Consider the following 115,343-nt stretch of genomic DNA (forward strand, 5'->3'; position numbering starts at 1 on the left):
TAAAAGATTTGCGGGACTCCGTTCAGTGCCCCCTTGAGGGGTAAGTTCCTTCACGAAATAATTGTCTTGTGAAAAGCACAAGAAACATTTCCATTTGGCCACTAACCCCGCCTAAAAGATTTGCGGGGTAAGTTCCTTCACGAAATAATTGTCTTGTGAAAAGCACAAGACAATTATTTCTAAGTCACTAACACGATTCAAGGGTGGCGAAAGTCGAATACTCGTCGCCAAAGTTGTGCACGGTAACGGTATACGATTTGATGGCTTCAATCTGCTCAAGGCTTGCCCCCATCCGCCTGGCCAGGGACTCGACAGAGAGAACTTTTCGTTCTTTTAACGACAACTCATTTATCTCTTTTTCCACCGTTTCCTCGATGAGGAGAATTATGTCTTCAATCCAGAAGAAATGATGGAAACGGATACTCAAATCGGCTTTGCCCCACCTGCCCATGGACCTGGGCAATCGATGCGGAGTCTTTTCGGCTATCGGCAGACTTATCGGAACTTCGACACTCAGCGTCAGTTCATGTTCTTTTTCAAGAGAACCGTGCATGGAGCATTTATAATGGCCAAGATTTCCCGAATCGCCATTTCTGACTTTTTTAAGAAAGTAAGGAAATTCAATCTCTAGATGAGAGGCTTCCGCTTCCAGGCGAACCTTCATTTTCTCAAGAATAAAATGAAAGCTTTTGATGTCGATTTCCCCGTGAAATTCATTGAGAATCTCAACGAACCTGCTCATATGCGTGCCTTTGAACTTATGCGGCAGATTGACATACATATTGGCGGTAGCCACAGTCTGCTGTTGTTTTTGGGCTTTGTCGCGTACGGTAATCGGATAGGAAACGGTTTTGACGCCGACTTTCTTTATATTTATTCTTCGACTGTCGAGCTGACTCTGGATATCTTTCATAACCTAACAATTCAACCCCGCCCGAAAGCTTCACAGGATCTGTACCTTCACAAAGCAATTTTCTCGTAAAAAGCACAAAAAAATTATTTCTATGTATCTAATAAGCTGCGAAAACCACGATTTACGCCACCAGTGATGTAGCAATTACCATCACCAAGACATCTTTTACTCCATTGTGCCCTGTTTTGGTACTTTATTCTTCCCCCAACAAGGTCCGAACAGTTTTTTTAAGCTCGTCCAGATTTCCCGACTTGACAATATACTCATCGGATGCCCAGGTCCCAAGATCTCGCTTGAACTCAGGATAGGCACTGCTCAGGATAACCGGGACTGCTGGGCGCAGCATTTTCATCTGCCGCAGGACCTCGACGCCGTTTATACCGGGCATCTGAATATCGAGAATCACCAGATCCGGATTCTCTTCCTTGAATTTTTCCAAACCTGTTGTGCCGTCAGAAGCGGAAATCACCTGATATCCTTCATCTTCGAATTCTTCCCGATAGACCAGCTGAATGGATTCTTCGTCGTCAACCAACAGTAACTTTTTCATTGTTCACACCCTCCAGCCTGTTCTCCAGCGATTCCCTCAGATAGCCAGCCGCTTCTTCCGGAGGAAGAGGATTAATATAGAATCCCGTCCCCCATTCAAATCCAGCTATGGAAGTCAACTTGGGCACAATTTCAAAATGCCAGTGGTAATACCTCAGACCACCTGAGCGTAGTGGTTCGGTATGCAATACAAAATTATACGGAACGTTAGCGATACAACTGGACAACCTTCGCAAGGACTCTGAAAAGAGTTCGGCAAGCGACAGGATATCAGCCTCGCTCTGGGCATAATATTCCGAGGAATGATGCTTCGGCAGGATCCACATTTCAAACGGCGTCCGGGGGGCGAAGGGGGTTATCGTGATAAACCTCTCATTTTGGCAGACGACACGCTCTTTCTGCTGCATTTCCTGGCGGATGATATCGCAAAAAATACAACGTTCTTTGTACTTATAATGCGATTTGGCGCCTTCGAGTTCGGAAACTATCATTCTCGGCAGAATAGGCAGGGCGATCAGTTGAGAGTGTGAATGCTCCAGGGACGCACCCGCTCCGCGACCATGGTTTTTAAAAACCATAACATACTTGAATCTATCATCTTTTGCGAGGTCGATGATCCTTTCCTGGTATGCCTTGAAGACCAGAGCCATTTTCTCGGGGGCAAGATCGGCGAAGTTCTCATCATGGTTAGGACTTTCAATGATAACTTCGTGGGCACCAATGCCGTTCATCCGATCATACAGGCCGACCCCCTCCTTGGCCAGATCCCCTTCTATAACCAGAGCCGGATATTTATTCGGAACAACTCTTACCTGCCAATCCGGTGCATTAGCGTACGAACTTCTATACCTGAAAGCATACACTTCAGGCGGCGTAAAAGATTCATTGCCTGGACAGAGTGGACAAAACCCCCCGCTTCCCTTGACATCCTCAATCAGAAAATCGGAAGGCCGTTTCCCTCTCTCCTTGGAAATGATTATCCATCGGCCAAGAACAGGATCTCTGCGAAGTTCAGGCATGCTCCCTTAAAGTCCTTTCGATTTTTCTTTTGTTTCCTGTGCAGTCTTACAGTCAATGCAGAGCATGGTTACCGGCCGCGCCTCTAATCTTTTGATGCCGATCTCCTCTCCACAATCCTCACATATGCCGTAACTCCCATCCTCGATTCTGGCAATTGCCTCGTCTATTTTAGAGACAAGCTTACGCTCCCGATCACGGATTCTCAGCTCAAAACTTCTTCCCGATTCTATGGTAGCCCGATCATTGGGATCTGGAACATTCGAGGTCTGATCCGTCATTTCAGACAGTGTTTTGCCAGCTTCATTAATAATTTCTTCTTTTTTAGCCAGAAGCTGCTGGCGAAACATTTCGAGTTTCTCTTTGTCCATTCACTTTCTCCTCAATACCCTTCCATAAGTGTAACTATTAAGGTACATAGTTGATATCTTAAAAAACAGCATGGAATCTAACTTTTCCGTAATCTTCACAAGTCACTGCTTGCGAATATAGGTTCCACTTTTCCCACCAGTTTTTTTCAACAGCCGTATATCTCGGATAATCATCGACTTATCGACCGCTTTACACATATCATAAATGGTTAACGCAGCAACAGAAACAGCGGTCAAGGCCTCCATTTCCACCCCGGTTTTACCGCAGATGCCCACTGTTGCAAAAATATCGACCGAGCAATCCTCGTCTCGATAGGCAAAGTCGACAACAACCTTGGTAATCAGCAGCGGATGGGCAAGAGGAATGAGTTCATCGACTTTTTTAGCAGCCATAACCCCGGCGACCCTGGCTATTCCCAGCACATCTCCTTTGGCCATCGAACCACTTTTAACCAGTTCATAGGCATCGACAGACATTTTGATATTTCCAGCTGCATCGGCAACACGAACGGTTTCCTGTTTTTCGCTCACATCGACCATTCGTGCATGACCTTGATCATCGAAATGGGTGAATACAGCTTTATCCTCTCTTGCCATTGCCAAACACCTAATTATTGGATTTGCCGAGTACTTCGTTAAATAATTTTTTAAAGAAGCCTTCTTCCTCACGATGCTGCCCGTGCTGTTGACAAAGGTCATCAAAATCGCGCAGGACCTTTTTCTGCTCTTCACAGAGATTGGTCGGGGTCAAAACCTGGAGCTCAACCACCATATCTCCCCGTCCGTGACCGCGAAGACTTGGCGCCCCCTCCCGGCGCAACGTAAAACGTTCCCCTGACTGGCTGCCGGCGGGAACATCCAGTGTTTTTTTGCCATGGATGGTAGGAATCTCCACCGTGGCACCAAGAGCCGCTTTGGCCATTGAAATCGGAAACCGACAATAAATAGTATCTCCGTCCCGTTTGAAAAAATCATGTTCCTGCACATGAACCACCACATACAGGTCCCCGGAAGCACCGCCACGACGACCGCCTTCACCTTCACCGCGAAGCCGCATGCGCGCCCCGGTATCAACCCCGGCTGGAATCTTCAGGGAAACCTTTTTGGTTTTCTCGACGAGTCCAGTTCCGTGGCAGTCATTGCAGGGATTAGTAACAATGGCGCCTTCGCCATGACACTGCGGACAGGTCGAACTCATCTGAAAAAATCCCTGGGAGCGGACAACCTGTCCCTGTCCATTGCAGGTTGGACAGGTTTTCTTTTTATGCCCCGGTCTGCTTCCCGTTCCTTCACAGGTCCAGCAGGTGTCCTTGCGGGTCAACTGCACTTCTTTGGAAACGCCGTGTACGGCCTCCATGAAGGTAATTTCGACATCATAGCGAAGATCATTCCCTGGAATGGGGCCATCGCTTCTTGCCCTGGCCCGGCTCCCGCCGCCAAAGCCAAACAGATCGCCAAAAATATCGCCGAAGCTCGAGAAGATATCTTCTGCATTCCCTGGACCACTATAACCACTGTTCTTCAACCCGTCATGGCCGTAGGTATCGTATATCTTCCTCTTTTTTTCGTCACTTAAGACTTCATACGCTTCAGTACAGGATTTAAATTTCTCCTCGGCTTCTCTATTATCAGGATTCCGGTCGGGATGATACTTCATTGCCAGTTTTCGATAAGCCTTTTTTATCTCACCAGCGCTGGAACTCCTGCTCACAGATAAGATTTCGTAATAGTCAGTACTCATAATCTTTTATTGTGGCTATTCGTTATCAGGAAAGTATTTTTGCAAGTATATCATTCACGGCATCACTTTCGCTGCCGGTTTCAGGCATCTGATCCGGTAAATCCTTGATATTGTCAAAGGTGACTTCCCCTGCCGCAATTTCCCGCAGGGTCATGACGATTTCTTGATTTTTCCCATTGACGAGAAACGGTTCTCCCTGCCGATGCTGTTTAATGCGTTTTACCGCCAGATGAATAAGGTTGAACCGATTATGGTCGCCAACTTTTTCAAGACAATCTTCGCATGTAATTCTAGCCATATTTTACCAACCTCTTTAGTATCCATTGCATGGGTCGACAAAGTCTATACTTTGCCTGACCGGCAACTGGTTATTTATCAAATGGATTCGTCAACAACAGGGTCTCGGCCCTGTCCGGGCCAACCGAAACGATATCCGCCGGGACCCCGGTGAAATCCTCTACCCGTCGAATGTATTCTTTGGCCTGAGAGGGGAGATCGTCGTACTGCCTTACATTGGTGATATCTTCTTTCCACCCCTCAAGACTTTCATAAGTCGGAGCGACACTGCTCGCCTGCTGAATATTTGCCGGCATAGCCGAAATAGTTTTGCCATTCAGGGTATAGGATGTGGCAAATTTAATATTTTCCTGCCCGCTCAACACATCCAGTTTTGTAATAGCAAGCCCGGTTAGTCCATTCAATCTGGCAGCATCGTTGACAACTACTCCATCCAGCCAGCCGCACCGTCGTCGCCGTCCGGTGGTGGCACCGAACTCAAAGCCCTTTTCCTGAAGCTCGTTCCCCGTTTCATCGAACAGCTCTGTGGGAAAAGGACCGGCCCCAACGCGAGTCGTATACGCTTTCATAATACCAACGACGGCATCAATATGAGCAGGACCGAAACCTGAGCCATTACAGGCATTGCCGGCAATGGTGTTTGAGGAGGTCACAAAGGGATACGTGCCATGATCTATATCCAGCTGGGTCCCTTGTGCTCCTTCAAAGAGGATATTCTGATTCTTCTTTCTAGCCTTGTCCAGCTCGACGGAAACATTGCCGTAAAACGGGGTCAACTTTTCAGCATAGCCCTGAAATAACCGGTAAATTTCGTCAAACTCGAGAGGCGCAACCTTAAATTTCTGGGTGAGCAGAAAATTTTTGTCCTCCACGGCAATTTTCAACTTCTCACGAAACAGATCATCATCAAGCAGATCGCCGGCGGTTATTCCCACCCTACCGACTTTATCCATGTAGCAGGGGCCTATCCCCCGCCCGGTGGTACCGATCTTGTTGCTCTCGGACAGGGCGGCTTCTCTGGCCTGATCGAGGCTTGCATGATATGGCATAATGAGATGGGCTCTTTCGCTTATCATTAATCGATCCGGGCTGACCCGTAATCCCTGATGCTCGAGTTTATCCATTTCACTGATCAGTACGCCCGGATCGATGATCACTCCGTTGCCGATCATGCACATTTTGTCCTCGTAGAGAATACCGGAAGGTATTATATGGAAAACAAATTTCTTTCCATCGACCACAAGGGTATGTCCGGCATTGTTTCCACCTTGAAAGCGAACGACAAAGTCAGCGTACCGGGTGAGCAAATCGACAATCTTCCCTTTCCCTTCATCTCCCCATTGGGTACCAACAACGACAACACTTGACATATATCATCTCCTTTCAGAGGTTTGTTCAAAAAAAATCGATGTGTCATCAACCACAAATAAACATCGACACATCCGCACAAGACAAACCCGCAAATATAGTCAAGTAGGGGGCTCTTGTCAATCAATCATATTCCGATAACTTTTGGGGCTCTAAGTTAAGTTTAATTACAACATAATCAAGATGTTATTTGAATTTATTCACGATTCACCGAGAATTCCACCAATGTTCAGACATTGACACTGCCCGCCAAATACCTTACATTGGCTCTCTGCCGGATGTACTGTGAATACAGGAAACCGGATCGTTTTCCAGTACTCAGCCAATTCTTTTCTGATATCCTTCAAGAAAGGAATTGGCTGGATGCTCATCCCGGATTATTGCCAGTTTACCGGGTTGTTTATTATACTCTTGCTAGCAGCTCGATTACCAATATTTTGGTAATTTATTGAGGTTTACACTATGTTTGGCATTGGCTTGCCTGAAATGATTCTTATTCTGGCCCTGGCTCTCATTGTAGTCGGTCCGGACAAGCTTCCCGATTTGGCTCGATCTCTTGCGAAAGGCCTCATGGAACTCAAAAAGACCGCTGAAGGCCTTAAGCAATCGCTCTCGGAAGAAGGCAACCCGCTGGACGATATCAAGCCTGATCTGGAGGAGGCGGCAAGATCCTTCAAACGCGACCTTCTCGACGCACCAAGCAATATGAGGGTTGACGATGCGGTTACCGGTGTCAATCGACCGGCTGAAAACGCGGCGAAGACCTATGAAGAATTGATGCAAAAAACCGCAAACCAGACCACTGATACATCAGTTCCTCCTGCATCCGAGGACAAGCCAAACAGTCTTGATACAGTGCCAGAAACAAATCCTCCGGCAACTCCTCCGGAAAAGCTAAATGAATAGTAAGCAGTCCCGACCATAATGGCAAAAAACACTCTGCAGAGCACATTACCGGTCATCGAGAGAAGCCTCGAATTCTTCAGGCCACACCATCTTGAACTGCGCAAACGGCTTATCACCGTATTTCTTACAATTATAGTCTTTACCGGTATCGCCTATTTTTTTGCCGAAAAGATTGCCGCGTTTTTCATCTCCCCCCTCTTTGCCGCAAGTCCACTGGTATACAAACTGGTCTACACCAACCTGCCCGAAGCATTCCTGGCCTTTATCAAACTCGCCCTCATGGTCGGCCTTATTGCCAGTATGCCGGTTGTTCTCTATCAGCTGTGGATCTTTATTGCACCGGGCCTCAGGAAGAATGAAAAAAAACTGGCTGTGATCATCGTTTTCTGGGCCACCTTGCTGTTTAGCGGCGGGGCATGCTTTGCCTTTTTCGTCGCTTTACCAAGGATGCTGGTTTATTTTATGAGCTACGCCGGCCCAGGACTGGAACCTTTGCCAAAACTCGGACTCTATCTCACCTTTATAGCCCGGACAATACTCGCCTTCGGTATCGCTTTCGAGATACCATTTCTGATGGTTATGGCCGGCAAGGCCAATTTTGTTACCGCTGCCTATTTTCGCCGCAAACGCATTTATTTTTATATGGCGATAGTCGTCCTTTCTTTTTTGCTGACCGCCGGCGATTTTGTGGCGACAGGCCTGATGGCCATTCCTCTTTTCCTCCTGTACGAGGCGGGAATCTTCCTCAGTGGCCTTTTCAACCGGAAAAAGGTCTCCGGAACACCAGCCTGATTTTCAGGCGGAGAGGACATCCGGGCCGATTTCCTGTTTTAACAGACAGCAGGAAATTCGATAGAGCGGTACACCGTTTTCGTCGTATTCAATGGTATCCGGCTGCAGCAGTTTATTCATAACACAGCCCTCGGCGATATTGAGTTGAAAAAAATTACTCTCGCCCAAGCCGGCGCTTTTAACAAGACGGTTATCTTGAATGGCATAACCATTTATCGGATGATCTTCGCAGAGGGGACATTGATAGACCCGGCCATTGGGAAAAACAAAAAAGTTTTCGGCAACGACCCCGGCACACTCAAACTTTTCTCCGGGGGCGAGAAAAACCTTGGGATAGGTGACATGAATCCCCTCTCCCGCTGCCAGACGGGCAACCTCAGGCACGGTATCAAGCCATTGCCGTCTGCTTACCTGCGAAACCTCGGCACTCTCCCCCCCAGCCGATTTCCCCCGCAACCCTATGACCTGGATAAAAAATTTCTTTACGTTCAACTGCAGCAGAAGCGGCACCATACGATGCAGAGCATCGAGGTTTTTCCGGCTCACCGTGTAAATGACGCTGACCTGAAACCCTGCGCTGACCGCCCGCTTGATATTTCCCACACAGACTTCAAAAACCCCCTCGCCCCGGATAGGATCGTTGGTCCCGGCATCCGGCCCGTCAAGGCTGAAACTGAGATAATCAAGAAGCTCCGGACTGGTCCTGGTCAGCAGGTCGTTGAACAGATAGCCATTGGAATCAACGGTGACAAAAAAACCAAGCTCCTTCGCCTTTTGAATAGCAAAGGGCAGATCCGGATGCAGCGTCGGTTCGCCTCCTAAAAAGATCATATTCGATCGTTTATTCGGATCGGCAAAAAGAGCCATCCACTGCGCCAGCTGCTCTCTGGTCAACTGCTGGGTCCCATGCTGGGCCTTATTTATATAACAATGACGGCAGGACAGGTTACAAGCCGTTAAGATGTGAAAAAATATGTTACGCTCACCCGGTTTGAAGCCGACTGTCTTGGCTGTAGTGCTCATGATATTTCCATTTAGATTTCATGCAAGGCATGAAGATGTGGTGCCCACACAGCGCATGGATACCAGATGAATCTCTACTGTTTGAGAGTATAAGCCGCCAGCAGACTATCGGCCAGATAGTTATTTTCCGGATTGGCAAAAAATTCCTTAAACAGGGCAAGGCCTTGCTCCCGCAGAATGGCGCCCGTTATCTCCACCTCAAGATCGCGGTAGAGCGGAGACAACATCCGCAGTGGTAAATTTGTCCCGCCTCCCATCGCGTCTTCATAGCTGTATACAATTTTCCGCACGCCGTTAACCAGCAGGGTTGCAAAACACATCAGACAGGGTTCCATTGTCGAGTAAACGGTTATTTCGCCTATATCCAGCCGGCGGTCACTGTCGAACAATGCGCGCAAGGCCACCATTTCCGCATGGTCCATCTCATTGACCCTGCCAAAACTGTTGAATCTCCGGCCGGTTGCAACAATTTCGTCCCGGTACTCAAAAACACATCCCACCGGAAAATCACCAAGAACGAGGGCTTGACGTGCCTGGTCCAGGGCAATCTTCATATATTTTTCGTGTCTATTCATAGCGCATTTCTTTTCTTCTTGTATTCCGGGTTCTCCTGCGCCGCGGCCCCCGTTGCCATGCGGTGCATGGCAACGGGCGGAACTAGAGCACACGGCCATAGCGCATTGCTGCCGTCTGGACGGAAGCAAGGGTGTGTTCCTGCACGAGGTCATGGGTTTCTGCAACAAATGGCAGATAGGTCAGTGCACAGCTGTTTGCTGCAAGACGAATCTCCGGCAGCGCTGAAAATCTTTTTTCCCGGCTGAGAGTACTGTACGCCAGAACGCTCTTAATGGCCTGGAGGGCCTCCTGCTGATCCAGCGTCACCGGGTAATCATTTGTCACCCTGTCGGTTTGCCCCGATGGAATACGCGTCTGGGCGACAGTCAGCTGGGAGGCGAGCTGCAGAAAAGCCTTGGGATTTACTTTAAATGCCGGAATCCAGAAAACAAGGGGCCTGTTCTCGTATAGCGGCATGGGCACCAGAGGCTGGTTGGTAAACCGGAGAAAATCAGCAAAATACTTTAACACATAGCCTGCAGTCGTAAAGCTTATTCGCCAGAACGGCAGGTAGCGGGCCCGATCCTCACCGGCAACCACTGTCCAGTCCACGGCGTTAAATCTGCCGCCTCGCTCCTGCCATAACGACTGACAGTTGGTGCATTGCAGGACTATGGTGTCCCGTTCCCCGGTTAATCGTCCACCACATTTGGGACAAAGAGTAGCAAGAAACCGGGGCTCCCAGGAACTTTTGCTGACACAGGTTTTATGCAGATGATCGCCCAGCAGAGTGTAATCGCCGATGACCTGATTGGTCACCGCATCAAACAGATGATCGTCTTTGACATAGCAGGGCTGATAGATACAGCTGATTGTCTCGCCGATAAACGCCCGATGGTGACAGGTCTTTACCGTATGTTTATCGAAGAGATCGACAACCATTGCCGCATGGGCGAAGACCTTCTTGGTGGGCATCGACTGCAGAATGAACCCGCCACGGGTGGCTGAGACGACCGGCTTGAGCTGCATCGCCTGCGGTCTCAAGCCCAGGGAGACAGGCAATAGCCGGTTATCAAGCCCAAGACGCGTCGTGTCGACAATTTTATATTGTACCTCATTGTCGCGTACATAAAAAATCGACCCTTTGAAACGAAGATACGGTGCGAAAACAAGCTGACTTTCATTAATATTTTCCGGAAGTTTGCTGGGCAGGACAAAACGATCGGCCCCGTTGCCTGTCTTGTAGTTATGCACATCGCAATACTCACACTGGATGAGCCGATCATCCTCATTGAGTATTATCGCCGCACCACAGGAAGGACAGCTCTGTTCTATCGTGACATCCATGTGAATTATCGCAACGGAACCAACTTTTCCCCGCAATTATTGCAAAACATCGAATCCGGCAGATTCTCAAGCCTGCAGCCGGGACATACCTGCGGTTGTTTTTTCCGGTCGGTAGCCTGGCCGCACTGCGAACAAAACCTGGCCTTCGGGGTAAGGTTTTTGCCGCAGTTGCTGCATTTGACCAGGAGTAATTGTTGATGACCGCACAACGGGCAGAAACGGGCATCGCCGGGGATATCACTATGACAGTCCGGACATTGTACCAGCGCAGCCGGAACCGGTGGAGGGTTTCCACCACCGGTTGCACGCAGAGTGTTTCCGGCGAAAATTCCCGGCAACATCATCCCCATACCCATCCCGAGCCCGGCCCCGGCTTCTCCCTGGGTTCCAGCGGCTTTCTCCATGGCCATGGCCGTTTTGAGCTGGAGAAATTTATCCATATCGTCGATCAAGCCCATTCGGCTCTTATCATCAATGGCACCCTGCACTTCTTCCGGCGGCGTAATGGAGGTTATATATAAATGGGTCAGGCGGAGACCGAAATCAGCGAAATCTATGGCTAATCGTTTTTGTAATGCATCGGAGAGTTCATCAAACTTACCAGGAAGATTAAAAATGGAATCGAGCGTCTGCCCCAGATAGTCGTTGAAACGGGAAACAATGACCATCTTGAGATAGTCGGCAACCCCGTCGGTTTCCATTTTCCCCATCGTACCGACAAGGGAATTAATAAATAATACCGGCTGCACAACCTGAATATTGTACATGCCATGGGCCCGAAGACGGATCAACCCAAGCTCATTGTCCCTGAAGGCCACCGGATTCTGCGTTCCCCATTTGAGATTTGGGAAATACTTTAAATTGACCATGTACACTTCAGCGCGCAGCGGACTGTCCCCCCGCCAGGGAATCGACAGGAGTTTAGTCAGCAGGGGAAGATTGCCGGTGCGCAGGGTATGCCTGCCTGGCCCGAAACAGTCGCAGGCCTTTCCTTTATAAAAAAGAACAGCAGCCTGGCTCTCTCTAACCGTCAACTGGGCACCAAATTTGATCTCGCCGGATCCGGACTCCGGCAGGCGATGGACGATTTCCTGTCCAGATTCATCGAACCACTCAATATTTTCAAGAAACAGCCCGCCGTGGAACCGGTTCATGGTATCTCCTTTCGTTGTGTTCTTGCAGAAATCATTTTTTTACAGACAAAAATAGAAACATTATGATAGATAATCATATCATAACTCTAGATAATATTTGCAGGAGAAAATAAACTATGGATGCAAAAGATCTCTGGGATCTGGAAACTGCACTGAAGGTGCTGGCCCATGACAGCGTAGACAGTAAATTATGGGCGGAGGCCGTCGAATGGCTCATCCTCTATGGTCCGATCGAAATCCGCCAGCTCTTACTCGACGCCTCAATGACGGCGACAATCAGTTCCTTCCCGGAACTCAAACCCACACATTATTCACCAGACGGACAGGCCTGTTACGACCTCAGAGAACTTGCTGGATCACTGGGTATTAATGAAGAGGAAGCCCGGAAGATTCTCCAACAAAAAGAAGAGGAACATAAACTGCTGCAGATGTTTAACGACGATGATACCGATACAATACACTAATCCCGGGCGAGATGAGCACCATAGACACTACATTCTCCCTGCTTCCCACATGCCACATGGAAACCAGCCTCTATTACCATTACAGTTCATAGAGCTTTGCGTCGTGTGCCGGCTGGTTGCTCTGCCGTAAGGCCTTCTTTTTTAATGAATCGAGACTGAAGTCATCCTCGTTCAGCAGGTCGCCCATATCTTTTTCAACCTGTTCGGGATCCTCTCCTGCCTCCATTCTGGAGATCGCCTCCTCCATCGAGTCGCCAAGATGAACGCCGGTAGATTCGGTAAACTTTCGCATGAGCGAGGCCATCTGACGGGGATCGTCCTCGTTGATATGCTCCGCCTCACGCATCAACGATTCGAAAGCGTGTTCCATTTTCGATTCGTCAAGACCGGAAAACGGGTCGTCGCTTTCTTCCTTCCCCCTAGTGATGGTGGCAAAAGTCGAAATCTGCCGGGAAAGATGTTTTTTGCCGCATTGGGGACAATCCGGAATCTTGGTCGTGTTTACTCTGGCAGAGTAAAAATTAAATACCACATGACACGCATCGCAATAATATTCATAGATTGGCATAATTCTATCCCAAAACCTGGTCAACCTGTGCTTCGGTAACTTTATCGGTAATAACAGTCCTGCCTATTTCTGTCGGAAGAACGAAAAAAACCCTGCCGCCGACAGTTTTCTTATCCGTCAAAAGATATCGTTTAATTCGGCCACGATCAAGATTTTTCGGCACCTCGATCGGCATTTCATACTCCCTGAGGATGTTGATAATAGTATCGCAGTCTTCCTGAGGCAGAAGATCATTGAGGACAGCGAGCCGTGCCGCGGCGACCATGCCAATGGAGACGGCCAGACCGTGAATAAGCGTATAATCCGAGGCCCCTTCCACTGCATGGCCGATCGTATGCCCGTAATTGAGAATTCTCCTGATGCCGCCCTCCCGCTCGTCCTCAGCAACCACCGTCGCTTTTATCTGACAGCAGGTATGCACTGTCTTCTTGATCAATTCCGGATCAAGATCCAGGATACCCTGACGATTTTCGGCAAGAAAATAAAAGAAGCCCTGATCCCGGATAACCCCGTATTTAATCACCTCGGCCAGACCACCGAGCAATTCCTGCCTGGGCAGCGTCTGCAATACCGAAATATCAATATAGACCGCTTTGGGCTGGTAGAATGCCCCCACAAGGTTTTTGCCCTCAGGAATATCGACGCCGGTCTTGCCGCCGACAGAGCTGTCAACCTGAGCAAGCAGCGTGGTTGGCAGCTGGACAAAAGGAATCCCGCGCATATACGATGAGGCAAGAAAGCCGGCTATATCCCCCGCTACCCCACCGCCAAGCCCGATAAGAGCATCCTGGCGATCAAATCCGCGGCTGGCAAGTTTTCCAGCAAGCTGGCCGATAGTCTGCAAGGTTTTGTTCGCTTCGCCGTGGGTAAAGATCAGCAGTTCCGCTTCAATCCCGGCTTTCCGCATACTTTGTATCACGACATCGCCATACAGCCCGGCAACCTTATCGTCTGCGACGACACCATATCTCTTGCCAATTTTTCTGGCGCGCAGCCCTTCGCCTATCTGATGCAAACAGCCATCGGCAATAATAATGGGATAACTTCGATCACCCAGCCCAACTTGTAATTCCCGCATAACATCCTCGAATCAAATTCAAAAAAAAAGGAGATACCGCGTTGCCGCAGTATCTCCTTTTTTATCTATAAGGCTCAGAAATTACATTGCATCGCCGGAAGCGGCACCCTGCATCTTAACCTCAACCTTTTCTTTCAGGTTGCCGTAGTACACTTTGAGGTGATCAAGAACTTCGTCACGACCAAAATGAGGCACAATCTCAGCACCATCAGAGAGGGCTTTACGCAGTTTGGTACCAGAAAGGATAACGCGATCTTCTTTGGTATGAGGACAGGTACGCAGAGAAGCCATACCGTCGCACTTATGACAATAGAAGGTCCAGTCAATTTTCATCGGTTTGCACTGCAGATCTTTGCCTGCATCGCCGGTTGTGGGGATGCGATCAAAAATTTCCTGTGCCTCGAACAGACCGTAGAAATCACCAACGCCGGCATGGTCACGACCAATCAGCATGTTGTTGACACCATAGTTCTGACGGAAGGTGGCATGGAGCAGTCCCTCGCGAGGTCCGGCATAACGCATATCCAGCGGATAACCGGCGTTAATGACGTAATCTTTAACGAAGTATTTGTCGATCAGGATGTCAATTGCTTTAACGCGGACATCAGCAGGAATATCACCAGGCTTCAGGTTACCAATGAGTGAATGGATCAACACGCCGTCACAGACTTCAACGGCAATCTTGGCCAGATACTCATGGGAACGATGCATTGGGTTACGCAGCTGCAGAGCAGCAACGTTGGCCCATCCGCGCTCGTCGAACATGGCACGGGTCTGAGCAGGTCGCAGGTATACGCCCGGGTACTCTTTTGGATATTCGCCTTCGGAAAGAACTTTAACAGGACCGGCAAGATTCACATCTTTTTGCGCCAGAACCATGATAACACCCGGGTGATCCTTAGGAGCGATTTCCCAGAATTTACCATCAACAGACTCTTCGCCTGTGCCCAAGAAGACTTTTTCACATTCCCACTTCTTGTCAGCCTCGGTCATGGCATATTTCTCGGTGACTTTCATGGTGGCGAAAACCTCACCTTTACGCACCAGAGCAATCTCCTGACCTTCTTTGATGTCTGCGGCTTCAGCGGTGGTAACGTCAAGAGTGATAGGTACCGGCCAGAAGGTGCCGTCTGCCAATTGGAAGTTCTCACAAACGCCTTTCCAGTCAGCCTTGGTCATGAAACCGGCCAATGGAGAAAAACCACCAATTCCCAGCATGATCAGATCACCTTTTGCCCGGGCAGAAATCTCAATCTGCTTGAGGCCAGCGGCTTTCTTGAGCTCTGCTTCACGCTCTTTACCTTCGAGCAAAGCACAAACGAGACCTTTTCCACCATGAGGTGCAACTAATTTTGACATAGAGATCCTCTTTTTTAAAAGTTTATATTTATAAAGCTGCTGCCACCCAAACTATTGTGCGGCAATCTAATGAACAGTCATTCATTTACAAAGGCTTATATATAGTTTTATCAGCGAAAAAGTCAAGCGAAAATCGTGCTCAGCTTCATTCAACGTTTTATGCAACAAAGCCCAAAAAAAAGCGGCAAGTTGCTCTCCACCAGGTGGGAAAGCAACTTGCCGCCAATTTAGTCCGAGGCTATTGCCGGAGGTATGTTACTGTTTAATCACTTTCCTTCCATGACCGCATACCGGATTTCACCTCAAAAGGATTATTCTGGTCAATAACCTGTATTGCTCCGGTGCTGGTCTGCACAAAGGCCTTTGAGCCATCTTCGCTGCCGACATGGACATTTGGCGAAGTCGCCAGCCCTTGCCCCAAGCTGACTTTACGCCTGCTCTTGCCTAGAGACTGCCCATCAAACGTTACGGTATCGGATCCCAGGATCGCATCAAAGTACGAAGTTCCGGTTGTATAAAACTGAGACCATAACCAACTTTCACCCCCAGCCTCGCAAACATCCTCAGAAGGAATGAACGTGGTAAAGATGAGCGCCCCTCCCAATAATACCGCCTGACCAAGGTTCCTTTCACCAAGTTGATTTCCGGTATCATCGACAAAGTCTATAAACCATCCGTCGTGTTGTGCCTGCTCTGCCACTACATCACTCCAGCTTGCTTTAAAGCCGTTACGGTCAACAGTTCTTGCCGAATCTGTAAACACCTCATAATTTGTGGTATCGACCAGATCTGATTTACTGCTGATGAGATGCCACGTTTTTCTTTCCGGCTCAGTAGACGATATTGGTTCTTTTATCCCATAATAGCTCTGCAGACTGAGATCAGATCCATCCAGGGGAACGAAGTACCGACCTGTGCCGAAAAACACCCAGTTTCTTCCTTCACCATCAAGGGCCACGGTAGGTGCTGCGGTAATTGGCTGCTCGGCATTAAACAAAACACTGTCAGGCTCCCAAAAGCTTGGATCCTGATCCTCATCGGGATCAAAGAGGTCATCAATGATAATTCTTCGCATTTTCCCTTCCCACCGGGAAGTACCAGTACTGACAGTTCCGTAATAGAGTACATCAGCGTTATAATCGAGATTATAATCAACGGTGATGGGATCACTCACGAACGAGTTGCTGTCAAGCTCCGAATACCAGTGGAGTCCTTGCGTCAATACGCCATGCCGGGTAGGGCCATCCGTCAGGGTCCAGATTTCATTTTTCGAAGCAAGCTTAACCATGTCCAGCATATAGAATTTGGCCATCTGACTGCTTCCTGCCGTGGCTAACACAGTGGGATCGGGGTCACCGGTGGCATCTGCCGGGCCGGAACCAAACGCCAGGAACCATCTGTTTTCACCCGTTGCAGGATTTAAATCATTGTAGTCATCAAATTTTCCATTGTGATCCCCGTCTTTCATCACCACCATGGTGGGATAACTGGTTGAGAACCCCATCTCCGGCATGGTGATCTCACCCAGCAGGGTCGGCTTGATTTCTGGGTCGGTAATATCAAATATCAAAAACGCTGATTTCATGACCGGGTCGGTCAAGTCATCAGTAGTAATTGTTTTATCGATATCCGCCTTGATGCTCGCTCCACCAAATCGCATGCCCACAACCATGACCGTACCCCATCCGTGCGGATGCAGCCCGCCAACAGCATCGGCCGGGAAAATTTTGGCATCAAAAATCCGAGGTTTTTGGTCAACATAATAAACGTGGCCGTACTCTGACTCGGTAAGCCAATGCAGGTGCGGCAGGAGATTAAAGGGAATATATGCCCACAACTCGGCTCCTAACTCGGGCATGTCTGTATTAGTTTTACAACCGTCATCATTGCCGGTTACACCATCGTAGGGATTGTACCCCGCATTAATTTCCCTACAGAATTCCTGGTGATAGGAATCATAAAATCCACCGTTAAAAGCATGCAGCATTCCATCATTGGCACCGGTATAGATGACTGTCCGGCGGTCTGCGTATTGAGCAGCAAAGTCGGCATATGTGTTATCTCTATACAACAGGTGATATCCTTCTGACGGCTTGCTCACGACCGTCGGTGTTGAATAAGCAATATCGCCGAGCCGCCAGGTCTTTCCATCATAGTGCCTGGACCGTAATTCCGTACCGGCAATATCATTTACACCAATTTTCAACGGCTGGGCAATGCCTTCTGTATCCACATCGTCCAGGCCTCGGATATACTGTATTTCTCTCTTCGTTTCTTTGATGAGAAAATCAGCAAAATCGGTTGTGGAGAGGGCGCTTATCGCCGCCGGTTTATTGCCAAAAGAGGGATAGAGATGCAAATACGGGTAAAAATTGGTTGTAACAGCCAAATCGGCAAGGGCAGGTGGGGTCAGTGGCCAGGTGAAATCTTTAATTTCTGTGGCAGCATTGACGACCTTATCGCCATTTCCATCCACCCAGGTAAAAATATACCGCCGGTTCTCTGCGGAAATGTAGGTACTTCTTTGCGCCACAATATCAATGTCGTTTATCGAATTAAGCCACTCAGATGAGTTCCACAGATAATTGAGCGGATTCGTGCTCGTTACTGCATCAGCGACATTCCATATTATTTCACGATCCTGCAGGATGCCATCGCCATTCACATCATAATACCGATGGGGCTCTGCATTGGCATCATATCGAATAATCGCATCGAGCTGCGACAAATAGGCACGATTGTTGGAGGGACAAGATCCGGGGAATTCAGTGTCAAGCTCCCCATTGCCATTGGTATCCTCAGTATCCAAAACCCCATTGCCATCGGTGTCCGTAGTTTGATAATCGAGCTTACAATTCATATTGATGTCTTCATGATAGACCCTGCCATTACCATTCAGATCCGGCCCTTTTACATCCAGTTTATCGTTGCCATTGGTATCTTCCCGCATATTTCCGTATGCATCCACCAAAAAGCTGTGCACCTGTCCCACCCAGCTCACCGTATTGGCATTTGCCGTAGAATCGGTAATCGTTGGGTAAAATATCGATTGATAAACGGCTCCCTCACCACTTCGGGTATTGGAAACAACAGAGGCGGCAGTTCCGGACGAAGCCTGATTAAGAATCGAGGCAAATGATTTATTCAACTCCTCTTCAAGGCGCAGGGGATTGGTCACATAGAAATAGGTATCGGGCGATCCATCCTTATCCTTATCCCATTCATCTCCATCCGTTCCATTTGGTATACCATCCCCGTTTTTATCATCAAAACCACCCCATTTAGCGGCATACCATAAAGGGTTTTTCAAAAGCTGCGCCGGCGTCACCCCGCTATCCGTTGAAGGTCGGAAGATTCTTGAAGTAATCATCGGAAGTTTTGTTCCGGCAGGAGATCCTGCCGGCGGAGTATCAAAGGCATAGAGAACGTCTTGTACTGCAGCATTACTCGGTTTATCGTGAACCTCAAGATACGGCCCATCCGCATCGGTACCTGAAATAATATACCCCAGGTGTTGAATAAACGATCCGGCGGCATATTCATGAGAATCAAGTGATATTTTAACCTTTGTTGCATTGACAGGATCAGTCACATTGTTGTCATCATCATCGATTAATTGATACTCATATATAACAATGGCATCCATATCATGGTCGGCACCTTGCTCAACATCTTCGTAGTTGATGCGGAATTTTCCATAGGTTGGTGTAATTGTATCAACAAAGAAATCAACAATAGTGTTCGTAGGAACAAATTTTTTGGCGGTTGTATCTCCTTCCGAAGCAACTGTCTTTCCAAAAGGAACCAGGGTTATCTGCTTTTTGTCAGGGCCAAGGGTCAGTTCTATACGAGGAAGTGGCGATGCAAGTCCGACAGCATATGTAGTGACTTTATTGTCATACGGTGAACCCGAGGCGTCGACCAAGTCCGGTCGTAAATCATTCTTATGACCATAATAAGCAGCGGCCGCGGAATAATATCCCCCTTTCTTGGTAGGCTCTTCCGGACAAAGCCCACGAATAGCCCCAAATCCAGTGACTGTTTTGGGCGAACATATCATATCGAGAGAACTCCCGTTGCTCTCTCCAATATATTTATTACCACTCCCTTCCGGTTCTTCAGCGGATATCTGACTGGCAAGAGCTTCTGCATCAAATACAGGTAAAGCTGGCGACAAATCTCCAGTTATTCCTGATCCAAAGGTTGATGCCACGCCAGGAAGCTGATCCGAATCATAGGATGGATTGATATCGCTTAACACCAACATGAAGGGTTTCGAACAACTGTCAAATCCATCAACCTTGTCATATGGATCTTTCCACGCTGCCTTTGGTAAACCTACACTGTTATAAGGTGCAGCCAGGAGGGGCGAAAAGAGCTTGCTGTCATCGTCATTGGCTGAACCTGGAGTATAATCAAAGGCTCCCGTTGCTCCGGTTTTGCCGGCAAAATAGCGGAGGGTCTCGTACATCATCTCAGCCACTGGATTACCCCAGGCCCGACATTCACCTTCGTTCATTGAACGGGTTGAAATCCACCCACAGTTTGGTTCATATGCATGATCGCTATATCTGAAGCCATAAATCCTCATTTTATTCAATGTTTGAATAATGCCGTTTACAGATGGCTGAAACTGTCCAGTATTCGTTATAATTTCATCATTTATATCACCAACGCGTTTTCGTAAAACACCACCTGAGGTGTTTTTGGCATATGAACCTGTCATCAGGCCGAAATACATTCGTTTTGGCTCGCCATGTCGTTGCAGCAAACCGGTAGGCTTATATTGCCCATCTGGATACAGTTTACAGTTCGCCTCAACCCCCACGGACGGGTCACAAACCTTCACTCTCACTTCTAAATTTGAAATAGTCGAAGCTGCCAGGGAAAGCCTGTAAGTACTTAAGGTCAGGTCTTTTAAGCTGTTATTCGAAATTATCTTCCAGACATTGCCTGAATCGGCCCCATTCCAATACAGATAGTATTTGTCATCACCAGAGGCTTCCTCCATTCTGAACTCAACCGTATGGGTGCCAGCGCTGAGGCTGACAGCAACAGCAGATTGCGGTGATCCAGCGGCACTATGCGCACCGTAAGATCCGGTAATGGTCGTACCATCAATTATGAGCTCAACCGCATCATCACCGTCCACACCGAATTGATAAGTACCGCCAGTTGTGACATGGAGAGTCCCCTTGAAAATTGCCAGGTAGTTATTTTGATCGGCGACACCTGTTGCACGAGAGTCAGTATAGCCGTAACCTGTGCCATAAGGATTCCCCTCGCCGTCAATTGCACCGAAATTATCTTTATTAGGAGAAGGATATTTCTGGCTTAAATGGTTGCGTATTTCCCAGTTAGTCCAACTCGTATCTCCCATTTTGTTTGCATCATTGGCATAGATGTTAACAATGTTCTGAAATGCGGTATGATCTCCAGGATGCCCTGGATGGCCGGTTCCTGCAGTCGCAATCGAATCATCGACAACCGGTCTTTCTTTGGCGACCCAACTCCATATTCTGTTTGAATTATTAAGGGCATACCGTAAAAGTGGGACTCCATTATCAGAAAGTGTCGTAGAAGCGAAAAGGTGTCGCAGACCTGATCCCACAATGGGCAGAGCAAATGGCGTATATTTGCGTATATCATAACCATCGACTGCGATGCTGGTATACTCCTTTCCCCAGGAATGAGCATCCTGAGGTACATAGACCCTCTGCAAAACCGTACTAGTAGTACTATCAGTGGAGCGGTATCCGCCGTAAAGCACCTTGCGCAGCGTGTCCATTCTGGACATAGTCAGATAGTTGAGATAATCACCGCTCCATTTCGTTCCGTCACAGGTCTTATCCGCGGTCTCTGAGGTTGGATTAAAGCGTGGGGCAGGAGTTGCCGTTGACGAATATTCATAACATTTATAACTGTCAAAATATCCATAATAATCAATAGTTGGAGTGTAGCGTATATCAAGAACACCATCATCGTTGAGATCAGAGGCATCGTTATAGGCCTCATAGTACAGCTTATGATCCCGCCCCATTACCAGCATAACCAGGGGCGGAGCCCCGGAACTGATAAAAGGTGGCACCGCCACATACTCGGAGCTTGTGGCGGCAAGCGACCTCTCTGCTCCTAAAATCCCCTGAAAGGCACACCAGACACAACATAAAAGAGCAATCTTGTTCTTCAGCATATCATCCACCTGCTATCGTAGTATTTCAATCTGATAGATACGATTTCCTTTCGCCTGAATCAGGATTTCAGCTCCCTGGCGAATAGTTTCTATATCAATCACAGACTTACCGTCCGCATCATTTTTCTTTTCCAATTCCATGGCAGCGCCCTCATTCATGATGGTATATTGAATATTGTGACCATCATATACCGGTAATTATTCACATTCCAAGAGGCTCTGATTACCCAAACCTCGTTTCCTAACGACACCTCTCTGTCATGAAGGTACATAAGGACGATACTGCTCGTTCTGCCGCGTGGGCATGGATTATGAAAACTTTGACTTGCGGCAAGCCGTAATTTTCACAGTGTTCATTTGTCAGTCACTAATACTTGCATTTCCCCTCAAAACCGACAACATGTCGCCAGTCGATTTCGACAATGGACTCACTTTGTCGATTACCAATGTGCTGGGAGAAGGCATCATAATTAATATACGCTCCACCTCCCGCCATCCCTTTCCCACGACCTTCGTACCCCGCCGCCATCTGCAAGGCGCTTCCAGTGGCAATTACAGTCTCTCCTCCGGCGGTTATATTTGTGCGGGGAAGATTTATACCAGTAGGATCCGTTGGGTCATAAAAAAAGTAAGCGTCCCTATTAGTGTCTGTAGGCTTCACGGCTGCGGCGGGAGGATTTTTCCAGAGTTCCAGATGTGTTCCCGATCCGATCAGGATATTGCCACCTATCAGGGCAGCACCACTATACAATCCCATTGGACCAAACCCATTAGGGCAGCTGACGTTTTCTTCGATAACCACTCCCGCGACATTCGCCCCACCGTCAGCTTCGGAGAATGCACGTTTATAGAGTGCGTCATTTGCAGACATCGACGACTCAAAAACAGAGGTATTAATGGACGAGACGCCTAAGAGCGTGACCACAACCAAGAGCAATAATGTGAAAACGAGAATAAAACCTTCCTCGCCGGTTTTTACTGATCGGTCCATTATTATTCCCATTAGAAATTTTTATTCAGTTTATAGTAATCCTGCGAATACAGTACACCTGCATTGAGCCCACCGTTTTTAACCACCGTGATACGGATCTGTTTTAGGCCCGCCAAGGGTCGGTTATCAGCGACATTCCAGTAAATTGAATAGAGATCGGTGGCCGCTGGAGCTGCGCTCGTTGAGGTGTTCAGCGCCGTTACCGTACCATCGGAAGCCACATGCATCACCCCATCCGGTGTCCCTGCTGCAGTATCGTCAATATCAATCATGCCATCCGCCGCATTTCCCACTCTGTTTTCCAACAGAGGATCGTTGTAATCGCGAGCCATGAGATTTTCCTGCAAATAGGTCGACCAGGTCGAAGAGGTGGAAACACTGTTGGCTCGCCCAGCTGTACCGGTAGAGCGCGCCTGCATGGCGTAGCAGGCAATAATGCCAATAGCAAAGATTGCCAGGGAAACGAGGACTTCAATCAGAGTGAATCCCCGCTGATCTGTGCCAATCTTCTTCTTATTATTTAGAGTCAACATAGTTATCACGATTTTATTTGGAGATTTCGACATTGGACAATAAGCGACATCATTCGCCAGTGGTACCCGCCGGGATCTGCCGGTGTCCAGTCGGGAGGTGCGGGAGCTACTGCAGGAGGGACTATGGTCTGAAGAGGTGGAGTGAAGGTGCTGGTATCGACTACACCTGCGGTTTCTCGATCTGAATGCCCCAAAATCATGATTTTAACAGCACGAATTTTTGTCAGATCAGCTGGAGTCTGGGTCCAGGTTGCGTCGTCTAGAAGATATTCATATGCCAATTGATCTATGTTTTCAGCTACAGCCTGCAGACCTCCCCCACCTCCTGTCTCTCTTCCCAGCGCACCGTTGCTATTTATCGCATAGCGAATATCCTCACCCGAACCAATGGTTCCATCATTATCGATATCTTCTGTGAACCGCAGGTCCGTAGCAGTTGCCAATTCTATCTTGGCGCCTGCACTTTTGGGATTGTACCCAGCCATGCGAATTTCCCGGGCCATCAACTGGAGGGCACTGCGCATATCCTGCTGTAGAGAACTCACGTCTTGCACAGTGTTATTGCTTCTGCTCTGACCGGTATACGCCATGGCAACGACCGCCATCAGCATGCCCGATATTGCCATTGCAACCATGAGTTCGATAAGTGTAAAGCCTTTTTGTCCAATATCTTCCATCATCTATCTTCCTTAAGATGAAACTCGTATAAATGTTGTACGATTGCTTGCTGGCGCAACTATCAATCTGAGATTACTCCAATCCGTGTTCGACCAGCTGTCGACAATACAATTTCGTATGCCACTTTTGCATTTGCACTTGTAGAATGTACTTCAACAGTTCCGTTTGCACCTGTTGGTAGACCGCGTGGAGAAAACCCTACCAACCCGGGGAAAGTGTATCCAGAGAGTTTACAGCCAATAGGAACTTGGTATTCATCAATTTTTTCACCTGGAGAGGGGGAGCCATTGAGCAAATAGACGGTTGTCTTTCCATTAGGTAAGTCAAACTGAATGTCCGTATTGAAATGACTTTTTACCGCTGTAAACTGCGCTTTTCTAAACAGGGCGAGCATCTCGTTTGCACCTGCCTTCACCCGGGCGTTATCCCGATAGCTGAGAATATTGGGAATAGCAATCGCCGATAAAGTCCCTAAAATAGCAATAATTATCATCAGCTCCATCAAGCTAAAACCACCCTGTGTCCGATCACCTTCCGTCAATCTACCCCCGCACTCCTTCTTCATACATCAAACTCCTTTGGATTTCGTCAGAAAGTCTCTCTTACGCAGAACAGGACTATGCAATTCATAAACCACCTCAACTCGTTCGAGCGTTTATAAATGCAATTACCTGTTATTATATCTTTTTCCAGATCAATTGGCTTATCTCAGGAGATCTTCATGCAAAAAATTGACAGCGCATTTACTATTAAATATTTTTACACTATAAAATTTTTTAATACTTTGCCGGCAGCGTCAATTACCTGCTCAACTGATATCATACTCCTTCAGTTTGCTCAGCATGGAGGGGTAACTGATCTGCAGGGCGTTGGCTGCCTTGCTTTTATTGCCATCAAACCTGCTCATCGCCCGGGCTATCATTTTTGCCTCCATGGACTTTTGCGCCGTTTTCAGCGACAGGTCCTCAACCGCAGTCAGCTTGTCATCAAATCGCCGTCCCATTGAACCCATATTTTCCGGAAGGTGCTCACGTTCAATCATATTCGTCCTGGTCAGCACCATTCCCCGCTGAATAACATTTTCCAGTTCCCGCACATTTCCGGGCCAGGAATAATTCAACATCATCTCCATCGCCGCAGGAGAAACACCCTTGATGTCCACAGCAAATCGGCTATTAAATTTTTTCACAAAATGATGACACAAATGTGGAATATCTTCCTTTCTCTGCCTGAGCGGCGGGATCCTGATGTTCAGTACATTCAGCCGGTAAAAAAGATCCTCCCTGAATTCTCCGCGGGCAACCTGCGTCTGCAGGTCTCTGGCCGTTGCGGCGATAACCCGGACATCGACACGTCTGGCCTGCGAGGCACCAACGGCCCGAACCTCCTGCTCCTGCAGTACCCGCAACAATTTCACCTGCATGGCCAGAGGCAGCTCGCCTATTTCATCAAGAAAAAGCGTTGCACCATCCGCTTCGTCAAATACCCCTTTTTTGTTTTTGTCCGCCCCGGTAAATGCCCCTTTGACATAACCGAACAGCTCACTCTCCAGCAGGTTTTCCGGGATGCTGCCGCAGTTAACGGCAATAAACGGTTTCTTACTGCGTTCCGAATATTTATGGACTCCACGGGCCACCAGTTCCTTGCCCGTACCGGACTCGCCCGTGACCAGGACCGTGGTGTTGTAGCCGGCAACCTGTCCGGCGAGACCATAAACTTTGCGCATGCCTGCACTTTCCCCAACCATCATAGGGAATGAGCCGGTAGAATTGATTTCTTTAATTGCATCCTTCAAACGACGGTTTTCCCGCCGGAGCGATTCGCGTTCTTCCGCTTTTTTCAGAGCCAGCAGTACCTCATCGGACTTAAAAGGTTTAGAGATAAAGTCGTAAGCCCCCGCCTTCATTGCCGCTATCGCGAGATCAACGGTTCCATAGGCCGACATCATGATAACGGTCGACTCCTGCAGAGCTTCAGCGCCTTTCTCCAAAAACGTCATGCCATCCATATGCGGCATCTTGACGTCACAAAGAATGAAATCAAAATGCTCCTGATGAATCAGCTCCAATGCGGTCTGGCCATTGCTGGCCGTTGAAATCTTATATCCATGCCGCTCAATCATAGCGCCCAGCATATGGCACATATTTTCTTCATCATCAATGATCAACAGATTCATTACTTTCCTCTTGAGCCGGATCAGTTGAGAGCGGCAGCATGATATGGACAGTCGCCCCCTGGCCGACAGTACTTTCAATCCATATTGTTCCGCCATGGGCGTCGATTATCGAGTGTGACACAAAAAGACCAAGCCCTGTTCCCTTACCAGGATCTTTGGTAGTGAAAAAAGGATCGAAGATAACCGCAAGGTCTTTCTTATCTATCCCTGTGCCGTTATCTTCGATCCTGATATGCACGTTTGCCTGGTGATTCTTAGCATCGATGACTTTTTCGGCAGTAATATTGATCTGTCCAGCCAAGGTCTCCGGGTTAGATTCAATCGCGTCCAGACCATTCAACAGGCAGTTCAGGAAGACCTGACGCAGACTCTCTCCATCACCGGCAACAAAAATATCGGCAGGTATGTCGCATGACAAAGCAATGAGTCGTTGCTGCTTTTTTAAGGCAACAATCTGACAGACCCCAGAGAAAATCGCTTCTAAATTCACCGCAGATATTTCATGGGAGGAGGAACCGGCATAGTCAAGGAGCTGTCTGATCAACTTATGTATTCGATCGAGTTCACTGAGAGCTCTCTGGCCAAACTCTTGTTTGTCCACAGGAGCAAGATCTGCTTGCTGCAGCAATTCGACATAGCCCTGGACAATACCAATCGGGTTACCAATTTCGTGAGCAAGCCCTGCTGACAATCTCCCTACTGAAGCCATTTTTTCGGTTCGGATCATTTCTTTCTGGGTTTTGAGCAGTGCGGCATTTGCCGCTTCAAGAGACGTTACCGTCTGGCGTAATTTTTCACGATCCGACTCTATTCGGGACAGCATGCCATTGAGTGTCAACGATAATTGGCCTAATTCGCTCCGGTTGCTTTCTCCAGCAAAAATCAAGGTCTCGGAATCACTGTACGACTCCGACATGCTGATCATCCGTTCAATGGGTCTGACGGTAAGGGCGATCATGCGGAAAAAACCCACTACAGTTAAGAGTATCACGTTGACCAGCCAGTAGACAAATATTGGTTGATGATTTTCCAATATAGTTTCGTAGATTGAATCGAGAGCGATGATTACCACGGCTGAAGTGAGAGCTTTGGGGCCATTTGTTGACAATGGCTCGGCGATGAGCAGATATCTTTTTTTAGATGAGAGAAAGCCCCATTGATTGTTTACCAGGCGGGTTATTTCTGTTTGGAAGGCCAACGCTTCTTGCGCAACATTGTTGATTTCTGCCGACAATGCTGGCAGATCACTTTTCAGCCAATGCTCACCGCTGGACAGGACAACCCCAACACAACGCCTGCCGGTATAGCCGCAGAGAGTTTGAAGATTATCAGAAGATCGCACAGACTGCCAAACTGATCGTGCATGTTCTAACTCGGACCGAACCAACCCTTTCTGCCAAAAAGCGATAACAACGATATTGCCGAGCAGGATTGCCAGTGTCAGCAGAACAGCTAATGTTGCCGCAATCTGCGTTTTTAGTCCGCTAAACAGCATGTCGTTCCCCGAGGATCATTTTCCGGCAAGCAAACAGATATAAATTTCGACTTTATATCAATAAGTTAGTTAATTTTTCATTTAGAAATGCTCTACGATTTTGCGCATTGGAGCTATACAGCAAGTCACAATTCCAATGCCAGGTGACATTAATTGTCACTCCACAAGCCTATAATTGTCAACAGGGACAAAGGTTATTGCATGAAAAAAAATGGAGAGATTCAGCCAATGCGCGTATTTTTAGCATTTAACTACTTGTAATACAATCAAAAACAAAAATATCACCTTCGTCGATTTGACTATTGGCATTGTCTTTGCGTATACTGAATCAGTCTGGATCAGATGTACTAACAAGAGGTGTTAAAAACAAAAAACTGAAGGAGAACAACATGAAAAAACTCTGTATCAACCACAACGAAAAAGGCTTCACCCTCATCGAGCTTATGATCGTTATCGCGATCATCGGTATCTTGGCTGCTATTGCTATTCCTAACTTTATTTCCTATCGTGACAAGTCATTCTGTTCTGCCGCTGAATCCGACGCTAATTCCATTTCTGGTGGGCTTTCAGATTACTTTGCAATCCCATCAAATATATCTTATGCAACTGCCAATTCTTCAGGTGGTCAGATGGCTTTTCCTGGTTCAAATCCTATCAATCTCACTGGTAAAAACACTGCTTCAGTAACCCAGACTATTGGTGCGACTGGTAATACGTACACTATAGCCGTAGTTGATGCAGGCGGACGTTGTCCTCAGAACTACATGGCTGGTGGAATTGTTAATGGTGAAGGCTGGAAATGGGTTGCAGCCGGAACAAGCTACTTCCAAAAAGTACTGTAATATGTAAAAGAAACATTTTAGCTAAGAGGTGCCAGATTACATAATCCGGCACCTCTGTTTTTTGTTTCTATAATTCCTTTAAAAACCATTTAAACACCAAATTTCTGTTATAATTGCATATCCTTTACTCCTTATTTTTAATCTAATGATAAAATGTTTAAAAGGTATTGGCTATAAAAATATTTTAGCGCTCTTTTCTTTGTTTTGTCTACTCTCAGCTGTTGTTGCAGTTTGTATTCTAAATACAATCCCCCCTGTAAGTCGAGACGCCCTCACACATCACCTCTTCATCCCCAAACTTTGGATACTTCAAGGGTCTACTGCCCCTATTCAGCACATCAGTTTTTCCTATTATCCAATGAATCTCGACCTTCTCTATTATGTTTCACTGCTTTTTAATAACGACATTCTACCAAAATATATTCATTACTTTTTCGCCTTACTCACCGGTTTTCTCATTTACCGCTATGTCTCCCCAAGACTGTCAAAAGCATGGGGTCTCTTTGGCGCCACGTTTTTTTTAACGCTACCAGTCATAGTAAGGCTTTCAACAACGGTATACGTCGACCTAGGCCTCGTTGCATTTTCTACAGCATCATTACTATTATTACTAGAATGGGGAGCCACACGACACATTCGATACTTAATTTTTGCCGGCATTTGCTGTGGCCTGGCTGCAGGCACAAAATACAACGGAATTGTTAGCATTGTTCTTCTCACCCTGCTTTCGCCAATAATCTATACCAGATTTCAAAATCTACAAAATTGCAAGCAAGATGGTGGAGCTCCAATATTATACATGGCTGTTTTCTTACTGGCAGCTTTACTTAGCTACTCACCATGGCTTGTCAGGAATTTTATTTATACCGGTAATCCCATTTACCCTCTTTACAATTCTGTGTTTATCAAATCACAACCAGTCAATAGCACACAAGAGATGCCAAGACAGAAGGCCTTGAAAGAGCAAAAAATCAAAGAAACGGAAAAAAAGGACATTTCCACTCCCTGGACTCCTTTTAGCATCCGAAAAGTATTGTATGGAGAAAAATGGTGGCAGGCAATTCTCTTACCAGTGAGGTATTTTTTTGAAGGCCAGGATGACGATCCTCGTTACTTTGATGGAAAACTGAATCCGTTCCTGTTTATATTTATTTTTGTGGCATTCTACTACTGTCGTTACTCCCCGAAAATCCGCCTTGAACTCCACTTCCTTTTTATTTTTGCATGGCTCTATTTCTTTTTTTCTTTCTTTCAGGGGGCATTACGTATCCGTTATATAGCAACTTCATTGCCTGCTTTTGTTATCCTTGCAACCTTTGGGGTTAACAACGTTTTTCGTCGCCTCCAATCACTCCATAATTTCAAGGAAAAATATAACATATTCGTCTTATTAACTATAATCTCAATCATATTTATTTATAATGGTAACTATCTCTATCATCTCTTCATACGTTATCAACCTCTTTCATACCTGAAAGGCCAAATGACAAGAAACGAATATTTAACAAAATATTTGCCCGAATATTCTGTTATACAATACACCAACTCACACTTAACTCAGGGCGATAAGATTCTCGCTATTTATCTGGGTGGAAGAGGCTATTATTTTGATTTTCCAGTCAGATTTGATCTTCTCGGAAAAGAAGGCTACATAGGAACAAGCGTTATAAACTCCTCCTCAGCTGAAGAGGTATATGATTCACTTTCTGAAAATGGTTTCACCCATCTATTCATCAGGATGAAACTTTTTTCCGATACCGCCAACCAGTACCTTACAGTAGAAGAAATTGGCAGGTTAAATGATTTTTTGCTGCACTTCACCAAGCAACTTAATGTCAACGACAGTTACGGTCTGTTTGAACTTCACCATCCTGATCGTTAACAGAAATTGGTGTTTTCTAGACAAAAAAAATCATCATAAACTGCTAAATTGAATCGAAGGTTAATTAATGAGTTTATTTTCCAGTAAAGAAAAAGCCCTCCACTATAGGTATTACTATATTCCTACCTTGGTATTGGTGATAATGGGAATTCTTGACACTATTTACTTAACCTACACCCATTATCGCAATTACACTGACATAGCCTATTCATCTTTTTGTGCTATATCACAATCACTAAATTGTGATACAGTCTCCCAAAGTCCATGGTCGATCCTTCTAGGGGTTCCGCTATCCTTGTGGGGTTTTTTTGCTTACAGTTTATTTTTCTTCATACTTCTTTCAGTTCGTTGTAAAAATGAGTCTACACTCAAAATTTGGTCTATCCTACTTGTTCTCAGCTCTTGTTTCTCAATCTCTGCCTTGTATTTTGCGTATATTTCTACCACAAGAATTCACTCCTATTGTCTTCTCTGTATTCTGAGTTATATCATCAGTTTTCTGTTATTCTTATATTCTCTTGTCATAAGAAGGCGGTTTACTGTTTCATACTTTATTTCTGATATCGTTATTGGATTTTGGTCCATATTTCGAATTCCATTTTTGAGAAACTCTATTTTCATTCTCTCATTGATCTTCCTATCCACAACTATCTTTTTACCTGAATACTGGAAATATGATAATTCAGCTCAATATAAGTCTCTTTTTCATGGTGTTACCTCCGATGGACATGCTTGGATAGGCGCAGAAAAACCAGTTCTCACCATCGAAGAATATACAGATTATCAATGTTTCCAATGCTACAAAATGCACTTTGTTCTTCGAAAACTCATCACACAATTCCCTGATAAAATTCGCCTTGTCCATCGCCATTACCCAATTGACAACGAAGTCAATCGGTATGTCGCACCCCAGCCATACCATGTTGGCTCTGGACGCCTTGCATTACTCAGCATTGCTGCCGGTCAACAAGGAAAATTCTGGCAAATGAATGATCTTATCTATTCTGAACTGAGAAACAAACAAACTTCCTTTGATTTAAAATCTCTCGCAGAAATAACCAAAACAGATTTTAAACAACTTATTGCAGATATCCAATCGCAACAAACCTTGAAAGTATTAGAAAACGATATCAAAGCCGGACTTCGCCATAAAATAAGTGGCACTCCAACTTATGTCATTGACGATGCTGTCTATGCGGGATTCATCCCCCCTGAAATTATCGAGAAGATATCTGTAAAAGCCAAATGATAGAACCGTTGCGTCACTGTTCAGCGACTAACGGCAAGAGAATACGTAGCGTATCTCGGCAACTCAATTGCGTTTGGCTTGAGAGATTACGTTCGCGGATGAGATATATAGATTAACAGGAAACTTCAGCCTTCTAACGTAGCCTCACACATCTTTCGGATCACACCATCAACATCCGTCTGGGCCGACCAGGCGAGATAATCCCTAGCCTTAGCAGGATTGGCCATGCTAATACGGATATCTGACGGACGAAATAGCCCTTTTTCAAATTCAACATGATCCCGCCAGTTCAAGCTAAAAAAGTCAAAAGTGCGTGCAACAAAGTACTCCAGTGATTCGGTACGCCCTGTAGCGACAATAAAGTCATCAGGTAGACCCTGCTGAAGAATCCTCCACATGGCGTCCACATAGTCTGCCGACCAACCCCAGTCGCGCCAAATATCGATATTTCCCAGCACAAGAACTTCGCCGCTGCCCTGTTTAATACGAGATGCTGCACTGACAATTTTCTGGGTCACAAAACGCTCTGGTCGAAGTGGGGACTCGTGGTTAAACAATATCCCAGAACAAGCAAATATCCCGTAGGCCTCTCTATAATTGCGCACCATCCAGTGAGCTGATGCCTTTGCTACCGCGTAGGGACTACGCGGTTGAAAGGGAGTCATTTCATCAGCTGCAACCTCCACAGTATCGCCAAAACACTCGCTCGAACCTGCGTTATAGAATCGAATTGGTCGATTAACAAACCGGATCACTTCAAGCATGTTGAGCGTACCCCCTGCAATACTCTCCATCGACTCTACGGGTTGCTCGAATGACAAACCGACTGATGTCTGCCCAGCTAGGTTGTATATCTCATCCGGAGCAATATTCTGCACAACGTTCAGGACGCTGCGGAAGTCGTTAATTGCCATAGATGTAGTAAACACATCCCGGCGTATCCCCAAACGATCGAGGTTAGCGAATGAGCTGATCATCGCATCCCGGGAGGTGCCTACAACCTCATAGCCTTTTTCAAGCAGCAACTGTGCCAGGTAGCTGCCGTCCTGACCGGCAACACCACAAATGAGTGCCTTCATGACAGAAGCCTCCGGTAGACATCCAATGTTTGATCAGCACAATTTTCCCAGGAAAACTGTTTAATGCGCTCACGGCCTCTCACAACCAAAGTCTGGCGCAGAACCTCATCGTTCAATACACGTTCAATGCTCCCCCAAAGGGCCTCGGATGAGTTCGGATCGAATAGCTCGGCTGCGTCGCCAACAACCTCTGGGATGGAACTTGCGTTACTGCATACCACAGGACAATCAAAACTCATAGCTTCGAGAGGCGGAATACCGAAGCCTTCATAAAGGGACGGGTATACGAACAGGGCGGCCTGTTGATAAAGTCCTGCGAGCAGAGAATCACCACCACAAAAATGCCGTACCTGATCGAGACCAATACCAAGATGGCCCATGAGTGCCTGCTCTTGTTCTGTGAATGCACCACCACCAAAGGCGACCAAGTCGTAATCACGCTGCAAGGACAGGTTGGCAGCATAGACATGCAACAAAGCTTCAAAATTCTTGTAGCCGTCACGACTGCCAACATACAACAAATATGGTCTTCCGGTTCTCCTCCCCTCATCAACAGGGAGCTCAGGTAGAGAAAAACCTAGGTGGACGACAGTGATCTTCGCAGGGTCAACATTAAGCAGTGCAACTAGATCTTTGCGGGTCTGCTCGGAAATGCAGATGATATGATCAGCCCGCCCGATAGCGATAGCCTTCTCTTTGGAAGTCGAATCCCCGGCTAGGAAGAACTCTGGGAACCGCTCGTGTATCATGTCGAAAACGGTCAATACAACCTTCCCTCCAACAGGCGCAACCCTCCTTGCCGAATAGTAAGTTTCATGCACCAAATCTGGTTGAAGGCGCGCCATCATTAACGGCGTCAACAATTGATTGACAGCTCGACAGATACACACTGCATATCGTATCTTCGGAACTTTTCGGCCTATAACTTGCAAAAAACTTGATGAGGCAGTGAGGTGAGCATTGACGTAAAGAGGGCTAATAATGCACACTTCGGAACCTGGAACACGTGCAATCTTGTCAGCCAGTTCGAAAAAATAGCGGGAGATACCTCCATATTCCTGCAAGGTAAATATCTGATAATCGTAAGCAATATGCATGGTTCTGTTCTCAGGGATCCATAAGCATGAAATGATCAGATAATGTGCGAGAACCCAGCCTACGCCTAATAACACATGCCATCAGAGGGGCCAATCTCCCCATAATCAATCGTAATATAAGCCCCGTTCGCAACACTCTATCGGTCAAAATATGCAGCCCATTAAGTGAGTAGAAATTCAATCCCAATCGCTCCGCGAGCGCCTCAAGAGTTTTCCTTTGATAGAAGGAAATATGCTGACCCGTGCTGAAGGCATAATACCACCATTCTTTCGGTGGCGGCTCTCCACAATCGCACAACTCGGTTGTGAATATCAAAGTACGACTGCCATGCAGCCCCATGTTCTCCTGGATGAAAGCCAATGGATCATGAATATGCTCAATAACTTCAAAAGCAGTCAATGCAACGAAAGGTTGTATCGATTTGTCTACTTCAAACCCTCGCGCCAGCAGATTTGGGCAAAACTTATCGTCCCAGTAGTAGTCAAATCCGTAATCGCGCATGAGGCGGGCAAGCATGCCGTAGCCCCCAGCGATATCAAGATATCCGCCATTCGGCTCGAAACGCCGGTATAGCAACACAGCTAGTTTCGTGGCGAGGAAGTAATTACGCATGACTAGGCCAGTATCGGCCGCAACTATGGCCTCACTATACGCCTCATCCAGCCAGTAGGGTTCCTCCGTCTGCAATAATCTGCACTCGGGACATTGGCGATAACTAACCTCATGTCTTTTCAGTATCCTGGCAGAAAAAGCATCACGCATTCTGCTATCACATATGGGGCAACTCACTATAGTTCCCTCTTAAGGAAATCAACAACGCAAAGAATCGAAGCTCGTAAGACTTTAGCGTAATGGTCGTATGAATGCTCTAGCCTTGCATAGACGGCAGATTTTTCCGAACGTACTTCAAGCTCTTCCCTGCTCATCGTCCCAGCCAAAAGCATGGTCTCAAGGATTGAAGAGTTAGTTGAGTTTTCAATGAGAATCCCAAAGTCACCAATCTCAATGCTCGATTCTTTGGTCACAACTGGTATTAAGCCAGCTGCCATGCAGGTAATTACCGAGCTCGCTCCCCCTTCGGAACAGGAGGGCAAAATAACAAATGTATTATTTGCGATAATGTCTCGCATTTTTTGTGAACCCACATCGACGAAACCATGAAAGCTGACCTTTGGATTCGCAAAAAGTAAATCTCTGTAAAGAGACACAAATTCCATTTCTCGACCAATCGGTCCACAAACGTCTAAATGAAAGTCATTATCGAGGACACAAATGGCTTCCAGTAATATATCAAGTCCTTTGTGTACAGCACCACCACCAGCAAACCAACAGAAATTCTGTTTTGTCTTGGAAAAATCTTTTCTAATTACCTCATGCTCAACTGGTGCTACATATGGGACTGATATTAAATATGTATTTTGATTGAGCCCATCATAAGTAGAACGCGTCCAGTTATTACCTAGTATGAACATAGCATCTGCGTTGATTGCAGAAAACATCCACGGCCAATAAACCTCTCGTCTAGGAGCCAAAAGTACCCCGCGGCGCACCCAGAGACTACGAGATCTTCTAGCCTCTGCCTCATTTGAAAAATTCGGATTGGCACCAGTCATATGCAAAATTCTTTTGCCTCGAAAGTTCGGTGCTGAAAATGATCTGGCGAAAGCCCCACCAAATCCGATTAAGAGATTATAAGGTGCATAGTCGATATCGAACTCGGAGTTGTAATCAACAACGTCCACTACAAAATCCAGCTCTGCAAGAACGTCAGCCATTACGATCACTTCTTTTTGATTGGAGTGATGACGATGGTTCTGCGCCTGGAATGGGTGGGTAATATAGCAAATCAAAGCCTTGTTGTGGCCACCTTGCCGTACTGAAATGGGTTTTTTGAAGTACGACAAAATTTGTGATCTAATTCTACTCACCACTGGATATTTGGCTTTCAATCGTTGTAGACCATCCTTAATTATTGTTTTCAATATCCAAACCCAGTTTATATTTGAAATGATTTCGCAAAAAAAGAGCTGTCGGTAGATAAACAATTAAAACAAGACTCAGTACAGAACCCCAAACTGCACCCGAGACACCGATTAATTGAACCAGCCATATCGAAACGATAATATTAATTGCTGCCATAGTTACTGACGTTATAACTTGGAATCTAATAATACCTAATCCATTTAAAATAACAGCGAAATTTCCCCCAAATATGGTCATTACTGTCCAGCAAAAAAGCCCAAGCAACAAATCCCATGTCGGTACAATCGATTCCCCAACCCATTTTACTATTAACCATTTTCCTACAACTAACAATAAGAGCGAAAGAGGTAAAACAATTATTACGCTATAGCGGATAGACTTACGAAATGAGTTGTAGATCCATTTGTTATCTCCTCGACTGTTCGCTTCAGCATAAGCAGGCCACAAAGCATTGAGAAAAAGACTCATCATGAGTGTAGGTAATGAGAATATTTTAAATGCCACAGCATAAACTGTAACCGCCCCTACGCCAAGATAGTGTGCGATTATCAAATTGTCCGATTGAAAGGCAATTAACCCAGAAATCTGCAGGACAAGAAAGAGTCCGCTTGTACCGCCCAAATCCTTTGCATCTTTTATCTTCAAACTCCTAAAATTCGGTCTTAGTAATGGTTGTTGTTTACTAAAAAAATAAATGCCTGCAAGTATGCCTGTTATTACTGGCGGCGAGGCAGATGCCGCCGCAAGATAAGGCAAACCACCCTCTAAAAAAATTACACATAGAACTGCAGCCACCCCTACAATACTCCCGGCGGCCAGCCATAAGTTGGCCCAAAAACCCATCTGTAATCCCATCTGGATCTTCAGAGATATTCCTGCAGGAATACTTAAAGCAAAAAAAACGACAATAACTGCAATAGTTGGCGCTACTTCCTTAACTGCAATTTGTGATTTAACATTTAATAATTGAGCCCATGCAACATAAGGATTAATGATGAAAAATATTAAAAGGATAAGGGTGGCAATCACACTGAGAAATAGGATGCCAACCGCGATTTTTGCCTTGATGTCTTTACTATCGTTTTTGCCATAAGCATCTGCCACAGCATTCATCAAACCACTGCCAACGCCCAAATCCGAAAATCCAAGCATCGCAACAGCAGAGCTTATAGTCATCCATAACCCGTATCTCTCGACACCCAAATATGTTAGAGTTAACGGGACAATCGCTAACGTGATGATTATGGATAATATTTTAGCCCCCCCAGAACTTAAAGTCGTCAGTAACATTTGACGATGTCGCTCTTGAGTCCTCCCTTCTTGTGAGTTAACCTCAAATGGTTCAGCGCGTAAATAATACTTCAATCGTAAAAAGAAATTCACTATGATATCACCACTACTCATAGAGGGTTTATTAATTGCCAATGTCCAAGAGCTTTTTAAAATATGTGAAAATTCCTCTAGTAAAAGTAGAAAATCCGGACAATTAAAACATTCACTGGGTCCACGCCATGATTGGTATTAATCCGTAAGGTGATTGCCGGACATTGGTTGCCCTGTGAAAAAATGAAAATATGATTAATAATAGCACGTTAATTCATTTCCTGGATGTCCGCTGATCGACGTACGGAATAATAACATAAGGAGAGTTCTTCATGGAACCGACCATTCAATGAGTCCCAGACATCTTCCACGTTATCTGGCTGAATATTGTTATTAAGGCGGCTATTGATCAGTAGACATAGAAGCATATTTTGTCCACGGATGCATGAAGAAGGATTTAAGTTTTTCCGGTAGCCTCTGAAGTGAGCGCATAATGCTTTCGACTCTCTTATAGAGTTCAAAACCGCCGCTCGTCGTCTGTCGGCCTATTTTATGGTTTTTTAAATAATTCCATACATGTTCGTCCGGATTCAATTCCGGAGCATAAGGTGGAAGGAAGAAAATACGTAATTTGCCTTCCGTCGATTCAACATACTTTCGTACTTCTTCAGACCGGTGGACTGAATGATTGTCAACAATCAAAAAAATGTTACTCGAGGCTTTGAATATTAAACGTTTTAAAAAACTGATGAATACATCGGCATTCACATTGTCTTCCGTAGCCATGAACCGCATGATACCACGACTATTTATCGCAGAAATCAAGTTGACTCGGTGTCTCTTTCCCGTCGTCTTGACGACCGGAGTTTGTCCTCGAGGAGCCCAGGTGGTGCCGGAATGATAGTCAGAACGGACAGACGATTCGTCACCGAAGTAAATTTCTGCCTGATGCTTTTTCGCAAGCTTTTGTATCTCCTTGTAATCCTCCGCCATCCACTTGAATACAGCAAGCTCATCTCGCTGGATGGCTTGACGCGTCGGACGCTGTGGGCTCAACCCAAGCTTCTTCAACAGCCGACCTACAGCCGTATCGCTCATTTTCACCTTGAATTCGCGCATAATAAATTCACGAACCATAGCCCGAGTCCAGAGAGCAAACTCAAATTTGAGCTGCCGTGGGTCGTTCCCAACGACAATCTGATAGAGTCTTCGAAGTTGTTGGCCGCCCAGTTTCGGCGACTTGCCCGGCGCTTTTCTGCTGCGCAGGGCATCAATGCCGCCCTCACGGTATTTCGCGATCCACGTGTAAATAAGCGTTCGGGTGAAACCGAGGGCTTTGATTACAACTTCGGGACTCTCGCCAGCCTCAACACGCCTGACAGCCCTGATGCGAATTGCTTCAAGAGCTTTACGATCAATTTTTCTTCCGTCTGAATTATCCATGGACGGAGTATAACATATGTCTACTGATTAACGCACTACTTAATATCAATTTAATAACCATTTTTACATGGGCTCCATGGTTAATTTTCAGATTGGTCATGCAGCAGCTACACTACCTCATCCACTGGGGCGATTGAAGCTTGCAGAGGAACAGGGGTAATCTGAGAATTCTATTTATCTGTGCAACAGTTTTTCTAAGGAATTACCGATTCACTTTGTAAACCTTGCTCAAATGTTCATAATAAAATATATTTTTCGATAGGATTTTCTTTAATTTATTTGGAAACAGCCAACATATTTTATAAACCAATGCCGTTAAAAATATGATAAGAGAGCTACTGTCTGCTATTTGTCTTACCTCATTTTTATATTCTATCTGTGAATTCTCAGTCAATTGTCCTTTATGTATTTTAAAACCGCCGAGGTGGGCAGAAACGATATAGAGTGGTTCATATCCTATAAATGTTTTCCATAGCAAATAGTCTCCAGCCAATCTTGTGTTTCTCAAGCTTTCCAGATCTACGATTCTTTGTAACTTAGGCCCCCAGAACGTTGATTCTTGCTGAACATGTGGCAATATTGTTCCATAACACCCCGCAAGCATTAGTGATTTTTTATATTTATAAGGAAGGTGACAGCTAATCAGATGGTTTTTTTCGTTATAAACACAGCTCAATCCTGTTAAAAATTGAACATCATTCACTTTAAATATTTCAGCAACAATTTCAAAAGCAAATAATGAGTAATAATCGCCAGCGTTAATATATGAATACACATTTCCTTCAGGAAGATTTCGGAAAGATGTTGCTAAGGCATCATACATACCAGTATCCGCTTGAGAAATAATCTCTATATTTATATTTGGATAGTTATTGTACTCAAAGGCGGTTTGCTTCACCTTTTGAATTGTTTTGTCAGTTGACCCACCATCTTTTACAATATAATGCAATTGGTTTGATCTATCTTTGAATACTGTTTGAGAAAGAACAGATTTCAAAGTTTGTTCAATGTGTGCCTCAGCATTATAGCAAGGAGTAACGCAACAAAATTTCAAAACCATTCACCTATTTCTTCTGATCACAAATATCGTCTAAGATGTTTCATCCAAACCAAGATGGGATTACTATCGATACTCTTTGTAATCAAAAAGTTTGCAATCTTGTCTATAGAAAAAAATGTCCATCTGCCAGAAGGCCTTATCATAATACCGTAGCATGGGATCTACAATATCAAAACACTGAAAACCTAATCTCTTCATATGACCACACATTTCGTAAAAAAATAAAGAGGAATCAGTTATTTTAAAATTATACACTTCCATTATTATTATGTTTGTACTCAGAAGTGTTTCTTTTGCTCCCTCAAGTATAGGGAGTTCATATCCATGGGTATCAAATTTCATGAGAAATGGTCCGGATATCTTTTTAGATCTCACAAGACTATCAATAGTGATTTGTTTCACATATCGCTGTGATCCCCCTCTTCCTCCTACGGTACTGCCGTCTAAATCTTTAGCTACATTTAAAAGCACTTGCTCATTATTTGTATTTCCTGCAACACAAAGTTCATAGTCAAAACGCTTATGTTTTTTCCTGAGATATTGTAATGCCTCTTCCCTCTCTTCAAGGGGTTCAATTGCGTGAAACTGAGCATCAGGAAAACACGGCAAGGCATTCATGCTCCATTTGCCGTCTGATGCTCCAATATCGATAATGCTCTTCACGTCGATACCGTGATCAATAATTCGTTGAAGACCGGACGACATTGAAAATTGATCCTGAGAGTTACTAACAATTTTCGCTCCAAATTTACCTAGAAATAAATTTATAGTTTTTAATATTGCTCTCTTCATTTCTTATTTCCTTGAAACGACGGATCAGTTCGTCTCCGTAAGACACGTAAATAATAATGATGCATCGACATTGCTAATTTGTCGATTTTAAAAAAAACAAGCGTTTGGATCAGAACAAAACGTACAGAAACAATGTAAAAGACATAATATGGAAAATATCTTTTAATCAACGACATTTTATTGGTTATAAAACTTGCATCATCCTTAGATTGACTCAAGCCTCCGACATCATTATAGATAGCGATAGTCAGAGGAACATACTCAAAACGTAAATCACGATCTGCGTAACATCGCATATTTAGTTCATAATCCGAAAACAAAGGATAATTCAAATCATAAGAATATTTTTCAAAAACATACCGAGGATAAAAAATACTCTGATGACATATATTTCTAAATGACAGTTTTAGTGCGGAGAATTGTCCATCATATCTTCTTTTGGCAAAAGGTCTAAATACATCACCATAATAAATCGTTGTTTCATCTACCAAATACGAGGCCATTTTTGCTAAAATGTTGTACAGAACATCATCTGCTCCTAAAAAATAAATCCACTTTCCCTTAGCTAAATGTACGGCTTTGTTCATCGCATCATATACACCCTTATCAGTTTCACTTACCCAATACGCCAAATTGGATTCATTTCTTTTTATAATATCAACGGTATCATCTTTTGACCCACCATCAACAACTATGTACTCAAAATCATCAAAGTCCTGAGAAAACACACTTGCAAAAGTATTTTCTATAGTATCTGCTCCATTAAAAACTACTGTAATAACACTAATCAGCGGTTGTTTCAAAAGTGAGAACCATTTGCTTTTTTTCAACGCAAGATTACTACTCAGTCTGCAACATTCGGCAAACCATGCTTTAACATCATGCGTAGTTTATGGGGAAATATAGAGAATGGATAAAAGAATGATCTTTGTGGCAGGCACTTAAGCTGTTGGACTTGTCTTCTCCATTGCCATAATCGGGTTCTTTTAGACCAAACTTCCTTAATACAATTCCAATAGATTTCTTTCCATATTTTTGGATCCCTTCTAATCAGACTCAAAGCAATACCCTCAATGCATAATGTCAAGATATGTAATGGAAAGATTAACCACAGGCTTATCAAAGGATAACAAATGAGCATCACATAGGTCTTGTTCCTCTCACTCTTTATTCTTCTTCTAAATGTCGTAGAAAGGCGTCTATTTTGTATTATCTTTCCACCACCAAGGCTCCTTCCAACCCAGTGGTCAAAACCTGACTCAGAAAGAGCCTTAACGGGGTATCCCAACAAACGAGCAGAACAACACAAGTACATATCCTCTGCCAAGGATCCAAACCATTCTGGAAAACCACCAAGTTTATCCCACAAAGTCTTTGTTAACCAAAGACAAGCGCCGATAATCATCCCTACATCCTGACGATTTCTATCTTTGTTTGGAATAGGATTGAGGAACGGGTCAAAAGTACTGCCGATATCTATCAATTCTCCGCTATCCGCGTCATATTGTGGTAAACCAAATATACCTTCACCAAATTTTTCGGACGCATTATACAACGTTTTCAAAGCATTTTTATGTAAAACAGCATCGTTATTAAGCAGAAGAATAAAAGTCCCTTTGGCTACAGCAACCATCCGATTATTACTGACACAAAATCCTACATTGTTCTCACTCACTATCAGCTTAACCTGACTATAGCGCGATTGAATGAGTGAGACAGATTCATCAATAGAAGCATCATCATGAACGATAATTTCTACAATTCCCGGCACCCCCTCTTGTTTAAGCACGGAGTCTATACACTTCTCCAGAAATTGCACACCATTATAGTTCGCAATGCAAACAGAACACAGATAACCATTTTCACTTACTTTGCTGTGATACATGTTTGATACCATGTCCATGCTTTTGACAAACCAGAGTATAAATCCGTTTTAGGTTTCCAAGAATAATCATTCTGGATTCTCGAACTATCGAGAACGACTCTATTTACATCCACGGCTCGGGTAGGTCGATACTTTCGTTCCACCCTATTTCCAGAGATCGACTCTATCATGCTGAACAATGTATTTAAGCTTCTACCTTCTCCAGACCCAACATTATAAATAGCAGCTCTGTCATTAACATTAAATTGATCAATTACTCGAATACAGCAATCTAAAAAATCCTCTAAATAAAGATAATCTCTCACTGTTTCTCCATCACCCCAAACCTCCATTGTTTTCCGAGCAGACAGGTGATGAAATATTGTCGGTATGATGCCAAATCCGGGCCGGTAAGGTTGACCTGGGCCATAGAAGTTTGATGGCCTAAGAATAATAGCGCCATTTCCAGTTTGTTTTGTGTATGCATGAATGAACTTCTCAAATGCAGCTTTCCCTGCACCATAATACGACAATGGCGCCGAATGCGTATCCTCAGAAATCTTCTCAGCATGACTATCCCCATATATAGCACCACCAGTTGACACATAAACCAGGGAAATATGCGAATAACCCTGCAATATTTCCAGAAATCGCAAAGATGGCAATAAGTTTGACATTGCTTCGAAGGCCGGTTGTAGAGCTGAAACACCCGGAGTGGTATCTGAGGCAAGGTGCACGACAACTCGACACCGAGGCAGTAATACTTTGAGGACCTGAGTATTATCAAGTGAAGCTATATGATGCTCTTCAGACGGTTTCGCCAGTCCCCCCCTTACACCACGTCCGAGTATGTAATATTCTTTGTTAAGAGCTTTTAAACGAGCCGTCAAAGCCCTTCCGACAAAACCAGCTCCACCAAGTAAGAGAATGCCTTGAGCTGTCATTGGCCACCATCCAAAAGCATTTGATATATCTTCACATATCGCCTGCTACAATCATCCCATGTTCCTATTTTCCGGCTTACCCAGTCCTGGGCATTCTCAGCAATTTCAGAATTATTGGCAGCAATTGATAGCCACTCTATGCCTTCGCCAAAACTGTCCTCAGAATCAGCCAACCAACCTGTCTGACGGTGTGTGATGAAATCTTTATGCGCTGGCAGATCTGAGGCAATGATAGGCAAACCGGCTGCCATTGCTTCAAGCATTACTTGAGGCCGCCCTTCGTCGTGCCTGCTCATTGTTACAAGTCCGGTTACCTTAGGAAACCAATCTTCACATAATTCATTCGGATGAGTTGATCCATGATAATGCACCCATTCTGGAATAATCAGGTTTTCCTGCATAGGTCCAAAAAGATGCAGTTCATGCTTACTTTCGTTGCAGAAAATATTTTTTCCCCAATCAAATAATGGTCCAATCTTTTTTTCGGTCAACCGTGAAACAACAAGCCACTTATGAGGTTGCTCTAATGGCAGATCTCTCTTGACCTTGAACCATTCGATATTAATCCCTAGCGGAACAGTTATAATCCTCGCAACATCTCCAAATCGATTTTCCAGGTCCTGTTTCATCCAATCAGCATTAGGTGCAAGGACACAAAGTCTCTTTTTAAACACTTTCCTGAGCAAACTTGTCAATCCAGGAATTCTAAGCAACCCTAAGTCACTACCAAGCACACTCACAACAATTGGTTGATTCGATCTATGTAAAGGCAAGGCATTTTGAAGCCAATTGATATGAAAAAGCGACACATTCTCTTGCCGCTGATAGGCTCGTCTCAATAGCACGAGTAGTTTAACAGGTGCAGTAAAGCGATAAAGGCCTTTCTGACGCAGAAGGTGTATTATTCCACCTTTTTCCATAAGCCAGGCTAACCACGTTTTTTCGTCTTCATGGCATTGATAAGATACATTCTCCGGCAAATCACCAGGAGGTCCCCAATAGCTCATATTTAGCTCATTTCTATTGGAAAGAGCTTGCAGCAATTGCCTCACAAAAACACTTTTCCAGTCTTTCGGGTTTTCAGGATATGATGTGCTGACCATCATGACATTTATAGACTCATCAATATCATGTTCCATACAGAAGCATCCTATCCAACCTTCTCGTATCGCATCTGAGAAATTTGTTCTGAAACTAAGCCTATCATAAAGACGATGATCGAAGTTGAAATGAGCAGGGCTGACATATTAGTGAAGCGCCCCTGAGTGACAAAGGTAAAAAAATAATAGGCGAATCCAATGCAGAATAGAATAATACTGATAGGTAAAAAAATACGAAACGGGGAAAAGAGTGTGGCAATTTTAGAGATAATCAGGAAAAAACGTATCCCATCTTCTACCAGCTTTATTTTGCTCTTCCCCACTCTTTTTTTCACTTCAATGGGCAAGTATTTGATGCTTCTGCCGCTTCGCAAGTACGCCATGGTCAGGGTGGTTGGATACGAAAAAGTGTTTGGCAGGAGATAGATGTATTGACCGGCAGTACTTTTTCTGACCAGTCTGAAGCCTGAGGTTAAATCGTCAATTTTAAATTTCGTCACATATGTAGCAAATTTATTATAAACATAATTGGCCAGGTCACGATGCAACGCAGTTTCAGAACCCTTTGTTCTGGCGCCTATAACCATGTCATACTGGTCTTTGTACTCGAGCAATCGACTAATATCTTCAGGATTGTGCTGACTGTCCGCGTCCATCATCACAATCCATTCACCTTTGGCCACCCGCAAGCCGGATTTTATCGCAGCGCCATTGCCGATATTGTAAGGATGCGGCCAGACATTGGCGCCGGCATCCATTGCCATCTGCATGGTTTGATCAGTTGAGCCATCATCTATCACCAGCACCTCGAAATCCGGATGCAGTTCTTTCACTCGGCGTACGGTATTGCCGATACTTTTTTCTTCATTATAGGCTGGTATCAGCACGGTGACAGTGATGGCTGCTGCCTTTTTAGTATCACTCACGATACGCGCTCCCTGAATTATTTACAAATGGCGACTCTCTGAAAAATTGTAGACAAAATATGAACATAATACAAATTTTTATTTCAAGAAGAGGCCAACATGGGCAGATGGAGATTTTACAGTGCACACCTCGCATGTCCCGTATAACGTCATCTTCATTTTCCTGGGGCAGGATATCACCTTATGTTTTGTGGTGACAGCAACCTGTACGTCTTTTTCATTTAGGATTGACACACATTTCTTTTACAATTGCTGGTCCACAGAACGGATGATGAGTGTACAAATAATTTACGACAGTCCCTTTTGTACCGGGTCTCTCCGTTTGTCAAACCTGACCCCTTTTATATGCTTCTTGATAAACATAGCGCCAGGTATTATAGGTTTATTATTAAAAAAATAATGTGATTACCACTAAAGTTCAGCTTAGAAGGTACAGAGGGATATGAGGAGCCCATTTCACGGGACGCCATAAACCCATCCCTGGAGGCTTGACCGCAGCCATCCAGGCTGCGGAACACCCGTGCAAAGGGCTCCTCATATCCCCATGCAGCTGAAGTTTAGTGGTAATCACAAAAAATAATACACATCGGGTCAAGCTTATCGCCCTTTAATTTTTAGATGAGAGACAAAGCATGAAAAGCATGTTGTTATCTAAGCACAAGAAAGACATCAATAAAATTGCCTGCAGTCATGGAGCCCGATCGGTCCGTGTTTTTGGATCATTTGCACGGGGGGAAGAAACCATTTCCAGCGACATTGATCTTCTTATCGAACTCGATCCAAAACGGTCTCTTTTAGACATCATTTCAATGAAATACGAGATTGAAGATTTAACTGGGCGCAACGTTGACGTGGTTTCTGCAAAAGGATTATCTCCCTATCTGGCGGAAAAAATAATCAAGGAAGCAGTACCGCTATGAAAAGTGACCTTGTTTACCTCTGTCATATAAGAGATTCCATAACCAAAATTGAATCATATGCTGCTGTAGGGAAAGAAACGTTCATAACTGTATCCCATTGGCATGATGCTATAATAAGAAATCTTGAGATAATTGGTGAAGTAACCAAACGACTGAGCCAATCGCTCAAGGAACAATATCCAAATATTCCATGGAGAAATATTGCGGGATTAAGAGATGTGCTCATCCACGATTATATGGGGATAGATTTAGAATCCGTGTGGAATGTTGTCGAGAACGATCTTCCGCCACTCAAAGAACAACTTAGGATTATTTTAACAGATTTACCATAAGAATATTTTCAGCAGAGGAAGGCCATCCTGTACTGGTTCCCATGTAGCACATGGGAACCAGTGGACAGAGGCACCCTGCCCTTTTCAGTTCCGGTCGGCAGACTGGACCAGACCACACAGCTCATCAGCCATTTCATTGATAATAGCCTCATCCTGCCCCTCGACCATAACCCGGATAACCGGCTCGGTTCCGGAAGGCCGGACCAGGATGCGCCCGGTTCGGCCGAGCTTTTGTTCGAGCTTTACAACCGTCTCTGGGAAATTTTGAATCGACGCCACCTCAATTTTCCTCGACGTCCGCACATTTTTTAACACCTGGGGGAAACTCTCCATGACTCTTGCCAGCTCGGATAGCGGTTTCTGGCGCTTTTTCATGACGGCCAGCAGCTGCAGGCCCGCAAGAATGCCGTCGCCCGTGGTCACCTGATCCAGGAAAACCAGATGGCCGGATTGCTCGCCGCCAAAGGAATAGCCTTTCTTTCGCATGCATTCGACTACATATCGATCGCCAACGGCCGTCCGGACCATTTTGCCGCCCATCTTTTCCATGGCGATTTCCAGGCCCATATTCGACATGACCGTCGCAACCAGCGTCTTTTTTTTCAGTTTCCGTTGTTTGAGCAGTTCCTCGGCACAGACGGCCATGACATGGTCACCGCCGACGATCTGACCATTTTCGTCGCAAACGATCAGCCGGTCGCCGTCGCCATCAAGGGCCAGGCCGATATCGGCGCCAAGTTCTTTTACCTTGGCTGCCATCTTTTCCGGGTGCAGGGCGCCGCATTCATGGTTGATGTTTTTACCGTCGGGGGTGGTGGACAAGGTAGTCACCCTGGCCCCGAGTTCGGTGAAGACATGGGGGGCAACGCCGTAGGTGGCGCCGTTGGCACAGTCGAGCACTATATGGAATTGATCGAGGGTATAGTTTTTCGGAAACGCATTTTTCAAAAAAACTATATATCGCCCCTTGGCGTCATCGATCCGGGTGGCTTTGCCAACCTCATCGGCCACCGGTCGCAGTGCTTCCATCTTCTGGGAAAAAATCAGATCTTCAATTTCCGCCTCCACCTCGTCGGGCAGCTTATAGCCATCGCTGGAAAAAATCTTGATGCCATTGTCCTGAAAAGGATTGTGGGAGGCCGAAATGACCACCCCGGCATCGGCGCGCATCGAGGTGGTGATAAAGGCAATTCCGGGCGTAGGCAGCGGTCCTACCAGCAATACATCAACGCCCATTGAGCAGATTCCTGCCGCCAGTGCATTCTCCAGCATATAGCAGGACTGCCTGGTGTCTTTGCCTATTACTATCCGATGCCCCTTGGCCTTATCTTTGACGATAAAGGCTATGGCGCGACCTACCTGCATGGCTATTTCTGTGGTCATGGGGTAGATATTCGCCACGCCGCGGATTCCGTCCGTTCCAAATAATTTTCGCATTATTCAGTCAATTTTCGTTTATTTTTTTGATTCTTAAGTACCTTGCGCAACAAGACTCCCGTGTCGTCGCTCTCATCTATATCGGCAGCGCTTGGTTGAGGCGTTTCACTCTTTATTTGTTCTTCCGGCAGCGGGCTGGCTTTTTTTTCTTCAGTCTGTTTGGGCGTCACCACAGCCTTCTGTACTGGATGGGATTTGCCGTCAGTCAGCGAGACTTCACTCGGCACAATAGCCAGAATGTCGATCGGCAGTTCCACTTCGGCCCGGGGTTGAACCTGTACCTTCAAGGGCCCTCCGCTCTCCTGCGCCACCGCCGTCACGATAAGAAGGCTCTTTGGATCAAGGTTCTTGTCGAGATATTTCTTAGGAATATTCGCGGTCACCTGCACTGTTCTTGGTCTGACATCACGTTTTACCCCATCGACGCTCGCATGTACTTCCATTCCATCCAAGATTTTTTTCACCGTCACCATCCCAATGGAAAGGTCGGCGGTCACCGAGGTTTCCCCGATAAGTTCGACGATCGCCGGCTCCAGCGCCAGAGGCACCTGGAGTTGGATCGACTGCTTCACTCCTTCCAGGTTGATTGGCCTGGTATAGAGCTCATCAACCTGGGAAAGGGTGGTGAGAGGGCCGGTAATGGTTATGGATTCCGGATCCATCTTGAGCATTTTGACAAAGTATCCATCGGCTACCTTGCCCACCGTTTTGGCAAAAACCGGAAACTTCTTCTGAATAAGTTTATCCAGCGACAGGATAATAGATGACGGCTGCACCCGCTGGACGGTGATTCCCCTCGGGACCGGGATATGATCGTTGTCATTCTCAATAACCATTGTTCCCGGCGTGGCCGATGAAAGATCGACCTGCCTGGTTATAGCCCGGCTGCTCATTTCCTGGATAATCGACCGGGGGCCACTCACGGTCACTTCTATCTCTTTTTTAAATTGATTGGAAATGACCAGATCCCGCGGCAGGTTGATAATTTCTATCGGAATCATCACATTTTTATTAACCCTGTCTTCCCCGCCGACGAAATACCAGAGAACGACTGCCAGAACCAGGGAAATAAACTTCAGCACCCAGTCTTTTGAAACCAGATTGGTCAGATTAACTCTTCTGAGCTTGAGTAATATTAAACGAAGTTTTCTATTCATCTCTTATTCAGCCAATTTTTCCAGGAGGAGGAGTGACCTGCCTTGGCGATAAAGATTGCTTTCAGACTATTCGTCAGACTGATTTCATCTTCAACAGTTGTCAATGCACCATGGCGGACGATGGAAATTTCCTGGGTCTCTTCAGACACAACCAGAACCACCGCATCGGTTTCCTCTGTCAGGCCGATGGCCGCCCGATGCCGGGTGCCGTATCGCTTGTTGATATAGGGATTCTGGGTAAGCGGTAAAATACAGCCGGCATGCTGCACCCTGCCGACACTGATCAGGACAGCGCCGTCATGCAGCGGCGAGGCGGGCATAAAGATCGAGATGAGCAGCTCTTTGGTGAGCCGGGCATCCAGCTCAAAACCGGATTCGATAAAATCGCCGAGATTGGTCTCTCGCTCAATGACGATCAGCGCGCCGATACGCCTTTTGGCCAGATAAAAGAGGGTGCGGATGATTTCCTCAAGCTCTTTCTCCGCGACATCGGTCTGTTTATGAAACGGAGACTTCCCGACACTTATCAGGGTCCGCCTGATATCATGCTGAAAAACGATTATAATGATCAGCAGGATCGAACTCAAAAATGTCTGCATGATCCACTTAAACGTTGCTAAATCAAAGACGCTGGCGAGAAAATATCCAAGGGTCAGAATGCCGAGCCCGACAACCATCTGCACTGACCGCGTGCCCCTGATGATGGTTATAAGCTGGTGTATAACGAATGCCACCACCAGAATATCGACACAGTCCTGCCAGCGAAAATAATTGAAGATGTCAAGCATGAATGTTTTGTGCTGTTGAGTTTCCGATAGGGTATGAAGATATGTGCTTCGACATCAAAGTTTCTTGTTCCTTTGCCTGCGGCTCTGATTATAAGTATACAAGAGGAGATGCTCCGCATGCCTTCCCGTATACCTGGACCTGCTTTTTCAAGCATTCCCTATATATCTACATATATATTACAGATATTTAAAGATTTTATTCATTTTTCTGCATATGAATCAGCCAAGATCACTGGAAACCAGGGCCACGATCTCTCCGGCATCGGGGCTTTTCACGACGACCCGTTCCACTCCGACCGCTTTTGCCATTTTTCTGACATCCTCCTGTTCATTTGCCGTAAACAGAAAGAGCTTCATATTTTCCGTTCCGGAAAGGGCCTTAATTTTTTCGCAGATGACGAGCCCGGTCGTATCCGGAAGATGAAAATCGACCACCACACCATCAGGCATCTCTTTTACGACCAGATCATACCCTTCCTGTCCGGTCGCAGCACCCATAATATTAAACCCGGCTTTCTGAAAAAGCCGGGTGTACAGTCTCAATATTACAGGATTATCATCAATAAAGACAATTTTTTTCGGCTGGACGGTGACAACTCCGGAGTGGACGCGAATCGGATCACGCAGAATGAGCAGGTTATCGCCGAGTTCGAGAAGCATATCCGTTGCCGGAAGAAGGGCATCAGCTGTCTCCCGCCGAATCCCGATGATGCTGCCGTGCAATATGTTGCCGGCATCCGCCACGGATTTTCCCGTTAACAGCGATTGTTCGGAGACCTGCATCCATTCAGGTTTAACAAGACTCGTATCAATGCTGTCCAGATGTTTGCTCAAAGTTGTGCCTTTTGCGAGCAGGCTCTCGGCAACTCTCTGCCCGGCAGCGACAAACGGGGAGATGACCGAGTCCGCACCGGCCCGCAACATCCTCGATTCCGAGGAGGAATGCTCTGTTCTGGCAATTATATGCAGCACCGGGTTGAGTTCGCGGGCGGTGAGTACCGCAAAAAGATTGTCCGGATCGGAATTCAACACTGCCAGAACCGAAGAGGCTCTTTTTATACCGGCCTTGAGCAGTATTTCTTCGCGGGTTCCATCGCCTTGAATAAAATGGTAACCGAGCTCCTGCAGTTCTTCCACGCCTTCAGGCGAATTTTCTATGATGACAAACTGGGCATGATTTTTTTTAAAGTATTCTGCCGCTGCCGCGCCGACCCGGCCATGGCCGCAGATTATCGTATGCCCTTTCAGTTTTTCTATCTTTTTATCCATCGCTTTTTTCCATCTATTGGGATTGGCAGACCGCTCAATGACCAGTTCCGTAAAGGCTCCGGCGGTAAAGGCAATACTGCCAACCCCGGAGAGAATAAGAAAAATAGTGAATATCCTGCCCGCCGGAGACAATTGCTGGATCTCGCCGTAGCCGACTGTGGTAATGGTTATAACCGTCATATAGAAGGCATCGAGAGGCGTATAGCCATCAATAAGCGTATAGCCGACGGTTCCTGCGCCCAGAAAAAAGAGCACAAGACAGATCGCCAGTTTTATTCGTTTCTCCGGACTCATATTTCCAGCAGGGTGATAAACTTATAGGTCGCAACCGTTGCAAAATCGCCGTAGCGAAACTATAGCACAGGACAATTGACTCGTAACAGATTTTTCCGGTACTCGGCGTATTTCCTTCTGCTCCCGATGCGTGTTATCTTGAAGTCACAACAGCCAGTATGAACTTTTCAATAATTTAACCAGCCGGGGACATCTTCAATTTACTTATTTGTATCAATGCGATATGTATAACCGCAACGGTATCCGACTCTTTCTCAGACGGCAGTCAACCTGCTGTTTGATGAACAAAACAACTCTTCAAACTGAATTCCGCTGCTATGTCTGATCGTTTTGGCAATATTCCCATTCAGGATCCAGAGCCCTCGCCATTTGCCAAGAAGCCCAGAAAACAAATCCCTCCACCAGCCGAAAAATCATCCAGACCGCCAGGGCCCCCAAGATCGGCCAGGAAGAAAAAATCGACCAGACAGGCTCCGTCTGGCAAGATCTGGATTCTGCCTGGTGTTTTGGCGATCCTGATTGCCAGCTACTGCGCCCTGGGTTTTCTCGGAGTGCCGTATTACCTTACCAGGATCCTGCCGGCAAATTTCCATGAAAAATCTACCATGGTCCTCGAACCAGCCACCGTTACGTTCAATCCGTTTACTTTTCGATTGCAGGCGGGTGATTGGCGCATTCGTACCGAATCAGGTGCCACTCTTCTCTCTCTGCACTCGCTGCAGGCCGATATCGCACCCCTGGCGATATTCCGTGGGGATATGGTAAGCAAGACTTTCACCATCAACGGCTTAGAACTTAATGTGGTCAGAGAGCCCGACGGCTCGTATAATTTTCAGCCAATCTTCGGTACCGATAAGCACAGAAACATCGCAGAATTAATCAAGGCATCGGAGCTGCCGTTTTTCTTTTCCCTCAATAATATTTCTATTACCGGCAGCAAGATTACCTTCAACGATAAACCGGCCGGGAAAATCCATACGGCCGAAAAGATCGAACTCGACCTGCCGACCTTAGCCAATACCTCTTTTCAAACCGACCACTACCTTCGCCCCCATTTCTCGGCAGTTGTAAACGGCAGCCCAGTGGAGCTTTCCGGCAGGACCAACCTGGGGCAAACAACACCGGATGAACAGGAGACCAGGCTGGCAATAAACGTTCAGGATCTTGAACTGCCCACCTATGGAGGCTATTTACCCTTCACCCTGCCCATGGCTTGCACCAAAGGAACAGCGAGCGGCAAAATCGATCTCCTGTTTGCCCCGCACAACACATCCGGCGATAAACTGTCCATCGGTTTCCAGCTGCAGATTACCGGGGCGGAACTGATCGGAAAGAACGAATTGCTAACCGTCGTCGTACCGACGGCCCGGGTGAGCGGCAGCTTCCAGCCGGTGTCTGCCACCCTGCAGCTGAACGAAGTCGCATTGAAAGAACCAATACTCAATTCTTTTGGAGACTCCCTGCTGGACAATATCGGCCAAACGACCCACAAAGATGCCCAGACCACTCCAGAAGGCGCAGCAACTGAAAAGGATTCGCCTTCCCGGCTGACACTTGAACTGCTTCTGGTCGACAAGGGCGTCGTCCGTTTTTTTCCGCATAAAAACGACCAGCAACCTGCTTCAATCTGGAAAACCATACAGCTGAGCATAAAAAACTACCACTCCGGGGTGGAGGCAGCGCCAAAGGAAAATAATAATTCCGTAACTCTCAGTGGGGAAAGAGCAGGTTCCTCGGCCAGTTTTTCCTGGCAGGGAAAATTTTCTTCCCCTGACACTCTGACCGGCATGCTCCGCCTGCATAATTTCGACGGCAAAGAACTGCTCAAAGCTGTCGGCGACAATCACCCCTTTACAATACAAGACATACAGGGCTTCGGCGAGCTGAAAGGACAACTCGTACTGTACACCCGGCAAGAGTCGCCGCATCGCATCCGCTATAAACTCAATGACGCCGAAGTCTCTCTAAAAGACTTTGCTCTGCTCGATAAGGAGCAAAGCCTCCTGCGTGCCCCGGTCGTCAAATTTACCGGCCTCAACCTCATTGACGAAACAATCGAGTTCGGCAATATTCAGGTTCAAAATGGGGTAGCCGAGTTTATCTACGGCCGCTTGCCGAAGATTTACCGCGAATTCACAACAAAGAAATACCGGCTCCATGGCTTGGATTTTGAAGGCAAGGTACTTGTCGCACCTGAGAAAAAACCCTCTGGGTCGCTTACGTTTTCCGAGGTATCGCTGAAGGCCAATGCGCTGGACTCAGCGCCGACAACATCGGATAATCTGTCTCTTTCGGCGACAACGGCGGCCGGCGGCATTATAAAGGCCCAGGGAAAGGTTACCTTGACCCCTTTTGCAGCCACCCTCAAAACTGGGTTTCGCCAGCTGCCGGCCAAGGACATCCAGCCTTTTTTCAGCAGTGCAGCACCGACGACCGATGTGCAGGGGGAGTTGAGCGGGAAAGGACTGTTCTCGCTGCCGGCGAAAAGCTTTGCCGGCGATCTCGAATTGAGCGATGTTTCCGGCAAAGGCCCGCAAAAGATGCCCTTTGCCTGGAAAAAATCGATTTTTCAGGACGTGCATTACACGAAGGAGCCATTCCACTTCGGGGCTGCCTTCATTGCCGTGGATGGGGCCCGTTTCTCCTGGCAGATAACCAGAAACGGGAGCGATCCGATGCACTATTTCTCCGACGTTTTAAAAAATTATCTCCCGGCAACGGACAAACAATCCTCATCTAAAACGGAGTCTCCTGCCTCCGTCATTGACATCGAAGAGATTTCTTTTACAACGGGCACCGTAGATGTTCTCGATCACCGGTTAACCCCGGAATGGCTTGCGGAAGGTGCGAGCTTTGCCGGAAGCATAAACAATATCCACGCAGCTGCGTCGGCAGAAAGCAGGTTTTCCTTTACCGGGAAGCTGGCGGACAGTCCTTTTACCATAAGCGGAAAAATGAAGCCCTTCGCCCAGGAAGAAAATGGCTCATTCCATTTTTTACTCAAGAACTTCCCCCTGTCATCTTTGGCCAAACAACTCGCCGCAACATCTGAAATAGGTACCACCAGCGGCCAGCTGCAACTGACCCTCGACTGCGCCTGGCAGGAGCGGCAATATATCAGTTCCGGCACACTGGCGCTCGCCGGACTCAAACCAGCTGCGTCGTCATCTGGTGCGGCTCTTTCTCTCGCCCTGCTGACAAACTCTGCGGGTACAATAGAAGTCCCGTTTAATTTGGTCAGGACAGCACCGGTGGCGCAAAGCTCGCTGGTTGAAGAACTTGCCACCTCGATGCAGAGATTGCTGTTAAAAGGCTCCGTTTCTCCTTTGCTGCTGGCCGCTGGTGATTTTACCGATCTTATCGGCAATGAATCCATCGAATTTCGCCCCGGCGAATTCATACTCACTGACAACGGTCAAAAAACCCTCAACCGTTACGCCGCATTGCTTCTTGCTCATCCAGGTGTCGGGCTGACCCTGTCTGGCGGAGTGAACAAACAAATCGATGGTCAGGCAATGAAAAAAAATCTTACCGCCGTTGAACAACTGCGCGTCGACAAAGAAAACGAAAAGCTCTTTAACAAATGGCAGGAACAGAAGAATCTTTATCTGAAACAACTTGATGAACGACAAAAAAGTGCCGAACCAAGCGAAACAATTTTCGAACAAGACATTCCGGCAGAGGCACTCACAGACTTCAAACCGCTCCAACCCGTCCCGGTGGTGGTCGGCGATGCGATGCTTCTTGAACTTGCCCATAAACGAATAGATATTACATATCAGTATCTTACCACCCAGAATGCCATACAGCCGGAACGAATATCAACCGTTTTACCGGACAGTCTGCCAGACGAGCCGGAAAAACTCATCGATGGTGTTGCCATCACTCTTACCGCACGCAACCAATGAACAGCATCATGGTCAACTTCAGCTTTTTACAGCCCCTGCTCGGCTGGCTTGCACTGTTGTCTTTTTTTACCTTTATTCTCAGCCTGATACTTATTCCGTGGGTGGTGGGAAGACTCGCGCAGGACTGTTTCCTTAAATTATACCATAACGACAGAAGCACCCCCCCACCCTCTCTTGCCTCAGTCATGATGGCAATACTTCGCAATGGCCTGGGACTGCTTCTGGTCCTGGCCGGAATAGCCATGCTCTTTCTCCCCGGCCAGGGGCTGCTCACCATCCTCATCGGTGCTCTTCTTCTTTCTTTTCCCGGCAAAAACAAACTGATTAATGGTCTTGTGCGTCAGCCCAAAATACAGCAAAGCCTGGACTGGATAAGAAAAAAGAGAGGGAAAGAAGCGTTTCTCTGGCCATAGGCTAGCAGGAGCCCCGGCGGGAAGTTCTGCTTGTCGATTTATGGGGCAGGCGCAAACGGCTGGTAGAGAGGATCGCCGATTAAGATCATATGCCAGGATAAATACGGCAAAGAGACAAGATACGACTCCCCGAGACTCATATACCCTTCAACGAGCTTGCCAAAAAACAGTTTGGGGAGAGGAAATCCCTGCACATAGGGTTCATATACCGGGCCGACAGTTGCAACCACGCCCTTTTCCAGCATCTTCAGACACCAGATCGAACTGTTTGTGTCTTTTAAGGTGGCACATTCGGAACTTGCAATATGGTAGCCGATCGCACCTTTTTGCCAGGTGAAGCTGTCTCTATATTTGCCTAACGAATACCACCCACAGTACAAGGCGGCCCCGGGACAACTTTCTGCCGGGAAAAGCCCCTCCCGCGCATCGAGAACAACCTCCATTCTTCTGGCCACAACCTCGGCGGCGTCATGAATGGACTGGTCGTAAAATTTGTACCCCGACAACGTTTTACTTTTACTCCCTGGCCACCGGGCATCAAAATAAGCCTTGCCCTGAAGTCCTTTTTTTTCCGCCTGCAGGGTTTCATTTATTATCCGGTATACCGTTGCCGTATCCGGGCCGTCCAGTCGACTGACAAGCAGCACCTGGCTCTTTTTGAGGACCGTTCTGTCTCCCTGAAAGCCGAGAAAATACGGATTTTTCTGCCAACCCGTCAGTTCATACTGTCCAGCCTGAACGAGGGCAAGTTCAGAGTCGACAGCCGCCCGCATATTCATATCCGGTGGCGTGACGCCTTTTGGGCCGACCAGGGCCGGGTTTGGCGGAGCAACTTTTAAAGGGACGCCATACATGAGGACGATGGCGGCAATCCTGTTTTCCGGCGGTCGGATTTTCAGGAGATCCAACACCTTTTTTTTAAGGTTCCGATCATATTCCTCTCTGGACATGGTTTCATTTACGGTAAGAGAAAGTGAAAGAAAATTTTTCTCAGGAATCCCTCTCTGTTGCATATAATAGTGCGCAAGAGCAACACTGCCGGCCATTTGCCAGTTTGCCACCACCAGCACTTCTTTGGGTTGCAGACAAAAGCCCGGCAATGCAAACAGTGTCTGGCAGAGCAGAAGCAGGAGGGTAACTGTTGCAGGGGACAATGGCAGCTTCATGTAGAAAATTATTGTATGAGTGTTCGAAAATTTGTACTTTTTCGTTATTCTGGAATTTACGGTCTTTTAATTTTACACAGTATATTATATAACGAGTCAATAAAATAGGATTCCTCCTTCTCTGTTGCATAGAACCGGCTCCATCTACTCAAAGACCTCATTGTATTCTCATGGAACAATTATCCGACGATCTGAATAGAATAATATCCAACCAGCAAAATCTGCTGGAAACCATACCGGCAATGGTCCTGCTGATCAAAGAAAACGAATCGGTTGAGTACATGAACCCCAGCGCCAAGTCGTTTCTGGGTGATCTCTGCAAACTGCCCGAAAGCATTACCCCGGAAGAGCGGACAACGATATCGAAATTTCAGGAGTTAGTGACAAAGACTATCCAGAATAACCGTGTCGGCGAGACCCTGGAAACCACCTATCGAGAATCCCATCTGGAATACACCCTGTCTTCGTTTGAAGGATACAAGGGAGATTCGCTGTACTGGCTGTTCATGCGCGACCTCACCGAAAGCAAAAAACAATTAGCGGAAATATCTCTGTTCCACAACAGCATTGAAACTATTCTGTCACATAAAATCAATGAATTGAAAGAGAGCGAAAAGACGCGGCAAAAACTTGCCAAGGAACTTAATTCTCTAAAAGAACACCTGAAAGAACAATCCGCCGAATGCAAAATGGTTGGCTCAAGTCGTGCGCTCAGCGAACTTCGGGACATGGTTTTTCAGGTAGCAAAATCCGATGCAACTATCCTGATCACCGGCGAATCAGGGACCGGCAAAGAACTGGTGGCCAACCTGCTGAGAGAAAGCAGCAACAGGACGAACAAACCATTCCTTAAAATCAACTGCAACACCATTTCCGATTCACTCCTGGAAAGTGACCTCTTCGGCCATGAAAAAGGCTCGTTCACCGGAGCTGACAGCAAAAGAATGGGTAAATTTGAGGTGGTTGACGGCGGAACTATTTTTCTCGATGAAATAGGCGACATCAGCCCACGAATGCAGGCGGCACTGCTACGAGTTCTGCAAGACGGAGAAATAATCCGGGTTGGCGGAAATTCCCCGGTAAAAATCGACGTCAGGGTTATCGCCGCAACCAATCGAGATCTCGCCTCAATGGTGCAGGAAGGGACTTTTCGTCTTGATCTGTTCTATCGATTAAATATCATTAATATTTCCATACCTCCGCTGCGCGAACGAAAGGAAGATTTAATCGATCTCACGACGCATTTTATCAGAAAATATCGCCAGGCATTCAAAAAAGATATCAATTTTCTCCCCCAGTCCATTCTGGAACGGTTGATTGAGCATGACTGGCCGGGCAATGTTCGGGAACTGGAAAATGTCATCCAGCGAGCAGTACTCATGGCCAAAAATAATATAATCACCGAAAATGAACTTTTTTTCGACCTGCAACCTGGCAATAAAGAGCATTCCGCCCAGAAAAACTACCTGCAAAAGCTCGATGGCCACACCTTGAAAGACATTGTTGCCGATGTGGAGAAGGATGTTATCACCCACGTTCTTGAAAAAAACCGTGGCAATGTCGCCCACACCGTTCAGCAACTGGACATTGGCAAAACTGCTTTGTACGACAAAATGAGACGATACGACATCTCCCCCAAGGATCACAAATAAACCACAGGAATCTTACAAAAAACCCAGAAACAGGCATTAATTTTGCATCACATATCGAAGGAAAATCCAAGCCCTTTACCACTCTAATTTCTTTCAGGCATGTGATCACATGACGACAGAAGACAGCAAACCTAAGGAAAAATGCCCCTTCTGGTCCGCAGCATCCGTGAAATGCACCATCTGCGACGATGGACTTTTCATCCCTCTTGATAATCATGCGGAAGCTTTTTGTAAGACATCCCGTTACGCGGCCTGTATGCAATACACGCTTTATTCGGAAAACCACATTTATTTGCAGGAAAAAGTTCGGAAATCCGAAGTAAACCGACGAAAATATCTGCGCATTGAAACTTCTTATGCAATCACCCTGGTCAAAATAATTGCATCCGGTGACACGGTGGCATCAATACCATACGAAGCGCAAACAATCGATGTAAGCAAAAGCGGCATGCGCGTGGCAACCAGCCAGCCCCTGGTGCATGAAGCCTTGGTACAATTTTCCTTCGACGCATCTTTCCCGTTAAGAATTCATAACATCACCGGCCAGGTAGAGTGGTGCAACAAGCAGATTGACGAGCCCGGGTACCAGGCCGGCGTGTCTTTTCGGGGAAAACAACCGATAAACGCCCTTTTAGGCATGCCGGAACGGCACCATAGTCGCTGATCGCGGTCAGGAAAGAATTTCCCCTACGGTCTTTCTACACCAACAGCTTTCCTTGCCGCCACAACCAGAAAAAGAACTGGAATGCCCATCGTTGCCGTGACCAGAAAAAATCTTTCATAACCGATCGCCGAGACCATCGTCCCAGAATATCCGCCGATGAGCTTAGGGCAGAGAGTCATCATCGAGCTGAAAATAGCATACTGCACCGCGGTAAATGAAATATTCGTCAGGCTTGAGAGAAATGCAATAAAGGCCGTGGTCGCAATACCGGCGCTCAGATTATCGGCACCGATCACCACCGTCAGCATGGTCACATCCTGCCCGGTGCTGGCCAGCAGCATAAAGAGCAGATTAGTTGCCGCCGAGAGAAATGCACCTAAAAACAATATTTTGTTTACCCCGAACCGGACCGTCAGCATACCACCGAGAAAACCACCTGCCAGGGTCATACCCAGGCCAAAAGTTTTGGTGACTCCGGCGATGACATTCTTGCTGAAACCCATATCCAGGTAAAAGACATTGGACACAACACCCAGAACGATATCAGACAAGCGATAGCATCCAATCAGAACGAGCAACAGCAAGGCTGTCTTTGTGCCATATCGGACGAAGAAATCTTTTATCGGCTCAAGATAGGTCTGACGGACCATTTCCTTATTGACCAGGCCCAAAGAAAGCAGCAGAGCGGCAACTATCGCCGCCATCCCCACCGCCAGTCCGAATCGCACCGCTTCAACCAGAAAAGCCCCGGTTCCCTCTCCTGCCTTAAGAAACAGTGGCAGCAGCCTGTCCATTGCCGCAAACATAAAACCGGAAAAAAAGAAGGTCAGCGCGAAAGCCAGGGCACTCAGAAGAAAGAGCGAGAGAAAGCGTCCATAGTCGGAAACTGAATAACGGTAATGCGATACACGGCGATTGACTTTCGGCTCCTCGATGAGCAGGGTTGTCGCCACGCCGCAGCACATCACGGCGGCCATGGCCAGGTAGGTTAATTCCCAGGCACCATAATTATAAGCCTCGCTGGTCGTCCCCAGATACCCGGCGAGGAACAACGACCCGGCACCGGCTACCAGCATTCCGACCCGATATCCGGCGATATACATTGCGGCAAGCAATGCCTGGAGAGACTCTTCCGCCGATTCTATCCGGTAGGCGTCAATGACAATATCCTGAGTGGCCGACGAGAAACCGAGCATGACGGCCGCAAGAGCCATGACGGTGAGATTTTGCTGACCACCGGCGGGGTCGATCAAGGCCATGCCGACAATTGCCACCACTATCAACAACTGGGCAACCAGCAGCCATGCCCGCCTCCGCCCAAAAACACGAGTCAGGACCGGCAAAGGCAGCAAATCGACTAAAGGCGCCCAGAGAAATTTAAACGAGTAGCCGAGCGCAGCCCAACTGAAAAAGGTAACTGCGGATCTGGCAATTCCCGCTTCCCGAAGCCATACCGACAGTGTCGAGAAGATAAGAAGAATTGGTAAACCGGCGGAGAAGCCAAGGAACAACATGGCAATTGCCTGGGGCTGCAACCATGCCCTGCACGTGTCGCCCCAGGACCGTTTTACGATTACTTCCCTGCGCATTATTGTCTTTTCCTCATAATAAGATTATGGTATTTGACCTGAGACGTTACCAAACGAAAAGACCATGGGATACCATGGTCACCTGCGATGTAATAATACAAGATACTCGAACTGTCCAGAACCAGCTCCCTTGAAGATGACTATACAAATTCATAATACCTTATCCGGAAAGAAAGAACCCTTACAGACTCTGGAACCAGGCCACGTCAAGCTGTATGTCTGTGGCATTACCTCGTATGATTTTTGTCATATTGGCCATGCCCGATCGGCCCTGGCTTTTGATATGATTGTCCGGTATCTGAGATACCGCGGGTACAAAGTCACTTTTGTCCGTAATTTTACTGATATCGACGACAAAATCATCGCCCGGGCCCAGGAACAGGGAACGAGTTCAGAAGAGTTGGCCAATCGATTTATCAATGAGTTTTACATCGACATGGACAGGCTCGGTGTTGACCGGCCGGATATTGAACCGAAAGCCACCGAACATATCAAGGAGATGACCGATCTTATCGGCGAATTGATCGGCAAAGGCATGGCCTACCAGGCGGGCAACGACGTGTATTATATAGTCGACAGTTTTCCCGAATACGGCAAGCTCTCCAAAAGAAACCTCGAGGACATGAAGGCCGGGGCGCGTATCACGGTAAACGAGCAGAAAAAACATCCAATGGATTTCGTACTCTGGAAGGGTTCAAAACCGGGTGAGCCTACCTGGGACAGCCCCTGGGGGCCGGGACGTCCCGGCTGGCATATTGAATGCTCGGCGATGAGCAGAAAATATCTGGGCGAGACCTTTGATATCCATGGCGGAGGACAAGACCTCATTTTCCCCCATCACGAAAACGAAATTGCCCAGAGCGAAGGCGCCAACGGAAAACCGTTTGTGAAGAGCTGGATTCATCACGGCTTTGTCACTATACGTGATGAAAAAATGTCCAAATCGCTGGGAAATTTCCTGACAATCAGGGACATCCTCGACCATTATCATCCTGAGATATTGCGATTTTTTATCTTCTCCACCCATTATCGCAATCCACTTGATTTTTCCGAGTCTGCGATGAAAGATGCAACGGCGGGTCTTGAACGGCTCTACGAATGTGTGGCGGCTGTCGATTCTCTCGACCCTGCAAGCGCTGACAAAACTGCAAAAAGTATCCTCACGCCAAAAGATATCAAGAAAGTGATGGAGCTGGAAACCCGGTTCCAGCAGGCAATGGACAACGATTTCAATACCGCCCAGGCCCAGGGGGTCTTTTTCGATACGGTGAAAAACATCAATCGCCTGCATGGAAAAATTACCGGCGCACCGGCGGCAGAAGATATACGTTTTCTGAAGAATGCGACTGCTCTTTTGAAAAAACTCGCCGCAATTATGGGCTTGTTGACCGAAGACGCCCAAAGCTTTCTTGCCGCCAGAAGAGAAAAACGCATTGCCGACAGCGATATTGACGCCTCGGCTATCGACGCCCTGATCGCCGAACGATACCAGTGCCGGCTTGACAAAAACTGGGCAAGAAGCGATCAGATCAGAGACGAGCTGCTGGCCAGAAACATAGAGTTATGCGATGGCCCCGAGGGCACAACCTGGTCAGTTAAAAGCAAGTAGTTAACTCAACAAGAGGGAGACGACGATGAGACACCCTGCTGTTGCCGACCGCTTCTATCCTGGATCCCCCAAAGCACTTTCGAGAACAATTTCTGAATTATTTCCTGTTTCAGAAAAGACCAAAAAAAGCAAGGCGCTGGCCGTTGTCTCTCCCCATGCCGGCTATGTCTATTCAGGTGCGCTGGCGGCCGAGACTTTTTCTGCCGTTGAAATACCTGAAACAGTGATCATTCTCGGTCCAAATCACCATGGCCGGGGAGCTGCCGTGTCTCTTTCGACCGAGACCTGGGACATGCCTTTAGGGGTGGTGCCGGTGGACAAGGGGATCGCCGATCTCCTGCTGGCGTTTTCCAAGCATATAGTATTAGATGAAACAGCACATCAATTCGAGCATTCTCTCGAGGTCCAGGTGCCCTTTCTGCAGATGCTGCAGAAAAACCTGCATATTGTCCCGTTAGTTATCTCGCAGCTTGCCTATCCGCTGTGTGAGGAGATCGCCGGCGCACTGGCCAGGGCCATTAAGGCCAGCAACAAGGAGATACTCATCGTCGCTTCCAGCGATATGAGCCATTACGAACCCAGACAAATCACCGAACGCAAAGACAAATCGGCTTTAGCCTGCATCGAGGCACTTGACCCTCATGCCTTGTATCGAACCGTCTATGACAATCGCATCTCCATGTGCGGGGTGATACCGGTGGTCATTGCCATACTGGCAGCCAAAGCCTGCGGGGCAAATAAAGCCAGTCTGGTCGGATATACCGATTCCGGCTATACGTCAGGAGATACAGATCAGGTAGTGGGGTACGCCGGCGTTATTGTCAGCTGAAATTTGCTTGACAGGTCGGCCAAAATCTTTTATAAACTCGCACCACTGCATCAATGCACCAAATGCTGGGGGATGGTCTAATGGTAAGGCAGCGGACTCTGACTCCGCTTATCAAGGTTCGAGCCCTTGTCCCCCAGCCATGAAATTTCAAGCACTTGTCGGTCTCTTCTGATAAGTGCTTTTTTATTTTCTTTATTTTGTCCCGCTCCTGTCCCGCCCTATTTTTTTCCAATTAGAAGTGTTCAATCCATAATTGTCTGAACCTAGCTTAGCGTTTTGTGAACTTTGCTGGAGTATATTTTTTTTCGCCAGTCAATAGGATGGCATGTTTGCTGTAAATTCATAAATGATCAATATTCTATTTTTTATTTATTTTTTTGAGTTACAATCTGTTGGAAATATCTTTACTCTGGAATACCTCTATCAAGGTCACAAAAGCGATGCCGATTTTCTGTATAACATCCAGTTTGGGGTGATATAGAGATCAGCAGAGTCACTTAGATCTTTGAAAAACATATTTAGTTCACGAGAGATCAAGATGTCCAAAATGAACTGGGATAAAGCTAATAAGGGGTATAAAATATCACAATATGGTTCTGAAAGAATCGAACCTGAACAGAGCTCTTCAAAAGCAAAAGATAAATTTAGAAACAAGAAGGTAAGCAAAAGATTTATCAGAGTTTGCCCCTATTGTAAGAAAAATTTTAGAGGCAATGACCTTGAGTCGCACATCAAAAATAATCATGAAAAGGAAGTTCAAGAAGAGAAAAGGCGAATAAAAAGCGGTCAACCCAAAAAGATAACAAGCACTGTTGCAATAATTCGCTCAGAGATAAGATTTAAAACGAAAACTGTTATAAAAGTGAAATGTAAATATTGTAAGGAAATGTTGATAGATGACGAAAATGTTATTCGTTCACATAATGAAAACCATCATCCTTCGATAAAAAGCTAAAAAATTTTATCTAACCAGCCAGTCCTGCCTGCACCGGGAAGGCTCGGTTTGTGGCCCGGTGCGGCTGACCAGCACGTTAGGTGCTAGGAAACTATGTTACATAAATTTTGGTCTACCGCTCCCGTACGAGGCTTGCATCCCGACGACATAAAATTTGTGGATAGCGACAACTGCCTGCAATGGTCTCTGAAGGAAGCTCGACAAAATGCGAGTACTTTCGCGGATGAGAAATCTCTCCACACGAAACTTCACATCAATCTGCACCCGCAACCTTTTGTCGGCAACCTAGATGAATCGTTCGTTTACATCCTCTTTGGCAATCCAGGGTTTGTAATACCTGACTATCAAGATGAACTATCAAATGCAGTTCATGCTGCTGCTTGTGCAATGAACTTGCGAAAAGCTGGGCAGGGCTTTTACCCTCTTCTCCCTGGATCTGCCGGGACAGGCGCAGCCAACTACTGGAATTCACGGTTTAAAAATCTCTTGTTAGCGCTAACGCACTTCCTCGACATAAGTATTGCCGCAGCGAGAAAGCTTGTCATCCAACGCGTCCCTTTACTTGAGGCGGGCGCTTACCACTCAATGAAGTCCCCTGGCGAGTGGTGTGATTCGTTGCCATCAAGCAGAGTCACAAGGTCATACGTTCATCAAGTGCTACTTCCCAAAGCACGCAAAGGCGAGGTGCTCATCTTTGTCTGGCGGAGGGCTACTTTCTGGGGTATTCCAACAGGGATACGAGGAGTCATCTCCCGTCCACCAAAAAAGGCGCAGTTGAAAAACATTACTGCCCTAGAGCGAGAAGAAATCACTCAGTTTCTGGCTCAGCGGGTTCAATGTGACTCATAACCTGTCGATAAACCTGTCCGGAATAAAGCTCGGGCTTAAAATCTGCTAGTCCCTCGGCCGGCAGGTTATTTCACCGCTATAAAAAAGAGAAAATCAGAGGGAGAATCATGTTGGTATGTGATAAATGTGGTGCAGGAATAAATGAGGGATCGAAGTTTTGTCCTCAGTGCGGCGATCCGGTTACTGAAGCAGATCGGGTAACTGTTCCAGTAACCGAGTCACAGGTGGCAAACGTAGAAATATCGTTTGGTCAAAGCTCCTCACCCAACTTCAACAAAGCCGTTGAGATTTGCAAAAATATACCTTCTTACTCAGTGACAGGAGAAGGAAAGCTGGCCCAACATAAACTTTCACTTCCAATTACAGAAGTCGATTTGATTGTTAATCTATTTGATTTGGTTGGTAGTTGGAAGTCATCTCAAATGCTCATAAATGGACATGCTGCCACTAAGAAAGATTTAACTTATTTCGGTGTTGGCTGCTACAGAAGCAGACAAAAAGCATATAAACCGGAGCAGTTCTGTTTTGGTGAAAAAGAATATGAAGCAAATATTTGGGGGTGTAAAAGGCTAAACATGCCTGTCAATGAATGGGGAGGCGGCTGGCTTGACCATGGTCAATTTGATAAATCAGGAGTTTGGCACTTCGATAAAAACCGTATCAAGCACGAATTAGAACTCACTTTAAAAGAAAACGAATTATGTCCAGTTTTAGACAGAAAGCGAGTTCTTGAAACACTAGAAAAACTCCCCGATAGCATTAACCCAAAAAAAGATGTTAACTGGCAATATAGAACAAGCCTTGAAGAGATAAATGGAGAGTACAAAGAAGTAGCTGTTGGGGTAAAACCTATTATTAAGAAAATCAATAGGTATGTTATCGGTGGCTTTAAACCAAGCTGGGAAATATCCGAGTCAGAAACTCGGTCAAGTAATGAACACGTAATCAAAGTAAATCTTCAGCTTGAAGATGAGGCGCCAAAGCAGCGAAAGCCAGCCAGCCAAAAGAAAAAAAGCAACCCGTCATCGACAATCTGGCTAGTTATCGGTGCAATCGTGGTTCTGTATTTATTGTTTAAGTGACTAATTCTCTAACAATCACGCCCACTCTGGCATTAAAGAGTGGGCGTTACTTGCAGTTATCAAAAGTCCATATAGCTCCTATTTACCCGGAAACACGTTGGAAATTTATGACCTTTGAAAAATTCTTGATAAGGTCTGTGGAATATTTCAAGTAACTTGTAAGGGCACATATCAGCCTGGAAGGTTGTAAATAAGATAAGAGGAGTCGTTATGTTTGGTCCCGCGGAAATGGTGAAGGGCGATTTGCAGGGACAGGAAAAAATAAAGATGGTTGCAGTCCTTCAATCCCTTACAGACATCACCAGACAAACCTGTCCTCAATATGAAATAGGGGCTGGCCAAGTCCCTTTTGCAAGGCTTGTCAACTTTCTGGTTGTTCTAAATCCTGATCTCATTCATCTTGTTGTCGATGATAAAACCATTGGTGGGGTTCCTGAACACATATATTGGGACCGTCGCCTCCAAACACCGGTTCTACCATTAGATGCAGTTGTTAATTGGTCCGCGCAAGAGTTTGGCTTCAAAAAACCGCTAGGAATATCACTCCCCCTGGCTGTCTTAAATGACGACAATGTTCAGCGCCGTGCAATCATCACTTCGATTGCTCGTCAACTTTGTGAGCAATTTGCCCAACGTGCATTAATTCACAGATTGCAACTCCCTAAAGGCTATGAACATTTTTCAAGATACCTTCCCACTTTCTTGGCCGATTACCCGGACATCGATAATAACATTTTCCTAATGATGAGATTTCGAGGCGGAGACCAATATACAGAGATCCATAGCGCGATAAAATCAGAATTATCAAAATTCGGCCTAAGGGTGCTCAGAGCTGACGATAAAGATTATACAGGTGACTTGTGGGAGAATGTTTGTCTATACATGCTTGGCTCAAGGTACGGCGTTGCTGTCTTTGAGGAAATAGACTTACGTGAGTTTAATCCAAATGTGGCGTTGGAATTGGGTTTTATGACTGCACAAAGCAAGCGATGCCTGTTATTGAAAGACCAACGCATGCCCAAACTACCAACAGATATTGTAGGAAAACTATACAAAGAATTCGACACCTATAACATAACTAAGACAGTAACACCTGCCGTCCAAAAATGGTGTACTGATATTGGCCTCTCACTTCTTAAGCACTGATCGGGAACTTAGGGAAAGGGTTGTATCGTTGCTTGACTCATCTCGTCTATGAAATGTTGACTAGGAGGTCGATTTCGCAAAAGTCGCGACATCTCCTATCGATTTTGACTATTCCACCTCATAAAAATTTCTTCAATTTCTGCGATTTTCAGTTAGTATCTTACATGGTGCCTAACGTTTCTGTCGCAACGACCAACAAATATTCTCTGGAATAATCTTAATCCATTACATGCTCCATTATGAGCATGTTTTAGGATAAGGTTCAAGTGCGATCTGCACAGGAAATATCTTAATCTGAGGTAACTCAACAAACTGTTGATATTGTGCTTAACTATTACAAATAAGTACTTATTCTTTTTCTCTGCCTCTGATTATTCGGGTATTACTGTTAGCTGCAGCAGATATCCTCCGGTGACTGGCACTCGATCAGGCTGCCGAGAGCGTCTCCGGCGAGCTGGCCAAGGAGGTAGCTCTGGGCGCGAGATAGTTCGGATCGATGATCTGGATTTCTACTGCAGGAGTTCATTCATTCGCTCCTGGAAATAGCTTGGGTATTTTTCCATCACCGTATTGGCTCCGTCCCGGTCTTGTTTCAGCGCCTTCCCGAGATCCTTCTTCTGAGTCGCTGCCAGGTTCAAGGATGCGGCGAGGTCCTGAGAGATGACACGGTCCGAAAAGCCAAGCTCGTAAAGGGCAATGGTGGTTTCCGTGGGCAGACCATATTTCAGGCGCTTTTGGAAAAGCTGCAGACGATTGATCGGGTCGCCTGTTCCTTCGCGGTCCAGCATTTCTACAAATTCACACAATGCACTCACAAGAAGAGCTCCATCATAGGCAAGCCCGCCCTCGCAAATATCAATGATATTTTCGATTTTGACTTTCCTCGGCCTCTTTCCTTTACCGAGCTTGCATTTATTTTTGTCGGCAATTCGGAAAAGCTCATGAAATGGGGTCCCTGAAATCCACTTCTTCGCAATTTCTTCCAGGATGTCCTTCTTGTCGAACTTATTGAAAGCTCTGTTGTGTATATGCTCCGTTATTAACGGCCATATGAGGGCAATAACTTCGTCTCCATTTTGGGCGGCAATAAGTTCATCAGCGTTATCTTGTACCCACCCCTCAATCGCCTTGGCATCGTTGACACCATATAATGTTTTACCAAATGCTTTCCGCCGGTTAGCGTCAGTAATATTTTCAGATATGTTTTCAGCTAGAAGCTTGAACAATTCTTGAATCTGCTCCCGTTTCTCATCATCAGCTAAGAAGTACGCCAATGTCTGTTCCGCGAGATCAGCAATGTCTTCTTCCGTCAGCCCATTATCAACAGCATCCCAGTTGGAGAGAAGAAAGCCTTCGATGGAAGCGAGAGTCAGGCTGAAAAATTCGAATTGCGGTTTCATCGCATCGACCGTGAACCCGTTTCCACCGTGTTGTTTAGCAATCTTGCCAATAATTTCATTCAGGGAATCCCACCCGGCTATATGAGCTTTGGCAAAAGACAGGATGTCCCATGTCAGCGTATGATTCTTTTTGTCCTTTGACTTGGTGCGGTCATTCCGAATAACCAGAGGGATCAGTTGAAAGAGGCTGCTTGCGCATTCCTCTGACTTGGTTGGATCAAGCAGCTCCTTGACTATATCCCACCGCCAGCCGTCTTTTCGGTTGCGTCGCTTGTCATACACAATCGGGTCTGCAAACAGAATGCTGCCTTCAGTATGCATACCGGCGCGACCCGCTCGGCCAATGAGGTTATGAAAATCCCGAACCTTGATGCGCTCCATGCCCTGGTAGACACTGGTAACAATGAGGTATCTGATTGGAAGATTTACACCCTGCGCCAGTGTGGAGGTGCAAACAACGAACCGCACGAGGTTTTCACGCATAGCGTGTTCCACTGAAAGGCGGATGCCATGTGGTGTATTGCCGTGATGAGAAAATATGCCGTGCTCGGCACTCATTGAAGCCGAGGCTTCAGTTCCAAGATTCGCAACATGGAGGTAATGGAGCCGTGCAACCTCCCTTCGGTCTGAGAATTCTTGTGGGAGTGGAAGCGGAACACCACGATCAATGAATTCCACCGCTTTTTCACAGATGCTTGTCGCTGTTGATTTTTTGCCACAGAAGATGGCGATGCTTCCATTAGGGGCCAGTTTTATACCGAGATAGAGTGCAATGGCCTGGCCATCGTCTTTCTCTGGAAAGTGGCGATCTTTCTGCTCTCTGCCTCTTCTCCCGAGATTGAATCTTTCAATCACCCTCGGAACGAAGAACTCGTTTTGTTCGGCGTCACGGCTGTCGACGTACTCGATTCTTCCCAACTGATCGAGCCAGCTCGCGAACCCGACTGACCTGAAAGTCGGAATCAGGGTTGTGCCTTCGACGACATTAGGCTCGCCGTTGAGCCATTCTCCGACAGCCTCGGCGTTGCTGATAACCGCTGAGATCAACACCTTCTGGGTTCCTTCGGGAATCATGGAGCGCAGTGATGTTAGGAGCAGCTCGTATGTGATGCCTCGGGTGCCGCTGTCAAACTGGTGGCCTTCATCAAAGACAAGCAACCCAACGTGGGCAGCCAGCTCCGGCGCGTGCCGAAGGACGTAGACTAGTTTCTCGGGGGTTACAACCAGGATCTGCTGATGACCCAGCAGCTCGGCAATCTCGAAGTCGGTCTGTAGGGCATCGGATAATTCATCCACCTTGGTGGGTTCATTGTGGAATGCCTCGACAAGGCTGTTCTTGATCTCATGACACAGCGCCCTGAACGGGGCGATGATGATGGCCAGTGTTACGCGGTCAGCCAGAAACGCGCTTCGAAGTATCAGTTCCGTTGCCTTCGTTTTGCCAGCGCTGGTGGGCATTTGAACGATTGCAGACTTGCCTTTGAGAACATCAGCCTTGCCCAAAAGGTGTTGCGCAGGCCAGAGTTCCTTGATGAACGAATCCTTTTGCAGCGCGTGGAGCCATTTGTCGCGGGGCAACCCAGAATATGACGGCAAAGCCTTCCAGGCAGAATTTTCGAGCTTTTTCCTCAGAACCGCCACGATCACATCACCAAATAGAAGCTGCCTGGGCGTGCCGAATTCATAGACGGCGTCCCTCAATTTCGTGGCCAAATCGAGAAGATTGTCTTCGCCATTCCCATTCTCGAAAAACTGGAGAATCCATTTTGAAATCCCGTCGAGGAATTCACCGAATGGTCCGTCAGCTCCATCAAAAAAGGTTCCCAGATCTGCCTGTAACAACCAGAGCAGCAGGTCTTCCAAACCATCGCCATCCAGATCCGGGCAGTCGCCATCAATGCGCTTCGCCAATACCGACGCGCTTCCCGGCAGATCGCACAGGTAATAGGAGGCAGAGCCAAGAAGCACGAGGTATGCATCAAGTGTCTCGTTCAGCTTTGATTGGAGATAGGAATCGAAAAAACGGGCAGAGAAAAGCAGATTGGTTCTCAACTCCGAGAGGGAGCCGAGATCTGGCTCCTCCCGGTTGATGGCGGCGGCGAGGTCACCCAGTAGGCCAATCGAGATGGTGAAGAGCTTGGCCGGATCTTGCGTGATTTTGATGTGATGCTCTTCTGGAATGCCGTACTCGAGCATTTTGGCTTTTGATCGGGTGACACCAAGCAGGAGTTGGGATTTTTTTTCAGGCCTCATCCGCAGCCCTCCTGTAGAGCTCGTGGACCAGGTCCATCATGCCGGGTCCCTTGACAACCAAGAGGACAAGGCTGTCGCCATTCGGATGTGGAAAGACCTCCTTGGATTTTGCTGACTTGGGAATTTTTCTACAGTCTGCCGAAGCCAATTCATCGGCGTCGAAACACTCATCAGAAATGATAGCCGCAGCGCCGTAGGTTTCCTTATAAGGCATATCTACGGGGCTTTGAAATCTCTCGATCCTTTGAGCCAGTTCGATGTCCCTTTTTTCAAAGAGCTTTTGCTTGATGAAGTTCAGTGATTCATCGATCCGAATGTGATCCTTGGCAGAATCGTTGATGGCATCCTGCAGGCGGTTGATCTTAGAGGCGGAAAACTTTGTCTTGGATTCAAAGACAAACAAAACATCCTTGGTGGAGGCTTCGCCGCCGTTTTTGTGAAATCGAAATCCAATGACATCGCTGCCCTTGGGTGATTCATCTCGAACAACCTTCGATGACCACCGCACCCTCGGCACCCAGTAACCGAGAAGCCATTGCAGGTAATCGGAAACCAGGATTTCCCCAAAATCTCCCGCTCGGATTCCTGGGCCAAGTTTGGATGTTTTGCACGGGAACTTGATATTGCTCAGATAATCCGGTCGCGGGCGTTTGCCCCGCAGGAAATCGATTTCAGCATCCAGGCAATAATGATTCCGGAAGTGTTTCGCCCATGCGGAGAGCACTGCCTCGTCTTTCTCATGACGGAACTCCCAGACTTCGACTTCCTTGCCGTCGGCAGTCTTCAGTCGTTCGCCGGTGTCAACGAGCCATTTAGTGTGCTTCGAAGTCCAAGGCATAACTTATTGCCCGAAAATGGAAACGCATTTATCTCCGACTTTTTTATAGCCGTCATTACAGTACCACTCTGATCCATGCACCCAAGCATTGGCAGGTACTTTGATTTTTACACACTCATTGCCAGACTTCCTGTAGCCATCATTGCAGTACCACTCGGACCCGTGGACCCAGGAATTGGCCGGTGCATTTATATTTACGCATTCATTGCCAACTTTTCTGTATCCATCATTACAGTACCACTCTGACCCATGAACCCAGGCATTGGCAGGTACTTTGATCTTTACACACTCATTGCCGACCTTCCGGTAGCCATCATTACAGTACCACTCGGCCCCATGGACCCAGGAATTTGCAGGTGGGTTTATATTTACGCATTCATTACCAACTTTTCTGTATCCATCATTGCAATACCACTCCGACCCGTAAGCCCATGCGTTCGCAGGAATTCCACTCGACTTTCTTGTTTCTTGAGCTGGCCTCGATTCAACTTTCGGAGGAACTATGCTGGAACGCTGGTTAGCAACTCGCCTCAACACGGAAATCAGATCCTGATCAATCCACCCATCTTGGGTGATACCTGCAGCACGCTGAAAGGCCTTCACCGCGTCGGCAGTCCGACGGCCATAATCGCCATCCACTGGGCCGGGGTCGTAGCCGAGATCGGTAAGAAGCTGCTGGGCCTCTTTGGTATATTGGGCATTGGGCTTCTTGGGAGCGCTGTTGGCCGATACGCCTGGCGATACCGATGGGTATGAGCGGCTGCCCAACTGCCTGGCCTCCCTAATGGCCTCAGAGACAATCTGGCTTCGGTAGGCTTCAACATCTCTTTCAGCTCGAGTCTGGGACCCTTCGCGATACCGGTAGCTCCCACAGCGGCTGTTGAAGTCGTTGACGATGCGGTTGAACTCATCGATTCCCGCATTGTTATCGATGACGTCCCTCATCGCTTCAATGCGAATGCCTTCCCGGATACACCAGCGGATTTCCGGCACGGACAGCACATTGTTGGTGCCGACCGAAGGCTTTGTATATTGCAGTCCGGCGCTTTGGGTCGTGCTTGGCGTTTGAACTGCCGGAGACGGGGTGCTCTGCGGGTAGCTGTAGCTTTGCGACGACGAAGGCGGACTGTATGCGGATTTCTTGTTGCTTTGGTCTCCACTGTTAATCAGCCAGATCACAGAGATGAGGGCGATAATGCCAAGAATCCATTTGCCGCCCGAACCACCGCCGCTTTTGCCAGAGCTCACGGTTTCAATAGGCGGAGGAGAGCTTGTGGTTTTCCGTTCAGGCTCGGAAGGGGCTGCTTCCCGTTGAGGCTGGGGTGGTTGCTTAGGCGTTGAGGACTTAGCCTCCGCTTTTGGCTCCGGCTTTATGGGCTCATCAATGCCACTGACCTCGGACGCCAAGTCTGAAAGCCCGGAGAATCCCTTTTTGTTCTTGTCGTTGTCACCAGCCATGGCCATCGACCCCTTCAGTTTCGCACATAAATTCCATGCCGAGCTCCCTCATATGAACGTCAGCCCCCAAGCGCCCAGACCGCCAATGCCGATGCACAAAAGAATCACCGGGGCGCATCCAGAGTTTTTCTTTTTGGCGGGCAGCCCCGTTTCCGGATGTCCATGCGCCTGCGCCAGGTCGCCTATCATCTTTGGCTGGCCGCCTACTCCCAACTGCCGATCCAGGATCTCGAAAAACCTCCGCTTGACCCCCTGTGGGCTTGTGTCGCCTTCATAATCACCAAGGTTCAATCGCGTCTCGCCGGTGAAGAGACCAATCATCAGCGGCCCCATTTTGCTGCCGCCCTCGGCTTGAAGGAGCTCGCCAGCTTCGCTGCCGAGCATTTTGGCCAGCATGCCCATATCGGCCTGCTCGAGGGCAATAGTCATGATCGGCCGGTGCGATGGTCCGTGAGGATTCCTATCGATACGGTAGAAAACCGACATGGCGTAGTGATAGGTCATCCCCCGGTACTCGGCCTTCTTCCCCTGCATCTTCATGGTGAGGTCAAGAACGGTCTTCGGCTTCTTCTGAAAAGTCAGGAAGAAATCCCCCCAGACCCAGGTCTCGCCAGCATCGACGCTCGACCATGGAGCCGGAAGAGTTGGCCACTTTGTCAGCTCCAGCAAGGCGAACACTGGCTTTTGTGGTGCTGATGGCTGTGGACTGGTTTGACGAGACTGAGACTGTGGGAGAGTCCCGGTATCCGATGTCAGATCACTGAGACCCGAGAATCCGCGTTTGTTGTCTTTGTTATCCATGCGCTCTTATTCTCCCAGAAGGCAGCTCAGCCTATCGCCGCCCCGTTTCCAGAACATGCGGATAGCGGCCTCGAGAACGTGAATGTTGTCCTCCTCCTGGTAGGAAAATGCCGCAGCCAGCTTTTTGTCTTCTTTTTTCCCGATGCAGAAAACGCCAGCGCCATCCCAGATCACCAGCTCCCCCCAGCGGCAAAAGACCCGTTCGTTGCTACCAAAGAGTTTTTTGCGCTCCAACTCCATGCCGTGATCACTCATAACAGCGGAGCCGAAACGGTATTTTTTGCCATCACGAAGACCTTCCAGGTACTCCGTCAGCAAACGAACCCCCACAGCCCTCCACAAGCGATCAATAAAGTTGCTATAGATTGCCTCTTTCTTTAACTCGATGGACGCATAATTGGAGCCGTTACCGAAAATAATGCTGTAGGTTGTTCCGGTGGGAATACCGTTAACCGAATGCCGGGTTCCTCCCCAGCGAACCCGCGAAATTGAATCAAGATCCCAGTGACGGCCTTTCCACTCGATACCTTCAGGAGAAATGCGAAGCTTATCTTTGAAGATCGCTCCGACATCGGCCTCATAGGTTATTTCTCTTTGCCATTCTTCAGCTTTGTTCTTTGCGTCCTCTATCAAACGGACCCGCTGTTCCGCTATCTCGCCAAGTGCATCAGCGTCCTCAGCGGTGCGTTCGGCAACCTCACCAACCTCCGCGAATACTTCCTGCAGCATGTTCGTGAGTTGCTGCGAGAAATCGAGCTTGCCGTGCTCGTTGAACATATGGATCGCCAGGCCACGAACCAGACCGGCAACGCGGTGACTTGCATCGTGATCGAGCCCTCGACTTTTCGTGCTGACCTGAATCGGCTGAGCGACGGTATCCCAGTTCCTCACAACCTGGATTAACTGGTTCATCATGGGGGCCAATGTGGAATCGGGCCTTTCTGCATCGACGGCTGCCCGCAGTTTTTCGACAAGGGCTCTTATGTTCCCTTCTTCCTTCTCAAGGAATCCCTGAGCTTCTACCTCATACGAGTCGACGAGGTCTGCAATCAGAATAGGCCCGTGTTCCTCGCCATCATCGGTGGCGGATTCTACGGCAACGGTAACCGCTTCAACGAGTTCTTTGGCAGATAAATTATCCAAGGCGAACTTGATGACCTGCCGATAATGACGCCGCCGCTCCTGGATTTCCGTCTCCACAGCGGACAGGTCAGTTACCTCGGGGAACCCGGACACAATACGTTCCTCGTTAATGATCCCACTCAGCTCTTCAGGCTCGATATCCTCAAAAGCCCAGGCAATTTCTATAATCCACTCTGCAACATCATCGGATGTGTAATTAGACAGTCGTGAGAGACCTGCAGCAAGCAAGTTGGCTCGAGCTATAGAAGTCAGTTTATCGATGCCGAGAAGATCTGACGGCGAGGACTCGAGCAACGACAACATTTCACCAGCGCGTTTCGGGCCGATCCCTGGTAGCCAGGCAACTTCAGCACAAAGACGCTTCCTGGGATTTGTCAGATCCGAGCGAGCTTGCATACACTCACTGGAATCAAGCAGCAGGCTGCGCTCGTCGGCCAATTCCATGATCCTCCGGCGGTTATCGCGGGGGCTTGCGGTCAGAAGTTGAAAAGGATTTTGTAAAAGGTCCATGCTGCCCTCCGGAAATTCAGAATCCGATACGTCTACTTTTTTTCTCTTTATCTTCAGGAAGGCTTTTCAATGCAGCATCGATGCTTTCCTGATCCAGTTGAGACTTCCCTGCCTTAGCGGCGAGCCTTGCTGCTTCACGTATAACAAAAGCGGAATCGGATAGCGCCTTCCCGGTCAGGGCATCCAGAATGGTATTGATATTGAGATCTTCCGCTTTAGGTAGTTTGCTCAGAAGTGAGTCGAGGAGAGATGCCACTTCGATTCTCGACGGCATTCCTACCTCAATGATGTGATCGAAACGTCCTCGCCTCAGAATGGCAGGATCAATCATCTCGATCAGATTCGTCATGGCGATAATCAAAACCTTGTTCTTGATGGCCTCAGGTATTCGTCTAAGGAATTCGGCAACCTCCTCGACGTGATGCAAGCTTGAAGTCCCGCCGGATCGTCTGTCCGACAAGAAGGACTCCATTTCGTCGATGACGATCACGGCCGGAGCTCCATCTATGGCCTTGTCAAAAACCTCGGAAATCTTCTTGCTGGTTTCGTGTATGTAGGGGCTGCCCACACTGTTAGAATCAATCGAATAGCTGGGCCAATCGATAAAATCCACAAGCCTCTCAACGGCAAAAGTTTTGCCGCAGCCTGGAGGACCATGGAGAACGATTGCCGATGGAAATTCGATTCCCATCGCCTGATATTTCTCGGCATTGAAGATGATGTCGATGATGTGCTCGTTAAAGAACTCTTCGATTTGCGGTCGGCCAGGAAGACTGAACACTTTAGGCGTAACAAAGTTGCCCTGTGATTGGGGTTGCTCCGGTTCGACTGATACATTGGCAACGGTGGTCTTCTCACCTGTTTTGAGTTGAGAAGCTGGCTTGCGCTTTGTAAGAAGGCCAGCGTCAGCAGGAACATGAAACCCTGCCGCCTTGACAATTTCTGCAAGATCACCGGCAGGCATCCACCCCGTAAGAGTCGTCAGCCGCCGAAACGATTCAGTCGAAACAACCACTCCGCCAGTGATCCAGGTTCCCAAAACCACTTCATCTTCGACATGAGGTGTTAGCGTCCAAGTCGGCAGCAGTCTGGAATACTGCTCTATATAAATAGAGTCATGAAAGGACGCATCCGTTGACAGCTTACGAGATTCCTTCAAGGCAAAAGAGAATGCGATGGCGTCAACTTTGCTGTCGGGAGATTTACCGCTTTCTACAGGAGCAAGCGCATATTTCTTATGGCTGCTGAGACTTCGGAATGACGCCGCTCCGAACGTGATCTCGCCAAAGAGAGAAGCACTGAGAAAATCGGATTCACTCCATTTCTCAACCAAATCACGACGGGCGAGCAGGATGTTGTCCGATCCGTTGGTATCAAAAATCTGCCAACCATCTCCCGAAAATAGAAGCGACCGGATCTTTGACCCATCCGTCAGCTCATATCCTTTAGGTAGCCATAAGTCCTTCGCCATAAATCATCCCCTGATAATATTGGCCACATCAAACATCTCGTTGTCGGAGCCGCCACCAATCTGGATCATTGAAAGTTGAGCGACAACGGCGCGGAGCTTTTCAATGTCGTCGGAGCGCATGACTTGCGCACCGATGTTGGCCAATTCTTCGAAGCGGTGCTTGTCGGCAAAAAGGTGTGGAGAGTTGACCATTGATTTGAACCGTTCAACAACAAACCAATCCTGACGCCAAAGAATTTCGAAGTTCTTGCCCTTGAGTTCATCCAAATGATGTTCAAAATCCTTATCGTTTCTATCGATGGAACGTTGGGCGGTTCTCGCCAAATTATCGAACGCTGTGGCCTCCGACGGACGGGCATGCTGGCGTATATGCTCATCGAAGAAGGACACCACACCATCAAGGTCGATCTTTCTGATTTCCTTGAGGTGTTCTTTTCTTACTTGGGCAAGTAATCGTCTAGCCTCAAAAATATTTTCCATGGCCTCCTGGGCCTTCTCGGTTTCCGCTTCCTCAGGATCGAGCGAGATGGCGGATTCGAGTTTCTTCCTGGCTTGCTCCAACTTTGGGTTGTCCACGACCTCGTTAATCTCATCAATGCGGTTAAGCGTCCGCTCACCCTCTTCGGCCACAAGAACGGAAGCTGAGGTGTAGTCGAGCTGTCCTTCCTGGCGCGAATAGAAATTCTTGCCTGAGTGGAATGTGCCACCGATACATGGGACGGAAACTTCGATAATGATGTTTCCTGAGTCCAAGATCTCAAAATCACACTCGAGATCTGCACCGGCAGGAATCACACCGTCGTCGAAATCTGAACCGGAAATTTTCAGAACGCCGATGGGACGATTATCTGTGATGGGGTCTTCGATTTCGCCTTCCCACAATTTCAGATTGAGCGAACCAGATGCGCCGGACTTGAGAGATTCGGCAGCCTTGAACACCTTTTTTCCCTTTTTGGGGAGCGAATCGCCCGAGCGAACCAGATAGTCGAGCACTGAACGGCCACCGAGCTTCTCCAAAACCTCAATTCCAACTGAATGCGAGGCCGGTATGGCGTCAACTGTGGCGGCAGTCCTGGTAATGACGATCTTGTCCTGATCCAGAGCGATGGGACCGCCTACGGAATCGAAAACAAACACTTTGAAGGTGTTGTCACCGGTTTTCGTCAGGGTGACGTCGATGGTTGTGCCATGCTTGAGAGGAAGACGGCCAGACGTCCATCCGGTATCAGCACTGTCAACTTGGAACTCAGAACCAGTGGAGACTTTACCTGCCAGTTGAACAGCAATCTTAGCTTTCACATCTGGCGTGCGGGCGATGTAATTGAAGGACAGAGCCAATCCACCACCAGAGGAAATCTGTCCACGGGTGTTTTTTCTTGAGCGGTTCTGGGAGCTCCAGTCAATAGATTCAGCAAACAGGCTGGCCCCTTCAGCCACAGCAGTCATGGGATTCACATCAGTGCTACCAGGGATTCCAAGCTCAAAGGCGACCTTGTCGCGCAAAGGCTTGTAATTGGTCGGTCCGCCGACAAACACAATGCGCTCTAGGTCATGAGGTGTAAGCCCTGCCTTCGAGAGGGTGTCACGGGCAGAAGCTATCGATTCACCGACACGGTCGGCTATCAGTTTGTCATAGGTGTCTCGTAGTAGCGGTATATCAAGGTAAATCTCGTTACCATCGAGGTCTCGAACTCGCGCTTCGGTTTCGGAGAGGCTGATAACCGCTTCCTCACGCGCCGACAGCTCTATTTTGGCACGTTCTGTGGCCCAGATCGCCAGGCGGATGAGCGATTTGAAGGTTGGGTTCACCGAGAAGTCTTCAGGCAAAGCGAAATTGTCGAGCAGCCAAGGACGGACGACATTGTCAACGAGAACACGGTCGAAATCCCGACCGCCACACATGGCGATCCCACCATGCGCAAGCAGGTTGACCCGTCCGCCGAGGCTTTCTGCAATGGCAATATCAAGTGTGCCGCCACCCAGGTCGTAGATCAAAAACATGCCGTCGGCATTGCGTGCTCGCATGACGCTCATCACCGCAGCAACCGGCTCCTGCATGATAGCGACTTTACCGAGGCCAGCCATTGTTGCGGCTTGCATGGTCGCGTCTTTTTGCATCTGGTTAAATGCAGCAGGGACCGTGATTACAGTCCCTGTGTCGGGATTGTTTCTGATTTCTTCTGGCAAATAGCCAAACAGCACCTTCAACACCTCCGCAGAGCATTCTTCCGGAGATTTTGTCATGTCCACTGCCGAAAGCTGAACAGGGGTACTTGTTCCCATCAGCCTTTTAAATAGCAGTGCGGAGTTATCCGGGCTGTGTGGAGCCGAGTCATATGCTCTCTTGCCGACATACTTGTTCCCCCGCCGGTCGATATAGATCGCCGAAGGCGTTACATCATTTTGTTCGGGGCTCTTCCAGATGCGGGTCTCGGAACCGTCGTAGGAACAGATCGCGCTGTTTGTTGTACCCAGGTCAATACCAACGAAATTTTTCATAGTTCCACCTTCCTCAAAGTGACGGTTCCCGTCTTAACCAAACCTTCTTTCCCCATAATGATCGGCTCGAGCATCTGATCGACCATCAAGGCATCCTTCGCATCAAATTCTTCGATATTCAGCGGGGTGGCGGCCATGCCGGGGTCGAAGGGATGCCCTTCGACGTTGACGATTCGCAGATCCGCTTGCTCCAGGGCCTCTTCGACCTTTTTGATAAACCAACGGAACTGGCTCTTGTACCGGTTCTGTTCCCCGGCATCGAGTTTCGTGAGCAGACGGTCAAACACCCGGCCAAAGCGCCAGGATTCAACCGCCATACTTATAACGGCTTCTTTCATCACTTCGGTGGCTGGTGTGATTTGTCCAGATTCCGCCATAATTCTCTCCCTTTTTTATTCGAATAGCTGGCTTAGCCGTCTTTTTATCAGCGGTGTCGATTCTTCTTCGATATCAAACAGAACAGGCGTCGAGCAACTTATAGACATATATCGCTTTTCAGCAAGCATCACAAAACACCACGTTGTCACACCTATTAAAGTGCTGTATATTCATATGAATACAAATGCTTATATCAGATTCAGTAAGACACTACAATGAAAAGGGCGCTAGGAAACAGAATCGACTGTTTCCGATGGATCGAAAAGCATGTCTTTAATCGCCAAATTTTCACAAGAACAGTAAAAGGCTATAATCACATACAATAGAGGAATCGCCTTGCAAAAGGCACATAGTCCGATCATGTGTCGAGAGGTAGTTAAAAAGTACGTCAATTAGTGGACATTAGGACTTCATCTAAGAAACGGCAAACAAATGCGGCTGCCGAAGCGCTAAGATACCTAACAAATTAATAGCACGTCGTTGACATCTCCTTATATTCTTTAAATTACTCATGACCCATCTAGTGCTGGAGTAGTACAATAAGTGCTACAACAATAGGGATGCTGTCAGGCACAGCGACTGATACCACAGTATCTATTCTGGTATCTTCATACACTAGATTGACAATGGCAATGCAAAGATAGTTGAACCGTCATAAAGTTGTAGATTGTTTCTGTGCATCATCGACGATTCACAACAGATCATTTTCCTAGCAAAATCTAAACAACCACCTGCCCTTAGATTATTCCAGAATATCTTTTATGACAACTGCTCCATTATTTCCGTAGTCGATGCTTGATAGATATAATGGTTAACACATAAGCAAAAATAGACCTGCCTACCTTGCAAACGTGGGTTAAGTTGTAGACTCAACCAACAACTCAGAGCCAAAATCAAGGAGGCAGGTCATGCAGAAAATAATAAAGAATATCGGCTTAGATGTCCACAAGAACTCAATATCAATTGCAATCGCCGATGAAGGTCGTGATGGTGAGGTCAGATATTACGGTAAAATTGACAACGACATGAATCAATTGGACAAAGTTATCCGTAAACTTATATCAAAAGGAGCCGTCCTCAGGTTTGTTTATGAAGCGGGCCCATGTGGATATGGCATCTATCGCTATTTGACCAATAATGATATGGATTGTGCTGTTGTTGCTCCATCCAAAATACCGCAACCAAGTGGTAACCGGTTGAAAAACGATAGGCGCGATAGCCTTTCCTTAGCCAGGTTGCATCGATCAGGTGAACTTACACCTGTATACGTCCCAACTGAAGAAGATGAAGCTTTGCGCGATTTAGTCCGTGCTCGAGAAGATGCAACTCGTGCATTTCGAACAGCAAAACAACAAATTGGTGGATTTCTTCTTCGACATGACGTCGTCTATTCAGGGAGAAGTAAATGGACAAAAGCCCATTTCAACTGGTTGGCTGATATTGCTATGCCACATCCTGCGCAACAGATAGTATTTCAAGAATATATCGATACTGTCGTTGACTGCGGCAATCGTGTTCAGCGCTTAACGGAGCAAATACGACAACAATCCCAGCAGAGCAGATTGCATGAATTGATCAAGGCCCTTCAGTCCATGCTGGGGATCTCTCTTATTATTGCAGCAACCATAGCAGCAGAGCTTGGCGATCTGACTCGTTTTGAAAATCCAGGAAAGCTGATGGCTTTTCTTGGTCTTATCCCCTCTGAACATTCAAGCGGTGAGCAGGTGAAAAAAGGCGCAATTACCAAGACGGGTAATGGCCACGTACGCAGAGCCTTAGTGGAAGCAGCTCATGCATATCGATTTGCCGCAAGAAAAAGCAGAGCAATTCTTAAACGGCAAGAAGATTTACCAAAAGAAGTTCTGAATATTTCGTGGAAAGCTCAGTGCCGACTTTGCACACGTTATCAATATTTAATGGCCAAAGGGAAAAAGACAAATGTTGCAAAAACAGCTGTTGCCAGAGAGATTGCAGGTTTTTCCTGGGCAATTGCCCAGGCTCTCCCTAAAGCCGCATAACTTTTGAGCGCCGGTAGCAGGGCTCAAACAAAAGAGCTGACTCAGCTATATTGTGGGAATTCAACTAATAACTTCAATCAACAGGAGTATTTGATAAAAAGGACACAGTCCTTCCAGTTCATGGTCAGAGACGCGGTCACGGTCAGGAGAACCCTCGAAAGTACTATGGGAATAAGCATAACAGCTGAAACTCCCGATGATAGATAGAGGCAGCTCCACGACGAAGCCAATTCATACGGTACCCAACCCGCGCATATCAGACTGATCAACCGTCGTTAAACGATGACCCCGTCTCTGACCATGAACTGGAAGATGTTAATTAACCTCGTTGCAAACATCGATAGACCGGTGATAAAAAAAGAGGCAGTGCACAACTGTTTATTATTGACTGTGTTAACCATATCAGTACTTTCATCTCTGCCTCCGGATAAAGTAACAATCAACCCTTTTTCGTGGTAGAGATTTCACAGAGTCTTTAAGAGATGGTAGAATCTTTTTACGCGGAGGGTGCTGTCTGCTCAGATTTCAAAAGTCCATATAGCTATATTGGGTCTGGAAAGCGATCGGAGTATAAAAATCTCCTTTTTTGCTCTGGGTAATATTAATTATGCCAGAAAACAATTTTCCCCTATTAATAAGTTATCCACATCAAGTGACAGATCAAAAGGAACAACTAATAGTCGAAAACCGTCTTCATATTTGAATGGTTCTATTGGTTTGGTGAAGTTGGCCGATTTTGGATAAATCAGGTACACCTCCTTCACCTGTTGGTCATGTAGGTACTTTTTCCCATAGGCAAACATCTGGTACAGGTCTGCTTGTCCGATAGACGAATGAATCGGTAATGAGCTATCTTGGCCCAACAGCTTCCATTTAGTATCAGCGACCACCTTTATTTTATCTCGGCTTAAAACAAGATCTGGTTTCATGAGGAAGTGGTTTTTCCCCTCTTGCTGCATTAGATAATGATCTCTCGCCTGGGTCCGAATCTGCCAGCTTGGATGCAGTGCTCTCATCCGAGCGGCAACATAGTCTTCAAAGATCCTCTCCATTGGGAAGAGCAGCGATAGAGACCGAGTAGCACCAGCAGCTCCGATGGGGCTTTGATCAAGCAGGATGATACGACACCAGTCCAGCACATGCTCGTAATAGCCCATGCTTCTATCCTTTGAGCAGCGGCCAAGGTCTGTTCGAACATCCGCTGCGGGCGGAACATCATCAAAGGCAAAGAGCAATTCCCTGCACAATCGCTGGTTACGACTCTGCAAAACTATGGCGCTTATCTTTTCAAGTGCACTGCGGATCAAACGGTTTTCAGGCCGGTTCACTTGAAATTCATCATATTCCACATAGAAACGATGTTGGTTGACAAGATTATGGCGGATCTGGTCTGCAACCAGGAGCTTGCCTTTCATGAAGCCAATGTTCTTTTGGGTAGCCACATAGTCAGAACGGATGCCACGTTTGACCAGCTTATTCACCTGCTGGAGAAAATAACTGACAAACACTTCAATGAGAGGCATAGAAACATCAGCCAGCAAGGCTCGGTCACTTTGTCGAAATGGTGAATTCCTCAGATAGCCCAACATTCGAATCAGGATATTTCTAACCTGATCTGGCCCTAGTTCCTGGCCATGGCCACTATAAATCTTGGGGAGGATCTCGATCTGTGTTCCGGAAGGTGTCTGAAGAACCCCTACGTGGTTTTGCACCTGCAGCGACCGTCTTCCTTTAAATAGCGCAGGCTTCAGAAAAAAACGGTCTTCATTGTCATCGCCCAAAGAACATAGCCGAAATTCAAGAAAGTCGAAATCCGCCGAAGGGATGGCAATGGCCTTCTCATCGGGGGATGACAGATCCTGTTCCCGTAGAAGATAGCCATATTCCCTGATTAAAAGGGGCATGGCTTTTCCTATTCCTCTTTCAACGCTGCGCTATTGTATATGCCTACATAGGCATCAGGATCGGTAAGAGCTACTTTATTGCGTACATATTGACGAGCACGATCAAGACCGTACATGGCAAGATCTGTAGAGTTACCAAAAAGAACACTGCCATTATTCTCCAGTTCCTCTTCAAGAATGAACTGAGCTCCCGGATGATCTGTTTTCTGATTGTCTCCCAACACAAGTCTGATTTTCTGCCAGTCTTCAAAGAAATATTCCGCCAGCAAAGGGATGATCTTATGGTTAAAAATCGAGGCGAGGTTGTCTATAGTAGGTTCTTTCTTCAAGGGCAGGAAAAAGGCATGGCCGATTGTATGTTCCCGATCATACAGTGCCTCTATCCGCTGATTCATTGTCTCCAGAAGTTTATCTATTTTTATCTCACCAACTTCGATACCGGCCAGCAGGTCAGAATCAGGCATCATCTCCCCAAACTCGAAACGACGCCGAAGAGCAGTGTCCATAAGGGCAAGGGATCGGTCTGCCGTATTCATGGTTCCTAGAATATGCAGATTTGCAGGTATACCGAACTCTTCCCTGGAGTAGGGAAGTTTGACTGTCACTTCGTTGATCATGCCAAGACGTTTGTCTGGTTCTATCAAGGTGATGAGTTCACCCAACACTTTGCTGATGTTGGCCCTATTTATCTCATCGATGATCAATACGTACCGTTCGGGAGGCTCATTCTCTCCTCCCTCAGAACTACTATTAAGGATTTTTTCAAGATACTCAAAATTCAGATATGAGGGATTAAGGTTGTATATCGATTGTTGGGTGAAATTTTTTGAATATACTTTTTCGACAGGGGTATTGGAACCTTGAATGAGCCATTTTACATTTCTAAAATGTACATATTCTTGCCCAGGAAAGATGTCAGGTTTGTACTCATATTCACCAGTTACCAGCCCAACGGCCTGCATTGATTTGTTTCCTCTGGATACAATGACAATATCACCCACATCCAAAATGTTTCTAAAATAGTACATCGCTTGAACGGAGAATGGCCTCATGTCTGCTCCGGGTGCACCGGTTTGCATGATGTTCTTGATCTCATCACGAGCTTTTGGCCAGTTTTTTTCCTTGGAGAGAACTGAATAATCGACGTCTCCTCCTTTTCCAAGAGTAAGAATACCATTTTCAAAACAGTATGACTCTATTTCCGGATCATACAGTCCACCAATAGACATTTTGTAGTAATTTCTGCTGGTGAGATCATTAACCTTACTCTTTGCCCTCTGTAAATCATCAGAGGAACTGCGCGCCATTGAGCAGATTTTCTTAAATAATCCGTCTTCCACTTTGTAGATGAGCTGACCCTGCTCACTTTCATCCTGTCCTGATAGCTCCGGTCGAATTCCTTCAATAAACTCTTCGTAGCTAAACGACTGATGAAACGAGACAAAGCTGATCCGCTTCTCAGCTATCAACTCACGATAACGGTGCATTAGAGCCGCTCTATCACCTGGGCTGCTGCCATCACAAATCTGTACTGCACGTTTGGCAGTAGTGTAGGTTTTTCCTGTTCCTGGGGGACCATAAAGAATCTGATTTAAAGGGTAGGATGACATGTCGCTCTCAAGCTGAAGTGGAGATTCTTGTTCTCTTTTCTCTGTTTCTAATTCCGACTGTTCAGCTGCAGAGGGAGAATAGAGTGCCGACCAGACAAAACTCTGCACATCAATCATATCCTGCGGATCCAAGCCGTCTTCAACAAGCAATTGGTATATATCTCCAGCCAATCGTTGCACTCGGCCATACTCTTCAGGAGCCAGGCTATCGTTGTTGAATTTGTCGAGGTTGAACAGCTTCAGGAGTTTGCTGACTTCTTCTGTTTTGATGAAAAAATGTATCTTCGGATCACTGAGGAACAGGAAAAAGGTGGTCAAACTACGGGTGGCTGCCTGGCCACACTTACCATCGGCAGAGTGTTGATGCAGGAAATCGATAAAATCTGGGATTTTCACATCTAAACCAATGGTTGGATCAGTCAGCCTGGAAACCGCTTTGGCAAAGTCGATCTGAGCTCTGTCATCCATCTTTTTTACAAATTCAGAATATCGCCAACCCACAAGATTCTGTGGAGCGTTGTCGCTGACTAATTTACGTGAGAACAAAGCCGAAAGATCTTTGCCAAGCTGAAGTAGTTCTTCTTCACCAGATACCAAGGGGTGTAACCGGGGAGCAATTTCCTTTGCATAGATAGTGCAGAGTTCCTGTTTATAGTTCCGCTCTTCTTGCAGGTATTTTTCGGTAGGGTTGGTAAAGGTCGAAAAGTCAGGAAAGTGTTTGAAGAAGTCTGTCTTGATCTTGGCATAGGATTTCTGGATCGTACCTTCCTTCCATACAACATCCCCAAACTCAAGGAGATCCTGATTATTGCGCAGTCGCATGGTTTCCCGGTAGAGGTGAGCCAGGGTTGGCTTTGGTACGGTGACTCCTGTTTTTGCTTGTAGGAAATGAGCTAATACTTCTTTCGTGAAAATATTGAGAACGATTGGTCTTTCTCTGTCCTGATAGAGATGAGCGAGTTTCCATTTGTAGTTAGGGCTGAGATCGGCCTGATCAATCGCGTCAAGGTCCCCCAGCAGTGCTGCTTCAGCTATCTTGATAATGACTGACTTCACAGCGCTAAATGCTTCCTCCGATGTTTCGCCATATTTTGCTTGCCAGGCATACTGATCATCGGACTTATATTGCTGTTTTTTGAAAACTTTATCTGTGTTTCTACGAGCGTATATGCCAAACTTAAAGGACGTGGATCCCCAGATGGAGCCTAGTGTGTCCAGACCCGACTCAACCCACCAAGTGAACGAATCCTTTGAACCAACCTGGCTGTATTCCTCCAAGCTCATCGATTGTAGTTTTTCGAGAGGGAAACGTTCGAGAAATTGGTCCCAGAGTGCATATTGCTGTTTGATTGGTTCGTTCATTGTTTTCTCGATAAGGGTGATTTTCAAGTCATTGCTGCACGGTTTCTTGGCTGATGACCTGCTCGACTATCGTGTCGGCTAGGTGGATTTTAGTGGTTTGGTTTTTTGAGAGGCTGGCTTTGAGTGTGTCGCAGAGCGTTATTAGTTCCTCTACTTTGGTAACGATGCGACGCTGTTCGGTGAGTGGTGGGATTCCTATAATTTTGTTCCACAATTTGTTCGAAACAAGCTTGCAAGTACCATGACTTGAACGTTCAACAAGCTTAAGAAACTCATCCCTTAATCCTTTAATCATTAGAAGAATGAAAGCTTTTTCAGGTCCTGACAGAACAACCGCTTTCATATCCTGATTAATTGTAACCGGAGTTAAATTAATTGCCGCAGGAAATGAGTGTGCCAATATCATTCCTCGCACAACAATTAGAAGACTATCCACAGGGATCATTTTAGCAGCTGATTTATTTACTGCTTCGGAAGTAATTTTATCGACTGAATCAGAAATATAATCCATCTTCATGGATTTGGGGGATATCCAAGGTATTTCACCTCCCCAAAATTCCGGATTTGATTTACTTGGCGTTCCACCACCCAATATTTCGCCCAAATCGCCAAACCTTATCCATTCCCAATTGTCTGGTAGTATAAATGGATATTCACTTTTCGAGATCATTGAAAATGATTTCTTTCTAACATTTTTACTCTTACGTCCAATTCTTTCTAGAAAAACATTAGCCGGTTCATCATCTGGGTCTTGAGGAACAAGTTTGCCCATGACGGCAAGCTGAAGGATGGTTTGTTTGAGGTGGTCGATGCTTTGTTCGGTTGTGAACAGGGTGTCGAAGTGGTCTGCGATGCGTTGCCATGTTTCGGCGAACTCATTTTGGTTGGCAGCATTGGTGAGAGTGGTGAGCAGGGTTTCTACCAGGGTTTGGTGGGTGGTGCTGCTATCTGTTTGTTGCTGCTCCAGCTTGTCGCAGAGAGCCATTAGTTCATCGACTTTGGCTACTATGCGGTGTTGTTCGACTAGTGGGGGAAGGGCTAAAACGATTGAGTTCATTTTTGCCTGATTCATCTTTGGTTGAGCTGTACCAGTCACATATGGTTCTAACGAAATCGCGTTAATATGTAAGCAGATATATTCAAGTAATCCTTCTGTTAAAGCACCAAGTACATGGGCATGGTTGTTTACCCAATATTGACCACGTGCTATAAATGCAATTGGTGTGGAGCGGTTAATTAGATTTGCACCATCTTCACCTATTAAGAGTAAAGGTTCTTCAAAAATAAAATCATCGATGGAATCAATAACACCAGAAGCCCCATAATAATCATACTCCCCTTGTCTTCCTTTTCGTTCATCAACTGAAAGAGGTACACGCTCAAAATCTCTATTGAAGGTAATATTGCCAAAGCGTACGTATTCCCATCCTTGCGGTATCTCAAACTGTTTTTCATTTTTGGCAATTAAAGGCAGGTTCTTTTGTTTTTTTAATTTTCCCTCTTTCAATAATCGTTTCTTTTCTTGAGCAATTTTCTCTAAAAGCACAATCGCAGACTCATCGTCTGGATCTTGAGGGACCAATTTCCCTCGCACAGCCAAATCAAGAATTAGTTCCCGCAGCTTCTTTATGCCGTGGATACTTTTCCCATTTGACATCTTGCCACGCCCTCGACCACCATTTTTTTTCTGCACTTGAGCAGACGTCCAGATATCAAGATGCTCAGTAATTAAATCCATCATTGCTATACTGAACCCCCATTACCCAGGGCATCAGCCAGAATATTTTTTAACTGATTACGCAGGTTCAATATTTCCTGCTGCTGTCTGTCATATTTCCTCAACAGTTCATCCGGATCATGAATAACCTGATCGCCGACATGGGGATTCTTGATATCCAGGTTATAGTTACGGATTTTAATCTCATCTATTGAGACTTTCCAGGCCTGCTCGGTTTCTCCCCTTGTAGCAAAACCATCTTTCTCGTCACCCCACCAATCAATCTCTGGTTGAAACTCTTCAGAGCGCATTGGCTTGGTTTTATTATAGCTGACGACTCCTTCCGGATACGGGTGCTCGTAATACCAGATATGTTCAGTTGGCTGCCCTTTGGTGAAGAAAAGAAGATTGGTTTTTATACCGGTATAAGGATTGAACACACCGTTTGGCAGACGGACGATTGTATGAAGGTTACACTCGGCCAGTAGTTTCTCTTTGAGCCGTGTCTTCATGCCTTCGCCAAAGAAAAAACCATCAGGCAGAACAACAGCGGCTCGGCCTTGATCTTTGAGTCGGTGAATAATGAGCGTCATAAAAAGATCGGCAGTTTCCCGGGTACGAAAGGTAGCTGGAAAATTGTTTTCAATACCATCCTCTTCCATGCCGCCAAAGGGTGGATTGGTGACTATAACCTTAACCCTGTCTTTATTGGTATAGTCACGCAGGGGCCTGCCGAGGGTGTTGTCATGCTTGATATTGGTTGGAGTGTCAATACCATGCAAGATCATGTTAGTAACACAGAGCATGTGCGGCAGGGACTTTTTTTCAACACCCTGAATCGAAGCCTGTAATGTTTGTTCGTCGATATCCGTATTCACATAGTTCTTACGCTTATGCCTGATTGTGCAGGCCAGAAATCCGCCAGTGCCGCAGGCTGGATCGAGCACAGATTCATTCAATTGAGGATCGACCCTATTAATAATAAATTGGGTGATAGCCCGTGGGGTATAAAACTCCCCGGCATTGCCTGCACTCTGCAAATCTTTTAAGATTTGCTCGTAGATATTGCCGAAGGTATGGCGATCCTCCTGGGAGTTAAAATCTATCTCGCAGATTTTATTGATTACCTGACGTAGCAAGGTGCCAGACTTCATATAGTTGTAGGTATCTTCAAAGACGTCCTGAACCACCAAGGCTCGCTTGCCGGTGGGCCCTATAACATTGAGCTTGCCTTTTAAAGTTGGAAAAAGCTGTAAGTTGATAAAATCCAACAATTCATCGCCGGTCATTCCCTCCGGATCTTTGGCCCAGGACCGCCAACGCAGATGTTTGGGGAGCGGAGAGAGATAATCATCTTCAAGAAGCTCCAGCTCGTCTTCCCGGTCATCAAATATTTTAAGAAAGAACATCCAGACCAACTGACTAATGCGCTGGGCATCTCCATCGACGCCAACATCTTTGCGCATAATGTCCTGAATGGATTTAATAATTCCTGAAATGTTGCTCATGCAGACTGCTCCTGATAATACAATTCATTTTCCAGCTCTTGAATAGCATTCTCATAGTTTGATTTGCCACCAAAAACGGTATTTATAATTTCTATTGGGGTGCCCATGTCACTAAACGGACGAAGTTTGAGTATTTTGGGGTTTTCAATAGTCCTGATGCCTTCATCGGCATATTTGTCGAGCAGGGCATCCAAGACCGCTCGTGCCTGATCTCCATACTTGGTGAAGTAATTGCGTTTTTTGACGTTGTTTGCGCGCTCCCTTCGTGTGAGTGGCGGTTGATCAAAAGCAATATGGCAGATGAGATCGAAGTCACCATAGTCGGTACCAATTTCTTCGGCAAGGTTATCCAAAATAATGCCATGCTCTTCGAGGAGTTCGATGAGTGTCTGCTTCTTCTTGGCAGAGCTCCAACGACGAAGGAAATTATCCAGGGAGGTGAACTCAGTCTTGATCTGCTTTCGGGTAAAATCCTTATAGGATTCGGTTATCAGACTGCCATCCGGGCCAATATACTCAATCCGTTCAGCGAGTATTTTTGCAGGGACACCACTCACATAAATCTTTTTGGTTCCTTCAGACTCATCGTCACCTTCAATTACATCCTCATCTTCGCCTGGTGGGGGATCTGGCGGTTCCGGAGGATCACCATCTTTCGGCTCATATATTACAGGTGGATCACCATCAAAATCAGGATCCCTAAAAAGCTCGGTGGCCTTTTTAAAATCCATGACGGTGAAGAAGTATTTGTTATGCTCTTCGTCTATACGGGTTCCCCGGCCAATGATCTGCTTGAAGGCTGTCATGGAATTGATGGACTTATCCAACACAATCAGCTTGCAGGTTTTGGCATCGACTCCAGTTGACATCAACTCGGAAGTTGTTGCTATAACGGGATAGGTACTTTCCGGATCAATAAAGTTATCAAGTTCAGCTTTGCCTTCAACACTATCCCCAGTGATCCGCATAACATATTTGGGGTTATCGATGGCAAGTTGCCCGGCAACGTTAACAATGGCTGCTCGCATACGTTCGGCATGATCGATATCTTCGCAAAAGACGATGGTCTTTGCGAAAGGATCAGTTGCCTTGAGCAGATCCACAACCCTTTTGGCAACCAGCTTTGTGCGCTGATTGAGAATGAGAATACGATCCATATCCTGCTGGGTATAGGTGCGACCCTCTATTTCCTGGCCAAGATCATCCTTCATCCCGGGAGGAGGCGTCCAGCCATCTATATCTTTATCGATATAGATACGCACAACCTTATAGGGAGCGAGGAAGCCGTCCTCAATCCCTTGTTTAAGGCTGTAAGTATAGACCGGTTCACCAAAATAAGTGATGTTGGAGACGTACTTTGTTTCCTTCGGGGTGGCTGTTAAACCAAGCTGAATAGCCCCTGAAAAATACTCAAGTATTTCCCGCCAGGCTGAATCATCTGCCGCACTGCCACGATGGCACTCATCGATGATAATCAGGTCGAAAAAATCGCGGGAGACCGTCTTGTATATTTTATCTTCTTCATTGGGCCCCGTTAGCGCCTGATAAAGGCCGAGGTGGATTTCGTAGGCAGGGTCGATCTTACGGTTCTTGATCTTGGTCATGACCGAGCCAAATGGTTTGAAATCATTTACTCGGGTTTGATCAGCAAGAATATTGCGATCAACCAGGAACAACACCCTTTTTACCGCCTTTGCCTTCCACAGTCGCCAGATTATCTGGAAAGTCGTGTAGGTCTTACCGGTGCCTGTCGCCATCACCAACAGAAGGCGTTTGTCCCCACGAGCAATGGCTTCCATAGTACGGTTTATAGCTTCGGTTTGGTAGTAACGAGGCTCCTTCCCAGAGCTATCTATATGGTACGGCTGTAAAACGAGACCTTCGTTTTGATCTTCGATATTGCGGTATGACTTGTATCTTTTCCAGAGGCCTTCAGGAGGAGGAAATGCATTAAGGGGAAGTTGTGTTTCGATATCTTCGCCAGGCCCAGGTACTTTGTTATGCGAGGCAAAGGCGTCACCGTTGGAGCTCAATGCACTGGGTACTTGCAGAATATCTGCGTACCCAAGAGCCTGCTGCATGCCATGGCTTACGGTATGTGTATTATCCTTTGCTTCTACTATAGCAACAGGTACACCAGGTTCCCACAAAAGCACATAGTCTGCAAATTTCTTCTTTTTCTTATTGCGGGCAGACATATTGCCCCTGACGATAACGGGGCCAGGAGTGAGAGTGACTTCGCGCCGGATCTGCTTCATTTGATCCCAGCCTGCATCTTTGATGGCAGGGGTTATGAAGAGATCACAGATGTCAATTTCGCTGAGAGCTTTTTTGTCTTTCGGATCCAAACTATGACTCCCAAATAACGCATGAGACAAGAGCAGGATGACTGCAAAGAATGAGACAGAACATTGCCCTATCCAGTCAAGACAGAGCCATCCAAGTCTTTCTTGCTTCCTTTTTTTCTGAGAAATTTCAATGTCGTATCAATGATCTTGTTTTGTTTGTCATTTAAGTTTCTCGATTGTTTCTTTTTAAGCACCTCAAGAACGTCCTCAATCCTACGGTATGTATCGTGCGGATCATTTTCCTTGCTCAGAAACCCTGGATCATACCTTCTACGCTTTAACAAATAGAGGCATGTCAAAATGCAATTATTGAAAATAGTGCTAAAGTTATTTGCTTCGACTTGCCCATCAAGAATTTTCAAAACTCTATTTACAATGGTATCCAATCGATTGTTTGGAATTACGTCTGAATGCAAAGCTGAGTCGCGAAAGCGAACAATATTTCTGCAAGCTCTTAGCCAATTGTTTACACCTTGAGTGCCCTGTTTAAGTCTTTGCTCAAGGGCTTTAAAGAACAATGCCATATCATCTGCTTTACAGAAGCATAAGCCTATCGTATGTAAATCTTCTTGTGATATTTGGGCTAATGTTCTATGTAAATTTTTTCTGGCATGGTTGATAATCACAGGCGGACAAGCCAAATACATCCAAGAGGCCGTTTGTTGAATTTGCTTTCTTTCTGCTAATGTTGTTTTGTCACTTACAAATCTAATAGCGCATTCGTTGGCAAAGAGCTTCATCAATGAAGGATCAGAAACACTATCAATATCGCCATCAGATGGACAAACTCCATAGTGACGAAAAATATCACCTTGAGGTGGACGCCCACGAAATTCATCATAAGAATCGGCCATTGGCCACTGATTAAACTTTCCAGGTTCTCTGACCTCTCTCATAGCGTCTATTAAATCTTTTCCTCGCCCTAACTGTAGCTCTCTGATAGCGTCTTCAACATAAAATTGAGCATCTCTCCACATGTATTCCTCATGAACAACACGAGAAACTTCTGGTAGATAGGCCAAAGGAGGAGGGGCAGGCTCCTCACACTCTTCCATTGTTCGCCAATCAAGCCTGGAACTAAAAACACCTGTATTTACAGAATCAATGAAAACCCTAGCAAATCCTTGTCCTGGCTTGAGATGAGCGACTATTTTTACTTCTTCATCTATCGTCGTCTGTTTTGGAATTTCAGCGGTGACCCTACGAAAGAAGAACGTTTCTTTTCCTTCTGAGCGACGCAGAGTAAGAGTCAGTTTCTTTTCACCCTGTGTAATATTCAGACCACGAACTGGTTCTTTGGATTTATATTCTTTACCAGCCCTTACCGTTTTTCCTGCAACAAGACGCTTATAGGCATTTTCATAATCGCCTTTTGCATTTTTCCCATGATAATGAATGTCTATTGGTATAATTGTTTCAAGATATGATGGCAAATTATGTTCCAGCGCATATGCCGTAATGGCAGCTCCTTTCGCAGCTTCTTCTCCATTTGAGATGCTGGTTTCTCTGTCTTCCATAAATTTACTTAAGACAAATTCGCCCAATGAGCGATTTTCAGCAACTGGAATGTTTGTGCTGGAACCATCTACCACAACACCAAGGCACCTCTGCTGTGCGTTACCAGGAATTTTGGATAGTTGATTTTTGTAATTTTTCAACAAGAGATTTTTAAAGTCCTCAGGAAGCAAAATTGGGGTACTGGAAAATATTTCCTTCCAACCATCCAATCCCCCAAATAAACTCCTGGACGTCGGAGGGAAACCGTCTTTTATGCAAGCCCTCACCCCACTGTACTGATCTTTACTCTCGGATTTTCTTCCCTCGATGTCACTGGAACTGGTTCCCCCAAAAACACTCCCCCAAATGTATTGCAATGAAATTTTCCTACTTGCCATTGCCAAACAAAAATTGACCCCCAGCCGTGGAAACTCTCCGCCACCTGCAACACGACTTCGAACTGGAACTAGCCATATTTTCTCTTTGTAAAGCATCCCTCGTATTTCTATTGGCACAACCTCCCATCGATCAAATGCCATGGTAATAACAAGGAGATGGCCTAATGGAATCCCTTTTGCAGATTTAATATCCTCATTCAAAAATCTGTCTGCATTCTTTCTACACCACGACATTGCAACTGCAATCGGCCGTGGAATCAAAAAGGAACCACAATTGTCTACCAATGCCTGTTGAGCTGCCTCTCCCAAACTATCGGGTATTACCGCCACCGTTCTTTGAGCACTATATTTCTGCTCCCAGACCTGAATAGAAGCAGCTATTAGTTTTTCAGCCGAAGAGCTGAGCCTCCTATGTCCGGTTGGATTCCAGGAAATATCTGTGTCGCCAAGAATACCTGAAAACCCGTGGCTTGAGAGACTGGCCAATTTCGTCCAGGCACAAACCAGCGGCACACGTCCTGTTCCGTTTTCGTAATCATCATTAACAGGAACCTGACTCTCTGGTGGCCAAAGGTCTCCAACACCCCTTCTATGTCTGTGAGCAGCAGGACCTACTATGATTGACTCACCTCGCAGTACCGGCAGCAACGCCGCAGGAGGACTACTGGCGGGGATACTACTCTCTGCTTCAGCGGGACCTGAAGAAACAGCCACGTGAGGAACACTTTGCGTAAGATCAATACCAATACAATTTGAATTTAAAGGCTTCATATTCACTCTAGCATGCCATATCTATAGCGAGCTGAATTCCCGTTTTAAAATCCTCGATGAGGTTTTCAAATTGAGCAGAAGAGGTCAGGTCAATATTAAATGGTATTTTTAATGCTACTGTTTCAGATTCTCCGGACGATGGCCAAATGTCTACTCCCACACCGGGCACCTCTGAGGAGCCCCTGCCCTCAGTAATTAACATTAGGCCGTAACATCTGTATGGAATTCTTGTGTATCGATGAAGATCTGAAGATAAATTTCTAAGCGCTAAACCTGCACTATTTATCATTGCAGGAATGTGCGCTGATGGTCCTGTCCAATAAACAAACCATACGATAACTAATGTTTCGCTTTTCGGCCAATACAGCACTTGGTCACACCCAACGCTACCAACGTGGGGAGCGAAATCAAATGGCGGGTTCTCAGTCCAATCAGTTGAATTGGTCGAGATGTCTCTTGAGTCAACAACAAAACAAGTTCCTCCTTGAGTCTCAAAAGGACCTGGTGCTACAGGTGTCTCGGCCCACGCACCATACTCCCCCTCCATGCGATAATAAGCGGTACTAACATAATTTTCTGTGTAGAACTCAGTCATGGTGCAGAACATTAGTTGTCGTGCTGATTCTGACCATAAGTTCCTTTGCCACTCCCAGGCATCGTCAAACACTTGCTGCTCTCGTAAGAGTTTTTTATATGTTTTATGGACTTTTGAATATCGTGCGTCCATCTGAAGAGTATAGTTGGGTCGAACAGGGTGGTGCAGGTGGTCTGCCGCAACCTCCTTTAGGCTTTCTACCGCTTGCCACTCCGAACAACGCCTGTTACATCGGGTGACAAGCTTCACCCTATTGCTTTGTAAGTGATGTCTATTGGTGGCAGCATAACTCCAGGCTCGTTCTATCATACGCCCTATCACCCAGATGAAAACACGGTTTTCCAAGGTGTCTCGTGACTCAACCCGCTGTACCGCTAAGAGTTCCTGCCTGGAACCTGCTTTTTCATAAATCGTTCGCCCTGGTCGTCTGGCGAAATCTCTGATACAAGCAGAATCAAGCTCCTGAATTCGTCCTAGGCTAGTATATTGTCTTTGGCGCAATAAGATATGTCTCGGCTGGTTTGCAATTGTCTCAAATAAGCGGAGAAGATCGCTATCCTGGGCAAGCAGCACAATAAGTGCCATAATGGCTTCATCATCTTTATTGCTTATCCAAACTTTTCGAACCGCGGACCAGTTACGACGTATGATGCTCTTTGTCTTTTCCTCCATTTCATCCAGATCGAGACCATTATCTGAAAGTTCCCTGAAACAGTGGATCTGCCAGTCAATAAAACCCTCGACACTACGACCAAATGGATTTTCGTGTTTGCTAGAAGGCCTGCCAACAATATCAGTTTGAATTATTTCATGACTGATATTGTTCAGAGATATCTTTGTAGATAAAGAATGAGGTGCATTATTAGGTTTAGGGTCGGTAGGGAGTTGAAAAGATGAATAGATCTTCCCATCCCAGCGAAAAGGGAATGAAACACGCGGCAAGGGTTTATTCTTACGACCGAATTTAGGGGGGAAATTTGCTGGCACTATGAGCCGAGGACAACACAGTCCAGAGATAGTCGACTCTCTTTTATCACCATTTATTGTTGATAAAAGAGAGGTTTGCTCCTGGATCCCCCATGGGGTTAAAGAAAGCAATGGCCCCATTAATTGTATTCCTCGGATCTATCAAGCCCTCTCCATATAAATCCTTTTTCTTCTGATTCTGCCCCTTTTTTGAATGCCTGAAATAAGTCCTGATCTCCACACTCACTGATAACTGATTGAATCTCTTTTAGTGGCTGGGCGGCCTGACCAATTTCAATGCCGCGAAGCTTAGGCATAATCCTCTGTTCGATCTGATCAGCCATTGCCAGATTAATCCTATTGGGAATCCAGCTCGGATAGTTTGCAATATATCTTTGTATCGCCTGTGCAACTCGATGCCCAAATGGTCGATCCAATTGTTCCATCGCATCATTAAGCTTGTTGATCCAGCCATTGACTCTATCTTTGTCCTGAGACAGTAAGTCTGTTTTCAAAAATGTTTTCCATTGCTCAAAGGTTAAGCCAGCTTTAGTTTGCGGTATAGGCCGCATAATCTCCTGCGCAGAGATACGCTTTGGACGTCCGAACCTCAGAACACAAGATCTATCGAGGACTTTATCAGACAATGCCTGGGTCGTTTCATCTTCATTCATCGTCCCTGAAAACAAAACATTTTGGCCTGGGAACAACCTGATTGGTTTTTCACCTTCAGCTAAGCTTCCCATCTCAAGGGAAATTTCGGCTTTTGCTCTTTCTTCAGGATTAGTGAGATCAATTCCCCGCCTGGTCTCAAGGCGGCTTAAGAACTCACTAAAATAATATTCAACGCGAGCGAGGTTCATCTCGTCTAAAAGAACAAGTAACATTCGGTCGGAGCGATCGTGCTTCCACCCCTCGGGCAAAGGCCATTGCGGTCTGTTGAATTGTTCAAATTGTACCATTGCCCGAGCAAGTTCTGTTGCTTTATACCGCTCTTCAAGATAGTTATAGAAGCCAAACAAATCCTGCGGGCTATCCCAACGTGGCTGGACTGCGAGAATAACAGAATGTATCCCCATACCTTCAGCATATCGTCTTGGAAGCTCACTCTTACCTGTACCACTGATTCCTGCCAGGACAACCAGTGGTGAGATATCATTGACTTTCAGAGCAGTATGAAAAGCATTCAATACTCGCTCGGGAAAATACAAGTTTTGGGATTTGATATAGTCGGATGTGTTTCTGAGCATCACCTGCTCACTAGGCATACTAGAAGCAGGTGTTAGAACAGGGAATGTCACTGGGTGCCATAGATCTCGGTATTTGGTTCCACCATCAACACCTTCATCAACACCAAGTGACTTATTATATTTTTTTGCTAAAACCTTGAGGGTTGCGATCGAAGCATTCAGCGAGGTCTCTTCAGATTTCAGTTTTTCGACCGCCTCACGACTTTCTTGAATTTTCGATACAATCTGTTTTTCTATGTCTTGTTTTCCTGCCAGCGTTCTCTCAATCTCAACTAATGCATCTCGCTTACTACGAAGTAATTCTTTTACCTCACCAACTTGCCGATCTACATTCCCAAATTCATTTATTTTATTTTTAATTTGGCTATCAAGGTCTTGAATTTGTTTTTCAAAATCGCTTATTTTATTTTGTAGATTCTGGATATCTATAGAATAACCTTTTACTTTTCGAGCTGCTTCGTCTTCAAATCTCTGCTGAATAGCCACTTCATTTCTAGTCTCATCCAGAACCTGTTTCAATTGGAGCATCTTCTGATTCATCAGATCGATCTCTGTCTCACGCTCCCTTAATGTTTCAACCTTTTTTCTTAATGTATCGTATTCATATCTAAGGGACTCAACCTCGTTTTTAACTTCTCTCAATCCGTGTTCCAAACCCCGCAGCTCAGAGCTTTTCTGCTCCTGCAATGCAGTAAGGCGATTGCACTCTTTTTCCCTCTCATTAGCTTCTGAAATAGATTGGTCAATACTCTGTACCAGGGTCGCCTTTTTACTCTGAAGTTGTTCTATATATTTTCCCGAGTCACTAATTTCCTGTTCTAGCTTTTGACATTTTTCTGACAACAAATGTTTTTTATTTTCAAAACTACCCACTTCATCCCGCAAAGATCGATTGAATTCTTCGTTTCTCGCACATTCTTGCTCTAATCTCTGTAGCTCGGCACGTATAATCTCTTGTTCATTCCGCTCAGCTGACACGTTTTGCAGTTCGTCTTTTTGTCCAGTTAACCAATCTCGGATAGCGTCTTCATCCTTCCTCAATTGTTCTACTCTACCAGCAAGTTCAGCAGCATTACTCCCATCACCAACAACAGCCTGGAGTCTTTTGCGGTAATAGATGTATAGAAACATCGCAATCAATATCACCATTACGCCAACTGCTGATGAAAAAGCCCAAACTGACAACGGTATTATTTCTTGAAAATTTAAAGAATCCATTTTATGTCCATTTATAATTGAAGCATTTTCTTATAAAATCCTGTTGATTCACTCGGCTGGCGAATCAGTTTTTGACCGCTCTTTTTTTATATCCTGAGTACGAGCTGCTAGTTCTTCTAGTGCTTGTTTCACACCATTAATTTTCAGCGAAATGTCAGTAACATCTTTTTCAAGTGAACCAAAAGAGAGATTCATTCCAGCAATTTTTCCATCAAAACTACTCTGAACAGCAGTAACTCTTTCAGAAAGTTTTTTATTAAGTTCTTCAATTTCACCTAGAATCTTCTGGAAAGCAAATGACTGCGCTTTCATATCCGGCAAATCAACTATCTTTTGTAAATATTTGTCAATCTTTTCCCCTTGAGAGGCTACACTTGTAACTGCAACAGTGAATTGTTTATTGGTTTGTGCAAGCTCTTGACCAGTTGTTGCTACCTGCTCCAAGTTACTTTTCATGGTCTTTGCATTTGCGCTGACCTGTGCTTGATCAACTTCTAAATTTGTCGCAGATTCTTTAATAGCCTCTGCAATACTTTTCATTTGTCCGGAAGTTGTTGCTATACTTTCAACCTCAGATTTATATTCTTTACTTTGTCCTTTAAGGCCCTTAATTTCTTCTGTAATAGCAGCATTCGATTGTGCAAAAATTTTTGCATCATTTGTTAGATTGCTAGCCTGTGAGGACAATTGATCTTTCTCAACTGTAATACCAACGATTACCTCTTTAAGATCTTTGATCCTTTCACCAGCACTTGACTGTGTTTCATCCATTTTTTTGGCGAATTCTGCCAGTTGTTCTCTTAAGGCTTCAAAGCTACTATTCGCGGCAGAGACCTCCTTGATGTATTTTTGCTGATCTTTTAATCTCACTTCTGCTGCAAGAATATTCTCTTCTGTAGTCCTCAATTGTTGCCTTTTTTCTATTATTTCCTGTTCTAAACTTTTTTCCTCTACGCTCAACTCAGCGACCATTTTTTGAAGCTTGTCTTTCTCTTTTTGTAGAGTTTGTTTTTCATTACTGAGTTCCGCTACGGTTGTTTGAGCAGCATTTCGTCTTTCAATAACCTCTGTTTTTAAGGCCACTAATTTACTCAGTTCCTCTTTGTTTTTTTCGATCCTCTCATTGCTTGCAGCAGTTTCTTTTAAGGCATTATCCTTTCTTTTCTCAAGTGGTACAATTTGTTGAGTAAGTATTCGCAGCCTCTCCTCTTTATCCTCTACATCTCGGATTATTTTTTCATAGGACTCATATTTGGTTTTTAGTATTTCAATCACGGCTTTTTCTTTTTGCAGCGAAAATACCTTAACACCAACTATAACATTGAAAACCAACACAACCCCTACCATCAAAACCAGAAACCAGGTTGATGGAAAAAACGTATCAAGTGTCTTTTTATTGCTCGTTTGCTTACTACTTTGAGAACTATCATCTTGGTCACGGTCAATCATTTTTCACTCCAAGTTGTCACAATTTTTTCTACGCAACCATTGAGATCCTCTCTCAGCTGATAAACCCAGAATCTCATTACAATCCATCCCATTCCATGTAACTGAATATCGCGCCAGACGTCGTCTTTCTTTCTCGAACCATCCCTGTTTCGATGGTACCTATCGCCGTCTACTTCTATATCAATTTTTCTAGACTTATTTTGATTACCTACAAGTGCCATGTCGAGTCGGCGTCCAGTAACAGGGTATTGGGGAATCGGCACCACACCCTTTTCGACAAGTGCCTTATATAGTATTTCTTCCCACGGTGATTCATGTGGATGCCACTTACCTTTTTCTTCTGGCCTGCTATGCTGTTGAGGTGGTCTAGCCAGATTTTGAATATGCTTGATACCACAACTTTCTGCCCATGTAAGGTTACCAAGAACATGCAAAACCGCTCTGGCACGGCTAACCGCAACATTGAATAAATTTCCGGTTTCTCTGAGAAATTCACGAGATCCTCGTGGCATGTTGGGCCCGGCGCATAGGCTAAAGATCATCACATCTTTTTCATCACCTTGGAAGCCGTGAGATGTGTCGACATGAAGACGAACTCTGCCTAACTCATCGAAATTTAAACCATATTGGTAAATCGCATCCTGAATTCGATTAGCTTGCTGTCGAAATGGAGTAACAATACCCAGGGTGCCTTGAAAATTAATATCCTTAAGAATTTTCTCAATCAATTCAACTACTGCTGCGACCTCTTCAGCACAGTAACATCCACCGCCGCCTGCGGATTTCACTTCTCCGTTTATATGGGTCCAGTTAATTCCAATTGGGGTACCGGTAGGAGCTTTCAGCCTTGAAGAATCTGTCGCGACATTTAATTTCCCACTATAGAAGGTAGAATTCGAGTATTGGGCGATCGAATCAGCACTTCTGTATGTGGAACTTAAGAAGGCGGGTTGTATTTGTGATGCCTGTGCAAAAAGATCATAAAGTGATGTCTCCGTGTATGAGTATTTTAAATCCTCAAATTTGGACAGCCCGACCCTCTTTCTAAGCAGCGTTTCCTTGGAAATAGAGATTTTGGATGTATGCGTTAACTGGTTTGGATCACCAACAACCGCTGCTCTTTTTGCTCGAAATAAAATTGGTATTGCCGAAGGGATGTCAGACTGGCTAGCCTCATCTATTATAGCCAAGTCAAACATACCTGGCACAAGTGGTAATCTGGATCCTATTGAAAGATTGGTTACTGCCCAACTCGGAAAATGACCCAACAAAATAGGGGTAATACTCGATACGATTTCACTGATTTTCTTGCGATCATGTTCATCTACAAATCCACTACGCTTTGCCTTAAGCGCAACCTTTAATGATGCCAGTTCCTCTCTAAGAATTGTGCCAGGCTGTAAGCCATTTCGTCTATCAAGATCCAGTGCCAAGGCATCTGTTGCTAAATTAGCAATTCGCTCACTTACGGCTTCAATCGAAGCTGTGAGACTTTCGAAATTGGGATATTCCTTTTGCTGCAACACTAATGGAGTAATTTTCCCCTTTAAGTCCGCATAATCAGCTGCTAATACCAGCAGCTTTATTAAATTTTTCTTTGAGGCTGGGTTTTTGATCAGTTCAAGAATTGGCAACTTCAGGCCATGCTTATAGTCATTTAGCTTCGAGCGCACATACAACCACTTTGGAAACGTCAATGTTAAGTATGAGCTTTTTAGAACCCTCATTAATATGGCGTGAAAATCTCTGTTGGAGTCATGCAATGAAACGATTTGATTTAGCCTTCTTATGCTGCCGACAGGAAATCTGGCATATGCTTCAGCTAAAACATTCACCACTTCGTTGGGAATCTGATCTGCCAATTCTGCCAGTTGCTCTTCGTACTCTCCTAACTCATCACGAAGAGCTTGCACGGCATAAGCCAAATCAGCTTCTTTTCCTCTTTTCTCAAGCAAAGAGTTGAGATTGACACTTATTTTTTCAAAGCGATCCTTGGCAATTACGTCGTAATTCGCTGAAAGTATTTCTTTAATTGCAGTCGAGAAAGTATATCTTAGATTTGGATCCTCTTTGGAATTGGTTCGAACAATTAACGGTCTGTCCCCCTTATCTCTCAACCTGTTAACAACTGCATCTATTGCTTTATGATTTCTACTCGCAAAAATAGTCGTCTTGTTTGCTAACCTGGCATTTGCAATTCCACTACAGACTACTTGGCTTTTTCCGGTGCCTGGTGGTCCAGTAATGACAGACAAATTGCGTGACATCAGAGCAGCAACAGCTTGTCTCTGGTCAACATTCATTAAATCAGTATCAAAGACACAAGATTCGTGATTTTTTCCTTCAGAGCTTGGTGCAATATTTTCCTCCGTTCCATCACGAAATAGGTACTGTAATGCTGTTGTGTCCAATATTAAATCATCTGTTTTTTCAATCGCGGTAAGTTCATCCAATAATTTCTTGGTGAATCTTGTCCTACTCCCTATCATTATCACCGCTTTATTGTAGATCCCCGTTTCAAAAGGTGTCTTCAAAGGTTCAGATGAAATTTCGTCGATTTGTAGGGGCTCTTTGATTTTTTTAGAGAGAAATGTTGAAAGAGTAGTTGCAAGTGTCCTAAGATCAGGTACTCCATGCCCTTGATCATAATCGGCAACGTCATCATTATCATTCGAACTGTTTATAAGTCCACAAGCAGATAGAAAATTTCGTTGTTGTTCATGTGATGAGAAAGCATATTTCAACCAATCCAGGCATAATTCTGGCCGATTACTTAATGTGGAGAAAGTCAACCCGCCATGACTGAAGTTTGCTTTCAAAATATATTGAAATACAGGGCGGATTATTGCGACTTCGGGCTCATTTTCTTTCTTGATGTATACACACTGCAGCGGATAACCCAAAACAACTACAGTGCTATCTCCAGCCTTCTCCAATTCTTTTACAAATCCTGAGAGATGCTGCCCAAAAGGAATAGTATGTATCCAATTACGGCTAACCTTGGGGTACCACTCTCCTAACTGAGAAAAATATAAATACCGATTACCATATTCATTTAGATATGCGGAGGCCTCTGCTCCCTCTTCATTTCTGATACATTCTTTATAATAAGCGACAAGGTTTCGAAACTTTGTCCACGGGCCTGGAGATATGAATGTAGGTTGAGTAGGATCGACAACTGAAGTTGGGCTTTTGTTTGCTTCTTTATTCCCTTGTATTTTTGTACTTCTTTTTGATGTGGAACCAAGGGCCTCTTGCCCAAAAGGAGAAAGTAGAGGGATATTTATAGCAGGCCGCTCTTTCCATGCAGTTTTGCCACCTCGCCCTATGTTCCCAGCACAAGAACTCCATTTGCCTTGTGAATAGTTTGCAAGACCATCACTTGAAAGGCTTCTTAATAAACGTGTGAGAGAGTAATCAGGAGTTACCTTGCCAAAATTCGAACGAATAAAAGTACGTATTTCAGCAACAGATAGAGCTCTTTGTGACTTCTGTATTACTTCTAATATTTCACTTTTATTAATCGACGAATGGCTAGGACTGGCTAGATGAGATATTGATTCACTATCCATTATAAAGTTTGTAACTTTCAAATCTTGAAACTATTTCAGTACCATGGAAAGAACTGTTTGAGAGTTAATGTCCATAATATCCTCGCCTATTACTTTCAAAACAAACGCCTGCCACCATGTAGTATTTGTCTGTTTTAACTATCTATTTTCAAATACGTCGTCATTGTCTACATTAATTGACCAACTTGTCAACCAGCATTCCGCAATATTTCAGAAAATTCTCAACAGCTTATGCGATTCAATCCCTCAATAATTCGGCAAAGGCACCATCTAATATTTGCTTCAAACACAGAGGCGCCCCCATTCTTTTGATATTATTATCTAAGCTCTGGCAGCAAATTCTCGTCTTCCTCCGTCAAGTCAATGAAAGCATTTACTCCTGCAGAATTCAAAGCGTGTATCTTTACCCGTGAGGACTCCTCATCTTTGTTTCTCGGATATTCTCCCGCTAGTAATTTGCCAGAAACTACCCAATAACAGTTTTCAATTGGCTACCGCATGATTTTCATCCGTATCTAATTTGAAGATATTGTAGAATCTCACCTTAAAGTATACATGTCAATTAAGTTTTTATATTCACTACAAGTTTACCACAATGTGACACTTGTTCAGGTTGAAAAGTTTAAATCTATACAGGCACCGTCTACGACCTGCCTCACACGCGTCAATTCAGGCCCCAGACAAACCTGAAGAGTCACTTTCTCCTGCAGCATATAATTGAGAACAATTTCCATATTTTCTTCGTCTCTCTCAATCTCCTGAGGCTGTCCAACCAAACTGGTTACTTCATCAATCGTCATCCCTTGTCGTAATTTTTTAAAGGGAGCGATCAATTCATCAAATGTTGTTTTCGCTTTTTGCTTGCCAGCTCCGGCTATTTCGACCTCACCGACAAGGTGATCGTCTCCTGATGCATCGAGCCTCAGTGTCAGGACCTGGCGGGACTCATCAGCCCGGCCATAATTGGTGAAAACTGTTACAGTCACCGTGCATGGCCCACATATAGTCTGCTGGTGAGAACCGAAATAGTGTGCCTTAATCTTATAGCTTCCCGGGACAGCTTTTCTGAGCACATATTCTTCTGGGCCATACCCCTCTCTAAAATCCATTGAAACGAGTCCCCCAGAGTCAGTCAAATTATGAGCATAATAGGCATGCTCTCCTGTCGGTTCGAAGACGTGAAGATCAACATCCGTCAGATCCGCGTCCCATGACATGGAGATACGTAAATCCAGATCGAGATTTCTGATCAGGCGCTTATCAATGTATTCGGGTATATTTATAGATTTTTGCTTAGCAAGATAGATTAAACGGTTGAGTTCCATGAGAGCGATAATCTCAATTTCAGGAAAACGGTTCCATTCATTGGACACAACTTCATAGAGAAGCTGCATAGCCCTTATGATGTCATCCTCTTTCCCATCACGCTTCCAGCGGCTCCCCAAAACGAGTGCCAGGTCCCTATGCGATTGGGGCTCATCGTCACGTAGAGCAAGTACCCGCTCAAAGATAGTAATTGCGGCATCAAGTTCTTCTGCCTGCTGAAGACGCCAAGCATAAATCCGCATCAATGCAGCATCCTCCAACCCACTTTCCAGTAAATTTGAAAGGATACGGATACCCAGAACTTTTTGATCCTGTTTTAGAAAATGATCACCACAATCAAGGTAAAAAGATGGACTGTTTTTATTTTCAGAACACAGCTTAAGATATATTTGGTATCGATCTGAAGGCTCTGCCTTTATCAGTTTGGTAATATAGGGTGTATCAGGGTTCCAGGGCTTGATGGATATGGTCGCTTCAGCTCCATGATCCTCTTCAAAATTTTCAGTGTTTGAGTGGGACTGAAGAGCCAAGTCAGGTTCGTCAGGGGAGTAACACTCATGACCACCTTCACGACCAAATGAATCTGCATCGCTGATATCAAGGGCGTAGTCCCTGCAACTTTCAGCAAAAAAGGACGGAGGAAGTTCATCTGCAGAGACCCGACGGAGAGTTCTTTGAGATTCATTCTGTCTATTGATCGGCTTTTTGGAATTGCTGGCAAACTCTTTCTCCCACCATTCAACCCGGCTTTCCCACATTCTGGCAACGTCTTCAAGATGTGCCTTCTTTTTTTCATCTCTATCTTCAGAGAAACCCTTTATAGCATCCCAATATTCCTCCCGCATTTCAGGCAGTGAAGCAGGAGGCTCAACACGATAGTCGACATATTGCTCAACTGTATCAAGGACAAGGAGCGAAGTTTCTGACGAAACTAATCCGAAACGACGAGCCAGTATTAACAATTGTTCGTCTTGAGAGGTTTGAGTCAAAGAAAGTTTCTGGATCTGTTGGCCTGCCCACTGTCTGCCAATAAGCCTCCCTTTACTAGAATTTGCAGATACAATTACCAGCTCAACCTCTGAAAGGTCTGGATACTGCAAAGAGATACTCCCGGTTTCAGCCTCTAGTCTGCCGGTGATGTTCGTTCTGCCCATGCCAGTTCTGATATTGATATCTTCACACCCAAAAGAACTGATAATTTTGGTTATTGGCGTAATGGAACATATCTGCGTAACTGCCTCTTTGGGCTTTGTATTGAGCAGATTGATATAGGCCCCACCGCTCTGATCGGCAAGATACTCCAGATACGGGGCGTTGCCTTTCTGGCTTGAATTAATGGTGTAAACTCTTTTGTCAGATACGACCGGCAATATGCCGTTTACGGTATCCATCCCGTCACTAAAGAGAAACCAGGCTTCGCACTCATCAATAGGAAACGAGCTGAAATCCAGCGAAGCCAGATCTGTTGCACCATCGTACGGCAGACTTTTCAGAAATTGAACGAGTTCGGTTGGATCACCGCCACGAATTTCAAAGACATGAATTTGTTCTTCAATCTGGTTACGAAATATCTGAACATGAACGCTAAGCGTTTGCCAACTTTCAAACAGCGCTTTCAGGAACTCGAAGTCACGCTCTATCTGCGCTCTGCTACCAGAAGCATCCCAGGCAATAGCTATGTTTTTGGCCACCCACTTATCGACTGCGACTTTTTCCCGGCTCACAGTGCTTATACAGAAAAAACATTCACCATCTTCAGTCGACTCGACCATGACTAATTCGGCGGGCAGATCGGGTAGACGTATGAGAAGATCCTCCGTTACTAATCCTTTGGTCAGTTTCGCCTCTGCAACCCACGCCTGGTGCCAACTAGTCAATGTCATATTGCCCTGACCACCGGTGATTTCCGGGGGGCATGGAGCTTGATTTACTTCTACCCTTATAGCGAATTCTTCTACCTGTCCGGCATGACTCAGTGGGAGATGGTACGCAGCTTCATTACCGCTTACAGTAAGTTCCGTTATATAGGTGATGCTCACTGTTCTCGTACCCTTAGGTTGAAATGGGTAGATTCTGATCTTGTAAACATTCCCCTGAACTTGCTCAACAAGACCTGGGTCGGCACCTTTTCGCTCCTCTGCCTCCAGTATCTTTCGAGCCTCTTGCTTGGGGACAACCACCCCATCTCTCATGATGCCATCTATATCGAGTGCATAGCCACAGACCACTGCATTTTCTGGCAGCGGAAAAACCAGCTCACCCGAAAAGGCTCTCTTATTGGGGTTATAAAAGTGCATTACCTGGGTTGTCTCAGCATAAATGCCAGTCACTGACACTTTGATTTCAAGACTCTTGAGCTGAACTGGTTTCTCGGCTTTTATAGATTTTATGAAGGGAAGCATATCTGTAGGGTTGAATTGACGGTTGGTATCTCTGAATTGTAAGGGCAATGTCATATTGTTCTCCATATAAAATTCTTATCTTTTTATGCTGCCAGATATTATTCCGCTTAAAATAAAACTATACTACTCGTGATACGACAGACACTGTCCTATCAGGTAAGACTTCAACAATCGCATGCTGAATGGTTGGGTATTATTCGTCTCATTATGAGGATATGATCAGCCGGCAATCCATTTGCCAAGGCCACTGATCTGCTTTTGATCTTCTACAATTGATCTCTATAACATTCTGTTTTCATTCGAATTGTAAAAAAATTTCGAAATATTTCACTGAATCCGCTGATAATGAATCTATTTTGCGCCCTGAAATCACTTTTTCTCCATAATTACGTCAGGATATTTTTCATAATCCTTGTTCAATTTCTTGAACATCTCAGGGTTACGAGCTCTCCACCATTCGAGGTAATGTTTGTTGCAGCAAAAATGCGAGACCTCCTGTATCCGAATCCCATGCTGAAAAGGGCTGTCACAAATCACACAATTCCCACTGGCATTCAGCTCCGGCAGAATATTGCGGTGTGCTGGAATCCGGAAGTACGTTGAGTTTTCATACAACCCGGGATAGAAAACCTGCCCCTCAATTCGTGAGGTTCCATGGGATTCCGTCGTACAAATAGCCCATAAGGGTCCTGGGACTGGGATACCTTCTTTTGCGGCTGCAGAAGTTGAATATGAAGAGCATGTGGAAATCAATTTCTTAGGCCGGTCATCACGTGGGTTGCGCATGATGTAGAACCTATCCAGACAACCTTTACTGCAATACTTGAAAGAGAGCCTCGTATGGTCAAAATCAACCGACAGCTTTTCACTTTCCTTTATGAACTTGTCTTTGTAGCCCGGGGTTATTTCGTTCCCGATCAGGCTGGTCCAACGATCCTTGAGCGCTGAATAAGAAAAGAGTTCTACCGTCCAATGAACACAGTTGGCACAGAGCATAGAGAAACCTCCTCATTGAAGATAAAGAAATGGTGAGAACAAATGTTCCAGCACCTCCAGGGACAACCTCAGGAAGCAATAAATCTAATTTTTTGATACCCCGACTGCAGGACGCAAATATCCTGCACAGCATTTCTTTCATTTTTGCCGTTAATCTTTGAATATCAGAACATTAGGTCATGTTCAGAAACATGTATGTGGATGAATGAGCAGTATTATACGATAATTTTCTATAAATGCAACTACAGGGCAACTTACTGTATTTATGTTATTTTTAAGGTTTCAAGAATTTCCTGAGAATTTCACGGGTGATCATTTTTGCAAATGCGACAGCTTGGCATCTTCTACTCAAAGAACTCCTCTTCAAAAAAGTCATCCTCTCTTTGTTCATTTTGAGCCAAACCTTGATTTGTTGATTCTTGCCCACCGTTACCAGAATCGACAATTTCTTCCAGAAGAAAAAATCCCCCGACTGAGCCACCGGCAAAATCATCGGTTTCCTTCTTACCCGCAGGTTGATCGCAAACATTTTGAGTTCTCTTATCGCACTGACGTTTCTTACTCCAAAAGAGTCGGTAAACGATGAAGATAACAGTAGCTAGAAAAACGACCCATTCCATATCTTCCCCCTGTCGTTGAAGATTATTTGACCATTCTCTCTTTTCTAAGATACCATGCATGATAGGACAAATAATGAATGAGCAAAAAGACAGGAATGAAGCCATGAGCAAGTATAAGCCACAGCACAGTAGATTGTTATTTATCGACAGGAAAATCGGTGAGGGCCGGTACCCTAATTGCGGCACTCTGGCTGAGGAGTGGGAAGTGAGCAGTAAAACCATCATGCGTGACCTGGACTATATGCGCTATCAGTTGGAAGCCCCTTTAGAGTATTCCGCAAAATACCGAGGATATTACTACACAGAAGAAAACTTCAAACTACCGGCCATCTCCATTAAAGAGAGCGATCTTTTTGCCATATACCTTGCAGAAGAATTGTTGCTGCAATATGAGGGAACACCTTACTTTGATAGTCTTCATTCTGTTTATAAAAAAATCCAAGACTCGTTACCGGAAAAGACTGCCTTGAAATCTCCCGGAGACAACACCAGGTTTACTGTCTTCCCGCCTCCAAGCACAACAATCCACCACGATATTTGGCAAACCGTTTTTAATGGCCTGCGCGCGCTAAAAAAGCTCAAGATCGAATACCAGCCACCGGGACAAAGCCCGACAACTAGAGAAATAGATCCCTACCATGCTGTCCGATACGATGGAGACTGGTATGTCATCGGTCACTGCCACCTCCGCAACGAAATCCGTAATTTCAGCCTTTCCAGGATAAGCCAGGCCACTTTAATTGAAAAAACATTTACCATACCAGAGACCTTCAATTTTCATCAAATCACCAGAAGTCGTTTTGGAGTGCACTGGGGTAAAGCCGAAGAATACGTCAAAATCTGGTTTTCTCCAAAGGTTGTCCCATATATTCTTGAACGTAAATGGCACCCCAGCCAGCACATCTCTGACAATGAAGACGGATCAATTGCCCTGTCTCTTACTGTAAACCATATGTTTGAGTTGAAGAGATGGGTTTTATCTTGGGGAAAGGAAGCCAGGGTGCTCGAGCCGGAAAAGCTTGCTTTAGATATTCAATCTGAGATTGGGGGTATGTCTTCTTTGTATGAAGAGAATGGTTGGTGAATAGGATAATGAGAATTGAAATGATGCTATAGCTAAACAACCAACAGTTGAACAATAACATTGTAAAATAAAAAGGTACACTCGATGTCGACGAAATATATCCAAACTCCAGGCCTGAAGTATCAGATTGATAGGTTTAATGCAATGCTGCAAAAAGCAAACCCCTTTGACCATATACTCATTCGCGGACCACGAGGAACAGGGAAAAGCTTTTTTCTTGAACTCTTTCAAGAGCACCCAAAGGGTCAACCAGAAATTGTCCGCTTGAATTGCGCTACATTCGGTTCAAACCTTATAGATTCTGAGCTTTATGGGTATGTTAAGGGAGCATTTACAGATGCAAAAAAAGACACACGTGGCCACCTTGAAACTGCGGGCGAACAAAATAAAATAATTGTCCTAGAAGAATTTAATAGCCTATCTATCGAGAGTCAGGCCAAGCTTTTGGTCTACCTGGAGACTTACAAATTTTTTCCCGTAGGAGGTCGAGTAGAGAAAGAGGCAGAATTACGAATAATTGCGATTATGAATACTGAGGGTGATACACCTGTTAGGGCAGATTTGACAGACCGGTTCAGAATTGTCGTAGACGTACCACCCTTGCACAATCGTCGCGAGGATATACTCCATTTCATTGCAGAGAATTCACCACCACTACTACTGTCACCAATTGAGCTCTTACTTTTGCTCAGCCATAACTGGCCTGGGAACATCAGAGAATTGAGAAAAACATTGTTTGAACTTGAGTGCATGGGTGCTTGCGAAATGCGCAGTGCGACAAAATATCTACCTAGCAACTTGACAAACGACTTAGAGAACATCAGGTCTACAATTTTTACAATTACTTCAATGTTCGACGGAATCTTGAGACGTGATTTGTCGCTTTCCTATGAAGAAATAACGTATATCAACAAATCACTCTTTGGGAATTTCTTACCAACAACATTTTCTTCCAGGTATCCTGAACCAGAAAATGGATGGAATCTTGAATATCAAAATGCGAGGCGTCGAGGTATTTTGAGAACCCGTGTTATCAAAACAGCCGAAGGAAAAATTACAATTGACTTTCATAAATTAGGCACCGAGAAGGTAACTTTTCCTGCAGGTGTTGTATTCACTGCATTTAAATTGATATTTGGCGATGATTCTATCAACTCTAATAGCAAAGTGTTTTCCCTTATACCATTTGATGACTTTACGCGAGCTGACGGTACGATAGATGGCATCATTTCAGAAGAATTAAAAGGGCCAGAATTGCAATTTCCCACCTTCGAGAATAATTTTTCGCTCAGACAAAGGCTTTTTAATGCTTGCCAAGAGGCTCGCAACGCAAAGATTCTGGCAAAAAGAAAATTAAAAGGAACAAAAACAACGTCCCTCGATCAAGTTTGCAATTTCATCCTCCAGCCCGGCGCTCTCAAAAAGACACTTCTGGAGTGTGTTCGAAAGGCAGGTAGCCAGAGTTCTTTCAGTCTACTCTTGGGACTGAAAGGAGTAACACTTCATCGATTTCTCAAAAAGTTGGAGGAATCAGAACTGAAATAATATTTCAATAATATTTCACTTTATTCTTTTCTCAAGTCTTATCTCTCCCCGTACAATCCTCTCAAGCTTTCCAGATATACACCTATCTACCTGTTTTATATAATTTAATACATTTTTGCATCACACATTTTAGCTCTGGCACGCTTATTGGATTATATGTACCAACGTATCATCAGGGCTAATCAATTAACGGAGTCCATAAAATGTCGGATGCAAAATTGAATCAGATTAGAAATGACGAAAAGATGAAAGCGGCGATTCAGGTCATTGAAGATATGGCCGAAAGGTGGCCGTCGAACATTGTTCCCAGGACGGCAGTCCCCGAATTTACCGGAGGACTGTTCAGCGTAGGACACCTCGCAAATTGTGACTCTCGCCGAGAAGGCCCTGAGGGGTCGTTCTGTGTTGGCAGGTGCCGGGTTTATCCAGTGAGGGGTCTTGTACATTGGTTAATTAAGCGAATTGTGGTGAAGCATTGATCGAAACCACATATTTCAACACGTCAAAGGCTTAGTCTAACCAAAATTAAGGCTACGTAGATGTGTTTGTATGCCGAAATCTGATCCCGTTGAATTCTTGCAATATTATCGCCAGGTGGTTGTGAAATGACTCAAGCAACTGAAAAAATAAACCAGACCACCTCAATTTCAGAATTCCGCCATGCCCAAACCAAGGCGACACATGGGGTACTGTTGTCTGCTGAAATAGTCCAGTTTTTTGTCGGAAAGACAGATGCCTTTCATCTTTGGTCGTTTGCGATTACGCAGCCGGAGTTCTGGCAGTTCCGTAAAACTCATATGCTCAAGGTCCTTGGCATGGGTGAGCGCAAGTGGCGAAAAGCGCTCAGTCAGTTGTCTGCCATGGGCTTACTGGAAATCCCCTTTCGTCGTGATTCAAAAGGCAAGATGATTGGGAAGTCCTATGTATTTCATGGATGGAACGAGAGAATGTGCCTAACAACAAATCCAGAGGATTCTGAATCCGTTAAGGGAAAGGATCTGAATCATGTCGAAAATGAAGAAAGATCGAATAAAAACAATAATGATTCCGAAGCGTGCATTTTGCCGTCGTCGGAGAATTGTACGGATCTATTTACCAGTAAGGGGGATGTAAGGGGGGAGATGGCTCAACTTTCAGCCACTCTGTCCACATCCTCGGAGTGTTCTGAAGAAGTTACTGACGATGAGATGAAATCTTACAGACAAAGGTTCTTAGACCGCTTCCCTGGCTTGCACACATTCCAAGCCTTTGATGACTCGAAAGAGAAGAGAAAGAGTTTGGCAAAAATTTTCCACGGATACGCATTCGCCTTGGAAGAGATGAACTGGTGTGGTGCTGGAGTGTTTTTAACGGTAAACGAAACCGACGGTAAAGGCAGAAAACGCGAAAATATCGTCAATGTACGAGCGATTTTTGTTGATCTCGACTGTTCCCCTCTCGAACCAGTACTGACGTACGAACCCCACTTGGTTGTCGAATCCTCACCGACACGCTTTCACGCCTACTGGTTTGTCCAAGATTTCCCCTTGGAAGCATTCACGGATATTCAGAAACTCTTGGCTGATATGTTTGGCGGAGATCCTGTTGTTCATGATCTCAGCCGGGTGATGCGAGTGCCTGGTTTTTGGCATCAAAAGGGAGATCCTTTTATGTCGAGGATCGTTTTAGAATCGCATGTCGCTCCACTTACTCATCTGGACGTTGTCCGGAAATTTCCCCCAAAACCGAAAGATCTCTGGAGCGCTAAACGGGAGTCCTGTGCATCCGGTAGCAATTATATCGGGTCTTACGGGGCACCTGAAGGAAATCGTAATAGTGGTCTTATGAGATTCGTCGGTGGAGCAATCCAGCGAAGGACTGAGTGGGCTGTAATCGAACAGGAGGCACAAAAATGGGCTGCGGCGTGTTCTCCTCCGTTGCCAGACCGTGAAGTAAAGACCGTGCTGAAGAGCGCTCGGAGGTACTTATAATGACACAGTTGTGGGAGCATCAGGAGTTAGCCATTGATGCAGTTCGTCAAGGTTTTAGAAAAACTGGGAAGAAACAGATGTTGATGTTGCCAACCGGGGCCGGGAAGACTCATATCGCCAGCTGCATGATCAGGAACGCGGTAGCCAAAGGATTAAGGTGTCTGTTCATTTGTGACCGGATTGAGCTTATCAATCAAGCCTCCACAAGATTTACAGCAGAAGGTATCGAGCATGGAATAATTCGGGCTGGTGAACCCTCTCAACCTGATCTGCAGGTTCAAATTTGTTCAGTCCAGACACTTGCTCGCCGGCGTATTCAACATTTTGATCTGGCGATTATCGACGAGGCTCACACCCTGCACAAGGCCCATATCAGACTGATCGAGGCAAATCCTTTTGGCCACATAGTTGGACTGTCCGCGACACCTTTTGCAAAGGGACTCGGGAAATATTTCAACGGATTGGTAAACCCGATAACCACACGAAAGTTGATCGACAAAGGCTACCTCTCCGATTTTGTTGCTTATGGTCCTCCTACAATCGATACCACCGAGGTCAAAACTATAGCCGGGGACTTTGATCCACAGGAAATTGGACAAAGAGCTGATAAACCGAAGTTGGTGGCCGATGTGGTCGAAACCTGGCTGAGGCTGGCACTCGGCAGAAAAACGATCTGCTACGCGACAAACATTGCCCATTCTCAGCACTTGGTCCGTGAATTTCGCCGCAGAGGAATCACCGCGGAACATATCGATTTTAGTACCGGTAAAGGTATTGACGAAGCCTCTCGAGCAGAGATTATCGGCAAATTCAAAACAGGCGAGATAACAGTCATATGCAATTTTGACATATTGACCAAAGGTTTTGACTGTCCTGAAGTGTCCTGCATCATCCAGGCTCGCCCTACCAAAAGTTTAATGATCCATATCCAGCAAATCGGCCGTGGATTGCGGGCTTACCCTGGGAAAGACAGGTGCATTATCCTTGACCATGCAGGTAATCATGAGCGGCTTGGTTTTGCAGATGGATTCCTCCCTGCACACCTCGACGATGGCAAAAAGGCAGATACCTCAAGTCATACACAGCATGAGGAAAAAGAACCACCAAAACCGAAACGCTGCCCGAGTTGCGATTTCCTCAAGCCTGTGGGGATGCGCAAATGTCCTGCCTGCGGATTACTTCCTGCCCACGCCGAGGATGTGGAGACGGCACCGGGCAGACTTGAAAAGCTGCACAAGAGTACGAAGGGGCAGT

87 protein-coding genes, 1 tRNA gene and 1 pseudogene (1 of these 89 running past the window's edge) are annotated in these 115,343 nt (G+C 45.9%); 25 read left to right on the top strand and 64 right to left on the bottom strand.

The annotated features are described in order from the left end of the window. Positions 1-187: 187 nt before the first annotated feature. From FCL47_RS08400 to FCL47_RS08435, 8 genes are all read right to left on the bottom strand, one after another. Positions 188-913, bottom strand: a complete 726-nt coding sequence (locus FCL47_RS08400; protein WP_136813055.1) for a GTP cyclohydrolase, FolE2/MptA family — start codon at positions 911-913, stop codon at positions 188-190. 193 nt (positions 914-1,106) lie between these two features. Beyond that, positions 1,107-1,463 (bottom strand): response regulator, encoded by a 357-nt coding sequence (locus FCL47_RS08405; protein ID WP_136813056.1) that lies wholly within the window; start codon positions 1,461-1,463, stop codon positions 1,107-1,109. Continuing rightward, the gene (gene galT / locus FCL47_RS08410) at positions 1,441-2,481 is read right to left on the bottom strand and encodes a galactose-1-phosphate uridylyltransferase (protein ID WP_136813057.1); all 1,041 of its coding nucleotides are present in this window, start codon (positions 2,479-2,481) and stop codon (positions 1,441-1,443) included. The genes FCL47_RS08405 and galT overlap by 23 nt, the downstream gene beginning before the upstream one ends. 6 nt (positions 2,482-2,487) lie before the next feature. Continuing rightward, the gene (gene dksA / locus FCL47_RS08415) at positions 2,488-2,850 is read right to left on the bottom strand and encodes an RNA polymerase-binding protein DksA (RefSeq protein ID WP_136813058.1); all 363 of its coding nucleotides are present in this window, start codon (positions 2,848-2,850) and stop codon (positions 2,488-2,490) included. A 102-nt stretch (positions 2,851-2,952) separates the two neighbouring features. Further along, positions 2,953-3,447 carry a cyclic pyranopterin monophosphate synthase MoaC gene (gene moaC / locus FCL47_RS08420; RefSeq protein ID WP_136813059.1) on the bottom strand — a complete coding sequence of 165 codons (495 nt, stop codon included), beginning with the start codon at positions 3,445-3,447 and terminating at the stop codon, positions 2,953-2,955. Positions 3,448-3,457: 10 nt separating this feature from the next. Beyond that, positions 3,458-4,591 (bottom strand): molecular chaperone DnaJ, encoded by a 1,134-nt coding sequence (dnaJ, locus tag FCL47_RS08425; RefSeq protein WP_136813060.1) that lies wholly within the window; start codon positions 4,589-4,591, stop codon positions 3,458-3,460. 25 nt (positions 4,592-4,616) lie between these two features. Continuing rightward, on the bottom strand, positions 4,617-4,889 hold the full coding sequence (gene rpoZ, locus FCL47_RS08430) for a DNA-directed RNA polymerase subunit omega (protein WP_136813061.1): 273 nt from the start codon (positions 4,887-4,889) through the stop codon (positions 4,617-4,619). A gap of 70 nt (positions 4,890-4,959) precedes the next feature. Beyond that, on the bottom strand, positions 4,960-6,258 hold the full coding sequence (locus tag FCL47_RS08435) for an adenylosuccinate synthase (protein ID WP_136813062.1): 1,299 nt from the start codon (positions 6,256-6,258) through the stop codon (positions 4,960-4,962). A gap of 460 nt (positions 6,259-6,718) precedes the next feature. On the opposite strand from FCL47_RS08435, the gene FCL47_RS08440 reads away from it, so the two are divergent. Together FCL47_RS08440 and tatC are read left to right on the top strand one after the other, a co-directional pair. Further along, positions 6,719-7,162, top strand: coding sequence for a twin-arginine translocase TatA/TatE family subunit (locus FCL47_RS08440; RefSeq protein WP_136813063.1), 444 nt, complete (start codon positions 6,719-6,721; stop codon positions 7,160-7,162). Positions 7,163-7,180: 18 nt separating this feature from the next. Next, positions 7,181-7,954, top strand: a complete 774-nt coding sequence (gene tatC, locus FCL47_RS08445) for a twin-arginine translocase subunit TatC (protein WP_136813064.1) — start codon at positions 7,181-7,183, stop codon at positions 7,952-7,954. 3 nt (positions 7,955-7,957) lie between these two features. Here the strand turns inward: tatC and FCL47_RS08450 are convergent, their stop codons facing one another. The 4 genes from FCL47_RS08450 to FCL47_RS08465 all read right to left on the bottom strand — a co-directional run bounded on the left by FCL47_RS08450 (position 7,958) and on the right by FCL47_RS08465 (position 12,033). Continuing rightward, complete coding sequence (locus FCL47_RS08450) at positions 7,958-8,977, bottom strand: radical SAM protein (protein WP_136813065.1); 1,020 nt, start codon at positions 8,975-8,977, stop codon at positions 7,958-7,960. 74 nt (positions 8,978-9,051) lie between these two features. Further along, positions 9,052-9,552 (bottom strand): nucleoside deaminase, encoded by a 501-nt coding sequence (locus tag FCL47_RS08455; protein ID WP_136813066.1) that lies wholly within the window; start codon positions 9,550-9,552, stop codon positions 9,052-9,054. Between the two features lie 82 nt (positions 9,553-9,634). Next, entirely contained in the window at positions 9,635-10,879 is a 1,245-nt protein-coding gene (locus FCL47_RS08460; protein WP_136813067.1) for a hypothetical protein, read from the bottom strand. A gap of 5 nt (positions 10,880-10,884) precedes the next feature. Further along, positions 10,885-12,033 carry an SPFH domain-containing protein gene (locus tag FCL47_RS08465; protein WP_136813068.1) on the bottom strand — a complete coding sequence of 383 codons (1,149 nt, stop codon included), beginning with the start codon at positions 12,031-12,033 and terminating at the stop codon, positions 10,885-10,887. A 116-nt stretch (positions 12,034-12,149) separates the two neighbouring features. Here FCL47_RS08465 and FCL47_RS08470 point away from each other — a divergent pair, with 116 nt between their 5' ends. Beyond that, entirely contained in the window at positions 12,150-12,497 is a 348-nt protein-coding gene (locus FCL47_RS08470; protein ID WP_136813069.1) for a hypothetical protein, read from the top strand. A gap of 79 nt (positions 12,498-12,576) precedes the next feature. On the opposite strand, the gene FCL47_RS08475 is transcribed toward FCL47_RS08470, so the two are convergent. The 11 genes from FCL47_RS08475 to FCL47_RS08520 all read right to left on the bottom strand — a co-directional run bounded on the left by FCL47_RS08475 (position 12,577) and on the right by FCL47_RS08520 (position 27,568). Continuing rightward, positions 12,577-13,065, bottom strand: coding sequence for a zinc ribbon domain-containing protein (locus FCL47_RS08475; protein WP_136813070.1), 489 nt, complete (start codon positions 13,063-13,065; stop codon positions 12,577-12,579). Positions 13,066-13,069: 4 nt separating this feature from the next. Then, positions 13,070-14,143, bottom strand: coding sequence for a 3-dehydroquinate synthase (gene aroB, locus FCL47_RS08480; RefSeq protein WP_136813071.1), 1,074 nt, complete (start codon positions 14,141-14,143; stop codon positions 13,070-13,072). Between the two features lie 81 nt (positions 14,144-14,224). Then, complete coding sequence (gene sat, locus FCL47_RS08485) at positions 14,225-15,502, bottom strand: sulfate adenylyltransferase (protein WP_136813072.1); 1,278 nt, start codon at positions 15,500-15,502, stop codon at positions 14,225-14,227. A 262-nt stretch (positions 15,503-15,764) separates the two neighbouring features. After that, the gene (locus tag FCL47_RS08490; protein ID WP_136813073.1) at positions 15,765-21,290 is read right to left on the bottom strand and encodes a PA14 domain-containing protein; all 5,526 of its coding nucleotides are present in this window, start codon (positions 21,288-21,290) and stop codon (positions 15,765-15,767) included. 417 nt (positions 21,291-21,707) lie between these two features. After that, positions 21,708-21,836, bottom strand: coding sequence for a hypothetical protein (locus FCL47_RS25300; protein WP_255580663.1), 129 nt, complete (start codon positions 21,834-21,836; stop codon positions 21,708-21,710). Between the two features lie 226 nt (positions 21,837-22,062). Next, positions 22,063-22,686 (bottom strand): PilX N-terminal domain-containing pilus assembly protein, encoded by a 624-nt coding sequence (locus tag FCL47_RS08495; RefSeq protein ID WP_167496423.1) that lies wholly within the window; start codon positions 22,684-22,686, stop codon positions 22,063-22,065. A gap of 11 nt (positions 22,687-22,697) precedes the next feature. Further along, a complete protein-coding gene (locus FCL47_RS08500; protein ID WP_167496424.1) occupies positions 22,698-23,219 on the bottom strand; it encodes a prepilin-type N-terminal cleavage/methylation domain-containing protein in 522 nt (173 codons plus the stop codon). A gap of 5 nt (positions 23,220-23,224) precedes the next feature. Continuing rightward, on the bottom strand, positions 23,225-23,899 hold the full coding sequence (locus FCL47_RS08505; RefSeq protein WP_136813076.1) for a PilW family protein: 675 nt from the start codon (positions 23,897-23,899) through the stop codon (positions 23,225-23,227). A 59-nt stretch (positions 23,900-23,958) separates the two neighbouring features. Beyond that, positions 23,959-24,462 carry a GspH/FimT family pseudopilin gene (locus FCL47_RS08510; protein ID WP_136813077.1) on the bottom strand — a complete coding sequence of 168 codons (504 nt, stop codon included), beginning with the start codon at positions 24,460-24,462 and terminating at the stop codon, positions 23,959-23,961. 243 nt (positions 24,463-24,705) lie between these two features. Next, a complete protein-coding gene (locus FCL47_RS08515; protein ID WP_136813078.1) occupies positions 24,706-26,073 on the bottom strand; it encodes a sigma-54 dependent transcriptional regulator in 1,368 nt (455 codons plus the stop codon). Then, complete coding sequence (locus FCL47_RS08520) at positions 26,054-27,568, bottom strand: sensor histidine kinase (protein WP_136813079.1); 1,515 nt, start codon at positions 27,566-27,568, stop codon at positions 26,054-26,056. The genes FCL47_RS08515 and FCL47_RS08520 overlap by 20 nt, the downstream gene beginning before the upstream one ends. Positions 27,569-27,957: 389 nt before the next feature. Between FCL47_RS08520 and FCL47_RS25415 the strand changes: the two genes are divergently transcribed. The 4 genes and pseudogenes from FCL47_RS25415 to FCL47_RS25045 all read left to right on the top strand — a co-directional run bounded on the left by FCL47_RS25415 (position 27,958) and on the right by FCL47_RS25045 (position 31,541). Beyond that, positions 27,958-28,410: a prepilin-type N-terminal cleavage/methylation domain-containing protein gene (locus FCL47_RS25415; protein WP_136813080.1), complete on the top strand. Its 453-nt coding sequence runs from the start codon at positions 27,958-27,960 to the stop codon at positions 28,408-28,410. A gap of 358 nt (positions 28,411-28,768) precedes the next feature. Next, on the top strand, positions 28,769-30,292 hold the full coding sequence (locus FCL47_RS08530; RefSeq protein WP_167496426.1) for a glycosyltransferase family 39 protein: 1,524 nt from the start codon (positions 28,769-28,771) through the stop codon (positions 30,290-30,292). Positions 30,293-30,359: 67 nt separating this feature from the next. After that, a pseudogene (locus FCL47_RS25600) lies at positions 30,360-30,797 on the top strand (vitamin K epoxide reductase family protein); the annotation flags it as partial. Positions 30,798-30,893: 96 nt separating this feature from the next. Beyond that, positions 30,894-31,541: a thioredoxin domain-containing protein gene (locus FCL47_RS25045; protein ID WP_240744178.1), complete on the top strand. Its 648-nt coding sequence runs from the start codon at positions 30,894-30,896 to the stop codon at positions 31,539-31,541. 125 nt (positions 31,542-31,666) lie between these two features. Here the strand turns inward: FCL47_RS25045 and FCL47_RS08540 are convergent, their stop codons facing one another. The 13 genes from FCL47_RS08540 to FCL47_RS08600 form a co-directional block, all read right to left on the bottom strand. Further along, complete coding sequence (locus tag FCL47_RS08540) at positions 31,667-32,620, bottom strand: GDP-mannose 4,6-dehydratase (protein ID WP_136813083.1); 954 nt, start codon at positions 32,618-32,620, stop codon at positions 31,667-31,669. Beyond that, on the bottom strand, positions 32,617-33,717 hold the full coding sequence (locus tag FCL47_RS08545) for a glycosyltransferase family 1 protein (protein WP_136813084.1): 1,101 nt from the start codon (positions 33,715-33,717) through the stop codon (positions 32,617-32,619). Before FCL47_RS08545 ends, FCL47_RS08540 begins: the two co-directional genes overlap by 4 nt. 10 nt (positions 33,718-33,727) lie before the next feature. Then, entirely contained in the window at positions 33,728-34,480 is a 753-nt protein-coding gene (locus tag FCL47_RS08550; protein WP_136813085.1) for a class I SAM-dependent methyltransferase, read from the bottom strand. Positions 34,481-34,506: 26 nt separating this feature from the next. Then, entirely contained in the window at positions 34,507-35,700 is a 1,194-nt protein-coding gene (locus FCL47_RS08555) for a glycosyltransferase (RefSeq protein WP_136813086.1), read from the bottom strand. Further along, the gene (locus tag FCL47_RS08560) at positions 35,684-37,084 is read right to left on the bottom strand and encodes a lipopolysaccharide biosynthesis protein (RefSeq protein ID WP_167496427.1); all 1,401 of its coding nucleotides are present in this window, start codon (positions 37,082-37,084) and stop codon (positions 35,684-35,686) included. Before FCL47_RS08560 ends, FCL47_RS08555 begins: the two co-directional genes overlap by 17 nt. A 342-nt stretch (positions 37,085-37,426) precedes the next feature. Further along, a complete protein-coding gene (locus FCL47_RS08565; RefSeq protein WP_136813088.1) occupies positions 37,427-38,467 on the bottom strand; it encodes an IS630 family transposase in 1,041 nt (346 codons plus the stop codon). Positions 38,468-38,669: 202 nt separating this feature from the next. Beyond that, on the bottom strand, positions 38,670-39,527 hold the full coding sequence (locus tag FCL47_RS08570; RefSeq protein ID WP_136813089.1) for a glycosyltransferase: 858 nt from the start codon (positions 39,525-39,527) through the stop codon (positions 38,670-38,672). Between the two features lie 63 nt (positions 39,528-39,590). Beyond that, a complete protein-coding gene (locus FCL47_RS08575; protein ID WP_136813090.1) occupies positions 39,591-40,319 on the bottom strand; it encodes an FkbM family methyltransferase in 729 nt (242 codons plus the stop codon). Continuing rightward, on the bottom strand, positions 40,316-41,149 hold the full coding sequence (locus FCL47_RS08580) for a glycosyltransferase family 2 protein (RefSeq protein WP_205747260.1): 834 nt from the start codon (positions 41,147-41,149) through the stop codon (positions 40,316-40,318). The genes FCL47_RS08575 and FCL47_RS08580 overlap by 4 nt, the downstream gene beginning before the upstream one ends. Positions 41,150-41,163: 14 nt before the next feature. Then, positions 41,164-42,204, bottom strand: coding sequence for a glycosyltransferase family 2 protein (locus FCL47_RS08585; RefSeq protein WP_136813092.1), 1,041 nt, complete (start codon positions 42,202-42,204; stop codon positions 41,164-41,166). Further along, complete coding sequence (locus FCL47_RS08590; RefSeq protein WP_136813093.1) at positions 42,186-43,127, bottom strand: NAD-dependent epimerase/dehydratase family protein; 942 nt, start codon at positions 43,125-43,127, stop codon at positions 42,186-42,188. The genes FCL47_RS08585 and FCL47_RS08590 overlap by 19 nt, the downstream gene beginning before the upstream one ends. Then, positions 43,124-44,266 carry a glycosyltransferase family 4 protein gene (locus tag FCL47_RS08595; RefSeq protein WP_205747261.1) on the bottom strand — a complete coding sequence of 381 codons (1,143 nt, stop codon included), beginning with the start codon at positions 44,264-44,266 and terminating at the stop codon, positions 43,124-43,126. Before FCL47_RS08595 ends, FCL47_RS08590 begins: the two co-directional genes overlap by 4 nt. An 11-nt stretch (positions 44,267-44,277) precedes the next feature. Continuing rightward, positions 44,278-45,153 carry a glycosyltransferase family 2 protein gene (locus FCL47_RS08600; protein WP_205747262.1) on the bottom strand — a complete coding sequence of 292 codons (876 nt, stop codon included), beginning with the start codon at positions 45,151-45,153 and terminating at the stop codon, positions 44,278-44,280. A gap of 632 nt (positions 45,154-45,785) precedes the next feature. Here FCL47_RS08600 and FCL47_RS08605 point away from each other — a divergent pair. Further along, positions 45,786-46,073: a nucleotidyltransferase family protein gene (locus FCL47_RS08605; RefSeq protein ID WP_136813094.1), complete on the top strand. Its 288-nt coding sequence runs from the start codon at positions 45,786-45,788 to the stop codon at positions 46,071-46,073. Next, entirely contained in the window at positions 46,070-46,405 is a 336-nt protein-coding gene (locus FCL47_RS08610; protein WP_136813095.1) for a DUF86 domain-containing protein, read from the top strand. The genes FCL47_RS08605 and FCL47_RS08610 overlap by 4 nt, the downstream gene beginning before the upstream one ends. A gap of 84 nt (positions 46,406-46,489) precedes the next feature. Here the strand turns inward: FCL47_RS08610 and glmM are convergent, their stop codons facing one another. The 4 genes from glmM to FCL47_RS08630 all read right to left on the bottom strand — a co-directional run bounded on the left by glmM (position 46,490) and on the right by FCL47_RS08630 (position 51,350). Next, positions 46,490-47,842 (bottom strand): phosphoglucosamine mutase, encoded by a 1,353-nt coding sequence (gene glmM, locus FCL47_RS08615; RefSeq protein ID WP_136813096.1) that lies wholly within the window; start codon positions 47,840-47,842, stop codon positions 46,490-46,492. Further along, complete coding sequence (locus FCL47_RS08620) at positions 47,842-48,999, bottom strand: CdaR family protein (RefSeq protein ID WP_136813097.1); 1,158 nt, start codon at positions 48,997-48,999, stop codon at positions 47,842-47,844. The genes glmM and FCL47_RS08620 overlap by 1 nt, the downstream gene beginning before the upstream one ends. Further along, on the bottom strand, positions 48,996-49,787 hold the full coding sequence (gene cdaA / locus FCL47_RS08625; protein WP_136813098.1) for a diadenylate cyclase CdaA: 792 nt from the start codon (positions 49,785-49,787) through the stop codon (positions 48,996-48,998). The genes FCL47_RS08620 and cdaA overlap by 4 nt, the downstream gene beginning before the upstream one ends. Positions 49,788-50,006: 219 nt before the next feature. After that, complete coding sequence (locus tag FCL47_RS08630) at positions 50,007-51,350, bottom strand: NAD-binding protein (RefSeq protein ID WP_136813099.1); 1,344 nt, start codon at positions 51,348-51,350, stop codon at positions 50,007-50,009. Positions 51,351-51,667: 317 nt separating this feature from the next. On the opposite strand from FCL47_RS08630, the gene FCL47_RS08635 reads away from it, so the two are divergent. Together FCL47_RS08635 and FCL47_RS08640 are read left to right on the top strand one after the other, a co-directional pair. Further along, positions 51,668-55,258, top strand: coding sequence for a DUF748 domain-containing protein (locus FCL47_RS08635; RefSeq protein ID WP_136813100.1), 3,591 nt, complete (start codon positions 51,668-51,670; stop codon positions 55,256-55,258). Next, positions 55,255-55,671 carry a PGPGW domain-containing protein gene (locus FCL47_RS08640; RefSeq protein ID WP_240744179.1) on the top strand — a complete coding sequence of 139 codons (417 nt, stop codon included), beginning with the start codon at positions 55,255-55,257 and terminating at the stop codon, positions 55,669-55,671. The genes FCL47_RS08635 and FCL47_RS08640 overlap by 4 nt, the downstream gene beginning before the upstream one ends. 38 nt (positions 55,672-55,709) lie before the next feature. Here the strand turns inward: FCL47_RS08640 and FCL47_RS08645 are convergent, their stop codons facing one another. After that, a complete protein-coding gene (locus FCL47_RS08645) occupies positions 55,710-56,825 on the bottom strand; it encodes a TIGR03790 family protein (protein WP_240744180.1) in 1,116 nt (371 codons plus the stop codon). Positions 56,826-57,007: 182 nt separating this feature from the next. Here FCL47_RS08645 and FCL47_RS08650 point away from each other — a divergent pair, with 182 nt between their 5' ends. Then, entirely contained in the window at positions 57,008-58,489 is a 1,482-nt protein-coding gene (locus FCL47_RS08650; protein ID WP_136813102.1) for a sigma-54-dependent Fis family transcriptional regulator, read from the top strand. A gap of 109 nt (positions 58,490-58,598) precedes the next feature. Continuing rightward, positions 58,599-59,153, top strand: coding sequence for a PilZ domain-containing protein (locus FCL47_RS08655; protein ID WP_136813103.1), 555 nt, complete (start codon positions 58,599-58,601; stop codon positions 59,151-59,153). Between the two features lie 23 nt (positions 59,154-59,176). Here FCL47_RS08655 and FCL47_RS08660 read toward each other — a convergent pair whose 3' ends face one another. Continuing rightward, positions 59,177-60,742, bottom strand: coding sequence for an MFS transporter (locus FCL47_RS08660; protein WP_136813104.1), 1,566 nt, complete (start codon positions 60,740-60,742; stop codon positions 59,177-59,179). 136 nt (positions 60,743-60,878) lie between these two features. On the opposite strand from FCL47_RS08660, the gene cysS reads away from it, so the two are divergent. The 7 genes from cysS to FCL47_RS08695 all read left to right on the top strand — a co-directional run bounded on the left by cysS (position 60,879) and on the right by FCL47_RS08695 (position 67,212). After that, the gene (gene cysS, locus FCL47_RS08665; RefSeq protein WP_136813105.1) at positions 60,879-62,351 is read left to right on the top strand and encodes a cysteine--tRNA ligase; all 1,473 of its coding nucleotides are present in this window, start codon (positions 60,879-60,881) and stop codon (positions 62,349-62,351) included. A gap of 25 nt (positions 62,352-62,376) precedes the next feature. Next, the gene (amrB, locus tag FCL47_RS08670) at positions 62,377-63,180 is read left to right on the top strand and encodes an AmmeMemoRadiSam system protein B (RefSeq protein ID WP_136813106.1); all 804 of its coding nucleotides are present in this window, start codon (positions 62,377-62,379) and stop codon (positions 63,178-63,180) included. 66 nt (positions 63,181-63,246) lie between these two features. Further along, a tRNA-Gln gene (locus FCL47_RS08675) sits at positions 63,247-63,320 on the top strand. Between the two features lie 398 nt (positions 63,321-63,718). After that, positions 63,719-64,135 (top strand): hypothetical protein, encoded by a 417-nt coding sequence (locus FCL47_RS08680; RefSeq protein ID WP_136813107.1) that lies wholly within the window; start codon positions 63,719-63,721, stop codon positions 64,133-64,135. Between the two features lie 93 nt (positions 64,136-64,228). Then, entirely contained in the window at positions 64,229-64,984 is a 756-nt protein-coding gene (locus FCL47_RS08685) for a hypothetical protein (protein ID WP_136813108.1), read from the top strand. 107 nt (positions 64,985-65,091) lie between these two features. Next, on the top strand, positions 65,092-66,066 hold the full coding sequence (locus tag FCL47_RS08690) for a zinc ribbon domain-containing protein (RefSeq protein ID WP_136813109.1): 975 nt from the start codon (positions 65,092-65,094) through the stop codon (positions 66,064-66,066). A 210-nt stretch (positions 66,067-66,276) separates the two neighbouring features. Continuing rightward, complete coding sequence (locus tag FCL47_RS08695; RefSeq protein ID WP_136813110.1) at positions 66,277-67,212, top strand: hypothetical protein; 936 nt, start codon at positions 66,277-66,279, stop codon at positions 67,210-67,212. Between the two features lie 388 nt (positions 67,213-67,600). Here the strand turns inward: FCL47_RS08695 and FCL47_RS08700 are convergent, their stop codons facing one another. The 9 genes from FCL47_RS08700 to FCL47_RS08740 are packed head-to-tail and all read right to left on the bottom strand — an operon-like array spanning position 67,601 to position 79,962. Next, on the bottom strand, positions 67,601-67,738 hold the full coding sequence (locus FCL47_RS08700) for an ADP-ribosylglycohydrolase family protein (protein ID WP_153306362.1): 138 nt from the start codon (positions 67,736-67,738) through the stop codon (positions 67,601-67,603). After that, positions 67,722-70,865 carry a DEAD/DEAH box helicase gene (locus FCL47_RS08705; protein WP_136813111.1) on the bottom strand — a complete coding sequence of 1,048 codons (3,144 nt, stop codon included), beginning with the start codon at positions 70,863-70,865 and terminating at the stop codon, positions 67,722-67,724. The genes FCL47_RS08700 and FCL47_RS08705 overlap by 17 nt, the downstream gene beginning before the upstream one ends. Next, positions 70,855-71,703 carry a Hachiman antiphage defense system protein HamA gene (locus tag FCL47_RS08710; protein ID WP_136813112.1) on the bottom strand — a complete coding sequence of 283 codons (849 nt, stop codon included), beginning with the start codon at positions 71,701-71,703 and terminating at the stop codon, positions 70,855-70,857. Before FCL47_RS08710 ends, FCL47_RS08705 begins: the two co-directional genes overlap by 11 nt. Positions 71,704-71,706: 3 nt before the next feature. Next, positions 71,707-73,161, bottom strand: a complete 1,455-nt coding sequence (locus FCL47_RS08715; RefSeq protein ID WP_167496429.1) for a peptidoglycan-binding protein — start codon at positions 73,159-73,161, stop codon at positions 71,707-71,709. A gap of 48 nt (positions 73,162-73,209) precedes the next feature. After that, entirely contained in the window at positions 73,210-73,962 is a 753-nt protein-coding gene (locus tag FCL47_RS08720; protein ID WP_136813114.1) for a hypothetical protein, read from the bottom strand. 6 nt (positions 73,963-73,968) lie between these two features. After that, a complete protein-coding gene (locus FCL47_RS08725; RefSeq protein WP_136813115.1) occupies positions 73,969-75,615 on the bottom strand; it encodes a hypothetical protein in 1,647 nt (548 codons plus the stop codon). Positions 75,616-75,631: 16 nt separating this feature from the next. Then, complete coding sequence (locus FCL47_RS08730) at positions 75,632-77,086, bottom strand: ATP-binding protein (RefSeq protein WP_136813116.1); 1,455 nt, start codon at positions 77,084-77,086, stop codon at positions 75,632-75,634. Between the two features lie 3 nt (positions 77,087-77,089). Next, positions 77,090-79,585, bottom strand: a complete 2,496-nt coding sequence (locus FCL47_RS08735) for an Hsp70 family protein (RefSeq protein WP_136813117.1) — start codon at positions 79,583-79,585, stop codon at positions 77,090-77,092. Next, positions 79,582-79,962, bottom strand: a complete 381-nt coding sequence (locus tag FCL47_RS08740; RefSeq protein ID WP_136813118.1) for a hypothetical protein — start codon at positions 79,960-79,962, stop codon at positions 79,582-79,584. Before FCL47_RS08740 ends, FCL47_RS08735 begins: the two co-directional genes overlap by 4 nt. Positions 79,963-80,871: 909 nt before the next feature. On the opposite strand from FCL47_RS08740, the gene FCL47_RS08745 reads away from it, so the two are divergent. Beyond that, positions 80,872-81,981, top strand: a complete 1,110-nt coding sequence (locus tag FCL47_RS08745; protein ID WP_136813119.1) for an IS110 family transposase — start codon at positions 80,872-80,874, stop codon at positions 81,979-81,981. Between the two features lie 605 nt (positions 81,982-82,586). Here the strand turns inward: FCL47_RS08745 and FCL47_RS08750 are convergent. The 13 genes from FCL47_RS08750 to FCL47_RS08810 form a co-directional block, all read right to left on the bottom strand. Continuing rightward, on the bottom strand, positions 82,587-83,885 hold the full coding sequence (locus tag FCL47_RS08750; protein ID WP_136813120.1) for an McrC family protein: 1,299 nt from the start codon (positions 83,883-83,885) through the stop codon (positions 82,587-82,589). An 8-nt stretch (positions 83,886-83,893) separates the two neighbouring features. After that, the gene (locus FCL47_RS24530) at positions 83,894-86,857 is read right to left on the bottom strand and encodes an AAA family ATPase (RefSeq protein ID WP_136813121.1); all 2,964 of its coding nucleotides are present in this window, start codon (positions 86,855-86,857) and stop codon (positions 83,894-83,896) included. Between the two features lie 28 nt (positions 86,858-86,885). After that, positions 86,886-88,598: a restriction endonuclease subunit S gene (locus FCL47_RS08760; RefSeq protein ID WP_205747263.1), complete on the bottom strand. Its 1,713-nt coding sequence runs from the start codon at positions 88,596-88,598 to the stop codon at positions 86,886-86,888. Between the two features lie 2 nt (positions 88,599-88,600). Further along, complete coding sequence (locus FCL47_RS08765) at positions 88,601-90,082, bottom strand: class I SAM-dependent DNA methyltransferase (RefSeq protein WP_136813123.1); 1,482 nt, start codon at positions 90,080-90,082, stop codon at positions 88,601-88,603. Further along, positions 90,079-92,430 carry an EcoAI/FtnUII family type I restriction enzme subunit R gene (hsdR, locus tag FCL47_RS08770; RefSeq protein ID WP_136813124.1) on the bottom strand — a complete coding sequence of 784 codons (2,352 nt, stop codon included), beginning with the start codon at positions 92,428-92,430 and terminating at the stop codon, positions 90,079-90,081. The genes FCL47_RS08765 and hsdR overlap by 4 nt, the downstream gene beginning before the upstream one ends. A gap of 68 nt (positions 92,431-92,498) precedes the next feature. Further along, complete coding sequence (locus FCL47_RS08775) at positions 92,499-95,096, bottom strand: hypothetical protein (protein WP_136813125.1); 2,598 nt, start codon at positions 95,094-95,096, stop codon at positions 92,499-92,501. Between the two features lie 7 nt (positions 95,097-95,103). Continuing rightward, positions 95,104-96,798, bottom strand: a complete 1,695-nt coding sequence (locus tag FCL47_RS08780) for a DUF2357 domain-containing protein (RefSeq protein ID WP_136813126.1) — start codon at positions 96,796-96,798, stop codon at positions 95,104-95,106. Continuing rightward, a complete protein-coding gene (locus FCL47_RS08785) occupies positions 96,798-99,125 on the bottom strand; it encodes a hypothetical protein (protein ID WP_136813127.1) in 2,328 nt (775 codons plus the stop codon). The genes FCL47_RS08780 and FCL47_RS08785 overlap by 1 nt, the downstream gene beginning before the upstream one ends. A 48-nt stretch (positions 99,126-99,173) precedes the next feature. Beyond that, positions 99,174-100,574, bottom strand: coding sequence for a hypothetical protein (locus FCL47_RS08790; RefSeq protein WP_136813128.1), 1,401 nt, complete (start codon positions 100,572-100,574; stop codon positions 99,174-99,176). Next, positions 100,571-104,146 (bottom strand): AAA domain-containing protein, encoded by a 3,576-nt coding sequence (locus tag FCL47_RS08795; RefSeq protein WP_136813129.1) that lies wholly within the window; start codon positions 104,144-104,146, stop codon positions 100,571-100,573. Before FCL47_RS08795 ends, FCL47_RS08790 begins: the two co-directional genes overlap by 4 nt. A 608-nt stretch (positions 104,147-104,754) precedes the next feature. Continuing rightward, positions 104,755-107,928 carry a VIT domain-containing protein gene (locus FCL47_RS08800; protein ID WP_167496430.1) on the bottom strand — a complete coding sequence of 1,058 codons (3,174 nt, stop codon included), beginning with the start codon at positions 107,926-107,928 and terminating at the stop codon, positions 104,755-104,757. A 315-nt stretch (positions 107,929-108,243) separates the two neighbouring features. Next, positions 108,244-108,870, bottom strand: a complete 627-nt coding sequence (locus FCL47_RS08805) for a hypothetical protein (RefSeq protein ID WP_136813131.1) — start codon at positions 108,868-108,870, stop codon at positions 108,244-108,246. A 344-nt stretch (positions 108,871-109,214) separates the two neighbouring features. Continuing rightward, on the bottom strand, positions 109,215-109,490 hold the full coding sequence (locus tag FCL47_RS08810) for a hypothetical protein (protein ID WP_136813132.1): 276 nt from the start codon (positions 109,488-109,490) through the stop codon (positions 109,215-109,217). A gap of 73 nt (positions 109,491-109,563) precedes the next feature. Between FCL47_RS08810 and FCL47_RS08815 the strand changes: the two genes are divergently transcribed. The 4 genes from FCL47_RS08815 to FCL47_RS08830 form a co-directional block, all read left to right on the top strand. After that, positions 109,564-110,574, top strand: a complete 1,011-nt coding sequence (locus tag FCL47_RS08815; protein ID WP_167496431.1) for a YafY family protein — start codon at positions 109,564-109,566, stop codon at positions 110,572-110,574. An 84-nt stretch (positions 110,575-110,658) separates the two neighbouring features. Further along, on the top strand, positions 110,659-112,119 hold the full coding sequence (locus FCL47_RS08820) for a sigma 54-interacting transcriptional regulator (protein WP_136813134.1): 1,461 nt from the start codon (positions 110,659-110,661) through the stop codon (positions 112,117-112,119). Positions 112,120-112,724: 605 nt separating this feature from the next. Further along, positions 112,725-114,089 (top strand): DNA-primase RepB domain-containing protein, encoded by a 1,365-nt coding sequence (locus tag FCL47_RS08825; protein ID WP_136813135.1) that lies wholly within the window; start codon positions 112,725-112,727, stop codon positions 114,087-114,089. Next, positions 114,089-115,343, top strand: partial view of a DEAD/DEAH box helicase gene (locus FCL47_RS08830; protein ID WP_136813136.1) — the 5' portion only. 266 nt of this gene lie beyond the right edge of the window; only the first 1,255 of its 1,521 coding nucleotides appear in the window; its start codon is at positions 114,089-114,091; its stop codon lies beyond the right edge, outside the window. Before FCL47_RS08825 ends, FCL47_RS08830 begins: the two co-directional genes overlap by 1 nt.

This window comes from Desulfopila sp. IMCC35006, assembly GCF_005116645.1.
Taxonomy (GTDB): domain Bacteria; phylum Desulfobacterota; class Desulfobulbia; order Desulfobulbales; family Desulfocapsaceae; genus Desulforhopalus_A.

Bases quoted from the DNA above. Each gene is read 5' to 3' on its own strand.
- cdaA (WP_136813098.1), bottom strand. From the start codon at position 49,787: ATGCTTGACATCTTCAATTATTTTCGCTGGCAGGACTGTGTCGATATT.
- FCL47_RS08825 (WP_136813135.1), top strand. From the start codon at position 112,725: ATGACTCAAGCAACTGAAAAAATAAACCAGACCACCTCAATTTCAGAA.
- FCL47_RS08720 (WP_136813114.1), bottom strand. From the start codon at position 73,962: ATGGATAACAAAGACAACAAACGCGGATTCTCGGGTCTCAGTGATCTG.
- FCL47_RS08405 (WP_136813056.1), bottom strand. From the start codon at position 1,463: ATGAAAAAGTTACTGTTGGTTGACGACGAAGAATCCATTCAGCTGGTC.
- FCL47_RS08730 (WP_136813116.1), bottom strand. From the start codon at position 77,086: ATGGCGAAGGACTTATGGCTACCTAAAGGATATGAGCTGACGGATGGG.
- FCL47_RS25300 (WP_255580663.1), bottom strand. From the start codon at position 21,836: ATGGAATTGGAAAAGAAAAATGATGCGGACGGTAAGTCTGTGATTGAT.
- FCL47_RS08740 (WP_136813118.1), bottom strand. From the start codon at position 79,962: ATGGCGGAATCTGGACAAATCACACCAGCCACCGAAGTGATGAAAGAA.
- sat (WP_136813072.1), bottom strand. From the start codon at position 15,502: ATGTCAAAATTAGTTGCACCTCATGGTGGAAAAGGTCTCGTTTGTGCT.
- FCL47_RS08795 (WP_136813129.1), bottom strand. From the start codon at position 104,146: ATGGATAGTGAATCAATATCTCATCTAGCCAGTCCTAGCCATTCGTCG.
- FCL47_RS08790 (WP_136813128.1), bottom strand. From the start codon at position 100,574: ATGATTGACCGTGACCAAGATGATAGTTCTCAAAGTAGTAAGCAAACG.
- FCL47_RS08565 (WP_136813088.1), bottom strand. From the start codon at position 38,467: ATGGATAATTCAGACGGAAGAAAAATTGATCGTAAAGCTCTTGAAGCA.
- cysS (WP_136813105.1), top strand. From the start codon at position 60,879: ATGACTATACAAATTCATAATACCTTATCCGGAAAGAAAGAACCCTTA.
- FCL47_RS08595 (WP_205747261.1), bottom strand. From the start codon at position 44,266: ATGGAACATGATATTGATGAGTCTATAAATGTCATGATGGTCAGCACA.
- rpoZ (WP_136813061.1), bottom strand. From the start codon at position 4,889: ATGGCTAGAATTACATGCGAAGATTGTCTTGAAAAAGTTGGCGACCAT.
- FCL47_RS24530 (WP_136813121.1), bottom strand. From the start codon at position 86,857: ATGAACGAACCAATCAAACAGCAATATGCACTCTGGGACCAATTTCTC.
- glmM (WP_136813096.1), bottom strand. From the start codon at position 47,842: ATGCGAAAATTATTTGGAACGGACGGAATCCGCGGCGTGGCGAATATC.
- FCL47_RS08610 (WP_136813095.1), top strand. From the start codon at position 46,070: ATGAAAAGTGACCTTGTTTACCTCTGTCATATAAGAGATTCCATAACC.
- FCL47_RS08640 (WP_240744179.1), top strand. From the start codon at position 55,255: ATGAACAGCATCATGGTCAACTTCAGCTTTTTACAGCCCCTGCTCGGC.
- FCL47_RS08455 (WP_136813066.1), bottom strand. From the start codon at position 9,552: ATGAATAGACACGAAAAATATATGAAGATTGCCCTGGACCAGGCACGT.
- FCL47_RS08650 (WP_136813102.1), top strand. From the start codon at position 57,008: ATGGAACAATTATCCGACGATCTGAATAGAATAATATCCAACCAGCAA.
- FCL47_RS08700 (WP_153306362.1), bottom strand. From the start codon at position 67,738: ATGAACTCCTGCAGTAGAAATCCAGATCATCGATCCGAACTATCTCGC.
- FCL47_RS08680 (WP_136813107.1), top strand. From the start codon at position 63,719: ATGTCCAAAATGAACTGGGATAAAGCTAATAAGGGGTATAAAATATCA.
- FCL47_RS08760 (WP_205747263.1), bottom strand. From the start codon at position 88,598: ATGATGGATTTAATTACTGAGCATCTTGATATCTGGACGTCTGCTCAA.
- FCL47_RS08515 (WP_136813078.1), bottom strand. From the start codon at position 26,073: ATGAATCTGTTGATCATTGATGATGAAGAAAATATGTGCCATATGCTG.
- FCL47_RS08725 (WP_136813115.1), bottom strand. From the start codon at position 75,615: ATGGACCTTTTACAAAATCCTTTTCAACTTCTGACCGCAAGCCCCCGC.
- amrB (WP_136813106.1), top strand. From the start codon at position 62,377: ATGAGACACCCTGCTGTTGCCGACCGCTTCTATCCTGGATCCCCCAAA.
- FCL47_RS08775 (WP_136813125.1), bottom strand. From the start codon at position 95,096: ATGAAGCCTTTAAATTCAAATTGTATTGGTATTGATCTTACGCAAAGT.
- FCL47_RS08585 (WP_136813092.1), bottom strand. From the start codon at position 42,204: ATGTATCACAGCAAAGTAAGTGAAAATGGTTATCTGTGTTCTGTTTGC.
- tatC (WP_136813064.1), top strand. From the start codon at position 7,181: ATGGCAAAAAACACTCTGCAGAGCACATTACCGGTCATCGAGAGAAGC.
- FCL47_RS08500 (WP_167496424.1), bottom strand. From the start codon at position 23,219: ATGTTGACTCTAAATAATAAGAAGAAGATTGGCACAGATCAGCGGGGA.
- FCL47_RS08810 (WP_136813132.1), bottom strand. From the start codon at position 109,490: ATGGAATGGGTCGTTTTTCTAGCTACTGTTATCTTCATCGTTTACCGA.
- FCL47_RS08765 (WP_136813123.1), bottom strand. From the start codon at position 90,082: ATGAGCAACATTTCAGGAATTATTAAATCCATTCAGGACATTATGCGC.
- FCL47_RS08735 (WP_136813117.1), bottom strand. From the start codon at position 79,585: ATGAAAAATTTCGTTGGTATTGACCTGGGTACAACAAACAGCGCGATC.
- FCL47_RS08450 (WP_136813065.1), bottom strand. From the start codon at position 8,977: ATGAGCACTACAGCCAAGACAGTCGGCTTCAAACCGGGTGAGCGTAAC.
- FCL47_RS08750 (WP_136813120.1), bottom strand. From the start codon at position 83,885: ATGCCCCTTTTAATCAGGGAATATGGCTATCTTCTACGGGAACAGGAT.
- FCL47_RS08465 (WP_136813068.1), bottom strand. From the start codon at position 12,033: ATGAACCGGTTCCACGGCGGGCTGTTTCTTGAAAATATTGAGTGGTTC.
- dksA (WP_136813058.1), bottom strand. From the start codon at position 2,850: ATGGACAAAGAGAAACTCGAAATGTTTCGCCAGCAGCTTCTGGCTAAA.
- FCL47_RS08400 (WP_136813055.1), bottom strand. From the start codon at position 913: ATGAAAGATATCCAGAGTCAGCTCGACAGTCGAAGAATAAATATAAAG.
- FCL47_RS08690 (WP_136813109.1), top strand. From the start codon at position 65,092: ATGTTGGTATGTGATAAATGTGGTGCAGGAATAAATGAGGGATCGAAG.
- FCL47_RS08605 (WP_136813094.1), top strand. From the start codon at position 45,786: ATGAAAAGCATGTTGTTATCTAAGCACAAGAAAGACATCAATAAAATT.
- FCL47_RS08780 (WP_136813126.1), bottom strand. From the start codon at position 96,798: ATGGGGCCATTGCTTTCTTTAACCCCATGGGGGATCCAGGAGCAAACC.
- FCL47_RS08575 (WP_136813090.1), bottom strand. From the start codon at position 40,319: ATGAAGAGAGCAATATTAAAAACTATAAATTTATTTCTAGGTAAATTT.
- FCL47_RS08620 (WP_136813097.1), bottom strand. From the start codon at position 48,999: ATGAATAGAAAACTTCGTTTAATATTACTCAAGCTCAGAAGAGTTAAT.
- FCL47_RS25415 (WP_136813080.1), top strand. From the start codon at position 27,958: ATGAAAAAACTCTGTATCAACCACAACGAAAAAGGCTTCACCCTCATC.
- FCL47_RS08435 (WP_136813062.1), bottom strand. From the start codon at position 6,258: ATGTCAAGTGTTGTCGTTGTTGGTACCCAATGGGGAGATGAAGGGAAA.
- FCL47_RS08490 (WP_136813073.1), bottom strand. From the start codon at position 21,290: ATGGACACGCTGCGCAAGGTGCTTTACGGCGGATACCGCTCCACTGAT.
- FCL47_RS08530 (WP_167496426.1), top strand. From the start codon at position 28,769: ATGAATCTCGACCTTCTCTATTATGTTTCACTGCTTTTTAATAACGAC.
- FCL47_RS08590 (WP_136813093.1), bottom strand. From the start codon at position 43,127: ATGACAGCTCAAGGCATTCTCTTACTTGGTGGAGCTGGTTTTGTCGGA.
- FCL47_RS08460 (WP_136813067.1), bottom strand. From the start codon at position 10,879: ATGGATGTCACGATAGAACAGAGCTGTCCTTCCTGTGGTGCGGCGATA.
- FCL47_RS08545 (WP_136813084.1), bottom strand. From the start codon at position 33,717: ATGCATATTGCTTACGATTATCAGATATTTACCTTGCAGGAATATGGA.
- FCL47_RS08805 (WP_136813131.1), bottom strand. From the start codon at position 108,870: ATGCTCTGTGCCAACTGTGTTCATTGGACGGTAGAACTCTTTTCTTAT.
- FCL47_RS08655 (WP_136813103.1), top strand. From the start codon at position 58,599: ATGACGACAGAAGACAGCAAACCTAAGGAAAAATGCCCCTTCTGGTCC.
- FCL47_RS08800 (WP_167496430.1), bottom strand. From the start codon at position 107,928: ATGACATTGCCCTTACAATTCAGAGATACCAACCGTCAATTCAACCCT.
- galT (WP_136813057.1), bottom strand. From the start codon at position 2,481: ATGCCTGAACTTCGCAGAGATCCTGTTCTTGGCCGATGGATAATCATT.
- FCL47_RS08540 (WP_136813083.1), bottom strand. From the start codon at position 32,620: ATGAAGGCACTCATTTGTGGTGTTGCCGGTCAGGACGGCAGCTACCTG.
- dnaJ (WP_136813060.1), bottom strand. From the start codon at position 4,591: ATGAGTACTGACTATTACGAAATCTTATCTGTGAGCAGGAGTTCCAGC.
- FCL47_RS08440 (WP_136813063.1), top strand. From the start codon at position 6,719: ATGTTTGGCATTGGCTTGCCTGAAATGATTCTTATTCTGGCCCTGGCT.
- FCL47_RS08815 (WP_167496431.1), top strand. From the start codon at position 109,564: ATGAATGAGCAAAAAGACAGGAATGAAGCCATGAGCAAGTATAAGCCA.
- FCL47_RS08715 (WP_167496429.1), bottom strand. From the start codon at position 73,161: ATGGCTGGTGACAACGACAAGAACAAAAAGGGATTCTCCGGGCTTTCA.
- FCL47_RS08785 (WP_136813127.1), bottom strand. From the start codon at position 99,125: ATGGATTCTTTAAATTTTCAAGAAATAATACCGTTGTCAGTTTGGGCT.
- FCL47_RS08550 (WP_136813085.1), bottom strand. From the start codon at position 34,480: ATGCGTGATGCTTTTTCTGCCAGGATACTGAAAAGACATGAGGTTAGT.
- FCL47_RS08475 (WP_136813070.1), bottom strand. From the start codon at position 13,065: ATGCCAATCTATGAATATTATTGCGATGCGTGTCATGTGGTATTTAAT.
- FCL47_RS08570 (WP_136813089.1), bottom strand. From the start codon at position 39,527: ATGGTTTTGAAATTTTGTTGCGTTACTCCTTGCTATAATGCTGAGGCA.
- FCL47_RS08695 (WP_136813110.1), top strand. From the start codon at position 66,277: ATGTTTGGTCCCGCGGAAATGGTGAAGGGCGATTTGCAGGGACAGGAA.
- FCL47_RS08520 (WP_136813079.1), bottom strand. From the start codon at position 27,568: ATGCTGTTTAGCGGACTAAAAACGCAGATTGCGGCAACATTAGCTGTT.
- FCL47_RS08660 (WP_136813104.1), bottom strand. From the start codon at position 60,742: ATGCGCAGGGAAGTAATCGTAAAACGGTCCTGGGGCGACACGTGCAGG.
- FCL47_RS08635 (WP_136813100.1), top strand. From the start codon at position 51,668: ATGTCTGATCGTTTTGGCAATATTCCCATTCAGGATCCAGAGCCCTCG.
- FCL47_RS08820 (WP_136813134.1), top strand. From the start codon at position 110,659: ATGTCGACGAAATATATCCAAACTCCAGGCCTGAAGTATCAGATTGAT.
- FCL47_RS08685 (WP_136813108.1), top strand. From the start codon at position 64,229: ATGTTACATAAATTTTGGTCTACCGCTCCCGTACGAGGCTTGCATCCC.
- FCL47_RS08630 (WP_136813099.1), bottom strand. From the start codon at position 51,350: ATGAGTCCGGAGAAACGAATAAAACTGGCGATCTGTCTTGTGCTCTTT.
- FCL47_RS08505 (WP_136813076.1), bottom strand. From the start codon at position 23,899: ATGATGGAAGATATTGGACAAAAAGGCTTTACACTTATCGAACTCATG.
- FCL47_RS08470 (WP_136813069.1), top strand. From the start codon at position 12,150: ATGGATGCAAAAGATCTCTGGGATCTGGAAACTGCACTGAAGGTGCTG.
- moaC (WP_136813059.1), bottom strand. From the start codon at position 3,447: ATGGCAAGAGAGGATAAAGCTGTATTCACCCATTTCGATGATCAAGGT.
- FCL47_RS08710 (WP_136813112.1), bottom strand. From the start codon at position 71,703: ATGCCTTGGACTTCGAAGCACACTAAATGGCTCGTTGACACCGGCGAA.
- FCL47_RS08745 (WP_136813119.1), top strand. From the start codon at position 80,872: ATGCAGAAAATAATAAAGAATATCGGCTTAGATGTCCACAAGAACTCA.
- FCL47_RS08495 (WP_167496423.1), bottom strand. From the start codon at position 22,686: ATGGACCGATCAGTAAAAACCGGCGAGGAAGGTTTTATTCTCGTTTTC.
- FCL47_RS08510 (WP_136813077.1), bottom strand. From the start codon at position 24,462: ATGAAGAAGGAGTGCGGGGGTAGATTGACGGAAGGTGATCGGACACAG.
- FCL47_RS08705 (WP_136813111.1), bottom strand. From the start codon at position 70,865: ATGAGGCCTGAAAAAAAATCCCAACTCCTGCTTGGTGTCACCCGATCA.
- aroB (WP_136813071.1), bottom strand. From the start codon at position 14,143: ATGCGGGAATTACAAGTTGGGCTGGGTGATCGAAGTTATCCCATTATT.